Below are 90,499 nucleotides of genomic sequence, written 5' to 3'. Positions count from 1 at the left end.
TTTCGTCAACCGCTGCAGCAATCTTTTTTTGCTGCAGTCAGCGCCGCGAACCTCGCTGCGCCAACCTTCCGGTCGACCCCGCAACCCTTGCTGCGCCTGCCTTGCAGCGCCGCGTTGTGTGTTGCGAGGGGGCGAATATTAGGCCGGTTTCGCGGACCTTGCAACATCTTTGTCACAGCGCTCAGCTAGGGGTTCGCGTGATTATGTCGTAACCCCTTGAGCGATAAAGGAAAACCTCAAAATGGCCAGCGCGGCGGCCCTTGAATACCCCCGCGCTGCCGTCGGGTATTCCCCTATCAAGCTTTCAGCGATGCTGGAAATTAGGGGCGCGCTTCTCTACGAAAGCGGCCATGCCTTCCTTTTGGTCTTCACTGGCGAAGGTGGAATGGAACAGCCTGCGCTCGAAGTGCACGCCTTCGGCCAGCGTGGTCTCGTAGGCGGCATTGACCGACTCCTTGATCATCATGACCACCGGCAACGAGAACCCTGCGATGGTTTCGGCGGCTGCGAGCACTTCCTCCAGCAGTCTGTCGGCCGGCACAACGCGCGACACCAGGCCCGAACGCTCGGCTTCGGCAGCATCCATCATGCGCGAGGTCAGGCACAGGTCCATGGCCTTGGCCTTGGACACCGCGCGCGGCAGGCGTTGGGTGCCGCCGGCGCCGGGCATGGTGCCGAGCTTCACTTCTGGCTGGCCGAACTTGGCCGAGTCAGCTGCGATGATGATGTCGCACATCATCGCCAGCTCGCAGCCGCCGCCCAGCGCGTAGCCAGCCACGCCAGCAATCACCGGCTTGCGGATCTTGCGGATGGTTTCCCAGTTGCGGGTGATGTAGTCGCCCTTGTAGACATCCATGAAGGAGTACTTGGCCATCATGCCGATATCGGCGCCGGCCGCGAAGGCGCGCTCGCTGCCGGTAATGACAATGGCGCCGATGCCCTCATCCTGATCGAATGCCGTCAGCGCGGCGCCCAGTTCATCCATCAGCGCGTCGTTGAGCGCGTTCAGCGCCTTGGGGCGATTCAGCGTAACCAGACCAACGCGGCCGCGCGTCTCGACCAGGATGTTTTCGTACGGCATGTCTTCTCCAATGTATTGGCAATCAAATGGCAGCGTCGCCACCGGCTGCGGGCTATTCTGCCACCTGTCGTGGCTTGGCGGCGCTAGTCCCGGTTAGAGCATGTGCGCCAGGAATTCCCGGGTGCGCGCATGGGCCGGCGCGCCGAACACCTCGGCGGGCGCGCCTTCCTCGAGAATCCTGCCCTCGTCCATGAACACGACGTGGTTGGCCACTTCGCGCGCAAACCCCATCTCATGCGTGACGACGAGCATGGTCATATGTTCGTCCGCCAGTTGCCGCATGGTGCGCAGCACTTCTCCGGTCAGTTCCGGATCAAGGGCCGAGGTCGGCTCGTCGAACAGCATGATGTCGGGCTCCATCGCCAGCGCGCGCGCAATCGCCACGCGCTGCTTCTGGCCCCCGGACAAACGCGCCGGATAGTTGTCCCGCTTGGCCAGCAGGCCGACCTTGCGCAACAGTTCTTCGGCCTTGGGCACCGCCGCGTCGCGCGACAGCCGCTTGACGGTCATGGGTGCCTCGATGATGTTCTGCAGCACCGTCATGTGCGGGAACAGGTTGAACGACTGGAACACCATGCCCATCTTGCGGCAGATGCGGCGGACTTCCGCCTCCGGCACATATCTGGAGGCCCCATCGGGGCCAGCCGCCGCCAGCGACTCGCCTTCGATGTCGATGGTTCCGCGGTCGATCACCTCGAGATGGTTCAGGCAGCGCAGCAAGGTGCTCTTGCCCGAGCCCGAAGGCCCGATCACCGCGGTGACATCGCCCTTGCGCAGCGTCAGCGAGACGCCGCGCAGAACCTGCAGCGATCCGAACGACTTGAAGATGTCCCGCGCCGCGATCATGATGCCGGGCGCGTGGTCAGAGGTGGCGCCGTTCGGGCTAGTCATCATGTTTGGCATAGCGTTTTTCGAGATTCTGGAAGAACCAGGTCAGAATCAGCGTCATCACCAAGTAAAACAGCGCGGCGACCAGGAAAGGCGTGGTCGTGAAATCACGCTGCACGATGCCGCGCGCGGTGCGCAGGATATCGTTGAGGGCCAGCACGTAGATCAGCGACGTGTCCTTGATCAGCGTAATGGTTTCGTTGCTGACCGGGGGCAGGACGCGGCTAACCATCTGCGGCAGCACGACTCGCCGCATGGTCTGGAAGTACGTCATGCCCAGCGCCTTGCTGGCTTCATACTGGCCGCGGTCGACGGACTTGATCCCGGCGCGGAAGATTTCCGCGAAGTACGCGGCATAGTTGAGCGCGAATGCCACCACGGCGGCGGGAAAATCGGGCAGCCTCACGCCGATGACCGGCACGAATGGCAGCGCGAAATAGATAAACAGCATCTGCAGCATCAGCGGCGTACCGCGCATCAGCCAGATATAGCCATTGACCGCCCCGCTAAGCAGCGGCCATGACGAGATGCGCGCTAGCGCCAGCGCAAGCCCCAGCGGCACCGACAGGGCGAGCGTGATGACGAACAGGGTAAGCGTGACTTTCGCACCCTGCGCCAATGGCCCCAGTAGAGATAAGACGTAATCCATGTTCGCGCGAACAGAAGGAGGAAGGATTTCAGGCAGCGGGCGGGAGTGCGCCGGCGCCTGAGTCCGGAAGGGGCGCAGCGCCCTGCCTGAACCGCGCAGGGCACCACGAAAGCGCCTGGATTACTTGGTGATATCGGCGCCGAACCACTGGGTGGCGATCCGGGCGGCAGTGCCGTCCTGCTTCATCGATGCCAGGGTCTTGTCCAGGTTGCCGAGCAGCTCGGCATCGTCCTTGCGAACGCCGACGCCGTAATCCTCGGTACCGAAGTTTTCTTCCAGCACCCGGTATTCGCCGGCTCGCTTGCTGATCAGGTAGCGGCCCACCACTTCATCGACCACGATCGCGTCGAGGCGGCCGGCGGACAGGTCCATCAGCGCCGTCACGTTATCGCCGAAGGTCTTGAGTTCCTTCAGGCTGGCGGCGATCTGGCTTTCCTTCTTGATCGCATCCACCGCGCTGCTGCCGTCCTGCGCGCCGACGATGCGGCCGGCCAGGTCCGCCTTGGCCTTCACCGGCGAATTGGTGCCGACAATGACGATCTGGTGATTGGTCATATAGGGCGCGGTGAAGCTGATGTTCTTCTTGCGCTCGTCCGTGATGGTCAGGCCGTTCCACAGCACGTCCACGCGCTTGCCGTTCAGCTCGGCTTCCTTGGCGCTCCAGTCGATCGGCTTGAATTCGACCGTCATGCCGAGACGGCGACTGGCCTCTTTCGCCATATCGATATCGAAGCCGACGAGTTCGTTATTGGTATCGCGGAAGCCCATGGGCGGGAAATTGTCGTCCAGGCCCACGATGATCTTGGTGGCGGCGGCGCTGTCCGTGCTGGCGGCGGCCGGCGCGGATTCGTTCTTGCCGCACGCGGCGAACAGCGCCACGGACGAAACCAAAAGGAATGCTGCGAACTTCTTCATAGGGAGATCCAGTGCGGAAAGGGCAAAAAGGCGGAATCAGTGAAACAGTCTTGCGCGCCGGCGCGCACATGGGCACCAGCGATGCTGCAATTGTTGTTGGCAGCGCGATTATAGAGCGACACGGGGCGCGGGCATTGCGGTCGCCACTCCGATTGCGGAACGCAATCGCGGGTTAGTACTAATAAGGCACCCCGGTCCGCCGCCCTTACGCTGCGTGGACAGCTCACGCAGCCGGTAATTAGTGCTACCATTTACCGACCGACTGGTCGGTTTATTTTAGTGGCACGAGCCCCGCGCCGACCGCAAAGAACACCAGGCAGGAGACAAACATGCCCCCGATGTCCACGCCCGCTGGCCAGCCGATCAGTATCGATGCCGGCCCCATCCTGCTCCAATGGCAGGGGGCCGTCGCGGTCATCACGCTGAACCGCCCCGACAAGCTCAACAGCTTTACCCGCGAGATGCACAAGGCACTGCAGCAGGCACTCGACCACGTCGAGGCTGGCGGCGCGCGGGCGCTGCTGCTGACCGGCGCCGGCCGCGGCTTCTGCGCCGGGCAGGACCTGGCCGACCTGGATTTCACGCCCGGCCAGATGACTGACCTGGGCGAACTGATCGACACCTGGTTCAACCCGCTGATCCGCCGGCTGCAGGCGCTGCCGCTGCCGGTGGTGGCGGCGGTCAACGGCACCGCCGCCGGTGCCGGCGCCAACCTGGCGCTGGCCTGCGACATGGTGCTGGCGGCCCGTTCGGCCAACTTTATCCAGGCCTTCGTCAAGATCGGGCTGGTGCCGGATTCCGGCGGCACCTGGCTGCTGCCCAAGCGCATCGGCATGGCGCGCGCGCTGGGGCTGGCGATGACCGGCGAGCGCCTTTCCGCCGAGGAGGCCGAGAAGTGGGGCCTGATCTGGGAAGCCATGGACGACCCGCTGCTGCCCGAGCAGGCGCTGGCGCTGGCCACGCACCTGGCCGGGCAGCCCACCCGGGCGCTGGCCGCGATCAAGCGCGCTATGTACGCCAGCGGCACTGCCAGCCTCGATGCCCAGCTCGACCTGGAACGCGACCTGCAGCGTGACCTCGGCCAGTCCGCGGACTATGCGGAGGGCGTCAACGCCTTCCTGGAAAAGCGCGCCGCCCGCTTCACCGGCAAGTAGCGTCCCAGCCGCCCGCACGGCGCCACCCCGCCCCAAGGAGACAACGTTGCACAAGGACCCCCAGGCCCTCGCCGAAGCGGCCGCTGCCGCCATGTATGAAGCCGATACCTGCAGCCGCTGGCTCGGGATCACCGTCGAATCGGTCCGCCCCGGCTATGCCCGGCTGACCATGCCGGTACGCAACGAATTTTTAAACGGCCATGGCATCTGCCACGGCGGCCTGATGTTCACGCTGGCCGATTCGACCTTCGCGTTCGCCTGCAACAGCCATAACATCAATACCGTGGCGGCCGGCTGCAGCATCGAATTCCTCAAACCCGTGCACGGCGGCGACGTGCTGACAGCCGAAGGCATCGAGCAGACCCTGTCGGGACGCCACGGCATCTACGACATCCGCGTGACCAATGCCGCCGGCGAGGTGGTGGCGATGTTCCGTGGCAAGTCGGCGCATATCAAGGGACATGTCGTGCCGCCGGATGCCGTAGCCTGAACGCCGCCGCCCCCAAGATAAACGCCCCCGCGCAGGAGACGACATGAGCACGCGCCTGACCGATCTGCCCCTGGATCCGATCGAGACCGCCAGCCGCGCCGAGCTGCAGGCACTGCAACTGGAACGCCTGAAGTGGTCGCTCCACCATGCCTACGCCAACTCGCCGGTCTACCGCCGCAAGTTCGACGAGGCCGGCGCCCATCCCGACCAACTGCAATCGCTGGCCGACCTGGCGCGCTTTCCGTTCACCAGCAAGCAGGACCTGCGCGACAACTACCCGTTCGGGATGTTCGCCGTGCCGCAGGACCGGGTGGCGCGGGTGCATGCCTCGTCCGGCACCACCGGCAAGCCCACGGTGGTCGGCTACACGCTCCGGGATATTGATAACTGGGCGACGGTGATGGCGCGCTCGATCCGCGCCTCGGGCGCGCGGCGCGGCGACAAGGTACATATCAGTTATGGCTACGGCCTGTTCACCGGCGGGCTGGGCGCGCACTATGGCGTCGAGAAAGCTGGCCTGACGGCGATCCCGTTCGGTGGGGGCCAGACCGAGCGCCAGGTCCAGTTGATCATGGACTTCAAGCCCGAGATCATCATGGTCACGCCCAGCTACATGCTGGCGATCGCCGATGAATTCGAGCGCCAGGGCATCGACCCGGCCAGCAGTTCGCTGCAGGTCGGCATCTTCGGCGCCGAGCCGTGGACACCGGAAATGCGGCTGGCGATCGAGAAGCGCATGGGCCTATCGGCAGTCGATATCTATGGCCTGTCCGAAGTGATGGGCCCGGGTGTGGCCAACGAATGCGCCGAGACCAAGGATGGACCGACCATCTGGGAAGACCACTTCTACCCGGAAATCATCGACCCGAATACCGGCGCGGTGCTGCCCGACGGCGAATTCGGCGAGCTGGTCTTTACCTCGCTGACCAAGGAGGCGATGCCGGTGGTGCGCTACCGGACCCGTGACCTGACCCGCTTGCTGCCGGGCACGGCACGGCCGGCCTTCCGCCGCATGGAGAAGGTCACCGGCCGGACCGACGACATGATGATCGTGCGTGGCGTCAACGTGTTCCCGTCGCAGATCGAGGAACTGATCCTGAAGCAGGCCGAGCTGGCGCCGCATTACCAGTGCGTGCTCGGCAAGGATGGCCATATGGATACGCTGACGGTGCGCGTGGAATCCGCCCATGGCAGTGAGCCGGCGCGCGCGCAGGCCGCGCGCGAGCGGCTGGCGCATGAGATCAAGTCGTATATCGGGGTAACCGCCACCATCGAGGTGCTGCCGGAGGGCGGCATCGAACGCTCGGTGGGGAAGGCGAAGCGGATCGTGGATCAGCGGGGGCGCTGAAATCCACCGGTTTGCTCCCCTCGCCCGCTTGCGCGAGAGGGGTTGGGGTGAGGGCTGGCGCATGGCAAGCATGATGGCGCGCCACTTCGTGGAGACTCCTGCCCTCTCCCCCGCCCCTCTCCCATAAATGGGAGAGAGGAGACAACATTCGCAGTCTTAGCTCTGTCGACACTCAGCTACGCGGCATCAGCACCCACATCCTGCCGCCCTGCTTCATCCGTCCCGCCGTCTCGCCGGCGGCATCGCCAGCACCCCAGAAGAAGTCCGCGCGCACGCCGCCCTTGATGGCGCTGCCCGTATCCTGCGCGAACATCAGCCGCTGGATCGGCTCGGTCGACAGCGGGCGCGTGGTCGACAGGAACACCGGCACGCCCAGCGGGATGGTGGCGGGATCGACCGCGATCGAGCGCTCGGCGGTCAGCGGCACGCCGAGCGCGCCCACCGGGCCGTCATTGTTCGGCGGCAGCTCGCGGAAGAATACAAAGCGCGGGTTGACGTTGAGCATCTCGTCGACGCGTCCCGGGTTGGCCCGTGCCCACGCCTTGATGCCCTGCATGGTGGCCTGCGCCGGCGTGATCTCGCCGCGGTCCAGCAGCCATTTACCGAACGAGCGGAACGGCTGGTCGTTGGTGCCGCCGAAACCAACCCGCATCAGGCTCCCGTCAGGCAGCCGGACCCGGCCCGAGCCCTGGATCTGCAGGAAGGCGGCCTCGACCGCGTCATCCACCCACACCAGTTCATTGCCGCGCATGGCCGGGTTCTGCAGCAGCTCGGCGCGGCCCGGCATCGGACGATTGCCGAACTGCGCCGGCTTGCGGTACAGCGGCACCTGGAAGCGCCCCTGGCGCGTGCGCGAGCCATGCAGGATGGGCTCGTAGTAGCCGGTGATCAGGCCGCTGTCGGTGCCGTCGCCGTTGACCACCCGGAACGGCTGGAAGTTGGTCTCGAAGTAGGTGCGCATGGCATTGAGGTCACCGGCGTCGACCATCATGCCGGCGGCGCATGCGCGGCCCCACTCGGCGCGCTTCTTCAGCGCCTGGCAGCTGGCCTGCAGCGCGGGCCAGGCCGCGCGCACGTCGTCCTGAGTCCAGCCGCCGATATCTTTCCAGCTGGCGGCCTGCAGCTGGCCCTTATGGGTCGACGAAGTGGGCGGCGTGGTGCCGGATGGGCCGGTCTCGATGCGCGGCGGCGGGCCGCTCATGCAGCCGGCCAGCAGCACGCCGGCGCCGGCGAGCGCCAGCCAGGCACGGGCACGGGCGCCGACGCGCGAAGTGAAACCTGGGAGAGAAATCGAAAGGGAATCCGCGTTTGCCATCTTGCTTTTTGTTCAGTGTCCCGCGACCGGTGCCGGCCCGGCAGGATCGCACCGGGCAGTTGCCCTACAATCCCACCGTCATCTGTCATTGCCACTGCCGCATCCGCCATGAGCAAGTTCTTCGAAGCCCATCCCATGCTGCTGTTCGCCCTCGAGGCCGGCGTGGCGCTGTTCCTGCTGATCTTTATCGTGGTCTGGACCATGGGCACGGCCAAGAAGAATCCGCGCCCGACCCGCGCGCCCGACGACCACCCCTCGCGCCAGCCGGAGCCGTCAACGCAAGGACAGCAAACGACGGCGCAGGAACAGGACAGCGCGAAGCGCCCGTAGGTTCCCGGCTTTCCGGCTTGAGCGCCGTGCTCAGTGCAGCATGCGCGGCAGCACCAGCGCGAATTCGGGGATCGGCACCTCGAAGCGGTGGCCGTCCTCGGCCACGCAGAAATACTCGCCCTTCATCGACCCGACCGGTGTCGAGATGGTGGCCCAGCTCGTGTATTCGAAATGCTCGCCCGGCTTCAGCAGCGGCTGGTGGCCCACCACGCCCAGGCCGGCGACTTCCTGCGTGCCGTTGTCGCTGTCGGTGATGATCCAGTGGCGCGAGATCAGCTGCGCCGCCACCTCGCCGGTGTTGTGGATGGTGATGGTGTAGGCGAAGGCATGGCGCCCGCGCTCGGGGTCGGACTGGTCCGGCAGGTACTGGGTGCGCACCGACACGGAGAAGGCGTACTCGCTCATCTTGGGCAGGGCCGGCGGCGGGACGGCCGGCAGGGAAATGGGTAGCCGCATTGTGCGGGATGGGCGCGGGAGGGGCAAGAGCGCGGGCCAGGCGCCGGCCGGATGCGATCTCGCCGGGCGGGCGTAGAATATCGGTCTTTCCAAGCCGCGCCGCCCGCCGTGCGCCCCGGCCGCCTTTGCGGCGCCCCCGGCTCCGGCCTGCCGCAGCGGCGATAACAGCATTCCCTGCATTCCCTGCATTCACCGCCCGCCACCCGCAGCCACCATGACCCAGCCCACATTCCGCATCGCCCCGTCCATCCTGTCCGCCGACTTCGCCCGCCTGGGCGAAGAAGTCCGCCGCGTGACCGAGGCCGGCGCCGACTGGATCCACTTTGACGTGATGGACAACCATTACGTGCCCAACCTGACCGTGGGCCCGCTGGTGTGCGAGGCGATCCGCCCCCATGTGACCGCGCCGATCGACGTGCACCTGATGGTGCGCCCCGTGGACCGGATCATCCCGGACTTTGCCAAGGCCGGCGCCAATATCATCACTTTCCACCCGGAAGCCAGCGAACACGTCGACCGCTCGCTCGCGCTGATCCGCGATAACGGCTGCCAGGCCGGCCTGGTGTTCAACCCGGCCACGCCGCTGCACCACCTCGACCACGTGATGGACCGCCTGGACGTGATCCTGCTGATGTCGGTCAACCCGGGCTTCGGCGGCCAGTCGTTCATCCCCGAGACGCTGAACAAGCTGCGCGCCGTGCGCCAGCGCATCGACGAATACACCGCCCGCACCGGCCGCACCATCCTGCTGGAAGTGGACGGCGGCGTGAAGGTCGACAACATTGCCGAGATCGCCGCGGCTGGCGCCGACACCTTCGTGGCCGGCTCGGCAGTGTTCGGCAAGCCCGATGCCGACGGCGGCTACCGCGGCATCATCTCGGCGCTGCGCGGCGAGCTGGCCAAGGTCGGCCAATGAACGAAGGCCTGGCGCTGCGCCGCACCGACTGGAGCGGCATCGAAGGAGTGATCGTTGACCTGGACGGCACCATGGTCGATACGGCGGGCGATTTCCACGCCTCGATCAACGCCATGCTGCTGGCGCTTGGCCGCCAGCACCCCAACCTGGGACCGGTGGCGCCGATGTCCGAGCAGGAGATCGTCAGCTACGTCGGCAAGGGCTCGGAAAACCTGATCCGGCGCGTGCTCGACGCGCGCTTCTCGCCGCTGCACGCCAACAGCCTCTTTGCCGATGCCTACGCGCTGTACGACCGCGAGTACATCCGCATCAACGGCCAGTTCTCGCAGGTCTACCCGGGCGTGCGCGAAGGCCTGGCGGCGATGAAGGCGGCCGGGCTGCGGCTGGCCTGCGTGACCAACAAGCCCTACAGCTTCACCGAGCCGCTGCTGGCCAAGACCGGGCTGGCGCCGTATTTCGAACTGGTCTACGGCGGCGACGCGTTTCAGCTACGCAAGCCGGACCCGTTCCCGCTGCTCAAGGTGGCGGAGGTATTCAGGCTGGATCCGTCGGCAATGGCCGCCCTGGGCGACTCGGAAAACGACGCCCAGGCAGCCCGCGCTGCGGGCATGGGCGTGCTGCTGGTGCCCTATGGTTACAACCATGGCAATCCTGTACAAGCCGTCGAAGCCGATGGTATAGTCGACACCATTGCCCACGCCGCAGCGCTGTTCGCGGCACACCGGGCAGGTCATCGCTAAGGTCGCTTTCAACAAGGTCGGTCTCAGGATCGATCGCGACTGAAATCCCTGAACATTCAATGTTTCTCAACCGCAAACGCATCTCTTCTGGCAGTGATCGGCAGGCTTGGCCCTGGCGTCGCTGGCGCGCCTCCCAACAGGCGTAAAGTGCGTTCGCGAGTCTGCTGACGCGCCCTCTACCCGAGGGCGTCGTGACAACCGGCTGAGGGTCCAACCCCGTGCCGGGCATCCCCACCCAAACCCGCAAAAGCCAGCGTAGCTGCGATTCTCTGCTACGTTTAGCTCAAGAACGCGCCGCACGCCCTTCCCCGGCCGTGTGCAGTCTTGTCCGCAACTTGCCTGCACCACGGCCCGCCAGACGGGGCGGGTATCCATTCGCTCCAGCCTGATTGCCGAAATTGCGGCGCCGCGCTCAACCTCACCGCGCAGCGGCGCCGCGCAAGAGGACCGCAAGAGGACCGACATGACCGAACTGGAATTCAAATCGCTGGCCGACCAGGGCTACAACCGCATCCCGCTGATCGCCGAGGCCTTTGCCGACCTGGAAACGCCGCTGTCGCTGTACCTGAAGCTGGCACAGTCGCAGACGCGCGGGGTCAACACCTTCCTGCTGGAATCGGTGGTCGGTGGCGAGCGCTTCGGGCGCTATTCCTTCATCGGCCTGCATGCCCGCACGCTGCTGCGCGCCTTCGGCAACCGCACCGAGGTGGTGACCGACGGCAAGGTGGTGGAAACCAACGAAGGCAATCCCCTTGATTTCATTGCCGAGTTCGAGAGCCGCTTCAAGGTGGCGTTGCGCCCCGGCCTGCCCCGCTTCTGCGGCGGCCTGGCCGGCTACTTCGGCTACGACGCGGTGCGCTATATCGAGAAGAAGCTCGCCAACACGGAGAAGCCGGACGACCTGAACCTGCCTGATATCCAGTTGCTGCTGTGCGAAGAACTGGCGGTGATCGACAACCTGTCGGGCAAGCTCTACCTGATCGTCTACGCCGACCCGACCACGCCCGAAGCCTATTCCCGCACTCGCCAGCGCCTGCGCGAACTGCGCATGAAGCTGCGCCAGCCGGTGGACGTGCCGGTGACGAGCCCGTCGGTGCAGACCGAGGTCTACCGCGAATTCGCCAAGGCGGACTACCTGAGTGCGGTGCACAAGGCCAAGGAATACATCATGGCCGGCGACATGATGCAGGTGCAGGTCGGCCAGCGGCTGATGAAGCCGTACCGCGACTCGCCGCTGTCGCTGTACCGCGCGCTGCGGTCGCTGAACCCGTCGCCGTACATGTACTTCTATAACTTCGGCGACTTCCAGGTCGTGGGCGCCTCGCCGGAAATCCTGGTGCGCCAGGAGGAACGCAAGGTCGGCACCAATGGCGACACCCGCAGCGAACACATCGTCACCATCCGCCCGCTGGCCGGCACCCGCCCGCGCGGCAATACGCCGGAAAAGGACGCCCAGCTTGCCACCGAGCTGCTGAACGATCCCAAGGAAATCGCCGAGCACGTGATGCTGATCGACCTGGCGCGCAATGATATCGGCCGTATCGCCGAGACCGGCTCGGTCAAGGTCACCGACAAGATGGTGATCGAGAAGTACTCGCACGTGCAACATATCGTCAGCTCCGTCGAAGGCACGCTGCGCGAAGGCATGAGCAACCTCGACGTGCTGCGGGCGACCTTCCCGGCCGGCACGCTGTCGGGCGCGCCCAAGGTGCATGCGATGGAAATCATCGACGAGCTGGAGCCGCGCAAGCGCGGCATCTATGGCGGCGCGGTGGGCTACCTGTCGTTCGGCGGGGAGATGGATCTTGCCATTGCCATCCGCACCGGCATCATCAAGGACGGCAATCTCTACGTGCAAGCCGCCGCCGGCATCGTTGCCGATTCGGACCCCGAGGCCGAATGGAGGGAAACCGAAGCCAAGGCGCGCGCCGTGATCCGCGCCGCCGAGCAGGTCCAGGATGGCCTGGACTCCGACATCTGAGAGAACAGGAGACAGACGCCATGCTGCTGATGATCGACAACTACGATTCGTTCACCTACAACCTGGTCCAATACTTTGGCGAACTGGGCGTGGACGTGCGCACCTACCGCAACGACGAGATCACCATCGAAGAGATCGAGGCCATGAAGCCCGACCATATCTGCGTGTCGCCCGGCCCGTGCAGCCCCAGGGAAGCCGGTATCTCGGTGGCGGCGCTGCAGCACTTCGCCGGCAAGGTGCCGATGCTGGGCGTGTGCCTGGGCCACCAGGCCATCGGCGAGGCCTTCGGCGGCAAGGTGATCCGCGCCAAGCAGGTGATGCACGGCAAGGTCAGCACCATCGAGACCACGCAGCAAGGCGTGTTCAGCGGCCTGCCCAAGCACTTCGACGTGACGCGCTATCATTCCCTGGCGATCGAGCGCGAGACCCTGCCCGATTGCCTGGAGATCACCGCCTGGACCCCGGACGGCGAAATCATGGGCGTGCGCCACAAGACGCTCGCCATCGAAGGCGTGCAGTTCCATCCCGAGTCGATCCTGTCCGAGCATGGCCATGCGATGCTGGCCAACTTCGTCAAGGCGCCGCGATGAGACTGCTCGATTCCTCGCCTGCAAGCACCCAACACGCCATCCAGACTGTCAACGAGAACGCCATGATCACGCCGCAAGAAGCCCTGACGCGCTGCATCGAGCACCGCGAAATCTTCCATGACGAGATGCTGCACCTGATGCGGCAGATCATGCAGGGCCAGATCTCGCCGGTGATGGCCGCCGCGATCCTGACCGGCCTGCGCGTGAAGAAGGAAACCATCGGCGAGATCTCGGCCGCCGCGCAGGTGATGCGCGAGTTCGCCAACAAGGTCGTGGTGAAGGACCGCGAGAACTTCGTCGATATCGTCGGCACCGGCGGCGACGGCTCGCATACGTTCAATATCTCGACCGCTTCGATGTTCGTCGCGGCCGCGGCTGGCGCGAAGATCGCGAAGCACGGCAACCGTGGCGTCAGCTCCAAGTCGGGCAGCGCCGACGTACTGGAGGCGCTGGGCGTCAACATCATGCTCACGCCCGAGCAGGTCGGCCAGTGCATCGAAGAGACCGGCATTGGCTTCATGTTCGCGCCCACGCACCACCCGGCGATGAAGAACGTTGCGCCGATCCGCAAGGAAATGGGCGTGCGCACCATCTTCAATATCCTGGGCCCGCTGACCAACCCGGCCGATGCGCCCAATATCCTGATGGGCGTGTTCCATCCTGACCTGGTCGGGATCCAGGTGCGCGTGATGCAGCGCCTGGGCGCCAGGCACGCGATTGTCGTCTACGGCAAGGACGGCATGGACGAGGTGTCGCTCGGCGCGGCCACGCTGGTTGGCGAGCTGAAGGACGGCGAAGTGCGCGAGTACGAGATCCACCCCGAGGACTTCGGCCTGTCGATGATCTCCAACCGAGGCCTGAAGGTAGCCGATGCGGGGGAATCGAAGGAGATGTTGCTGGAAGCGCTGTCCAACGTGCCGGGCACGCCGCGCGAGATCGTGTCGCTGAACGCCGGCACCGCGCTGTATGCCGCCAACGTGGCCGACTCGGTCGAGGACGGCATCCGCCGCGCGCGCGAGGCCATCGCCAGCGGTGCTGCGCGCGAGAAGCTCGATCAGTTCGTGCGCGCCACGCAGCAGTTCAAATAAGAAGGAGGCGCTGATATGTCCGATATCCTGGATAAAATCCTGGCCGTGAAGGCCGACGAAGTGGCCGCCGCGCGCAAGAAGCGCGACCTGCCCAGCCTGCGCGCCGAGGCCGAGAGCCTGCGCGCCGAGGCCGGCCTGGCGCCGCGCGGTTTCGAGCGCGCGCTGCGCGACAAGATCGCGGCCGGCCATGCCGGCGTGATCGCCGAGGTGAAGAAGGCATCCCCGTCCAAGGGCGTGCTGCGCGAGAACTTCTTGCCCGAAGCCATCGCCGAGAGCTACGCCACGCACGGCGCGGCCTGCCTGTCGGTGCTGACCGACGTGAATTTCTTCCAGGGCCACGCCGATTACCTGAAGCGCGCCCGCGGCGCCTGCCCGCTGCCCGCGCTGCGCAAGGACTTCATGGTCGACCTGTACCAGGTCTACGAGGCCCGCACCTGGGGTGCCGACTGCATCCTGCTGATCGTCGCCGCGCTGGACCATGGCCTGATGGCCGAGCTGGAAGCCTGCGCGCTGGAACTCGGCATGGACGTGCTGGTGGAAGTCCATGGCGACGATGAGCTCGACGCCGCGCTGCGGCTGAAGACGCCGCTGCTGGGCGTGAACAACCGCAACCTGCGCACGTTCGAAGTGTCGCTGGACAACACCCTGGACCTGCTGCCGCATATTTCCGCCGATAAGCTGGTCGTGACCGAATCCGGCATCCTCGGGCCGGCGGACGTGAAGCGCATGCGCGATGCCAATGTGCATGGGTTTTTGGTGGGCGAAGCGTTCATGCGGGCGCCGGACCCGGGCGCGGAGCTGGCGCGGTTGTTTGCCTGACGCCACAGCAAGCCAGCGGTTTGCTCCCCTCTCCCGCTTGCGGGAGAGAGGTTGGGGGAGAGGGCTGGCGCGTGCCTCGCGATATGGCTGGGTGGTGCGCAACGGCCGGCCCTCTCCCTAACCCTCTCCCGCTAGCGGGAGAGGGAACCGGTTGGTGGTGATCGGGAAGTCATCGCCCCCGTTCAACTCATTGGATTCCCACCCGCATGCCCCAGGAAATCGAACTCAAACTCGCCGTCCCAGACGCCGCCCTCGCGCCACTGGCCGCCTGGCTCGACGCCAACGGCCAGCCGCAAGGCGAAGCGACGCTGCTCAACGTCTACCTCGACACGCCGGCGCACGACCTGGCCCAGGCCCGCGCCGCGCTGCGCCTGCGCCGCAAGGGCGCGCAATGGCTGCAGACGCTGAAGACCGCCGGCAGCAGCCAGGGCGGACTGGCCACGCGCCATGAATGGGAAACCGAGATCGCCGGCGAGGCCATCGAACTGCAGACCTTTCCCGCTGAAGCGCAAACCGTGCTTGCGCCACTGGTCGGCAAGCTGGCACCGGTGTTCCGCACCGACTTCATCCGCCGCACCTGGATCGTCACGCAGGACGGCGCGCGCATCGAAGCGGCACTGGACAGCGGCACCATCACTGCCCGGGGCAGCACCGCACAGGAACGCATCCAGGAACTCGAACTGGAATGGCTCGACGGCGACGCCGCGAACGCGGCCGATGCCCTGCGCGCCTTCGCCGCACGGCTTGCCGCCGTGGCGACGCTGGCACCTTTGGACCTCAGCAAAGCCGCGCGTGGCTACCGCCTGGCGGGGATCGCCGAGGGCAAGGCGTCATAATCCCTGTTTTCCCGCCTGGCATTCCTCACGCATGCAAGCCGATCTCTTTGCCGCCGAAGCGCCCCGCGCGCCCGGCGAGCCCTCCCCCGCCGCCAGCCTGCAAGCCCAGGCCGATGCTCTCCCCGCCGCCTGGCGCGCGCTGCTGGCGCCCTGCACCACCGTGCCGACATGGCAAGAGCTGGCCGCCTTTGTCGACGGCGAACGCGCCGCCGGCAAGCCGGTATTCCCGCACCACGTCTTCCACGCGCTGCACCTGACGCCGCCGGACGCGGTCAAGGTGGTGATCCTGGGCCAGGATCCGTATCACGGCACCGGCACGGTCGGCGGCGCGGAGCTGCCGCAGGCGCACGGCCTGGCCTTCTCGGTGCCGGAAGGCATCAAGGTGCCACCCAGCCTGCGCAACATCTTCAAGGAAATCGCCGCCGAATTTGGGACCGATGGCACCCCGCCGCGCACCTCGGGCAACCTGGAAGGCTGGGCGCGCCAGGGCGTGCTGCTGCTCAACACCGTGCTGACGGTCGAGCAGGGCCAGGCCGCCAGCCACGCGCGGCGCGGCTGGGAAGCGGTCACCGACTGCCTGATCCACGCACTGGCGGCGAGCCGCCCGAACCTGGTGTTCATGCTGTGGGGCAGCCACGCGCAGGCCAAGAAGCCACTGCTGGGCGACGGTCACCGCGTGCTGGAAGCGCCGCATCCTTCGCCGCTGTCGGCGCATCGCGGCTTCCTCGGCTGCGGCCACTTCCGCGAAGCGAACCGCTGGCTGGAAACCCACGGCCGCACGCCGGTCGACTGGACGGCCGCCTGATCCACCACTAAATTGTTGGCCGGAACTCGAAGCCGGCGAACTCCCCTTCCCCGGGCCCGACGTCGACAAACGTCACTTGCGCCGCCGGCGGGCCCGTTTCCATCCACGCTTGCAGCGCTTCCAGCTGCTTGACCGTGCCATGCGCCATCACCTCGACGGTGCCGTCGACCCGGTTGCGCACCCAGCCGCCCAGCCCGAGTTCGTCCGCAGCGTCTGCGCAGGCGGCGCGATATCCCACGCCTTGCACGCGCCCATGCGCGACCAGGCGCCAGGTTGCCTTCTTCATGGTGGTTTCCCCGTGCGCGCACGCGAGGCGTGCGCGATGTGTCATCGACTCCAAGTAAACTAGACCGCCATGCCGGGCGTTACAAAGGGATGCGCGCCGCCCGGCGTGATTGGCGTGGAGCCGGCGGCATGCGGGCTTTGCCATTGTCCGCGGGGGCCGCGAACCAGGGGCAGGCCACAAGCCTTCGCCCTTCCAGTTCGACACAGCTCGACACAGCCCGAGAAGCGCCATGATGCCACCCGCCAACCGCCGCGCGGACCAGCCCGCCCCTGGCTTCGACAGCCAGCTGCTGCGCGCGCCGCCCAACCGCTTTGACCTGGCACTGCTGCCGATCATCCTGGCCGTGATCGTGATGGTCGCGTTCGCCGCGCAGCAGATGAATGCCCCGTTCCACCCCGGCCAGCAGCTGGCGGTGCACCTGGACGTGGCCTACCTGCCCTACTACCTGATGCGCACCAGCATCCGCATGCTGGCGGCACTGGCGGCGTCGCTGTTGTTCTCGCTGGCGTTCGCGGCGCTGGCGTCCAAGAGCCGCACCGCCGAGAAGGTGCTGGTGCCGGCGCTGGATATCCTGCAGTCGATCCGGTGCTGGGCTTCCTGTCGATCACGGTGACGGGCTTTATCGCGCTGTTCCCCGGCAATATCGCCGGCGTGGAATGCGCGGCGATTTTCGCCATCTTCACCTCCCAGGCATGGAACATGGCGTTCAGCCTGTACCAGTCGTTCCGCACCATCCCGGGCGACCTGCTCGAGGCCGCGGCCATGTTCCGGCTCTCGGCATGGCAGCGCTTCTGGCGGCTGGAAGTGCCGTTCGCGATGCCGGGACTGCTGTGGAACATGATGATGTCGATGTCGGGCGGCTGGTTCTTCGTGGTCGCGTCCGAGGCGATCTCGGTGTCGGGACATGACATCCGCCTGCCGGGCATCGGCTCCTACATTGCGCTGGCGATCCAGCAGCAGGACCTGGCCGCGATCGGCTGGGCGATCCTGGCCATGCTGGTCGGCATCCTGCTGTACGACCAGCTGCTGTTCCGCCCGCTGGTGGCATGGGCCGACCGCTTCCGCTTCGAGACGCTGGCGCAGGACAAGCTGCCGCAGTCGTGGCTGCTTGACCTGCTGCGGCGCTCCGCGTGGGTTGGCGCGCTACTGGCGCAGGCCGCGGCGGTGGCCTTGCGCACGCTGGCGTGGGGCGCGAGGGGGCGCTCGCATGCCGTCGCGACGCCTGCCGATCCGCGCCGCGCGCAGTGGCTTGGCCGCGTGCGTGACGCGGTGATTGTGCTGGTGGCGCTGGCGGCGCTGGTGCGTGTCGGCCATTTCGTCCACAGCGAGGTCGGCTGGGCCGAAGTCGGCCACGTGCTGTGGCTCGGCACCATCACCATGGTGCGCGTGGTGGTGCTGATCGCGCTGGCCGCGCTGGTGTGGGTGCCGATCGGCATCCGCATCGGCCTGAACCCCGAGCTGGCGCGTGTCGCGCAGCCGGTGGCGCAGTTCCTGGCCGCGTTCCCGGCCAACCTGATGTTTCCACTGGCTGTGATGCTGATCGCCCGCTTCGGGCTGAACCCCGAGATCTGGCTGAGCCCGCTGCTGATCTTCGGCACGCAGTGGTACATCCTGTTCAACGTGGTGGCGGGCGCTTCAGGCATCCCCACCGAGCTGAAGCTGGCGGCACGCAATTTCGGGCTGCGCGGCTGGCTGCTGTGGAAGCGCTTCCTGATTCCGGCGGTATTCCCGAGCCTGCTGACCGGCCTGGTCACCGCCGCCGGCGGTTCGTGGAACGCCAGCATCGTGTCCGAGTACGTGACCTGGGGCGACCGCACCATCGTCGCTACCGGGCTCGGCAGCTATATCGCCGAGACCACCGCGCGCGGCGACTTCCCTCGCATCGCGCTGGGCATCGGCGTGATGGCGTTGTTCGTGGTCGGCTTCAACCGGCTGCTGTGGAACCGCCTGTACCAACTCGCGCAAGAGCGCACCCGCCTGTAAGCACTATGGCCGAACACCTCAACCAGACCACCACCGCACCCGCCGTGATCGAGCTGCGCGGCGTCGGCAAGATCTTCCGCACTGCCAGCCAGAGCGACCGCGCCGTGCTCGAAGGCGTCGACCTGACGCTGCGCGAGGGCGAGATCGTCGCGATGCTGGGCAAGTCCGGCTCAGGTCGACGCTGCTGCGCATCATGGCCGGACTGGTCGGCGCCGACCGGGGCGAGGTGCATTTCCGCGGCAAGCGCCTCGCGGGCACCGCCGAAGGCATCGCCATGGTGTTCCAGTCGTTCGCGCTGTTCCCGTGGCTGACGGTGCGCGACAGCGCGCAGGTGCGCGCGCTGGTCGATGAGATCTACGCGCTGATGACCGCACCAGTTGCCGAGGCGCGACTGCCCGCGCAGGCTCCCGCGCGCCAGATCGGCTACCGGCTGCCGGACGCCGATATCAGCCAGATGGAAGCCATCCTGGACCTGCTGTGCGAAGCGCCCTTCCACTGCCGCGCCGACCTGCCTCACCTGGCCGACGAAGCCGGTTTGACCGACGATGACCTGCTGCCCGCATGCGAGGCGTTGCAACTGGTCCGGCTGGTGTCGATCGAGGCCGGCGACATCACCGCCACCGAAGCGGGCCGCGCGTACTATGCCGCCGAGCCGCAGCAGCGCAAGGCGATCTTCGGCCGGCAATTGCTCGCCAACGTCGCGCTGGCCGCGCATATCCGGCGTGAGCTGATGGCGAGCGAAGCAGGCGAGATCGGCGAGGAACAGGTGCTGAACGAGCTGGAGCAGTTCCTGAAGCCGGCCGAAGCCGAGCGCGTGCTGAGCGTGGCGATCGGATGGGGGCGGTATGGGGAGATCTTCGAGTACAGCTATAACAGCGGGATGCTGACGTTGCCGGAGGATGAGATGCCGGCGGGGCACGGCGTTTGACGCCACGCGGTCTTGCTCCCCTCTCCCGCAAGCGGGAGAGGGGAGAAAACCACCAGTTCGGGATCGCCCTGCTAAGACCGCGCCCGCATCGCGCGGCCGATCGCTCCCGTACGCAGCGCGATCTTCGCCGCGTCCTCGCGCAGCGCGCGCAGCCGGCGCTCCAGCACCGCATTGGCGGGACGGCCGGTGGAACTGGAAGTCGGCCCGGCATGTTCGCTCGACTCGCCCGCAGCGGCGGCTTGCACCAGCGTGTCGGTGCGGCGCTTGTCCGCCGAGTCCGCCAGGCGCGCGCGCCGCTCGGCTGCCGCATCCTCCGCGGCTTCGGCAGCATCCACGGCATCGGCCCCCACCGGCCCCGCTGCTACCGCCAGCGGAGCCTGCGCTTCGGCCACCACCGGCGCGCGCTCGCGGCGGATAAAGCCCGCCCCCCGCCCACCGCCACGCTCGTCGGCATGCAGCCGCTCGCTGGCCAGCTGCAGGCTGTTGCGAGCCGCGTCGGTAGCCTGCTCGATGGCCGCCTCGGCAGCGGGAATATCCAGCTCATCATAGTGCTGGCGCACCTGGATCCGCGCCGCCGCCACGTGCGCCGCCACCAGGTAGTTCTGCACGATAAAGCGGTTCAGGTTATCGACCGCGCGATGCCGGCTCTTGGGCTCGTCCAGCATGCGCTGGAACGAAGAAATCAGCGCCGACAGGTTGTCCATGAACTGCTTGCGCTGCACGCGGTAGGCAAAGTCATCCTTGGCCCGGCGCAGCAGCAGGTCGCGCGTGGCGGCGATATAGCGGCGGTTGGCCTGCAGCACGTTTTCCACCAGCTTGGGGATGGCGCGGTATTCCCAGCTCGGCAGCACGAAGCTGAACAGCGAGGCGATGATGCCGCCGATCACCGTATCGACAAGGCGCTCTCCCGCCACCGTCGGGCTGCCCGGCATCAGCAGGTTGATCTGGATAAGCACCTGGATGCAGGCCGCGATCGCGGTATAGCGGTATTTGATGGTCACGAATGCGGCGCTGGCCACCAGCGACAGGAACAGCACGCCCAGCAGCACCAGCGGCTCGTCCACCACTTTCAGGATCCCCACAGCGACCACGCAGCCGATCAGCGTGCCGATCACGCGGTCGTTGTAGCGCTGCTTGGTCATGCTGTAGTTGGGCTTCAGGATGACGATGATGGTCAGCAGGATCCAGTAGCTGTGCGAGACGTACGGCAGGTGGTTGGTGATCCACAGCCCCAGCGCCACCGCCATCGACATGCGCAGCGCAAATCGGAACGCCGGCGAGTGCCAGTGCAGGTTGTCGCGCAGCACGCCCAGCTCGTACTTCTGTCGCGTCAGGAATGGCGTCATGTCGCTGCCCGGCAGCACCTTGGCCGGTTCCACCGGCGTGCGCGAGGCCTCGTGCAACTGACCGATCAGCGTGATCGCGCCGCGGATCATGTCCAGCGTCTCGGCCAGCGCGGTCATCGCCGCGGGCTTGATGTGGTGGTGGCGCAGCTGCGCGATCTCGGCTTCGACCGCGCGCAGGCCTTCGCGGTATTCCACCGTCGCGTAAGAGCCGCGCCCGCGCGTGACCTCGTAGGCGATCTCTTCCACGTCCTTGCACATCAGCACCACCAGCCCGCGCAGGTGGTCCAGCACCGGCGTGCCGCCGAAGGTCTGGCGCAGCAGCGGATAGTCGGTGTTGGTGGACAGCACGTACTCGTACAGGTCGAGCATGCGCAGGTGCACTTGCACCAGCAGCCCGTCATGCGGCGTGCGGTTGCCCCGCAGCACCAGGTCGCGCGCGGCCTGCTGGCGCTCGGCCACCACGATCTGCTGGCGCACCAGCTGGTTGAACTGGGCGTCGTAGTCGTTGCCTGCATCGTAGAAGCCGGCCTTGATCTCGAGGTAGCCGGCCAGCTCGTACAGCGACTCGGCGAGCACCTGCTGCCTGGTGCGGCGCTCGGTCAGCCAGCTGACCAGCATCGCGTAGCCGAGGTAGGCCACCGCGCCGGCGCTGAACTGCGCCGAATGCACCAGCGCGCGCTCGACCACGAAGTCCTCGTTGATCGTGAGCGTCATCACGAACAGCGCCGCGAATTGCAGCGGCAAGGTCTTGTTGCCGTACACCGTCATCATGGCGGCGAGGAACGTCACCAGCACCAGCACGAACGGCATCACGCGCGGGAACGGCGTGGTCAGCGCCACCACCAGCGTCACCGCGCTGCACAGCAGCACGCTCGCCAGCATCTCGTTGAACTTGTGGCTCAGCGGGCTGGGCAGGTCCATCAGGCTGGTGCACAGCGCGCCCATCGACACCACCATCGCGGTGGGCAGGTCGGAGAACTGCAGCGCGATCAGCGTGGCGCCGATCACCCCGGTGGCCGAGCGCAGCCCCCGGTACACGTAGTGCGAATACAGGAAGGTGCGGGGGTCGTGCGCGTATTGCATGCGGCGAAGCGGCGGGGGCCAGGTAGTGGGGATTGCAGCGCTACGTTATTGGCCCAGCCAGCGCGAGCGCGCCGCATGCCGGCCGTCCGCCAGCTTGACCTTGAACTGCGCCGCGGGCTCGCGCGCCAGCGTGACCGGCAGCACCTGCAGCTCGTCGCGGCGGAAGGCGTGCAGATCGATGCGGTCACCGGTGCGGTAGCGCCCCAGCAGTTTGTCGATCTGGCCGGGCGCCACGCGCAGGCCGTCGATGGCCACCAGCAGGTCGCCGGCCGACAGGCCCGCGGCCTGCGCCGCGCCGCCGTCGAGCACCTGCGTGACGCGTACCCAACCGTCGTCGGTCTTGACCTTGATGCCCAGCGCCGCGGTGCGTGACGGCTTCTGCGCTTCGGCCTTGACGCCGAAGTTCTTGAACAGCGCCGCCAGCGGCAATTCGCCCGTGCCCTCGGTCAGCGAGCGCAGCAGGCCGCCCAGCTTCAGGCCGGTCACTTCGTCGAACAGCGCATAGACCTCCGGCTCGGTCACGCCGCGCTGCATCGTGCCGGGCGCATAGAAGCCACGCCCGTAGCGGCGCCACAGCGCGCGCATGACATCGTCGAGCGAGCGCCGTCCGCGCGACTTGCCGCGGATGGTCAGGTCCAGCGCCAGCGCCACCAGCGATCCCTTGGTGTAGTAGCTGACGATGGCGTTGGGCGCGTTCTCATCCTGGCGGTAGTACTTGGTCCAGGCGTCGAACGAGCTTTCGGCCACGCTCTGCTTGGTGCGGCCGTTGCCGCGCAGCACGCCGTTCCAGGTCTTGCCCAGCATCTCGACATACTGCGTCTCGGTCACGCAGCCCGCGCGCACCAGCACCAGGTCATCGTAGTAGCTGGTGAAGCCCTCGAACAGCCACAGCAGCGGCGTGTAAGTTTCCTCGGCCAGCCGGTACGGCACGAACGCGGCCGGCTTGATGCGCTTGACGTTCCAGGTGTGGAAATATTCGTGGCTGCACAGGCCCAGGAAGGTGCGGTAGCCCTCGCTGGTCTCGCCGTTGTCGCTCATGCCGCGCACCGGCAGGTCGTTGCGCGCGCACATCAGCGCGGTGCTGGCGCGGTGCTCTAGGCCGCCGTAGCCGTCGGCGGTGACCATCGTCATGAAGACGTAGCGGCGGTTGCTGTCCAGGAACGGCGCCTCGGCGCTGCGGGGTTCGAACAGGCGGATCTGCGTTTCGCAGATGCGCTTGAGATCGCGGCAAACGCGCTCGATATCGAGGTTGGGCACGCGGCCGGTGAAGACCACGTCGTGCTGCGCGCCGCAGGCGCGGAAGCTGGCGAGCTGGAAATTGCCCATCTCCACCGGGTGGTCGACCAGTTCGTCGTAGTCGGAGACCTGGTAGCGGCCGAAACCGTAGCGCTTCGCGCCGTCGCGGCCCGGTGCTTCCGGCATTGCGGTGGCGACACGCCAGCCGCGGTAAGCCTCGCCCTCGGGAGCGTGAATATCGACGGTGCATGGCCGCTCGGCCTGGCCTTCGACGCACAGGAACACCGAGCTGCCGTTGAAGAAACCATGGGTGGCATCCAGGTGCGCGGCGCGCACCGACAGGTCCCAGGCATAGACTTCGTAGCTGAGTGTCAGCGGACCGTCCGACAGGCTCACCGGCGCAGCCTGCCAGCTCTGCTTGTCGAGCTTGGTCAGCGGGACTTCGCGGCCGCCCGCATCGGCGCGGATGCGCACGATATGGCGGGCGAAGTCGCGGATCATGTAGCTGCCCGGGATCCACGCGGGCAGCGTGAAGCGCTGGCCGGCGGGATCGGGCTCGCTCACCGTGACGGTGACGGCAAACAGGTGCGCCTCAGGCGCAAGCGGGGCGATGGCGTAGCGGATCGGCGTCATGGGCAGGATTGTAACGTCGGCGCACTGGTGGTCCCGCCGACGCTTGTGAAGCAGCCACTCGCCGCTCAGGCGCGATTGACGTCGACCACCACGCGGCCACGCATGCCGCCTTCCACGATCCTGCGGCCGGCGTCGATCGCCTCGGCCAGCCCGATCTCGCGCGTGATCGCGTTCAGGCGATCCGGCTCCAGGTCGCTCGCCAGCCGCTGCCATGCACGCTCGCGCAGCGGCATGGCCGCCATCACGCTGTCGATGCCGTGCAGCGTCACGCCGCGCAGGATGAACGGCGCCACCGATGCCGGGAAGTCCATGCCCTGCGCCAGCCCGCACGCCGTCACCACGCCGCCGTAGCGCACCTGCGCGCAGGCATTGACCAGCGTGTGCGATCCGACCGAATCCACCACCGCGGCCCAGCGTTCCTTCTGCAGCGGCTTGCCGGGCGCGCCCAGTTCGGCGCGGTCGATGACATCGGAAGCACCCAGTGCCTTCAGGAAATCCGCTTCATTGGTCTTGCCGGTCGACGCCACCACCTTGTAGCCCAGCTTGCTCAGCACCGCGATCGCGACCGAGCCCACGCCACCGGAGGCACCGGTCACCAGCACCTCGCCGTCGCCGGGTTGCACCGGGCCGTTGACGCCACCGCGCTCCAGCGCCAGCACCGACAGCATCGCGGTATAGCCGGCGGTGCCGATCGCCATGGCCTGGCGCGTGGTGAAGGCATCGGGCAGGCGCACCAGCCAGTCGCCCTTCAGCCGAGCACGCTGCGCCAGGCAGCCCCAGTGGGTCTCGCCCACGCCGTAGCCGTTCAGCACCACCTTGTCGCCGGCCTGCCAGCGCGGGTTGGAAGATTCCAGCACCGTGCCGGCGCCGTCGATGCCCGCCACCATCGGCCACTTGCGCACCACCGGCGAGCGGCCCGTGATCGCCAGGCCGTCCTTGAAGTTGATGGTGGAGTAGTCCACGGCGACGAGAACGTCGCCTTCGGGCGGCAACTGCGCCTCGTCCAACGTTGCGAGATTGGCCTGGGTGGCGCCGTCGGCCTGGGTCAGCAGCAATGCCTGGAACGTCATGGTGTCTCCTTGTCGCCTGGCGGCGATCGCTTGGGAATGCGGGGAAAGCGGAAAGCAGAACGGCCGGACAAGTCCGGCCGTCGATCGAGCCGGGTCAGGTCCGGCGCGCGCTTACTTCTTGATGCTGGCGAGCTTGCGCTCCAGCGTGGCCACGTCGGCCGCACCCGGGATGCGGGTGCCGTCCATGAAGAACACTGCGGGCGTGCCGGTGACATTCATGCTCTGGCCCAGCGCCAGGTTTTCCTGCAGCGGCGTCTGGCAACTGCCGTTGCCGGTCAGCGCCACATGCTTGAGCATCCAGTCGCGCCACGCCTTGGTGCGGTCGGACGCGCACCAGACCTGCTTGGCCTTGGTTTCCGAATCCGGCGACAGCACCGGGTACAGGAAGGTGTACACGGTGATGTTGTCCATCTGCTGGAAGGTCTGCTCGATGCGCTTGCAGTAGCCGCAGTTGGGGTCGGAGAACACCGCGATCTGCCGGCTGCCATCGCCCTTGGTCCACTTGATTGCGCGCGCCAGCGGCAGGTCCGACCACTTGATGCGGTTGATCTCGGCCATCCGCTCCTCGGTCAGGTTGGTGCCGGTGCGGGTGTCGATCAACTCGCCGTTGAGGATGTAGCGGCCGGTGCTGTCGGTATAGACCACCTGCCCGCCGACATTGGCCTCGAACAGCCCGGGCACCGGGGTCTTGCTGACGCTTTTCACCTCGGCACGGCCGCCCAGCACCTTCTGCAGCGACTCCTTGATGCGGTCGGTACCGGGTTCGCCCGCTGCCATGGCATGCAGGGCGAATCCGGCAGCGGCCAGCCCGCTGACGATGGCGGTGACGGCGGCGCTGCGGATAGGGTGGCGACGCAGGAATGGAAACATGTGGACTCCAGGGGATATTCGATGTTCGTTCGGGGCGCGGTGGCCTCAGCCGAGCGCGCGCCCGATCAGGAAACGCTTGAGCAGCGGCTGGCCGCCCACCGCGCGCATGCCGGTGTTGCGCACCACCCGCGCCACGCCGCCCGGCAGCGAGAACAGCCGGTGCAGCCCGTCGGTGGCCGCAGTCAGCGACAGCAGGTCGGTGGCGCGCGCGCGCTCGTAGCGGCGCAGCAGGCGCAGGTCGCCCTCGCTGCGGAAAGGTTCTTTGTCGGCCATCACGCGGCCAAGTTCCGCGACGTCGCGCAGGCCCAGGTTCATGCCCTGCCCCGCCAGCGGGTGCACCACGTGGGCGGCGTCGCCGACCAGCGCAACGTGCGGCTGCACGAACTGGTCGGCGCGCTGCAGCACCAGCGGGAAGCCCTGCGCCGGCGTCACGCAGCGCAGCCTGCCGAAGTGGCTGCCGACCGCGCCGGCGGCGCCCTGCATCACGGTGGCGGCGAGCGCCTCGGGCGACAGCGCGAGCAGGTCGCGCGCGTGCGCTTCGTCTGCCGACCAGACCATGGAGACATGGTTGCCGGGCAGCGGCAGCATCGCCAGCACCTCGCCGTTGGCGGGCTCCTCGTCAGCCATCAGCTTTTCCGGCGCGCCCAGGAACCACTGCCAGGCGGTCTCGTGGTGCGGACGCTCGCAGGCAAAGTTGGCGACCACGCCAAGCTGGCGGTACTTGCGCGTGCTGACGCCGATATGACACTGCTGGCGCAGCCATGAGCGCGCGCCGTCGGCGCCGATCGCCAGCGCCGTGCGCAGCTTGGTGCCGTTGTCCAGCGTCAGGGTAATGCCCTCCGGATCGCGCTCGCACACGTTGGCGGTGCCGTCGTGCCAGCTAACCTGGTGCTGGAAGCCGAGCGCGGTGTCGAGCGCGCGCTCGACATGGCTGGATTCGATGATCCACGCCAGCTGCGGCACCGCGGCGGCGTAGGCGGAGAAATGCAGGTCGCCGTCCAGGCTGGGCGAGGTTTCGGCGGCACTGACGTCGCCGAAGACACGCATGTCGCGCACCGGCTGGATGCGCGCCGGGTCCAGCGCCTCCCATACGCGCATCCGCTCGAGCAGCGCCTGCGAGCTGGCCGAGAACGCATAGATACGGCTGTCCCAGCCTTCCGGCCCGGCCGGCACGCGGCCGACGCCGCGGGGCGGCTTCGGCGCAACCAGCGCCAAGTCCATGCCCTGCTGGGCCAGCAACAAGGCGCAAGACTTGCCGACGATGCCGCCGCCGACGACGGCAACCTGGAAAGCGGAGGAATTGCGCGCAGCGGTGCGCGCGGACGCGTGGGATCGGGTCATGGCTGGATTATAGCCACGTCACTCCGGGGCCCTTCGCGCGGGATGGCGGCATTCATTATTTCTTCAGGTCATTACGCTAATAACAAAACAGTCGGTGCATGGCCCGGAGTTCGGAAGCGCACAGCCTATATTGAAACGAAATGTTTCTGACCGGGGACGAACCACCTGAACGGAGGTGGAACAATGTTGAAGAGAGCGCTTTGGCTTGCCGCGGCTAGCATCGCGGTTGTAGGGGGATCGGCATTCGGAGGCACGACTGGCCCGCGGGACGTTTATACCGACGGTGCCAAGGTCTCCAAGTTCGATGTGTATTCGGATGGAGCACGGTCAATCGACCGGCGGGATGTGTTCCTGGATGGTGCAAGGGCAATCGACAGGCGCGACACGTTTACGGACGGCGCCAAGACCACGGACACGCGGGACCAGTTCACGGACGGCGCATGAACGTCGTGGATCTCGATTGAGCGGAAGCGGCGCTCACGCAACGGCCAGGCATACTTGCCTGGCCGTCTTGTTTTATGTGACGGCTATATATGCCGGGGGGGCGGCGCCCGCCCATCAACCCGGAGGCCCGATAGGGTTACAATTGCCGTTTTCCGTGGCAGACCCCGTACAGCCGTCGAGCGGTGCTCGATGTGACGTGTTTGTCTCGTCCGATGCAGTCCCGCCACTGGCCCCGCCAGGCGCCCCCTCGCCAGCCCGCCCGGCGCCGGACTGCATCCGCAACCCTTGATTTCTAAGACAAGACCATGAGCCTCAAATGCGGCATCGTCGGCCTGCCCAACGTCGGCAAGTCCACGCTGTTCAATGCCCTGACCAAGGCCGGCATCGCCGCCGAAAACTACCCGTTCTGCACCATCGAGCCCAACGTGGGCGTGGTAGAAGTGCCGGATTCGAGGCTCGGCAACCTGGCCGAGATCGTCAAGCCTGAGCGCATCCTGCCGGCCACCGTCGAGTTCGTCGACATCGCCGGCCTGGTGGCGGGCGCGTCCAAGGGCGAAGGCCTGGGCAACCAGTTCCTGGCCAATATCCGCGAAACCGATGCCATCACCCACGTGGTGCGCTGCTTCGAGGACGAAAACGTGATCCACGTGGCGGGCAAGGTCGACCCGCTGTCGGACATCGAGGTCATCAACACCGAGCTGGCGCTGGCCGACCTTGCCACCGTGGAAAAGGCACTGGCCCGCTACGTCAAGCCGGCCCGCGCCGGCGACAAGGAAGCCCAGCGCCTGGTCGCCGTGCTGGAAAAGGCGCAAGCCGTGCTCGACCAGGCCAAGGCCGTGCGCACCCTCGACCTGGCCCCCGAAGAATGGGAAGCCATCCGCCCGTTCTGCCTGATCACCGCCAAGCCGACCATGTATGTCGCCAACGTGCGTGAAGACGGCTTTGAAAGCAACCCGCACCTGGACGCGGTGCGCGAGTACGCCAAGCAGACCGATTCCCCGGTGGTCGCCGTGTGCGCCGCCATCGAAGCCGAGATCGCCGACCTGGAAGACGCAGACAAGGCGGAGTTCCTGGCCGACCTGGGCATGGATGAACCGGGCCTGGACCGCGTGATCCGCGCCGGCTTCAAGCTGCTCGGCCTGCAGACCTACTTCACCGCCGGCGTGAAGGAAGTGCGCGCCTGGACCATTCATGTCGGCGACACCGCGCCCAAGGCGGCGGGCGTGATCCATACCGATTTCGAACGCGGCTTTATCCGTGCGCAGACCATTGCCTACGACGACTACATTGCGTTCAAGGGCGAGAACGGCGCCAAGGAAGCGGGCAAGATGCGCGCGGAAGGCAAGGAATACGTGGTGAAGGATGGGGATGTGATGAACTTCCTGTTCAACGTCTAAACCTGACCCGCCGACAAAAAAAGCCCGCGATCTCGCGGGTTTTTTTGCTTTCTGCTGCGCGCGGCGGAGCCGCCTGCCACTTCACAGCTTTTCCAATCCCTTCCCCCGCAGCCCCACCAGCAGCGCCTGGCCATCCGCCCCTACGCGGAACTCCCCAAACATGGCCTGGGCAAAGCGCTCGCCCTGCCCTTCCTGGAAGAAATACGCATCGGTCGACACCTGCACCTGCGCCCCGCCCCAGCGCGACCGCGCCGCCTGGAAGCGCAGCAACTGCTCGCCTACGCCCAGCGGCCCGCCGTCATGCAGCCGCACGAAGCTGGCCACGCCCCGCGCGTCGCGCCGGATCACGGCCACGCCGTCGCGCGGCGGGCGCTCCGCCGGCCCCTGCGCCGCGCGGATCTGGTTGCCGATGTCGAAGTTCAGCGTCATGTAGTCGCCCTGCATCAGCGAGCGCGGATCGACCGGCGCGAGGCGCAGCAAGACGGTGTCCCCGCGTGCCAGCAGCGTTTCCTTGCCGGCGATGCCCACGGCGGCCAGCGCCAGGGTCAGCGCCCAGGCGATCACGATCCAGCGCTTCATGCGAACTCCTTGCCGGTGCGGCCGCGGAGCAGCCAGTAACGGCCGGCCAGCAACAGCACGCCCGCCGCGGCCAGCGTGACGGACTTGGCCAGCAGGGTCCAGTGCAGCGCGCTGTAGTACCAGACAAAGCCGATGGCAATGGCGGCGACGCCCAGGCCCATCCAGGCCATGGAAGCCCGGCGCAGGGCCAGCGCCAGCGCCAGCGCGCCGGCCACGACGGCAGGCGCCGCGGCCATCAGCGCGCCAAAGGCGAGTGTGCCGGCGAGCACTGCCGCCTGCATCGCGGAGCCTGTGGCCAGCCGGCGGCATTCCGCCAGGGCAAAGCCGGCCAGCACCAGCGTCAGAAGCGCGCCACCGATCCAGTGCGCGGCCGACAGGCTGCCTGCCGCCGGATCGAACAGCCACGCCATCGGATGGCTCATCCCGGTCACCACCAGCGCCATGGCGAGCGCGGCCAGCAGCGTGGCATCGGCGAGCGGCTCCAGCAATGCATGCCGCCCCGCCGCGCACACGCGCGCTTCGGCCAGCGTGAAGCCGGCCACCAGCGCGCAGCCCAGCGGCGCCAGCCAGCCGAGCGTCCACGTCAGCGCCAGCCAGTCATGGGAGGACCCATGCGGCAGGGCAAGATGCATCGCGCCCGCCAGCCCGATCCACACGCCAAGCCCGGACAACAGCCGATGCAGCCGGTTGGGCACCAGCACCACCAGCACGCCTTCGAACAGTGCTATGCCGGCCCAGAATCCGGCGGTCTCGGTCACGCGCTTAAAGCCCAGCGCCTCAACCAATCCATACACCACCATCCCCTGCCCGCACAGGCTGACCGCCAGCGCGAACTGGCTCGCCGCGATCCCGCCGCCACGCCAGTACAGCAACGCTGCCAGCGCGATCATGGCCAGTCCGGTCACTGCCATGGCAACGCCGTTCTCACGCGCTGCCACGAACACCGTCCCGACCAGGAACATCTGGAAAAACAAGGCGCCAAGCCAGCCGGCCGCTCCCATCAGGCATCGCACCGCCCACGGCGCATGGTTGTGCTCCGGGCATTCGCCCTGCACCGCGCCGCGCGCGGCCAGCTCCAGCCAGAGCCGTTGTTCGGTCTGCAAGGTGGTGCTCATGCCTGCTCCAGTTGGGCGCGCAGTTGAGCCCGCAGTTGAGCCCGATAGGCGCGCATCAGCCACGCCGCCGCGCCGGCGGCCAGGCCGATGGTGACGAGCCCGAGCAGCAGGAATGCGCCGAAGTCGCCCTTGCCCTCGAACAACAGCTTGCCGAGGCCGGCCACTACCAGCACGATGCCAGTCAGGCAGGTCAGGCTCAGCACGACGATATCGAAGGCGCGTTGCCGGTACCACCACGCCAGCCCTGCCAGCACGGCCGCCGCAATCACGAAAGACGCCGCATCGAAGCGGCTGTCGAACAGGCTGGTCAGTCCCAGCGAGCCGGCCTGCACGCACGCCAGCGCCGCCAGCAAGCGGCTGCCGGTCTGTCCCCGAAAGCCCAGCCCAGGCGCGCGGGCGGCCAGCAGGTGCCACAGCGCCAGTTGCAGCAGCACCGCCCCCAGCAAGGCCAGGGTGGCGGTGCGCAGGTAGCGGCTGTCAAACAGCAGCGCGAACAGGCCTTCCATGCCGAAACGGATGCTGAAGTAACGCAGCAGCGCCACGTTGCCGACCACCAGCACCAGCCACCAGTGCGGCGCCGCGCGTGCCGCCAGCGCCCACGGCACCGCCAGCAGCGCCCACAACGCAAACAGCTGCCAGGCATCGGCGCCGGTCTGGTAAGTCTGGCCGATCACGGCGAGCAGCACGCCGGCCAGCACCTGCGCGCCCCCGAGCGCGGCGCGGCCGGCGGCGCCGGCGGCGGGTCGCAGCCAGGCGAACGCAGCCAGCACCGTGATGGCGGCGGCGAGCAAGCCGAATTTGGAGAACTTGTGTAGTGCTTGCCAGTTGAACGCAAAGAAGACGATCACGCCGGCGCACAGCAGCGCGGTACCCAGCGCCATCAGCGCCTGGTCGAGCCAGCGGCGCCAGTCGCCGGCGGCCGGCTCGGTGCGTGCCCAAGGGGCGGCGATCGCCTCGGCGGCCAGCCGGCCGCGTGCGCGCCAGTCGGCCAGTGCCCGGCGGATGGCGCGCCGTTCGCCGTTTGCCACGGTGGAGGTGACTTGCATGCTCGCCCTTGCGTGCCCGGATGCGTGGGACTTTAGCAAAGCGGCGCCCGGGCCGCACCCGTCTTGCGCCGCGCCGGCGCTATGCCTGGTGCATGGGCGCCGGTATGCTCTGGTTTTTCCGCCTTCCACTCTGCCTGCCCCATGACCCTGGGAATCCTTGCCGCCATCCACGATGAAGTCGACGGCCTGGTGGCCGCGATGCGCCACGACGACAGCCGCGCCACGGTACACACCATCGGCATGCGCGACTACTACGTCGGCAACCTTTACGGCCAGCCGTGCGTGCTGGTGTTGGCGCGCATGGGCAAGGTGGCAGCTTCGGCGACCACGGTCACGCTGATCCGGGAGTTCGGCGCCACCCAGGTGGTCTTTACCGGACTGGCCGGCGGCGTCGGCGCCGACACCAACGTGGGCGACATCGTCATCGCCGACCGCACCCTCCAGCACGACCTCGACGCGCGCCCGCTCTTCGGGCGCCATGAAGTGCCGCTGCTGGACCGCGCCGAATTCCCGGCCGACCCGGCACTGACCGCGGAACTGGAAGGCGCGGCCACGGATTTCCTGCGGCTCGATCTGGCCGCCGACGTGCCGCCCGAGGTGCTGGCCCGCTTCGGCGTGGCCAGGCCGGCGCTGCACAAGGGCATGATCGCCAGCGGCGACCAGTTTATCGGCGCCCCGGCCGCGGTGGCGGAACTGCGCGACCGGCTGCCAGGGCTGCTGGCGGTGGAGATGGAAGGCGCGGCGGTGGCGCAGGTGTGCCACGAATACGGGGTCCCGTACGCGGTCATGCGCACGGTTTCGGACCGGGCCGACGATACCGCCCATGTGGACTTCGCGGCATTCCTGAAGGAAGTGGCCAGCCACTACTCCAACGGCGTGCTGCGGCGGCTGCTGGCCGCGCGGGCCGAAGCGGATCCCGTGCGGACCTGACCAGGATCAAGCGGCGCGCAGATTTCCGACCGCCGCGTCAGTTCTGACGTTACCGTCTGCGCGGCCGGACCGCGCCCCACGCCCCAACCAGGATGGCGGCGCCGGCGATCACCGCCAGCCAGCTGCTGAGCTGCCCGTCGCTGAACAGGTGCAGCGCGCGGCCGCCGTAGAAAGCAGCCGCCGCGCCCGCCGCACCCAGCACCAGCGCGGCCGGCAGGGTCACGACGCGTCCTGCCGGATGCAGCCGGCGCGCCGCCAGTCCCACCAGCAAACCCACGATCAAAGTGCCCAGCATCCGCTTCTCCTGTGTAGCCTGAATCACAGCCGCCTGGATCACATCCGCGCGCCGCGCCATAACAATACTGCAAACCGGGCGCCTGCGACGCATACTGGGTATGCGCCTGCAATCTGTGGTGCCGGCGGTATAATGGCAACCGGTCCGGCCACGCTCCGGATCGTCCCTGTCCCCAACAAATGCAACTGCTCGCGATCGGCATCAACCACACGACGGCACCAGTCTCGCTGCGCGAGCGGGTGGCGTTTCCGCTCGAGCAGATCAAGCCGGCACTGGGCGCACTGCGCGAGCACCTGTCTGGCCGCAGCGGCACCGAAGCCGCCATCCTTTCCACCTGCAACCGCACCGAGATCTACTGCGCCACCGACGTCCTGAAGCCGGGGCAGGAAGGCTTCGAGCACACCCTGCGGTGGCTGTCGCAGCACCACAACGTGCCGGCCAGCGAACTGGCCCCGCACCTGTATGCGCTGCCGCAGTCCGAGGCCGTACGCCATGCCTTCCGCGTGGCCAGCGGGCTGGATTCGATGGTGCTGGGCGAAACCCAGATCCTGGGCCAGCTCAAGGATGCCGTGCGCACCGCCGGCGAGGCCGGCTCGCTGGGGACGTACCTGAACCAGCTGTTCCAGCGCACCTTCGCGGTGGCCAAGGAAGTGCGCGGCCAGACCGAGATCGGCGCGCATTCCGTGTCGATGGCCGCGGCAGCGGTGCGGCTGGCGCAACGGATTTTTGAAAGCGTCTCGACCCAGCGCGTGCTCTTTATCGGCGCGGGCGAGATGATCGAGCTGTGCGCAACGCACTTTGCCGCGCAGCAGCCGCGCCAGATCGTGGTGGCCAACCGCACCGTCGAACGCGGCGAGAAACTGGCCGAGCAGCTGTCCGGCCAGGGCCTGACCGCGCAGGCTATCCGCCTGACCGACCTCGGCGAGCGGCTGCATGAATTCGACATCGTGGTGTCGTGCACCGCCAGTTCGCTGCCGATCATCGGCCTGGGCGCGGTGGAGCGCGCCGTCAAGCGCCGCAAGCACCGCCCGATCATGATGGTCGACCTGGCCGTGCCGCGCGACGTGGAACCGGAAGTCGCGCGCCTGGACGACGTCTTCCTGTACACCGTCGACGACCTTGGCGCGATCGTGCGCGAAGGCAACGCACTGCGCCAGGCCGCGGTCGCGCAGGCCGAAGCCATTATCGAAAGCCGCGTGCAAAATTTCATGCACTGGCTGGAAACGCGCAGCGTGGTGCCGGTCATCCGCGAACTGCAGACCAGCGGCGAAGCCATCCGCCAGGCCGAACTGGAGCGCGCGCGCCGCATGCTGGCACGCGGCGACGACCCCGAGGCGGTGCTTGAAGCCCTGTCCGGCGCACTGACCCGCAAGTTCCTGCACGGCCCGACCCACGCACTGAATCACACCCAGGGCGAAGACCGCGAGGCGCTGCTGCGCCTGGTGCCGGGCCTGTTCCGCCACAGCAGCCACTCCGAGCGCTAGCCGCGCTCCTGTCTTGCCGCGCGCCGACCGCGCTGGCACGCCGCCGCCATCCCGGCAGCCCGGCCCACCGGCCTCCCCCCTTTCCCCCCTTCCCCCCGCATCCCGATGAAAGCCAGCATGCTTGCCAAGCTCGACCAACTGGCCGAGCGACTCGATGAAGTCAACGCCCTGCTCGCGCGCGAAGACGCGACCGCCAACATCGACCAGTACCGCAAGCTCAGCCGCGAACATGCCGAGCTGTCGCCGGTGGCCGAGCAGTACGGGCAATACCGCCAGGCACAGGATGACCTGGGCACCGCGCAGGCGCTGCTGGAGGACGTCGAGATGAAGGACTTCGCCGCCGACGAGATCGCCAGCGCGCGCGAGCGGCTGGATGCGCTGGAACAAAGCCTGCAACGCCTGCTGCTGCCCAAGGATCCCAACGACGACCGCAATTTGCTGCTGGAAATCCGCGCCGGCGCCGGCGGCGAGGAAAGCGCGCTGTTCGCCGCCGACCTGCTGCGGATGTACACGCGCTACGCCGAGCGCCAGCGCTGGCAGGTCGAGATCATGAGCGAGTCCGAGTCCGACCTGGGCGGCTTCCGGGAAGTCATCGTGCGGATCGCCGGCGATGCCGCGTTTTCAAAGCTGAAGTTCGAATCCGGCGGCCATCGCGTGCAACGCGTGCCCGCCACCGAGGCGCAGGGGCGCATCCACACTTCCGCCTGCACGGTGGCGGTAATGCCGGAAGCCGACGAAGTCGGCGAGGTCGAGATCAACCCGGCCGACCTGCGCATCGACACCTTCCGCGCCTCGGGCGCCGGTGGCCAGCACGTGAACAAGACCGATTCGGCCGTGCGCCTGACCCACTTGCCCACAGGCATCGTGGTCGAGTGCCAGGACGACCGCTCCCAGCACCGCAACAAGGATAAGGCCATGAAAGTGCTGGCCGCGCGCATCAAGGACATGCAGACCCGCGCCGCACAGGCGAAGGAAGCCAGCACGCGGCGCAACCTGATCGGCTCGGGCGACCGCAGCGACCGCATCCGCACCTACAACTTCCCGCAGGGCCGGGTAACCGACCACCGCATCAACCTGACGCTCTACAAGATCGACATGATCATGGACGGCGACATGGACGAGCTGCTGTCGTCGCTGGCCGCCGAGCACCAGGCAGATCAACTGGCAGCTCTCGGCGAAGACGCATAAGCGGCTCACGCGGCGCCCAGCTCCGCTTCGTGCACGAACAGCGCGTAACGTCCCACAAGACTTTGTATTTCTTGTAAATGCTTGAAACAGCACTGGTAGGGGTAAACGCGCTGTCTATAATCGATTTCGACCGGCAAACGGAGAATGGTGCCGGGTGAGTCTCTCCCAAAACATTTCCTAGGACGAAATCATGAAAAAACTGCTCGCGCTGTTGATGATCACCGCGGCCATGGCCGCTTGCAGCAAGAAGGAAGAAGCTCCTGCAGCTTCCAGCGCCGACAGCGCCATGCAAAGCGCCGCTGAATCCGCCAAGGCCGCTGCCAGCGACGCCGCCGCAGCAGCCGGCAGCGCTGCCGACGCCGCCAAGGCTGCCGCCAGCGATGCCGCTTCGAGCGCGGCGGCCGCGGCCGAGAAGGCCAAGGAAGAAGCCGGCAGCGCCATGGCCAATGCCAAGCAGGCAGCCAAGGACGCCGTCAATGCCGGCGCCGACAAGGCCAAGGACACCGTCAATAAGTAATCGTCCCGGCGGGGGCTTTATGCCGCCCGCCTCCGATGGGCGGTACACTTGGCGAAACGCCGGAAGTCCCGCCTCAAAGCCCCGCCAGGCCCTGTGCCGGTGGGGTTTTTTGTGGCCGGCAACAGAACCGTCCCTACCAGATGTCTTCCCCCAACACTGCCGCGCTGCCGGCCACGCCTACGCTGCGTGAAGCCCAGACCCTCGCCGCCATGGTGGGCCTGCCCACGCTGGAAGCGCGCATGCTGCTGACGCACGTGACCGGGCTCAGCCGCACGCAACTGATCACGCGCGATACCGACACGCTCACGCTGCCCCAGCGCGATGCCTTTGCCACGCTGCTGGCGCGGCGTCTCGCTGGCGAGCCGATGGCCTACCTGCTGGGCGAGCGCGAATTTTTCGGCCGCAAGTTCCGCGTCACGCCCGATGTGCTGATCCCTCGCCCAGACACCGAGATCGCCACCGAAGCCTCGCTGGCCCGGCTGGCCGACGTGCCCCATCCGCACGTGCTGGACCTGGGCACCGGCTCGGGCATCCTGGCCGTGACGCTGGCGCGCGAACGCACCGATGCGCAGGTATGGGCGACCGACATCTCGCCCGGCGCGCTGATGGTGGCGCAGGATAACGCCAGCGCCCTTGGCGCCGACCGTATCAACTTCCTCGTATCGGACTGGTACGCCGCGCTGCCGCCCGGGCTGCGCTTCCACCTGGTCGTCAGCAACCCGCCTTATATCGCCGCGGGCGATCCGCATTTGGCCGAAGGCGACCTGCGCTTCGAGCCCATCGATGCACTGACCGACCACGAGGACGGCCTGTCCGACCTGCGCACCATTGTCGACGGCGCGCCGCAGCGGTTGCTGCCGGGCGGCTGGCTGCTGATGGAACACGGCTTCGACCAGGCGCAGGCGACGCGCGCGCTGCTGCAGGAGGCCGGCTTCACCGACGTTTTCACCGCGCGCGACCTGGCCGGCCAGGAACGCTGCACCGGCGGACGCTGGTCTGGGGCGCAACCCTGAAGCCCGCCGGCGATTCCGGTAAAATCGCTGGCAGATTCCCGCCGCGTGGCTTGCCGCGCGGCATCCCTTTTCCCTTTCCCCCAGGCGGCGCCGGCACGGCGGCGCCATCCAACTGAAAAGCAGACCATGAGCGACGTGCAGCAAAAGATCGACCAGATCGTCAAGGGCAACCCGGTTGTCCTGTTCATGAAAGGCACCGCGCAGTTCCCGATGTGCGGCTTCTCGGGCCGCGCCATCCAGATCCTGAAGGCCTGCGGCGTCGACGCGCCGACCACGGTCAACGTGCTGGACGACGAAGGCATCCGCCAGGGCATCAAGGAATACGCCAACTGGCCGACCATCCCGCAGCTCTACGTGAACGGCGAGTTCATCGGCGGCTCGGACATCATGATGGAGATGTACCAGAACGGCGAACTGCAAACCCTGCTGAAGGGCTGAGCCCGCCATGCCCGTGGGCGCTGTCCCGCCCGCATCGGCGGGGACCGTACCGCCGCGGCGGCTGATCGTCGCGATCACGGGCGCCACCGGCGCCATCTACGGCGTGCGCCTGCTGCAGGTGCTGCAGGCGGCGCCTGGTATCGAGACCCACCTGCTGATCTCGCCGGCCGGCGTGATGAACCTGCAGCACGAGCTGGACATCGGCCGTGCCGAGGTGGAGGCGCTGGCCAGCGTCGTGCACAACGTGCGCGATATCGGCGCCACCATTGCCAGCGGCTCGTTCCGCGCACACGCGATGGTGGTGGCGCCCTGCTCCATGCGCACGCTCGCGGCGATTGCGCACGGCCTGTCCGATAACCTGATCACGCGCGCCGCCGACGTCACGCTGAAAGAGCGGCGCAAGCTGGTCTTGATGGTGCGGGAAACGCCGCTGAACCTTGCGCACCTGCGCAACATGACGGCGGTGACGGAAATGGGCGGGATCGTGTTCCCGCCAGTGCCGGGCTTCTACCAGAAGCCGCAAAGCATTGCCGAGCTGGTCGACCATACGGTCGGCCGGGTGCTGGACCTGGTCGACCTGCCCGAGATCGGCCAGACGCTCACGCCCAGCTGGGGCGGGCTCAACGCCCGGCCCGGTGACGCGGCGGGCGGCAACTGAACGCTGTTGCCGGGCTCCCCGCCGGGCTTCAATTCCTGCTGCGCTCACATCCTCCTGAACGCCACGCCATTGGCTGGCAATTACCAGTGGCGATGGCCGTGGCCATAGTGGCCGCGGCCGTAGTAGCCGCGGCCATAATAGCCGCGACCATAGTAGCCATGGCCGCCGTAGTAGTAAGGACGCGGCGCGACCACGACCGGTGCGGGGGCAACGTAGACAGGCGCCGGGCCCAGCGCTGGGCCGGCGGGGGTGGGATAGACGGCGCAGCCGCCCAGCAGGGCGACCGAGGCCGCCGCGGCAGGCAGTCCAATCGTCAGCAGTTTCATGGTGTGTTCCTAGGGGACCTCAGGGCGGAAACGGGCATGTGCCTGCCCTGCTGACGTTATACGGGCAGCATGCGTAATACGGCGTCAAAGGCGTGTAAGGCTTGTTACCGTTCCCTACGACGCCGGACGCCGCCCCCTCAGATCTCGAACCTGATCCCCTGCGCCAGCGGCAACGAGTCGCCGTAGTTGATCGTGTTGGTCGCCCGGCGCATATACCCCTTCCACGCATCCGACCCCGACTCGCGCCCGCCGCCGGTCGCCTTCTCGCCGCCGAAGGCGCCGCCGATCTCGGCGCCGCTGGTGCCGATATTGACGTTGGCGATGCCGCAGTCGCTGCCCGCCGACGACAGGAAGCGCTCGGCCTCGCGCATCGACTCGGTAAAGATGCACGACGACAGCCCGTGCGCGGCGGCATTGTTCAGCGCGATCGCCTCGTCGAAGCTGGTGTACGGCATCAGGTACAGGATCGGCGCGAAGGTCTCGGTCAGCATGGTGTCGTGCTGCACGTCGGTCATCACCAGCGCCGGCCGCACATAGCAGGCGTGCGGGAAGCGCCCGGCCAGCAGCCGTTCGCCGCCGGTGACGATATTGCCCTGCGCGCGGCACGCGGCCAGCGCATTGGCCATGGCTTCGCCCGCGGCGTTGTCGATCAGCGGCCCGATCAGCGTGCCGTCGTCGAGCGGATCGCCGACCGGCAGCCGGTCGAACACCGTGACCAGCCGGCTCGCCATGGTATCCATCAGGTCGGCATGGACGAAGCAGCGCCGCAGCGTGGTGCAACGCTGGCCCGCCGTGCCCGCCGCGGCGAAGGTGATGGCGCGGACCGCCAGCTCGATATCGGCCGACGGCGCGACGATGGCCGCGTTGTTGCCGCCCAGCTCAAGAATGCTGCGCTTGAACTGCCCGGCGCAGGCGGTGCCGACCTCGCGGCCCATGCGGGTCGAGCCGGTCGCGCTGACCAGCCGCACCGCCGGGTGTTGCACCAGGTGGTTGCCGAGCATGCGCCCCCCCGGCATCACCGCGGTGATGCCGGCATGCTGCGGCGCCGCCGCGGCCAGCACGCGCTCGAGCAGCCCGTGCGCGGCCAGCGCACATAGCGACGCCTTCTCCGACGGCTTCCACAGCACGCCGTTGCCGCATACCAGCGCCAGCGCCGCGTTCCACGCCCACACCGCCACCGGGAAATTGAAGGCCGAGATCACGCCGCACAGGCCATACGGATGCCAGGTCTCGCGCATGGCATGCTGCGGGCGCTCCGAGGCAATGGTCAGCCCATGCAGCTGGCGCGACAGGCCCACGGCGAAGTCGCAGATGTCGATCATCTCCTGCACCTCGCCCAGCCCTTCCTGCAGGATCTTGCCGGTTTCCAGCGACACCATCCGGCCGAGCGCGGGCTTGTGCTCGCGCAGCACCTCGCCGTAGCGCCGCACGATCTCGCCGCGCGCCGGCGCCGGCAGCAGCGCCCAGGTGCTCTGCGCCGCGTGCGCGCGTGCGACCAGCGCATCGGCCTGCGCCGGCGTGCAGGCGGGCACATGGCCGATGGCCTCGCCGTCGACCGGCGAGCGCACCGTCACCGCGCCGGCAGGCGTGCCGTCCTGCCATGGCCGCTGCAGCCCCAGCGAATCCCAGCAGGCTGCGAACTCTTGCGCTTTCATACGAGGGTCTCCTGCAGCGGATGCTGCGTGTAGTGGCGGCCGAAGCGGTTGCTGAGGAAGGCGTCGAGCGGCATCGCCTCCTGGCGCACGAAACCCGCCTGCGGCAGCGCGCCGCTGGCCACCATGTCCAGCGCGGTGCAGATGCCCGCCGCGGTGGTCAGCTGGATCGCATTGACGTGCCCGGCCTTGCCGTCGACCCCACCGATGCGCGCCGAGAACGCAGCCTGCGTCAGCGGCCCGCGTCCGCGCTCGCCGCCGGCCGGGTAGCCGGTAGCCGTGGCAAACACGATCACCACGTCCTGCTCGGTCACCGGGATGGCGCGGTCGAAGATCTCGCGCAGCCAGTCGCGGCGCTCGCGCAGGCGCAGGTCGTTGAGCAGCAGCTTCATCAGCGCGCAGTGGCCGGGGTAGCGGATGGACTTGTAGTCGACGTGGCGCGCGCGCCCCGCCAGCGTCTCGGGCAACGTGCCAAGGCCGCCAGATGTATTAAAGGCTTCGTACTCGATACCGTCCAGCGCGAAGCTTTCCAGCCCTTCCAGCGCCGGCAGCTCGACGCGGCGGCCGTCGACGATGGCTTCGCACGGGTTGCAGTACTCGTTGATCAGTCCCTCGGTGCTCCAGGTCAGGTTGTACTTGAGCGCGTTGCTGGGATAGCGCGGCAGCGCGCCGACCCGCATCTGCAGGTCCAGCAGCTCGCCTCCGCCACGCAGGAAGCGCCCCGCCAGGTCATGCCCGACCACGCCGATAAAGCCCGGCGCCAACCCGCACTGCGGCATCAGCACCGAGCGCGCGTTCTGCGCCAGCTGGCGGATCGCATGGGTGGCAGCCACGTCCTCGGTCAGGTCGAAGTAGTGCACGCCCAGCCGCGCGGCGACCGAGGCCACGGCAATGGCGGCGTGGAATGGCAGCGCGTTGAGCACCGCGTCGGCGCCGGCCAGCAGCGCGGCGCAGGTGCCGGGTTCGGTGGGGTCGCCGGCGCGCGCCAGCACGCCGCGCGGCAGGCCGTCGAGGCGGCGCGCGTCATGGTCGACCACGCTGACGCGGTAGTCGCCGCTGTCATGCAGCATGGCGGCAATGGTGCGGCCGATCTTGCCCGCGCCCAGCACCGTCACGTGCAGCGGGCGGTTTGCCTTGGGCAGGTCTGGAGGGGCCTGCCGGCCCAGGTTCGAGGGTTGCATGGTGTCTTAGTCCACAAGAAAGGTTGTCCCGTGACTGGAGTATGGATAGGGGCGGCAACGGAATGAAGGCACGAGAACGACGAAAACCCGCCATAATCGAACGAAGCGACGAAACTGTCCGACGTTATGACCGAACTCGACTTGACCGACCGCCACCTGCTGTCGTTGCTGCAGGCCAATGCGCGCGAAAGCGCCGCAAACCTCGCCCGGCAGCTGGGGATCGCCCGTACGACCGTGGTGGCCCGCATCGCCCGGCTGGAGCGCAGCGGCGTGATCGCCGGCTATGGCGTGCGCCTGGGGCAGAAGATGGAAGAGAACGTGATCCTGGCCTACTGCGGGTTGTCGGTGCAGCCCAAGGCCGCGCCGGCGATCCTGCGGGCGCTGCAGCGCCTGCCTGAGATCGAAGAGGTCAACTCCGTCAGCGGGCCGGTCGATTACCTGGTAGCGATCCGTTGCGACACGCACGACCGGCTGGATCGGCTGCTGGACGAGATCGGCATGCTCGACGGCGTGAACCACACCACCACATCGATCGTGCTGGCGCGCAAGCTCGACCGCCGGCGCGCTGCCGGCTGAAGCGGTATGCTCCCTGACCGAACAAGCCAAAGCGGAGATATCCAATGAGCAATCCGATCCGTGTCGCCGTGGGCGGCGTGACCGGCTGGGCCGGCGGTGAACTGGCGCGCGGCGTGGCGCATGCCCACGACATGGCGCTGGTGGCAGGCCTGTCGCGCGGCGCCGCCGGGCAGCCGCTGGCGCAGCTGACCGGCCATGCCGACACGCCGGGCGTGGCTGCCGCCAGCATCGAAGCGCTGGGGCAGACACCCTATGACGTCTATGTCGAGTACACCAAGCCGGCCGTCGCCAAGCACAACATCCTGCTGGCGCTGGCGCACGGCGCGCACGTGGTGGTGGGCACTTCGGGGCTGACCGACGAGGACTACGCCGAGATCGACGCAGCCGCGCGCAAAGCCGAGCGTGGCGTACTGGCCTGCGGCAATTTCGCCATTACCGTGGTGCTGCTGCAGAAGTTTGCGGAAATGGCGGCGCGCCATCTGGAACACTGGGAGATCATCGACTACGCCAAGGCCGGCAAAGTCGACGTGCCGTCTGGCACGGTGCGCGAGCTGGCGTACCGGCTCGGCCAGGTCAAGACCGCCGCGCAGGCGGTGCCGGTGGACCAGGTCAACGGCCCGAAGGAAACGCGCGGCGCGGCCATGTCGGGCACGCAGGTGCATGCGGTGCGGCTGCCGGGCTACCAGCTCGGCGTGGAGGTGATCTTCGGTGCCGACGGCCAGCGCCTTCACCTCAAGCACGAGGCCGGCGACGGCTCCAAGCCCTATGTCGCCGGCGCGCTTCTGGCGATCCGCAAGGTCCACACCGTGCGCGGCGTGGTGCGGGGGCTGGACAAGGTGATGGAGGGGCTGTGACGGCGGCAGGCCGTCACAGCCGCGTCCTACCAGCTGCCGGGGTTGACCGGCTTGGCAGGCGGCTTGGCGGCCGCCTTTTCTGTCTTTTCAGGCTGTTCAGGCTTTTCAGACTTTTCAGACTTGCCCTTCGCCGCCGGCGCGGACGCGGGGTTCAGCTTGCCGGCCACTTCGGCATCTTTTTCCGCCATCAGCGCGCGCGCCTGCGGCAGCAGCATCTCGATGGTGCCGGTGGCGGGGTCTTCCGGCATCGCGTACAGCTCAACCGTCAGCGGCCTCTTCATCCAGCCGGCATGGATCGTCTTGACGGTCTTGCCGGCCTTGTCGCGCATTTCTTCCGGCTCCTGGCGGAACGGCTTGCCGTACAGCGCATTGAGGCTGTCGACGGCGGCCTGCTGCGAGTTGGCCCCGGCGGTCGGCACCACCAGGCCGACCAGCGCATTGCGGTCGACAAAGGCCAGCACGTGATGGCCGTCCATGAACCCCGGGCGCTTGTCGCGCGGCACGCCCACCTGTCGCATCAGGCCGTCGCCCTTCAACTCCACGCAGAACGCGGTCACGTCGCGGCCATCGGGCGAGCGCTTGTCGGCGCAGTCCGGCAGCGCGGGCAGCGGGTTGCCGATCTCGAGCATGCCCAGCAAGGGCGACAGTGCGCTGTTCTCGGCGCTGTTGGCTGCCTTGGCGGCCTTGGATTCTGCAGGCGCGGCGGCGGGCTTGGCGGCGGGGGCGGCAATGGCGCCGGCGGCGCCCAGCAGGCCGGCGAGCGCCAGCCCGGCAACGGGAAATTTCAAATCAGACTCCTGGAAAACGGCTCCGGGTTGGAGCGCGCCCCGGCCGTGATGTTCCTCAGCGCCGGGTGCGGTACCCGTCATGCATGGCAACGGGCAAGCGGCATGGGTGCCGCGCAAGCCACCGGACGCCTGCGGATCGGGGCGAGCGCTAGCTTAACCGATCGCCCCGGCGGCTCCTGCACATGCGGCGGCATCAGGTTGCCGCCCCGTCAGGCCGGCGCCTTGCGCACCAGCGCCAGCGCCTCGCGCCGGAACGCGTGGCCGACCTGATGGTAGAACGGGTGCGGCGAAAACTGCCGCGAGATGAACGAGGCCAGCAGCGATGCGGCGAGCAGGAACACGGTCAGGTCCTGCGTGCGCGTCATCTCCATCACGATCACGCTGGCGGTGATCGGCGCCTGCGTGGCCGCGGCCAGGAACGCCGCCATCGACACCAACGCCAGCACGCGCGGCTCGGCCATGCCGGTGACAAACTGCGCCACGTTCTCGCCAATGCCCGCGCCGATGGCCAGCGCCGGCGTGAAGATCCCGCCCGGGATGCCGGCAAAGTACGACACCACCGTCGCCACCAGCTTGGCGATGCCGAACCACAGCGTGGCATGGGATTCGCCGTTGATCAGCGCCGCGGCCTGCTCGTAGCCGGTGCCGAAGGTGGCGCCCGCGGTCGCCACGCCGAGCACCGCCACCACCAGTCCGCAGCCAAACGCGACCCACACCGGATGCTGCATCGCCCAGTCACCCCAGCGCGTGGGCAGCAGCCCGGGCACGCCGCCCGCCAGTGCCTTGGCGAAGAAGCCGCCCAGCACGCCATTGAGCAGCGCGCACACCAGCACCGGGCCCCACGCGTTGCTCAGCACCAGCATCGGCACCTTGACCACGAAATACGGGTTGTTGCCCAGCACCGCCAGCGACAGGAAGCCGGCGGTCAGCACGCCCGAGAGCACCAGCCGGTCCCAACGCACCGCGGTGCCGCGTCCCAGTTCCTCGATGGCGAACACCACGCCGGCCAGCGGCGTGTTGAACGCTGCCGCCAGCCCGCCGGCCGCGCCCGCGGCGATCAGCGCATTGGGATGGAAGCCGATGCGGAAGCGCAGCTTCTCCTGGCACCAGCGGCCCCACGCCAGCATGGCGGCGGCGCCGACCTGCACCGACGGCCCCTCGCGGCCCACCGATGCGCCGGCCAGCAACGCCAGCGTGGTCAGCAACACCTTCCACATCGATTGCCGCAATGACACCAGGACCGTCTGCGCCGGACCATTGGGCGGCAGTGTGACCGCCGCGATCACCTGCGGGATGCCGCTGCCACGCGCCTGTGGCGCGAAGCGGATCGTCAGCCAGCGCAACGCGGCCAGGCCGAATGGCAGCATCACGAACGCCAGCCAGGGCGTAGCTTGAGTCAGGTGGTGGTTCCAGCGCAGCGCCACCTCGGCGATCCACGCGAACACCAGCGAGAACAGGCCGACGCAGCCCGCGCCGAACATGAACACCGTGTAGCGCAGCGTGGTGCGCGATATGCGGCCCGCCTGGCGCGACTTGCGCCACGCGGCGACGCGGGCGCGGCGGCTGATTTCGTTGATGAGGCGGGGATCGGGGGGCGGTGCGGCGGGGTCCGGCTGGGCCTGCGCGTCTGGGCGCTGCGCCGGCTCCGTGGACGACGGGTCGGCGGAATCGGGATCTTTGGGCCTGGTGGGCTCGTTGGGCTCGTTGGGCTCGCGCTCGGTCATGACACGGGGGCGTTGCTGGGGCATCCGGCGCGGCGACGGTACTTGCGAGGCCGGGATCAGCGAGAACTATACGCCCATCGTTGCGGCGTGGGCTTACCGTTGATCGGCTCGCGAGCATTTGAGCAGGCTGCCGCCCATGGTGAACGCTCCCCTCTCCCGCGAAGTGGGAGAGGGGTTGGGGGAGAGGGCCAGCGCGTCAATGAAGTGAAGCGCTATCGTGCTTGCCATGGACCTGCCCTCTCCCCCGGCCCTCTCCCGCGCGCGGGAGAGGGAGCAAACCAGCGGTCTGCCAGTGTACGCGTACCTAGTCCAGCGAAATATTATTCGCCCGAATCACCTTGCCCCAATGCTCCCGGTCCGCCTCGATATACCGGTCGATCTCCGCCTGCGTGCGCGGCGGCTGCACGATCAGCCCGAGCGCGCTGAAGGTCGCGCGGAACTGCGGATCCTTCAGCACGTGCGATACCGCAGCCTGCAATTTGGCCACCGCCTCGGGCGGCGTCTGCGCGGGCACCGCCAGCCCGAACCACGTCGCGGCCTGGAAATTGGGATAGCCGCTCTCCGCCACGGTCGGCACGTTGGGCAGCACCTCCAGCCGATTGCGGCCAGTGACCGCCAGCGGCTTGAGCTTGCCGGCCTTGATATGCGGCAGCGAGGTGCTGACCACATCGACCATCAGTTGCACGTCGTTGGCCAGCAGCGCCGCCAGCGCCGGCGCGCTGCCGTTGTAGGGCACGTGCGTGACGTTGATGCCGAGCTCGGTCTTGAGCATCTCGGTGGCCAGCTGCAGCGCATTGCCCAGCCCCACCGATGCATAGTTGAGCTTGCCGCCGGACGACCTGGCGTAGGCCGCGAACTCCTTGATGTTGCTGGCCGGCACCTGGGTGTTGGTCACCACCACCAGCGGCGCCTCGGCGCCGATCGCGAAGATCTTGAAGTCCTTGGGCGGATCGTAGGTGATCTTCTTGTACAGCATGGGGTTCAGCACCATGCTGCCGTTGGTCGCCAGCACCATGGTGTAGCCGTCGGCGGGCGCACGGGCCACGCTGTTGGTGCCGATCATGGTGGCGGCGCCGGGGCGGTTTTCCACCACCACGGTCTGGCCAAGCTGGCGCGACATGCCGTCGGCCAGCGCCCGCCCGAACTGGTCGGTCGAGCCGCCCGGCGTGTACGGCACCACCAGCTTGAGCGGCCGGTCCGGATAGGCGGCCAGCGCGGCGCCGCCCCACAGTGCCAGTGCGCAGCCGGCGCCGGCTGCCATCGCGGCGAGCCAGGCCCGCCGTCCTTTCTTGTCCTCGTGCATCGCGTCTCCTCCTGTGGTTATCTCTGTATTTGCCGCGCTGCCCGGTAGACTCAGACGCGCCGCTGGCGGCCTTCCCAGTATCGGTCACGCAGCCGGCGCTTGGCGAGCTTGCCGGTCTCGTCGCGCGGCAGCTGTGGCTCGATCACGATGCTGCGCGGCACCTTGAAGCCCGACAGCCGCTGGCGCAGCCATTCGATCACGTCTGCCTCGCGGATTTCCACGCCCGGCATCGGCTGCACCATGCCCAGCAGGCGTTCGCCGTACTCGTCGTCGGGGACGCCGAACACCACGCAGTCGGCCACGCCCGGGTAGCGCACCAGTTCGTGCTCGATCTCGGCCGGGTAGATGTTGACGCCGCCGGAGATCACCATGTCCGAGGCGCGGTCGCAGATAAACAGATAGCCGTCGGCATCGACGTAGCCCATGTCGCCCAGCGTCACCAGCCCGCCGCGGTCGATGGCGCGGCGCGCGGCGTCGTTGTTGCGGTAGCTGAAGTCGGGATAGGCGGGCTGGCGCACGTAGACCAGGCCGATCTCGCCCGGCGCGCACTCGCGGCCGTCTTCGTCCAGGATGCGCAGTTGCGCGTCGTCGACCGGGCGGCCGGCGGTGCCGGGGCGCGCGGCGGCGTCGGCCGGCGTGGCCACGGTAATCATCCCGGCTTCGCTGGAAGCATAGGTCTCGTGGATGATCGGACCAAACCAGTCGAGCATGGCGCGCTTGACCTCCGGCGCGCACGGCGAGCCGGTCGAAGCGACGAAGCGCAGCGACGACAGGTCGTACTTCGCGCGCACTTCGGGCGCCAGCTTGAGCAGGCGCACGTACATGATCGGCACCAGGTAGATCACGTCGATGCGGTGTTTTTCGATCAGCGCCAGCACCTGCTCGGCGTCGAAGCGCGGCGTGATCACCAGCCGCTCGGCCATCTGCAGCGCGTTCTGGATAAACGAGCTTGGCGCGCTGTGATACAGCGGCGCCGACATCAGCGCGCGGCAGCCCGGCTCGAGGCCGTAGGTCTGGCGCACCAGCGAGCGCGCGCGCGCCTGCTGCGCTTCCAGCTGGTCCAGCGGGACCGGAGCGCGTATCACGCCCTTGGGCCGGCCGGTGGTGCCGGACGTGTAAGCCATATGGCCGCGCGGCGCCACGCGTGGGCCGTCATAGGCGGGCTGCTGCGCCAGCCAGCCTTCATATTCGAGCGCGCCCTCGGCGCTGCCACCAACCGACAGCACGGTCATGCCGGCGGGCACGGCGTCGCGCACCGCGGGCAGCAGGTCGGACTGGACCAGCAACACCTTGGCGCCGCTGTCGGCCAGCAGGAAGCGCACTTCTTCGGCGGTGAAGTGCCAGTTGATCGGACAGTAGTAGCAGCCGGCGGTGCGGCAGGCGTTGACAACATCGGCGTAGGCGGGATCGTTGCGCAGCAGTACCGCGACCACGTCGCCCTCCTGGACGCCCAACCGGCGCAGTCCGCCGGCGAGTTGCGCGCCGCGCGCCACCAATTCGTCGGCGGTGCGGTGCATGTCTTCAAACCAGAGGTCCGTGGCCATCCGTGTCTCCCTTTTTTCGCTGTGCTGACTGACAGCTTGCCACTGTATCGGCGCTGCCTTGCATCGACAATCACGCACAGCGGAATCACAATGTTGCGCCAGACTCGACAATTCCACAGGCAATCCCGGATGGACCTCAACCTGATCCAGGCCTTCGTCGACATCGTCGATGCCGGCAATCTTGCCGAAGCGGGCCGGCGGCGCGGCGTCACGCGCTCGCAGGTCAGCCGCCAGTTGCGCGAGCTGGAGCACCAGGCCGGCGCCCAACTGCTGCGCCGGACCACGCGCCGGCTGGAGCTGACCGAGCCTGGCCAGGCGCTGTACCAGCACGGCGTGCGCATCCTGCAAGAGGTGACTGCGGCACAGGCGGAGATCGACAGCCTGGGCAAGACCCTGCGCGGCCATGTCCGCGTCAGCGTGCCGACCGGGCTGGGCGACGCCTATATCGCGCCATTGCTGCTGCGTTTTGCCAAGTTGCATCCCGGGATCACCCTCCGGGTGTTCTTCGCCAACCGGGTCAACGACCTGATCGCGGCCGAGATCGACGTGGCGCTGAAGGTCACCTCGGCGCCACCGCTGGACCATGTGGCTCGGGAAATCTGCGATATCCGCTGGCAACTGTATGCATCGCCGGATTACCTCGCGACCATCCCGCCAGTGCGGGTGCCGCCAGACCTGGCCGGGTGCAACTTCCTTTGCCCGCCCTATACGCCGCGCCAGTTCGCGCTGTCGCTGTACCGCGAGGGCCAGCGCGTGGACGTGGCGCTGACGCCGACGCTGCAATCCGAGCACTTCCTGTTCCTGGCGCGCGCGGTCACCGAGGGGCATGGCATCGGCCTGCTGCCGGTCTATATCGGCTGGGAGGCTGTGCAAGCCGGCACGCTGGTGCCCGTGCTGCCGGACTGGCGGCCGGAAGGGCTGGGCAACCGGCTCTTCATCATCACCACGCCGAACCTGCATCCGTCGATGGCCACCCGGGCGCTGATCGGATTCATGCGGGAAGAACTGGGCAAACTGGAAGTCTTTGCCGCGCCCTGAAGGCCCTCAGCCCCCTTGACGTGGCGCCGGCGCCACGCATGGGCGGGATGGCCGATGATCGAACGGAATTGCGCAGCCCGCCGGTCAGTTGGTGAACGAACTTTCATTCTGCAAGTTATGCTTCCAAAAACTTGCAAATTGAAAGCAGGACACCGGCCGAGGCGCGGAAACCATGCCACCCACCCCTACCGATTTCACTTCCATGCCCTGCCCGGTCGCCCGATCCATGGCAGTGCTGGGCGAGCGCTGGGCCATCCTGGTATTGCGCGAAGCCTTCTACGGCAGCACCCGCTTCGATGAATTCGAACGCAACCTGGGCATTGCCCCCAATATCCTCAGCGCCCGGCTCAAGACGCTGGTGGCGCATGGCCTGCTGACCCGTGTCACGCCGGAGAGCGGCGGCCGCCACGTCTACCAGCTGACCGACAAAGGCCGCGACTTCTTCCCGGCCTTTGTCGCGCTCAAGGCCTGGGCCGACCGCTGGATGACCGATGAAAAAGGTCCGCTGACGGTGCTGCAGGACCGCCGCACCGGCCAGGAAATCGCCGAGCCCGCACTGGCACGCGCCGACGGCACGCCGATCACGCTGGACGACGTGCGCGTGCTGCCCGGTCCGGGCGCCGGCCGCTTCCTGCAGCGCCGCTTCGGCGAACCCGACAACATCGGCCACGGCACGGAGCACGGACATGAGTGAAACCGGCGCCTTGCCTGCCGGCACCGTACCGGCCGAGACCGTCCCCGCCACCGTCCCCGCCACGGAACTCGCCCGCCGCATCGGCCGGCTGGCCGGCCCGACCGCGCTGATCGCGGTGCTGCAGGCCGTGGGCCAGTTGATCGAAACCTGGCTGGCCGCGCGCCAGGGCACCGCCGCGCTGGCGGGCTGGGCGGTTGTGCTGCCGTTTGCGTTGCTGCTGCAGCAGATGTCGACCGGCGCCATGGGCGGCGGCGTGGTCGCGGCGATCGCGCGGGCGCTGGGTGCCAACAAGCGCGACGAGGCTTCGGCGCTGGTGATGCATGCGCTGCTGATCGCTGTCACGGCCGGGCTGGCCTTTGCCGTGGTGCTGGCCGGCTTCCCGCGCGGCGTGCTCGGTGCCGTGGCCGGCGCCACCGCGGCCGAAGCGGCTGCCACCTATGCGATCTGGCTGTTCGGCGCGGGCGCGATCCCGGCGTGGCTGGCCAATACGCTGGCCTCGGTGCTGCGCGGCGGCGGCCGCCATGCGCTGGCGGCGCGCGTGCTGGCGCTGATGTGGGTGGCCTTCCCGGTGCTGGCGTGGCTGCTGGCCGAACCCGCCGGCATGGGCCTGGCCGGCATCGGCGCGGCGCTGGCGGCGGTGTCGTGGGCCGCGGCGCTGGCGATGGCGATCGTGGTCGCGCGCGGCGGCGCGGGCTTCGTGCCAGTGCTGCGGGTGCGGCCGTCGTGGCCGCTGTTCGCGCGCATCTTGTCGGTGGGGCTGGTGGCGTGCGCGCTGGCGTCGGTGGCCAACCTGACCACCATCCTCGTCACCACGCAGTTGCGCCATCATGGCACCGCGGCGGTGGCGGCCTACGGGATCTCGGCGCGGCTGGAATTTTTGATGATCCCCCTGGCGTTCGGCGTGGGCTCGGCGCTGACGGCGCTGGTCGGGCGTGCGGTCGGTGCCGGCGACTGGCATACGGCACGCCGCACCGCATGGGTCGGCGCCTTCCTCGCGTTGCTGATCGCGGGGTCGGCCGGCGCAGCGGTGGGGCTGGCGCCGCTGCGCTTTGCCAGCCTGTTCAGCAGCGATGCCGAAGTGATCGCCATTGCCGCGCGCGCCCTGTCATGGGTGGGGCCGGCGTTTGGCGGCTTCGGCCTGGGGATGGCACTGTATTTCGCCTCGATGGGTGCCGGGCGGATGCGCTGGCCGGCGGCGGCGGGGCTGTGCCGGATCGCGCTGGCCGCCGGCGGAGGCTGGGTGCTGGCCAATGTGTTCGGGATGGGGCTGGACGGGCATTTCCTGGGGGTGGCGCTGGGGATTACCGCGTATGGGGTGGTGACAGCGCTTGGGGTCAGGCAGGGGGAGTGGTCGGCGCGCTGAGGCGCCGCGCGAGCACATCATCGCCGATGGCTCGCGCCCTCTATCACCTCGCCAGCACCTTCGCATCCCCCTGCATCCCCGCATCCCGTACTTCCTGCGGCACCGACGGCCAGCCGCCGCCCAGCGACTTGTACAACGCCGCCGTGCCGGTTAGCACGTCCACCTGCCCCTGCACCGCCTGCAGCTGCGCGGCGAACAGCTTCTCCTGCGCGGTGGTGACTTCGAGATAACTCGAATACCCGCCCTCGTACCGTGCGCTCGACTGGTCGGCATACACCACCAGGCTCTTCTCCTGCTGGCGCAGGCTCACCAGCCGGTTGCGCGTCTCGATGCCATTGGACAAGGCGCTGTTGACGTCGGCCAGCGCGGCCAGCACGGTGCCCTGATACGCCATCATGGCCTGGTCGCGCTGTGCCGACGCGGTCTGCACCTGGCCGCGGATGGCGCCGCCCTGGAAGATCGGCTGGGTCAGGCCCGCGCCGATGCCCCACACCCGCGAGGCGCTGTCCCACAGTCCCGCCGGCGAGCTGGCGATGGCGCCGAACAAGCCGCTCAGGTTGACCGCCGGCAGGTACAGCGCCTGCGCCGCGCCCAGTTGCGCATTGGCGGCAATGGCGCTCTGCTCGGCCTGCAGCACGTCGGGCCGGCGCGACAGCAGCGTGGCCGGCAGGTCGGCGCCGATCGACGGCGGCTGCAGTTCATTGACCGGCTTGCCGCGCTCGATCGGTCCCGGCTCGCGGCCCAGCAGCACCGACAGCGCGTTCTCAGTCTGCGCGATGCCGCTGCGCAGCACCGGGATGGTCGCCTCGGTCACGTAGAAATCGTTCTCCGCCTGCGACAGTTCCACCTGCGAGATCACGCCGCCCTCATAGCGCTGGCGGAAGATATTCAGCCCGTCGCCGCGCGCCTTCAGCGTCTGCTGCGCGATCTCCAGTTGCGCATCCAGCCCGCGCAGCGTGGCGTAGCCCTGCACCACCGACGCTGCCAGCGACAGCACCACGCCACGGCGCGCGTACTCGGCATTCCAGAGGCTGGCCTCGGCGGCCTCGGCCTGCCGGCGGATGCGGCCCCACAGGTCGATTTCCCAGCTGGCATTGGCGAGCAGCTGGTACGAGTTGCGCGGTCCGTCCAACGACGCGAACGGCGTCCCGTTGAAGGTCCCAAGACGCTGGCGCGTAGCCGACGCCGACAGGTTCACCTGCGGGAAGAAGCCCGAGCGCACCACCATCAACTGGCCGCGGAATTCGTCGATGCGCGCGGCGGCGATGCGCACGTCGTAATTGTTGCGCAGCGCCGTATCGACCAGCCCGTTCAGCACCGGGTCGCCGAAGCTGTCCCACCAGGCGCTGTCCGCGGCCACGGTCAGCGCGCCGGTATCGATTCGGTACTGGGCCGGATCGGGCGTGGCCGGCCGTTCGTAGTTGGGTCCGATGGCGCAGCCGCCCAGGGCTGCGGCCAGGCAGGCGCCGGCCAGCGTGCGGCGGGCGCTCATGTCGGTTCTCCGGGCTGGTGGGTGGTGGTCGGCGTGGTGGTCGGCGTGGTGGTCGGCTTGGTGGTCGGCGCAGTGCCCGGCTTGGCCTTGGCCTTGCGCTCGGACATCTTTTCCAGTCCCCAGAAGAACATCGGGATAAAGAACAGCGCGATCACGGTGGCGCCCAGCATGCCGCCGATCACCCCGGTGCCGAGCGACTGGCGGCTGGCCGCCGAGGCCCCGCTCGCGATCGCCAGCGGCACGCAGCCCAGGATGAACGCCAGCGAGGTCATGATGATCGGGCGCAGCCGCAGCTTGGCCGCATGCAGCGCCGCGTCATACGCACTCAGCCCTTCCTTGTGCCGCATCTCGACCGCGAACTCGAAGATCAGGATCGCGTTCTTGGCCGCCAGCGCGATCAGCACCGTCAGGCCGATCTGGAAGTACACGTCGTTCTGCATGCCGCGCAGCAGGATCGCCAGCAGCGCGCCGAACAGCGCGAACGGCACCGCCAGCAGCACGCCAATCGGCAACGACCACTTCTCGTACTGCGCCGCCAGGATCAGGAACACCATCAGCAAGGCGAAGCTGAACACATAGACAGCGGTCGAGCCGGCGGTCTTTTCCTCATACGCCTGGCCGCTCCAGGAGAAGGCATAGCCTTCGCCCAGCACTTCATGCGCGACCTCCTCCATCGCCTGCAGCGCCTGGCCCGAGCTGTAGCCCGGCGCGGCGTCGCCCATGATCTTGGCGGCGGGGAAGTTGTTGAAGCGCGTGACGATGTCGGCGCCGGGCTGGTACTTGACCGTGGTGACCGCCTTGATCGGCACCATCTCACCGGAGCGGTTGCGGACGTACACCTTGTCGATGTCCTCCGGACGCGAGCGGTAGTCAGGCTCGGCCTGCAGGATGACCTGGAACAGCCGGCTGTTCTTGGGGAACTGACTCACGTACAGCGATCCGAACATCGTCTGCAACGCGGAATACACGTTCTCCACCGGCACGCCCTGGGTTTCGGAACGCTCGCGGTCCACCTCCACCATTAACTGGCGCGAACGCGTGTTGATGGTGGAGTTCACGCCGGTCAGCTCGGGCCGCTCGTGCGCCTTGGCGATAAAGGCGCGCACCTTGGCCTCGAGTTGCTGGTAGGTAGCGTCGCCCGTGCTCTGCAGCCAGAACTCGAAGCCGCCGGTGGTGCCCAGGCCCGGGATCGAGGGCGGGTTGATCGGGATCACCACGCCATCCTGGTACTTCGAGAACTCCTTCTTGGCGTTGGTGATCAGGTCGGCCGCGCTCTCGCCCGCGCCGCGCTCGTGGAAGCCCTTGAGCGAAACGAAGATCGTGCCGGCGTTGGCCTTGTTCTGCGAGTCGATCAGGCTGAAGCCGGTCGGCGTCGCCACGGCGGCCACGCCCGGCTGCTTGGCGAACCAGTCGCCGGCGCGATCCGACAGAGCCTGCGTGCGGTCCAGGCTGGCCGCGTCGGGCATGATCACCGCGCCCAGGATGTAACCCTGGTCCTCCACCGGCAGGAACGATGACGGGATGCGCGCGAACATCAGCACGATCGCCGCCAGCATGGCGGCGATCACGCCCAGCGACACGAACGTGCGCCGGATCACCACCTGGTTGGCCTTGTCATAGCGCCCCACCAGTGCATCGAACTTGTTGTTGAACCAGGTGAAGAAGCGGTTCTTCTTGTGCTGCCCGGGCTTGAGCAGGATTGCCGCCATCGCCGGCGACAACGTCAGCGCGACCACGCCCGACAGCACCACCGACACCGCGATCGTCACCGCGAACTGCTTGTACAGCTGCCCGGTAATGCCCGACAGGAATGCCACCGGAATAAACACCGCCAGCAGCACCAGCACGATCGCCACCACCGGCCCGCTGACCTCGTCCATGGCCTTCTTGGCAGCCTCCTTGGGCGGGAGGTTGAATTCGGTCATGTTCCGCTCGACGTTTTCTATCACCACGATCGCGTCGTCGACCACGATCCCGATGGCAAGCACCATGCCGAATAATGTCAGCATGTTGACCGAGAAGCCGAACATGCTCATGCCGACAAAGGCGCCGATGATCGATACCGGCACGGCCAGGATCGGCACCAGCGTGGCGCGGAAACTCTGCAGGAACAGGTAAACCACCAATATCACCAGGATCACCGCATCGCGCAGCGTGTGCACGACCTCGTCGATCGACTCCTCCACGAAAGTGGTCGTGTCCAGCGCCACTTCGTACTCCAGGCCCGGCGGGAACGATTTCTTCAACTCCTCGAGCGTGCCGCGCACCTGCTTGGCCACGTCCAGCGCATTGGCGCCAGGCTGCTGGTAAACCGCCATCAGCGTGGCGGTCTTGCCCTTGTAGCGGCTGCGCAGCGAGTAATCCTTCTGCCCCAGTTCCACGCGCGCCACGTCCTTGAGCCGCACCAGCGCGGCATCGCCGGACTGGGCGCGCAGGATCATGTTCTCGAATTCGGCGGGCTCGGTCATGCGGCCCTTGGTCGCCAGCGGAAAAGTCTGCGTGACCGGGCCCGAGGTCGGCGACTGGCCGATGCGGCCGGCGGAATACTGCTGGTTCTGCGCGGCCACCGCATTCTGGACGTCCTCGACCGTGATGCCGAGCGAGGCCATGCGGTCGGGCCGCAGCCAGACGCGCATGGCGTAGTCCGGGCTGCCGAAGATCGACGACTGGTTGGCGCCGGGGATGCGCTTGAGCGCATCCAGCACGTAGATGTTGGCGTAGTTGCCGACGAAGGTCTGGTCGTAGGTGTTGTCGGGCGAATAGATCGCGATCACCATCATGAACGCCGACGACCGCTTCTGCACCGACACGCCCTGCGCTGTCACCGCATCGGGCAGCGTGGGCTGCGCCAGGTTGACGCGGTTCTGCACGTCCACCTGCGCCAGCTGCGGATCGGTGCCGATGTCGAAGTACACGGTCAGCGTCATGTCCCCGGTGGAGGAACTCGACGAGTTCATGTACATCATGTTGTCGGCGCCGTTGACCTGCTGCTCGATCGGCGCGGCCACGTTCTGCGCCACCACTTCGGCGCTTGCGCCTGGGTACTTGGTGCTGACCGTGATCGAGGGCGGCGTGATGTCGGGAAACTGCGCGATCGGCAGCGCGGTCAGCGCCACCAGGCCGCCGACCACGATGATGATCGACAGCACCGACGCAAAAATCGGGCGGTCGATAAAGAAGTGAGCAAGCTTCATGGCTTGCTCCCGGCGCTTTCCGTTCCCCGTGACGCGGCCGCGGCCGCGGCAGGCATCGACGCCGCGGCGGCCGGGCCGCTGGCGGGCGCCGCGGCGGCCGGCTGGCCGGGCTGCTGTCCGGCGGGGGGCTGTCCGGGTGCATGCCCGCCGGGTTTCACTTCCACCATCTTCACCGGCGCGCCAGGCGCCAGCCGCAGCGCGCCGGTCAGCACCACGCGCTCGCCCGGTTTCAGGCCGGAGCGGATCACCCAGTTGTCACCGGTCCACTGGCCGACTTCCACCACGCGCTGCTGCGCCTTGTTGTCCTTGTCGATCACCCACACCATCTGGCCGCGCGGGCCCTGGATCACCGCTTCCTGCGGCACCGCCACCGCCTGCGTGCGCTCGGCGCCATGCAGCTTCACGCGCACGAACTGCCCCGGCCGCAGCGTGCCCGAAGGGTTGGACACCTCGGCGCGGATCATATAGGTGCCGGTCTCGGAACTGAAGGACGCATCGGCGAAGGTGATCTTGCCGTGATGCGGAAACTGGCTGCCGTCGGCCAGCACAATCACCACGTCGAAGGCGCCTTGCGCCGGGAACTTGAGCGCGCCCGACTCCTGCTCCGAGCGCGAGCTCAGCACCTCGTTCTCGGACAGGCTGAAGTTGACCCACATCGGATCCAGCTTGGCCACGTAGGTCAGCAGGCTGTTGGAGGCATCGATATAGCTGCCGGCCTGCTTCTTGGCGAAGCTCGACACGCCCGTGACCGGTGACTTGATCGTGGTGTAGCCCAAGTTCAGCTTGGCGTTGGTGACATTGGCGCGGGCCGCCTCGACCGAGGCCGCGGCGGCCTGCTGCTTGCCGACCGCGTCGTCGAGATCGCGCTGGCTCAAGGCGTTGCGCTCGGCCAGCGGCCTGACGCGGGCCAGGTCGGCGTTGGCGGTCTTGAGCCGCGCCTGCTGTTGCGCCAGCTCGGCATTGGCGGCGTCCAGCGCGGCGGCGAACGGCTTGGGATCCATCAGGAACATGGTCTCGCCTGCCTTGACTACCGCGCCCTCGGTATAGACGCGCCGGTCAAGGAAGCCATTGACGCGCGCGCGGATTTCTACCTGCTGCGAGCTCTGGGTCTGGCCGACGAAGTCATAGACGATCGGCACATCGGCCAGCGCCACCGTCATCACGCCGACTTCCGTCGCAGGCGGTGCAACTGCCGCCGGTTTTTCCTTGCCGCAGGCCGCCAGCACTACGCAGGCCAGGCACAGTATGCTGCGCCAGTGGAAAGCAGTGTTCACGGGTCCTCCTCCCGCCATGGTGTTGCACGTTCGCGGCACGCGGCGCCCACCTGGGGCGCTGCGCGCCGCAAAGCGGCAGCCATGCGCGTGCCTTGTACGGCAGGGTAAGGCCGGTGCCAGCACGCGCCAATTCAATTCTTTACGATTGCGTATTAACTGCTTTCGTGATCGCGCAAGGTCTTCAGCACCCGCTGAGTTGCCTGCGCCTAGCGCCGAAATCCGCCATGGAAGCCGCCGCCGCGGAAGCCGCCACCACGCCCGCCAAAGCCACCGCCCATGCCACCGCCCATGCCGCCGCCAAACCCTCTCGCCTGCCATTGCTGCGCCGCGCCGTTCATGCGTTGCTGTGCCACGTCGCGCGCCTGGCGCTGCTGGTCGAGCCGGTTGGTCACCTCGTTGCTGGGCTGCACCGGCTCCCAGCCACCGGGCGTGTGCTTTTGCCAGCCGTTGTCGGTGTGCTGGTAGACCGAGCCGTCATGGCCGGCGTAGACGTTGCCGTTATTCCACACCACGGCATTGTCCTTGCCCGGGTTCGCGACAAAGCCGCGGCTGCCGGCGCTGTGCTCGCCGGTCTGGGTGTTGCCGGCAATGCCGGCCTCGCCCGCGCCGATGCGGCCGGTCTGCGCGTTGTAGCCCGCCGCCTGGCGGCCGGCCGCGTAGTCGCCGGTATAGGTGTTGCCCGCCACGCCGCCGCGCGCGGCGCCTTCGCGGCCAGTCGACGGATTGGAGAACGAGCCCTGATGGCCGGCCGCGTAGTTCCCGGAGTACGGGTTGAACGCCGCGCCGCGGCTGCCCTGGTAGCGCGCGCCGGTCGCCGGATTGAAGCCCGAGGCCGCGCTGCCGCGCCACTCGGTGCCGGTCCACGCGTTCCAGCCTTGCGCATGCGTCACCGTGCCCTGCCCCCAGCGGCCGTAGAAGTTGGCCTGGTTCACGTTGACGTAGTTCCAGTTATACGGGGCGCCCCACCAGTACGGTCCCCAGTACGGCGACGCCGCACCCCAGAACGCACCCGCGGCAAAGCCGAAGGCGAACCCCTCCGCCATGCCGATGCCAAAGCCTGCGCCGTAGCCGTAGGTAACCGGGTAGCCGTAGTAGACCGCGCCGACGTAGGGCGGATAGACGTAGCCGGTGCCGTACACGACCGTGCCGTCGGGGCTGACCACCACGCCCATATAGCCGGGGGTGTAGCCGACCACGATGGTTTCCGGCGTGACCGAGTAGATCCGTACATAGGTCACGTAGTAGAGCGGCGAGGTCGGCGGGATGGTGTAGATGGCAGACGGCACTTCAGTGGCAACGCGCCACGCTCCGGACGGAGTCGGTGCCGTAAACCAGACGCCATTGGCCACCGCGTAATAGTGGTTGGCATCGACCTCGATCACCGGCGTGCCCGTATTCGCTGCATAACTGAGCGAGGTACCCGTGATCGGCGTAAACCGTGGCGTGCCGTCGTAGGCCACGGTCAGGCTGGCCTTGCTGCGCGAGACCGTGGCGGTCTGCGGGATGGTGGCAGCGATCTCGGCCTCGCGCGCCTGCGGCGTGCCCGGCACCGACACCAGCACGTTGGCCTTGGGGTCGGTCGGCGCAATCTTGGCGAAATCCGCCGGCAGCTCGCGGCCAGGCACGTATTCCCACGGCCCGGTCAGCATCGGCGCGCGGAACCAGCGGCCCGACACCAGCACGTAATACTGGTTGGTGGCCGGATCGACGAAGATGGCGTGATCGGCATTGGAGACCGTCAGCAAACCTACCCCGCTGACCGGCGTCATCTGCGGCGCGCCGCTGGTAATGACCAGCTCGGTCGGCCGGGTGGCGAAAACGATGGCCGGCGCCCGCGCCGGGCGCTTGCCGTCGGCGGGCAGCATTGCATCAGGCTTCATGCCGGCGGCGGCCTTGGTGGCGGCATTCACCAGCGCCTTCGGCACGGTCGTCATGACCTCCCATGCTCCGCCTGCGGATTCGGAGCGGTACCAGTAGCCAGCGGCCTTCAGGTACAGCTCGCCGCCCGGCTCCCGCAGCAACAGGGCGCGGCTGTTGAGTGCGCGCTCATATTGCGTGCCGGGAACGGCGCGCCAGACCGGGTCGCCGTCGACCAGCACCAGCAATGTCGGCGTGGTCGCAAACAGGATCTGCGGCGCGTCGTTGCGGACCGGCACACGGCCGGCGCGGGCCAGCTGCTGTGACACGGCATAGCTGGCCTGCAACTGGTCAAGCGGCACGGTCAGGCCGTTGGCCGGCAGCCGGGACACCAGCGCCTGGCGTACCCGGTCGGCGGCGTCGGGCTTGGTGGGGACTTCCACGCTCTCAATGCGCAGCGCACTCAGCTGCACCAGCCCGGATGGCTTGTCGATATCGGCGGTGGCCGAGAAATGCACTACACCATAGGTGGGCGAGCCGCCCTTCTCCCCAACCGCCGCGGCGGCCCGCCCCGACAGGCGGTTGCCGTCCCAGGTCTCGACCTGCGGCTGGTACAGCTCGACATGATCGTTGGCGGCATCGAAATTGCGCGGCCAGGCGAGCGTTGCGGCCGCCTGTGGGGGCGTCGTGGCGGCTTGCGGCGCCACGGGCGCTAGCGCAAGCCATGCCGCCGCGATCAGGGCGCTGGTCTGCTTGAGGCAAAAAGGCATGGATTTCTCCGGCGTGAAGGGCACGATGCTGCACAGCAAGCAGCCCATGCTGGGAATCTAAATTAGGCCGGACAGGCGAACAATCGCATTTGAAAACATTCAGGGCCGGCGCAAAAAAAGACAGATCAGGCCGGCGCGTGGCTGCCGCACGAATCGCCTGCCCCCCAGGAAGACACTGAGGCCGCAGGACGCCGGCATCAAGCCGCAATGCGCCGTTGCGCCCGATGCCCGCGGCACGGGTGTGCATCTTGCTTGGCCGGCGGCAGCCGCGGCCGCCCTTGAAGCGCACCCGCAGCGGCCTCATCTCCCGATACCATCCTGGCTCTCGCCGCGCCCCTATGCCCCCTCGCACCACCATCCTGACCGCCGCCCTGATCACGGCCCTGCTGCACGGCTATATCGGGCTGCGCCTGTTGCCGGCGATGCCCGTGCCGATGCTGGTCAAGACGCTCGCCGTCACCTGGCTCGCCCTTTCCTGCGCGCTGCTGCCGGCCGGGCTGCTGGCGCGTCGCTTCAGCCAGCCCTGGGCGGACCGGATTTCCTGGATCGGCATGCTGGCAATGGGATTCTTCTCATCCCTGCTGGTACTGACGCTGGCGCGCGACGTCGCGCTGGCTGCCGCCTGGCTGGCGGGCAAGCTGCTCGGCTGGCAGGCCCCGGGGCTGGTTTCGGGCAGCGCCCTCGCCGTGCCGCTGCTGGCACTGCTGGTCACGCTGGCTGGCTATATCAACGCCCGCCGCGTGGCGCGCGTGGTCGAGGTCGACGTGCCAGTGGCCGGCCTGCCCGAGGCGCTGCACGGCTTTACCATCGCGCAAATCAGCGACATCCACGTCGGCCCGACCATCAAGGGGCCTTACCTCGACCGCATTGTCGACCGCGTCAACAGCCTGAAGCCGGACGCCGTGGCCATCACCGGCGACCTGGTAGACGGCACCGTTCGCGAACTCTCCGCGCACACCGCGCCGCTGGCGCGGCTGCAGGCTCGCCATGGCAGCTACTTCGTCACCGGCAACCACGAGTACTACGCCGGCGCACAGCCGTGGATCGACGAACTGCGCCGGCTCGGCCTGCGCGTGCTGATGAACGAGCACGTGGTGGTGCAACACGGCGGACAGCCGCTGGTGCTGGCAGGCGTGACCGACTACTCCGCCGGCCGCTTCCACGAAAGCCACCGCAGCGACCCGCACCGTGCCATCGCCGGCGCCCCGCCGCAGGCAGGCGTGCGCGTGCTTCTGGCGCATCAGCCGCGCACGGCGGTGGCCGCCGCCGAGGCCGGATTCGACCTGCAACTCTCCGGGCATACCCACGGCGGGCAGTTCTGGCCGTGGAATCTGTTCGTGCCGATGCAGCAGCCGTACACCGCGGGACTGGTGCGGCATGGGGCGATGTGGATTTATGTGAGCCGGGGAACGGGGTACTGGGGGCCACCGAAACGGTTTGGCGCGCCGTCGGAGATTACGCGGTTGCGCCTGGTGCGAGCGTAGAGAGGATTGCTGCGCCGGGCAACAAAAAGCCCCGCTCACTTGAGGCGGGGCTTGCGCGTCCGGCTTGGGACCTTATTGCTTTCCTGTGGTCGGCGTTGGGAGCCGACATTTCCTACTTGTCCTTCAGATTCATCGAGCTGAATGCCTTTCGAGCCAAGTCGGAGATACGTTTCTTGTTCCGCCTTAGCTCGGCGATTTCGGATCTCGTCAACTGTACGGAAACCGATGAGGTAACCCGCTTCATCCGCGGTGAGGGCGTGGGCGGCAATGCCGAAGATCTTGCGGATTTCATCGCCGTACCTCCTTTCCAGTTCAAGAATTACCTTCCGGGGCGCCACCAGTCTACCAGAGCGGCCTGCGCACACCAGCACGATGGCAGCGACAACGTCGCCGCGCTGCGCCTGGATGTAGTTAGCCAGTTCCGCAAGCGTGCCGCCCATCGTAGTGACGTCGTCCACCAACACATAGCGTCCCCCGCGCACCACATAACCAGAAAATCTGGCACGTAGATTTATCCGCTCCATCGGATCCGCGCCGGTGTGGAACACCTTGGTTGTCTGGACGATGGACTCGTCGACCTCGCCATCCAGAACGTGGTGCAGGTACATCGCTAACACCTGTGGAATAGCATTCTCACCTTGGGCCTCCAAAGCGTGGGGCGCTACATAGATGCACGAACTCGGGAAGTCTTCTTCGCGCAATTTCGCTATCAGCGGCAGCGCAACGTCGCCAATCAGTCGTATCGCCGCCTCGGTGGATCCCGATTTCGCAGCGCTGTAGCTGGAATGCGCCTTCAGTTCGGCATCAGAACGGTAGAGGAAGTATGGCGACTCAGCCGATTTCGGGAATGGATGCTCACGATCCTGGCGTGCTTCGAATAGCTGCCGACCGAAACGCCCGCGTGGTCGCTTGAGGATGAGAAGGTGGATTGACTTTCGCATCCACCGAACCTACCCGGCATCACCTTGATGCCGAAGGTCTGGCGGCCACTTTCAGAATATTGGACAGCATGCGTCTACGCCCCATAAAAAAACCAGGCCCGCAGACCTGGCTTTTTTCACACTCAGCAGTACATCACCGCGCAATCGGCTTATACCGAATCCGCTTCGGCTTGGCCCCTTCTTCACCCAACCGCTTCTTCTTGTCTGCCTCGTATTCCTGGTAGTTGCCCGGGAAGAACTCCACATGCGAGTCGCCCTCGAACGCCAGGATGTGCGTCGCGATCCGGTCCAGGAACCAGCGATCGTGCGAGATCACCATCACGCAGCCGGCGAACTCCAGCAGCGCATCTTCCAGCGCGCGCAGCGTTTCCACGTCAAGGTCGTTCGACGGCTCATCCAGCAGCAGCACGTTGCCGCCGGCGATCAGCGTCTTGGCCATGTGCAGGCGGCCGCGTTCCCCACCCGACAGCGTGCCGACCTGCTTCTGCTGGTCGCCGCCCTTGAAGTTGAAGCGGCCGATATAGGCGCGCGACGGCGTCTCGTACCGGCCCACGGTCAGGACGTCGGCACCGCCAGAGATTTCCTCGAACACGGTCTTGGTGCCGTCCAGCGCGTCGCGGCTCTGGTCGACAAAGGCCATCTTCACGGTCGGCCCGATCTTGATTTCGCCGCTGTCCGGCTGTTCCTTGCCCGTGAGCATCTTGAAGAACGTCGACTTGCCGGCGCCGTTCGGACCGATGATGCCGACAATGGCGCCCGGCGGCACCTTGAAGCTCAGGTTTTCGATCAGCATGCGGTCGCCGAAACCCTTGCTGACGTTGTCGAACTCGATCACTTCGTTGCCCAGGCGCTCACCCACGGGGATGAAGATTTCCTGGGTTTCGTTGCGCTTCTGGTAGTCCTGGCTGTTGAGCTCGTCAAAGCGCGCCAGACGCGCCTTGGACTTGGCCTGGCGGCCCTTGGGGTTCTGGCGCACCCACTCCAGTTCCTTGTGCAGCGCCTTCTGGCGCGCCGATTCGCTCGCCTCTTCCTGCTTCAGGCGGGCTTCCTTCTGGTCCAGCCACGAGCTGTAGTTGCCCTTCCAGGGAATGCCCTGGCCGCGGTCCAGTTCCAGGATCCACTCGGCGGCGTTGTCGAGGAAGTAGCGGTCGTGGGTCACGGCCACCACGGTGCCCGGGAAGCGCGTCAGGAATTGCTCCAGCCATTCCACCGATTCCGCATCCAGGTGGTTGGTCGGCTCATCGAGCAGCAGCATGTCGGGGCGCGACAGCAGCAGGCGGCACAGCGCCACGCGGCGCTTTTCACCGCCGGAGAGATGCTCGATCCTGGCGTCCCACGGCGGCAGGCGCAGCGCGTCGGCGGCGATTTCCAGCTGCAGTTCGACGTTATTGCCGTCGCTGGCGGCCAGGATGGCTTCGTACTTGGCCTGGTCGGCGGCCAGCGCGTCGAAGTCGGCGTCCGGCTCGGCGTAGGCAGCGTAGATCTCGTCGAGCTTCTTGCGCGCCTCGAACACGCCGCCAAGTGCCTCTTCCACCGACTCGCGCACGGTCTGCTCGGGATTGAGTTGCGGTTCCTGCGGCAGGTAGCCGATGTTCAGGTTCGGCATCGGCGTGGCCTCGCCCTCGATCTCCTTGTCGAGGCCGGCCATGATCTTGAGCACCGTGGACTTGCCCGAGCCGTTCAGGCCGAGTACGCCGATCTTGGCGCCGGGGAAGAACGACAGCGAGATGTCCTTCAGGATGTGACGCTTGGGCGGAACGATCTTGCCCACGCGGTTCATGGTGAAAACGTACTGTGCCATGGGTGCGTGTTGGAGTTGGTGCGGGAATGGCGGGAGTGTATCAGGCACGCCGGGGCGCGCAGCCGGCCCCGGCCAGCTTTGGCCCCCGCCGGTACAATGGCATGTTCGACTTTCCGCTGATTTTCCGAGCCATTGTTATGAGCAAACCCGCCCTGACCCTGAAGTTCAAGTGCAAGAAGTGCGCAAAACCTGTCACGCTGTACCTGCAGAAGACCTCCGCGTGCTCGCACATCACGCCGTACCAGGGTTTCTGCAAGTGCGGCGAGATGATGCGCCACGCCACCGGCGACAAGGACGCGGTCGAGTCCTTCGTCAACTCGCTGGACAACAGCTGGATGCATCACCATCACCACCACCATTGACCACCACTAAGCAGGCCACTGCGGTGACTGAAACCTGGCGTCCCGCCGGCAAGGACCCGATGCGCTTCCTGGGCGGCTATCCGCCCGAAGTGCTCGACCAGGTGCGCGAACTCGCCGCCGCCGGCCGCCTGGGCGATCACCTGGCCCGGCGCTATCCCGGCCGCCATACCGTGCAGACCGATCGCGCGCTGTACGACTACGCCACCGAACTGAAGCAGGAATACCTGCGCAGCGCGCCACCGCTGCACAAGGTCGGCTTCGATGCCACGCTCGACTCGGCCCACAAGGCCCTGGGCCTGCACACTGCGATCTCGCGCGTGCAGGGCGGCAAGCTGAAGGCCAAGAAGGAAATCCGCGTGGCGTCGCTGTTCAAGGAAGCGCCGCCGGAATTCTTGCGCATGATCGTCGTGCACGAGCTCTCGCACCTGAAAGAGAGCGACCACAACAAGGCCTTCTACCGGCTCTGCGAACACATGGAGCCGCGCTACCACCAGCTGGAATTCGACACTCGCCTGTGGCTCGCGTGGCGCGAGCTTGAACGCGCGCAGCAGGGGTAGCGGCACGCAGTCTTGCGCGGCCTTCGTGCAGCGCAGCACACAAGATTCTTGACGACCCCGTGGCTGTTTCGCCGGCGTAGCCGGCGACCTGCTTACTGTCCGAGCGACAGAAACGTGCTGTGGAGCCCCCCCCTCCCTTCACAAAAACCCAACCGAAAACCAGGGCACCAGCGTCAGCAACAACAGCGCGATGAAAAGCGCCGCCATATGAGGCCAGACCCGTGGCATCGCCACGTCAGGCGATACGCGGCCGATCGCGCAGGCAGCATAGAAACCCACGCCAAAGGGCGGTGCGAAGAGGCCCAGCCCCATCGCAAAGATCACCACCATGGCGTAATGCACCTCATGCACGCCGACCAGCTTCGCGATGGGGAACAGCAACGGTCCGAACAGCACAATGGCGGGGATGCCTTCGAGCAGGCTGCCGAGGATGACAAAGGCCAGCGCCGATACCAGCAGGAATCCGGTCTTGCCGCCGGGCACCGCTGACAGAATGCCAACCAGGTCCTGCGCAAAGCCGGACTGCGTCAAGGCCCAGGCCATGGCGGTGGCGCAGCCCACGATCAGCAGGATCGCGCCGGACAGCGCCGCCGTGTCCACCAGCATCGGGTAGATCCGGCGCCAGTCGAACTGGCGGTACACCAGCACCCCGGCCAGCACGGCATAGAAGATGCCGATGGTCGACACCTCGGTCGCGGTGGCCACGCCCTCCACCACGGCCGTGCGGATGATAACGGGCAGCGCCAGCGCCGGCAGGGCAACAAGCAATGATTTCAGGATCGCCTGGCGCGACGGCCGCGGCACTCGGCTCATGTCTTCCTTGCGGGCCTGGAACCAGACCACCAGGGCCATCATCACCAGCCCGACGGCCGCGGGCATCAGGCCGCCGATGAACAGCGAGGTGATCGACACCCCCGTCACCGACCCCACCGTGATCAGCACGATGCTGGGCGGGATGGTCTCCGACATCGCGCCCGAGGCCGACAGCAGCCCGATCAGGTCCCCGTCCCTGGCGCCGCGCCGCTTCATCTCGGGAAACAGGCTTGGCGCCACCGCCGCCATGTCGGCGGCCTTGGCTCCCGAGATGCCGGAAACGATGTACATCGCACCCAGCAGCACATACTGCAGGCCGCCGCGCAGGTGGCCGATCAGGCTGACCAGGAAGTTGATCATCGCCCGCGCCAGGCCCGTCATCTCGATCAGCCCGCCCAGGAAGACGAACAGCGGCACCGCCAGCAGGATCAGGTGGGACATGCCCTCCTGCATGCGGTTCGGGATAATGGACAGCGGCGTGGCCGTGGACAGCGACAGATAGCAGAGCGTCGCCAGGCCGAAGGCGAAGGCAATGGGTACGCCGATGGCCACGCAAGCGACCAGCATCAGCAGGAAGAAGATCACCAGGTTGGCGTTGCCCAGCGTCATCAGCGTGGGCGACAAGAGCCAAAGCAGGCCGCCGCTCAAGGCCACCAGCAAGCCTGCCGCCGTCACCGGCTGCCAGCGCGAGCCGCCAAGCAGTCGCAAGGTGGCCGCCGCCAGCATCAGCACGGTGCCGGCCAGCACCGCGGCGGCGCGGTAGCCCTCGCTGATTTCCAGCGTCGGCGTCGACACCTCAAGGTGTTCGGACACATGTTCCCAGGCGGGCCGCAGCAGGAGCAACAGGAACGCCACCACCAGCCACATGCCGAACGCATCCACCCACTCGCGCCTGGCCGGCGTCAGGTTCTTGATGAAGGTGGTCAGCTGCATATGGGCGCCGCGGTGCAGCGCAATGATGGCGCCGAGCATCGCCAGCCAGAGAAACAGGATGCTGGCCAGCTCGTCTGTCCAGGGAACGGGCTGGTGCAGGACGTAGCGGGCGAACGCGCCGCCGCCAAGCAGCAGGATCTCGGCCAGCACGATCAGCGCGGCCGGGCCTTCCACCATGCAGGCCATCAAGCGACGCCAGCATGCGGTGGCGGCTGAGGGGGCCAACGGCGCTGGCGCAATGGCTTCGGCTGTGTGGTCCATGCAAGTCTCCTCCTTCTTCTGTCACGCTGGTGCCGGCCGTCATACGAGCCGGCCGGCGTATTTCTCCAGCCTGGCCCACGCCTCATCGCCGTACTTCTTCTTCCATTCGGCATAGAAGCCGGCACCTTGAAGCAGCGTGCGGAATGGCGCCGGATCGGGCCGGTTGAAGTCGATGCCGAGACGGCTCAGTTCGGCCTGCGCGTCGGCATTCAGGCGTGCGATGTCCTCGCGCTGCTTCAGCGCCGCCGCGTTGAAGCTTGCGCTGATGGCCGCCTGCACCTCCGCTGGCAGTGCCTGGAATTTCCGGGCGTTGCCGAAAATGAAGTGGCCATCCCAGGTGTGGCCGGTGAGCGAGCAGAACTTCTGCACCTCGTAGAGCTTCGCGCTGCGGATCAGCGCAAGCGGGTTCTCCTGCCCGTCGACAACGCGCGTCTGCAGCGCGGAATAGAGTTCGCCGAACGGGATGGCCGTCGGCGATGCCCCCAGCGCCCTGAACATCGAGATCCAGAGCGGGATGCCCGGCACGCGCAGCTTGAAGCCCTTCAGGTCCGCGGGCGTATTGATCGGGCGGCCGGCCGACGTGATGTTGCGATAGCCGTTGTCCAGGCACCTCTCGAAGACGTGCAGGTTCACCTTGCCCAATGCGGCACGCACATAGGCGCCGACGTCGCCGTCCATCGCGGCCCAGACCGTGGCGTAGTCCTTGAATGCAAAGGCCACGCCGTTGATGCCGGCGGTCGGCACCAGGGTCTGCAGGTTGGTGCCGGCCGTTGACATGAAGTCCATGGCGCCGGCCCGCACCTGCGCGATCATGTCCGGCTCGCTGCCCAGCTGGCTGTTGGGATAGACCTGCAGATCCACCTTGCCGCCGGTGTCCCGGCGGATGGCCGCCGCGGCCTCTTGCACGCGCCGCGTGCCGGGATGGTCCGCGGGAAAGGCGGTGCCATACTTCAGCCTGATGGTGGCGGCCTGGGCCAGGGCGCGTCCGATCGGCAGCGTCATGGCAAGGCTGCCGGCGGCCAGCGCGCCGAAGCGGCGGCGACAGAGCAGGTTGGACATGGTGCGGTTGTCTCCTTGTTGTCGGGTTGGGGTGGCTCAGAAGGACAGCAGCGCGGCGGCGCCGCCAAGGCGCAGCGCCGCCAGGTGGCGGGCAAGCCGGTCGGCCAGTTGCGCAGGCCATGGCTCGCTGCCAAAGACCGCGGCGTGCGCGAGCGCCGCGCGGACGGCGTCCGGATCGCTGTGCGCGCCACGCAGGCGTGCGGCCAGCGCAGGCGCGCCGGGATCGTGGAAGACAAGCGGCTGGCCGCCGTCGCTGCGTTCGCTGCGCAGGCAATGCAGCCACGCCGCGAGCGCGCGCTCGAGGTAAGGCCGCTCTGCCCCGGCGCTGGCGCGCAAGGCGGGCAGCCAGCGCAGTGGCACCTTCTGCGTGCCGTCTGCCGCGATCTGGGCGGTGCGATGCGCAAGCGCGGTATTCCGGAAGCGTTGCAGCAATGCCTCGCTGTAGCGGGCCACGTCATATCCCGGTGGCGCTTGCACGGTCGCCCGCAGGTCGGCCATCACGCCGGTGGCAAGGGCGCCGACAAGCGGATCAGCCATGGCATCCGCAACGGTCTCCAGGCCGCACAACTGCCCGGCATAAGCGATAGCCGAGTGCGTGCCGTTGAGCAGCCGCAGCTTCATGGCCTGGAAGGGCCGCACATCGCCGGTCATCAGTGCGCCGCCTGCTTCCCAGGCCGGCCTGGGTCCGGCAAAGCTATCCTCGATGACCCACAGCGTGAACGGCTCGCAGACAATGGCCGCCTCGTCGCGCAAGCCCAGGCGGTGCTGCGCGTCGCGGAGCGATGCCGGCGTGGCGGCCGGCACGATCCGGTCCACCATGGTGTTGGGGAACGTCACCTCGTCGCGCACGCGCCGGGCCAGCGCCGGATCCGTCAGCGCCGCGTACTGCGCCAGCAGCTTGCGCAGCGTATCGCCATTGGCGGGCATGTTGTCGCAGCACACGATGCTGAGCGGCGCCTGCGCAGGCCGGTGGCGCAGCCCCGCGGCCAGGACGCCGAGCGTGCTTCGGGGCGTGTCCGGATGGGCCAGGTCATGCCGGATATCGGCATTGTCCGTATCGAGGTCCGCGCTGGACGGATGCTGGCAGTAGCCCTTTTCCGTCACCGTGCAGGTGACCACGGCAATGCCGGGGTCCGCCAGCGCGCCGATCACCTCGCCCAGCGCATGCGGTGCATACCAGGCCTGCACCACGGCGCCCACGATGCGCGTGACGGGTGCGTCGCCGTCGCACTCGGTCACCGAATACAGGCAGTCCTGCGCCGCCAGCGCACGGGGCGTGCGAGGATCCTTCAGGCTGACGCCGACGATGCCCCAGCGGCCATCGCCCGCGCGGATCGCGGCCTCCGTGTACAGCGCCTGGTGCGCGCGATGGAACGCGCCAAGGCCGAGATGGACCACGCCGCGCGACAAGCCGCTGCGATCGTAGCCGGGCTGGCTCACGTCAGGGCCGGCAAGGCAACAGGTGCGTTGCGTCAGCCTCATGATCGGCACCTCGGCATGTCTGTCGGCAGCATCGTGCGTGCACCCGGCGTTGTTTTCCATGCGGTGCAAGGTAGCACGCGGCATTGGTGCGGAAAGCGCTGCGCTTTCGCGATTCAACTGCAGCAAGCGCTGCATTTCATCGAGGAATCGGCCGTACTCCGCCCCAACCGCCGCGCGGTACTCTTGCCCGCATCCACACCGATGCAGGCGCTTCGCAAACAGCCGCCCCGTCGGACCACGCCACGACGATCCGGCCGGAGCCACCCTTGAAGATCGAGCAGATAAAGACCATCGTCACTTGCCCTGGGCGCAACTTCGTGACGGTCAAGGTGATCACCGACGAAGGCGTGTACGGGCTGGGCGACGCCACGCTGAATGGCCGCGAGCTGGCGGTACGCGCTTACCTCGACGAGCACGTGGCCCCCTGCCTGGTCGGCCGCGATCCGCGCTGCATCGAGGACATCTGGCAATACCTTTACCGCGGCGCCTACTGGCGGCGCGGGCCGGTCACGATGACCGCCATCGCGGCCATCGACATGGCGCTGTGGGACATCCTGGGCAAGCTCGCCGGCATGCCGGTGTACCAGCTGCTGGGCGGCAGGAGCCGTCATGGCCTGATGGTGTACGGTCACGCCAACGGCCGCGACCATGCCGAAGCGGTCGATGCCGTGCACAGGCATATCGAGCAAGGCTACAAGGCGATCCGCGTGCAGTCCGGCGTGCCGGGCCTGTCGAAGGTGTATGGCGTGGGCGGGCGGCCCGGCCACTATGAACCGGCGCAGAAAGGCCTGCCCCCGGAGGAGCCATGGGACACGTCGCTCTACCTGCGCCACACGCCTGAATTGTTCCGCAAGGTGCGCGAAGCAGTCGGCTTCGAACCCCATCTGCTGCACGATGCGCATCACCGCCTGACACCGGTCGAAGCGGCTCGCCTCGGCAAGGCACTGGAGCCGTACACCCTGTTCTGGCTGGAAGATGCAACGCCGGCCGAGAACCAGGACGCCTTCCGGCTGATCCGCCAGCACACCACCACGCCGCTCGCGGCCGGTGAAGTCTTCAATTCGCTGTGGGACTGCAAGGAGCTGATCAGCCACCAGCTGATCGACTATATCCGGGCCACCATCGTTCACGCCGGCGGCATCACGCACGTTCGCCGCATCGCCGACTTCGCCGCGATCTACCACGTGCGCACGGGTTTTCACGGTGCCACCGACCTGTCGCCGGTGTGCATGGCCGCGGCCGTCAACTTCGGGTTGTGGGCGCCGAACTTCGGCATCCAGGAACTGATGCTGCATGGCGCCCTCACCGACGAGGTCTTCCCGCACAACTACCGCCTTGAAGACGGCTACCTTGTGATGGATGACGTCCCGGGCCTTGGCGTCGACATCGATGAGTCGCTGGCGGCCCGGTATCCGTACGAGCGCGCATACCTGCCGGTGGCGCGGCTGCGCGACGGCGCGATGTGGAACTGGTAGCCGGCCGCGCCCGTTAACTGAAACAAGGAGCCAGCATGTTGAGCGTAGTCGTCGAACAGCCGAACCGCATGGCCGTGTGCGAACGGCCGACCCCGGAACCTGCCGAGGGCGAGGTGCGGATCCGCATCCGCTTCGCCGGCATCTGCGGTTCAGACTTGCACATCTTCCATGGCAAGAACCCGTTCGCGACCTATCCGCGCATCATCGGCCATGAGTTCGCCGGGCAAGTCGACGCGGTCGGCGCCGGCGTCAGCGCGTCGCGCATTGGCGAGCGGGTAGTGGTGGACCCGGTGATCAGTTGCGGCCAATGCCATGCCTGCCGGATTGGCCGGCACAATGTCTGCAGCCGGCTGCAGGTCATCGGCGTACACCGCGATGGCGGTTTCAGCCAGTACGCATGTGTGCCGGCGCGCAATGCCTACGTGGTGCCCGACGGCATGGCGGCCGCCAGCGCTGCCGTGATCGAGCCGTTTGCCGTGGCCGCAAACGTCACGCACCGCACCGGCGTGCTGCCCACGGACATCGCACTGGTCTACGGCGCCGGGCCGGTCGGCCTCAACCTGTTGCAGGTCCTCAAGCGCGTGCATGGGGTACGCACCTTCATCACCGACCACATCGATGAACGCCTGGCGCTGGCGCGCGGTTGCGGCGCGGAGGACGGCGAGATCATCAACACCGCGCGGGAGCCGCTGGCGCAGGCACTGGCCGAGCGCGGCGTGGCTGGCGGGCCGACGCTGATCTACGACGCGGTCTGCCACCCCGCCATCCTGGAAGAAGCCGTGCGCATCGCCGCGCCGGCGGGCCGCATCGGCGTGCTGGGGTTCTCCGCCATCCCGTCAGCCGTCCCGCAGCAGGCGCTGACCGGCAAGGAGCTGACCCTGTACGCCTCGCGCCTGAACTGTGCGATGTTTCCCACCGTCATCGCCTGGATCGCGGGCGGGCTGGTGGATCCTGGCCTGATCGTCACGCACCAGGTCGACCTGCGCGATGTCGCCGGCGCGTTCGACCTGGCCGAAAGCCAGCCGCGCGTCAGCTGCAAGGTCCTTCTCGATCTGGGCGGGGACGCCTGAGATGCGCGCATCCTTCGACATCGTCGCGCTCGGCGAAGCCATGGTGGAGTTCAACCATGCTGGCCGGCATGACGCGCCCACTTACGTGCAGGGCTTTGGCGGCGACACCTCCAACGCCATCATCGCCGCCGCACGCCAGGGTGCGCGGTGCGCCTATGTGACGAGGCTGGGCGACGACGAATTCGGCCGCATGTGCCTGGACCTGTGGCGCAGCGAGCAGGTCGATACCAGCGGCGTAGTCATGGATGCCTCGGCGCCCACCGGCCTCTACTTCGTGCACCACGGTCCCGGCGGCCACGCCTTCAGCTACCGGCGCTCGGGTTCCGCCGCCAGCCGGATGCAGCCATCGGACCTGCCGGTCGCATTGATCGAAGGGGCAACCTGGCTCCATGTCTCGGGCATCAGCCAGGCCATCAGTGCGTCAGCCGCCGACACCGTGCGCGAAGCCATCCGCATCGCCCACGAAGCCGGCACCAAGGTGGCCTACGATCCCAACCTGCGCCTCACGCTCTGGCCGCTGGAGCGCGCCCGCGAAGTCATCGTCGCGACCATTGCGCTGTGCGACCTGTTCCTGCCAGGCCTCGACGACGTGCGCCGGCTTGCCGGCATCGACGATCCCGCGCGCATCGTGGACTGGTGCCATCGGATGGGCGCGCGGCACGTGGTGCTGAAACTGGGCAGCGAGGGCTGCCTCGTGTCCGACGGCGGACAGCTGACCGCCGTGGCGCCCTTCCGCGTCAACGCGGTCGACGCGACCGGCGCGGGCGACTGCTTTGACGGGGCCTATCTCGCGCGGCTGGTGGCGGGGGATGACGTCGTGTCCGCCGCGCGATGGGCCGGCGTGGCGGCGGCGCTGGCAACCACGGGTTACGGCGCCGTGGCACCGTTGCCAGGGGTGCAGGCGGTTTGGGATGCACTGACAGGGTGTGAAGCGGACTGATAGCCGGCCTGTTTGACCGGCTGCGCAGGTCTGCCCGCCGCCGGCGCAGGCAGACCTGCCGATCAATTCCCCTTGAAACCTGACGCCTTGGTCACCGACGTCCAACTTGCCGAGAGCGCGCTGGCAAATCTGGCGACCTCTTCAGGGATGCCGCCGGGCAGGACGTCATAGCCGGCGCGACGGCGTAGCCCGCCTGTTGCAGCCATTGCGCGGCACTTCCTGCGCTGCGCTGACAGCGCCGCCCCCGGTAGCTTGCCTTCCTCGAGCCATCCGCTCGCCGGTATCCACCGCGCAAATCGACAAAACTACCAAATTGACCACCATTACCGTTTTGTGCCTACAATTGCCGCATAACAATCCTGCCTGACCGCCATCGCACCGGTCCGCGACACAAGCCGTGGTCAGCGCAGTTCCTGAACGGGCAATAAGAAGAGCAACAACGCATGGCCACGCTGATTCCCGCGCTGGGTTCGGTCACTTCGCGCATGACCAGTGGAGAGAGGCGCTTTGCCGAGCGTCTGGAGACAAAGCTGGAAGACGACTACCTGTGCTGGTATGACGTCGCCATCGGGGAGAAGACCAGGCATCCCGATTTCATCGTCTTCCATCCCAGCCGGGGTCTGCTGGTGCTGGAAGTCAAAGACTGGCGGCTGGATACCATCCGGGACATCGACAAACGCGAGGTCACGCTGCTGACGGAGCGCGGACTGGTGCGCGAGATGAATCCCCTCGAGCAAGCCCGCCAGTACATGTTCTATGTCACCAACCTGCTGCAACGTGATCCGCAGCTGGTCTGGCCCAGCGGCTCACTGAAGGGCAAGCCCTTCTTCCCCTACGGCTGCGGCGTCGTTCTCTCCAACATCACGCGCGCCCAGTTCGACAAGATCAACCTCGGTGACGTGCTGCCGCCGCACCTGGCGATCTGCCAGGACGAAATGTACGAGACGATCGACGCGGAACGCTTCCAGCAGCGCCTGTGGGAAATGTTCCCGGTCAAGTTCACCTTCAAGCTTTCGCTGCCGCAGATCGAGCGGATTCGCTGGCACTTGTTCCCGCAAATCCGCATGCCGGAGCAGCGCGCGCTGTTTCCGGAGGAGGCAGCCGAGCCGCTGGAGATGCCGGACATACTGCGCGTCATGGATCTCCAGCAAGAGCAACTGGCACGCAGCCTTGGCGAGGGGCACCGGGTCATTCATGGCGTCGCCGGCTCCGGCAAGACGATGATCCTTGGCTACCGGGCCGAGCACTTGGCAAAGATCGTCACCCGCCCGGTCCTCGTGCTTTGCTACAACAAGACCCTCGCCGCCAAGCTGACGGCGACGATGGTCGAGAAAGGCATCGAAGAGAAGGTCCACGTTTATAACTTCCACGCGTGGTGCGCCCGGCAACTAGAGTCTTACAACATCGACCGGCCGAAGGGGCGCCCCAGCGACGCGCTCTTTGAGGAAATGGTCAATCGGGTCATCCAGGGCGTCGACCGCAAGGCCATCCCGGCGGGACAGTACGACGCGGTGTTGATCGATGAAGGTCATGACTTTCAGCCGGAGTGGTTCAAGCTGGTCGTGCAGATGGTGAACCCCGAAAGCAATTCGCTGCTGGTGCTTTACGACGACGCGCAGTCTATCTACGGCGGCAACAGGAAGCGCGCGATGACCTTTTCCAGCTTCGGCATTCAGGCCCGGGGCCGGACTACCATTCTCAGGCTGAACTATCGGAATACGCAGGAGATCCTGTCCGTTGCCCGCGCATTCGCAGACGACCTGCTCCGCCCAACTGACGCAGCAGAAGACGAAGCGCCCACAGTGCAGCCTGTTGGAGCGGGACGCCGTGGCAGCAGGCCGCTCCTGATCGAACTGCCAACGCTGGACGCGGAGGCAGAGCGCATCGCCCAGATTCTGGTCGATGAAAATCGCGCCGGAACGCTCTGGTCGGAAATGGCCGTCTTATACCGGCACTGGGACACTGTTGGCCAAGTCACAAGCGTGTTGACCCGCAAAGGGATTCCGTTCGAGTGCCCGCAGATCAACAAGCGGTTCACGCCGGGCGCGGACAGCGTCAAGGTAGTTACCCTGCACAGCAGTAAAGGGCTGGAGTTTCCGCTGGTTTGCATTCCGGCAATCGGCATGCCGCACAGGAATGATGAACCTGTTGAGAACGAGGCCCGGCTGCTTTATGTCGCCATGACGCGGGCTACGCGGCAGCTGGTGCTGACGCATGGCAAAGAGTCACGGTTCTCAGAAAAGCTGCGGGATGCCGTGGCTCGGCTGTCCCAGTGACAGGGCCTGGGGATGCGGCAAAAAACAAAACGGGCGACGCGATGCGTAGCCCGTTCTTCAATTCTGGTGCCGGCTGCAGGACTCGAACCCGCCACCTGATGATTACAAATCAACTGCTCTACCTGATGAGCTAAGCCGGCATGTTTGGTGCAGACCGCGATTCTACTGCATCGCAGCCCACTTTGGGATGGCTTACTTCACCACCTTCAACGCTGGCTTCTTGCCGCCGATGCGAGGCACCGGAGGCGGCGTTTCGTCGTCGTCCGAGCCGGAATCGGCGGTGGTGGCCGGGGTTTCGGCTTCCACCGGCGCCAGCTTGGGCGGCGGGTTGTTCTCGCGCTCGGTGGCGGCCGGCGTTTCCGGCAGGCTGCGCTCGACCGGGAAGGCCATGCCCTGCCCGTTCTCGCGGGCATAGATGGCCAGCACGTTCTCGACGGGAACGTCAATCTTGCGCGAGACACCGCCGAAGCGTGCGCTGAAGGTGATCCACTCGTTACCCATATCCAGGCCGCTGGTGGCGTCGAAGCTCACGTTCAGCACGATTTCGTTGTTTTTGACGAACTCGCGCGGCACGTTGGTGTTGGCGTCGACGAAGACGGCGACGTACGGCGTGAAGCCGTTATCCGTGCACCACTCATAAATGGCGCGGATCAGGTAAGGCTTGGTGGAGGTTTCAGGCATTGTGCTTCCAGTGGCGCCGTGACGGCCCGAGGGCAGATGCCTTCGGGCCGGTGCCGATTAGCGGCGCATCACCTTCTCGGAGGGGGTGAGCGCTTCGATGTACGCGGGACGGCTGAAAATGCGTTCAGCATACTTCAGCAGCGGCGCGGCGTTCTTCGACAGTTCGATGCCGTAGTGGTCAAGGCGCCACAGCAACGGCGCGATGGCGACGTCGAGCATCGAGAACTCTTCGCCCAGCATGTATTTATTCTTGACGAAGATCGGCGCGAGTTGCGTCAAACGGTCGCGGATCGCGGCGCGGGCGCGTTCGTGGTTCTTCTCCGCGGCCTTGCCCTTTTCGTTCTCGAGCGTGTACACGTGCGTGAACAGTTCCTTCTCGAAGTTGAACAGGAACAGGCGGGCGCGAGCGCGCTGGACCGGATCGGCCGGCATCAGCTGCGGGTGCGGGAAACGCTCGTCGATATATTCGTTGATGATGTTCGACTCATACAGGATGAGGTCACGCTCGACCAGGATAGGCACCTGGCCGTACGGGTTCATCACCGAAATATCTTCGGGCTTATTGAACAGGTCGACGTCGCGGATTTCAAAATCCATGCCCTTTTCAAACAGGACAAGGCGGCAACGTTGGGAAAACGGGCAAGTCGTACCCGAATACAACACCATCATGGTTGGATTCCTTGGGCTTAGCCGAAGCAGGGTCGGACGGTAAGGTCTGACATTCTGCCAAAAGCGGACACCGAAAAGCAAATAAGTGGCATTTGATCCACTTACATTAGCCTGTTGCGCCACCTCGGACCCAATGAAAAAGGCCAGAGCGATGCTGCTTTCGCAACGTCCGCATCTGGCCTTCAGCGTGGATGCCCGTCTCCGGGCCGCCACCAGCAAGACTTACTTCACATCCTTCCAGTAGGCCGCGTTCAGGCGCCACGCGAAGACGGTGAACATGCCCAGGAACAGCAGCACCCACACGCCAAGGCGCTTGCGGTGGTTCTGCGCGGGCTCTGCCATCCAGTCCAGGAAACCGACCAGGTCTGCGGTGGCCTGGTCATAATCGACCTTGCTCATCTTGCCCGGGCTCAGTTGCTCGAAGCCGGCAAACTTGTGCACCTTCTCGCCGTGCTCTTCCACTTCCGTGAACTTCGCGGCGCGCTGGCCCTGCAGTTCCCACAGCACGTGCGGCATGCCGACGCTCGGGAACACCAGGTTGTTCCAGCCGGTGGCACGGCTGTCGTCACGGTAGAAGGTGCGCAGGTAGGTATAGAGCCAGTCGTCGCCGCGGGCACGCGCGATCACCGACAGGTCCGGCGGCTGCGCGCCGAAGAAGGCCTTGGCTTCCTTCGGCTGCATGGCGATGGTCATGGTCTCGCCGACCTTGTCCGCGGTGAACAGCAGGTTCTGGCGGATCTGGTCGTCAGTGAGGCCAATGTCCTTGAGCCGGTTGTAGCGCATCATCGAAGCGCCGTGGCAGTTCAGGCAGTAATTGACGAACAGCTTGGCGCCGCGCTGCAGCGACGACAGGTCGGCGGTGTTCACCGGTGCCGGCTCCAGCGGGAAGCCTCCCTCTGCAGCCACGGCAGGCGTGCCGGCAAAGCAGGCGCCGGCCAGCGCGATGATCGAAAGCAGCTTTTTCATCTTGTGTCCTTGTGCTCTTGTCGGGGTTCGCGTCGCTCAGTGCGGCTGGAACGTGACACGCTCCGGCACCGGCTTGAACTCGCCGGCACGGCTCCATAGCGGCATGGTCAGGAAGAAGGCGAAGTACAGCAGCGTACCGAGCTGCGACACCTTCTCACCAACCGGCGACGGCGGTTGCACGCCGAGATAGCCGAGCACCAGGAACACCACCACAAAGACGATCAGGATGGTCTTGTGGAAAGCGGGACGATAGCGGATGGACTTGACCGGCGAGCAATCCAGCCACGGCAGGAAGAACAGGATCACGACCGAGCCGCCCATCACCAGCACGCCCCAGAACTTGGCGTCGATGAAGTAGAAGCCCACGGCCAGGATCACGGCGGTGGCAATCGCACCGATCTTGACGCGCGCATCCTTGCTGCGCACGAACACCATGCCGAGCAGCAACGCGAAGAACACCCACAGGATCGGCAGGAAGTTCGACGTGGTGGCACGCAGCATCGAGTAGTACGGCGTGAAGTACCAGACCGGCGCGATATGCGGCGGGGTCTTCAGCGGGTCAGCCGGGAAGAAGTTGTTGTGCTCCAGGAAATAGCCGCCCACTTCCGGGAAGAAGAAGATCACCGCCGAGAAGATGATCAGGAAGCCGGCAACGCCCAGCGTGTCGTGCACCGAGTAGTACGGGTGGAAGGGGATGCCATCCAGCGGCACGCCGTTCTCGTCCTTCTTGGCCTTGATCTCGACGCCGTCCGGGTTGTTCGAGCCGACTTCATGCAGCGCGATGATGTGGGCAATGACCAGGGCCAGCAGCACCAGCGGCACGGCGATGACGTGGAACGAGAAGAAGCGGTTCAGCGTCGCATCGCTCACCACGTAGTCGCCGCGGATGAACAGCGACAGGTCCTGGCCGATCACCGGAATGGCCGAGAACAGGTTCACGATCACCTGCGCGCCCCAGTACGACATCTGGCCCCACGGCAGCAGGTAGCCCATGAAGGCTTCCGCCATCAGGCACAGGAAGATCAGGCAGCCGAAGATCCAGACCAGTTCGCGCGGCTTGCGGTACGAACCGTACAGCAGGCCCCGGAACATATGCAGGTAGACCACGACAAAGAAGGCCGAGGCGCCGGTGGAGTGCATGTAGCGCACCAGCCAGCCCCAGGGGACTTCGCGCATGATGTATTCCACGCTGGCGAAGGCCACGGGAATGCCGGCGGCGTTCAGCGTGGCGTCCGGCTTGTAGTTCATCACCAGGAAGATGCCGGTGACGATCTGGATGACCAGCACCAGCAGCGCGAGCGAACCGAAGAAGTACCAGAAGTTGAAGTTCTTCGGCGCGTAGTACTTGGAAAGATGGTCTTCCCACAGTTGCGTTGCCGGGAAGCGGGCGTCGATCCAGCCCATCAGGCCGGTCGTCTTGACTTGTTTTTCGGCCGCCATGATCAGGCTTCTCCTTTCTCATCCTTGCCGATCACGATCTTGGTGTCAGTCAGGAATTGGTAGGGGGGAACATCGAGATTCTGCGGAGCCGGCTTGTTCTTAAAGACGCGCCCGGCGAGGTCGAAGGTCGAACCATGGCAGGGGCAGAGAAAACCGGGGTCGGCGCCCAACTGAGGATTGGCACCGGGAGCGAAGGGGCCGGAAGGCGAGCAGCCCAGGTGGGAACAGATACCGACCACGACCAGCACGTCCTTGTGTTCTGCGCGGGAACGGGTTTCGTTCTTGCAGTAGTCGGGCGTCTGCATGGTGAAGGGGAGATCGGAATCGGGATCGGCGACTTCACCGTCCGTCTTCTTCAGCGACGCCAGTTGTTCTTCCGTGCGCCGCATGATCCAGACCGGCTTGCCGCGCCATTCGACAGTCATCATCTCGCCTGGCTTCAGCGCACCGATATCTGCTTCGACTGGCGCACCCGCGGCCTTGGCTTTCTCCGATGGTGCAAAGGTACTGACGAAAGGAACCGCTACCGCCACGCCTCCGACGCCGCCAGCGACGGATGTCGCGATCAACCAATTGCGGCGACCTTTATCCACGCTCTTCACGTCTTGCTGGTCACTCATTCCAAACCCCAGGGGAAGTCAATTTAGATTTTGCGTCAACCATAAAGTGTACCTTAGACATCTGCGCACTAGATAGGCGCAAATTGCCTTGTCCATGCGCGATAATCGGACACACAACCCCGAATCCGGCCACCAGACTTGCTTTCCGGGCAGTGATGCGGCAGGCTGCCAGCTTGATACCGTTCATCGCTAGCAACAAGAAGGAGAACCCCCCATGGGCATGATCTCGGAATTCAGGACCTTTGCCATGCGTGGCAACGTCATCGACCTCGCGGTCGGTGTGATCATCGGCGCCGCTTTCGGGAAAATCGTGGATTCAGTGGTCAATGACCTGATCATGCCGGTAGTGGGCCGCATTGTCGGCAAGCTGGACTTCTCTAGTATGTTTCTCATGCTGGCCGATCCACCGCCTGGCACGCCAATGACGCTGGATGCGTTGAAGAAGGCTGGTGTGCCCGTATTTGCCTATGGCAATTTCCTGACTATCGTTGTCAACTTTCTGATCCTGGCCTTCATCATCTTCATGATGGTGCGCGCGTTCAACAAGATGCGCGAGAAGGAACCGGCCCCGCCGCCGGCGGCACCGCCTGAGGAAGTGGCGCTGCTGCGCGAGATCCGCGACGCCCTCAAGGCGCGCTGAGTCCCGCACGATAATACGGCCCCGATGGGGCCATATTGTTTTGCGTCAGACAGGATTGGGAATGTCGACAAACGTGTGCCGCAAGCCGAAGCGTTGCGCCACATGTTCGCCCAGTGAGCGGATGCCGTAGCGCTCGGTGGCGTGATGGCCGGCGGCCAGGTACGCCACGCCGCTCTCGCGCGCGAGGTGCGTGGTCTGCTCCGAGACCTCGCCGCTGAGGTAGGCATCGACGCCCGCGGCCACTGCCGCATCGAAATAGCCCTGCGCCCCACCCGTGCACCAGCCGATCGTGCGGATCATCTGCTCCGGCTCGCCAATCGCCAACGGCTCGCGCCCGAGCACGCCGCCGACGTGTGCCGCCAGCGCGGACAGCGGCATCGGCGCGGGCAAGGTGCCGATCCAGCCGAGCTGGTCATCGCTGAAACGTCCAGTCGGCGTAAAGCCGAGTTGCAGCCCGAGTTGCGCGTTGTTGCCGAATTCCGGATGGTTGTCCAGCGGCAGGTGGAAGGCGAACAGGTTGATGTCGGCGCCAAGCAGCCGCTTCAGACGCGCATGCTTCTGCCCGATCACACGCGCATCCTCGTTTTTCCAGAAATAGCCGTGATGGACCAGGATGGCATCGGCGCCGGCTTCGGCCGCGGCCTCGACCAGTGCCAGGCTCGCCGTGACGCCAGTGACGATGTGAGTGACTTCGGGGCGACCTTGCACTTGCAGCCCATTGGGACAATAGTCCTTGTAACGGGAAACTTCCAACAGGTCGTTCAAGTACAATTCAAGCTCTTTTGTTTTCATTTTCTGCTCAAAACTCCAATATGTTGCGGCGCTTTTGGCTGTTCTTTGCCCAGGCTGTCACCGTCGTGCTGGCGGTCTGGTTCGTCGTGGCAACGCTCAAGCCTGATTGGCTGCAGAGGGGGCGCGTCGCGGTCCAGTCCGGGTCGCCCATCGTGGCGCTCAAGGAAGTCGTGCCTAACGTGTCCGGCCCTGCCGCCGAAGGGTCTTACAGTGAGGCCGCCCAGTCCGCCATGCCGGCGGTGGTCAATATCTTTACCAGCAAGAATGGCCACAAGCGCTCTCCCAATCCGCAGGCCGAGGATCCGTGGTTCCGCTTCTTCTTTGGCGACCGCCTGCCTGAACGGCAGGAGCCGGTGTCGAGCCTGGGATCAGGCGTGATTGTCAGTGCCGAGGGTTACATTCTAACCAACCACCACGTGGTGGATGGCGCCGACGAGATCGAGATTGCGCTGACCGACGGCCGCAAGGCCAACGCCAAGGTGGTCGGCTCCGACCCGGAGACCGACCTGGCTGTGCTGAAGGTGACGCTGAAGGACCTGCCCGCGATCACGCTGGGCCGGCTGGAGAACGTCAAGGTCGGCGATGTGGTGCTGGCGATCGGCAACCCATTCGGCGTGGGCCAGACGGTGACGATGGGCATCGTGTCGGCATTGGGGCGCAGTCACCTGGGCATCAATACCTTCGAAAACTTCATCCAGACCGACGCCGCGATCAACCCGGGCAATTCGGGCGGTGCGCTGGTTGATGCACAGGGCAACCTGCTGGGCATCAACACGGCAATCTACTCGCGTTCGGGCGGCTCGCTCGGCATTGGCTTTGCCATCCCGGTATCGACGGCCAAGCAAGTGATGGAATCGATTATTTCCACCGGAAGCGTCACACGCGGATGGATCGGCGTCGAGCCGCAGGATATGACGCCGGAAATTGCCGAATCGTTCGGTCTCGATGCCAAGGAAGGCGCACTGATCGCCGCGGTGGTCCAGGGTGGCCCGGCCGACAAGGCCGGCGTGAAGCCGGGCGATGTGCTGACCAAGGTGGATGGTTCGTCGATCACCGACACGACTGCCCTGCTGAATGCCATCGCCCAGCTCAAGCCAGGTGTCGACATCAAGATGACGGTGATCCGACGCGGCAAGCCTACCGAACTGACGGTAACGATCGGCAAGCGGCCGCCTCCGCCGCGCCGGGCGATGCCGTTCGATGAGGAGGAGTGAGGCCGAGTCGTCCCCGGCCTGCATGCAAAACCCCGCCAGCGATGGCGGGGTTTTTTGTTGGGCTCTGGATGAGGAACGGACCGAGTGGAGCTGACGGACAGCGGCGCCACTCGCCACTGGGCAAGGTTATGAACAAATACGCTAAAGCCGGTGCCATGCACTTTCCCGATGACCGCGGCCAAGCCCGCGGATGCTCACCCGGCCCGGAGCCCGGAGCCCGGAGCCCGGAGCCCGGAGCCCGGAGCCCGGAGCCCGGAGAGCCCGGAGAGCCAGGTGCAAGGGGTGCCAGGTGGCTAACCGTACCGTGCTCAGCGCAGCCTGCCAGCGCAACAGGACACGTCGCAAGCCCCGCTCGCCAGCCTCGGCCCCGGCGCCGAGGCTCCAGACAAGACAAAAGGCCGGCATCCTTGCGGACGCCGGCCTTTTGCAAGCCAATCTCAAGCGAGCTTACGCCCGCATCAGATTAGAACTTGTGGCGCAGACCAACCACAGCACCGAACTGATCCTTGTTCGGCTGAACGTTGGTGGTCGTGGCGGTGTTGAAGCCGTTCACGCCCAGGGCCGAGCCCTTGTCGTTCAGAGCGTACGACAGCGAGGTGTACACGTCGGTACGCTTCGACAGCGCGTAGTCGGCCGTGATCACGAACTGCCACGGATCTGCGTCGCTCTTGCGGAAGTCCTGGTAATAAGCAGCGCCCGACAGCGAGAACGCCGGGGTCAGTTGGTAGCCCAGACCCAGCCAGTACAGGTTAGAGGCCGTAGCCGTGGTGACAACGCCGTTGTCAACCGTCGTGCCACCCGTCAGCGGGGCGCCGTCAAAAGCCTTGGCCCAGCGATAGCCAGCGTAGACCTTGGCCGGACCGAAGGCGTAGTTGGCGCCAACGGTAGCACGGCGGGTCTTCTGGCCGCTTTGGTCAACGCCAGCGGCCGACACGGTGCCGTGGATTTCGTCGTAGGCAGCACCAACCGAGAACGGGCCGGCTGCATAGTTCAGCAGCGCGCCGTACTCTTGGCCGCGGCGGAACGCGCCGGCGACTTCCTGGCCGTTGTTGTTGAAGCTGTAGAAGGCCGACGCGGTCAGGCCACCGAACTTGCCGATGTACTTGACGGTGTTATCGGCACGCGAAGCGAAGGCCGAATCCTGAGCCAGGATACCGTAGCGCGACGAGATGGCCATCGGGTCATACATCAGACCGAAGTCGTAGAACGCGGTCTGTTGGCGGCCCAGCAGCAGCGAGCCAAAGTTGCTTTGCAGACCGACGTAGGCTTGACGACCGAACAGGCGACCGCCCTGGCTCAGAGCATTGCTGCCGGTGTCCAGATCGAAACCGCTTTCCAGAACGAACACGCCCTTCAGGCCGCCGCCCAGATCTTCAACGCCACGCAGGCCCCAGCGCGAACCGGACTGGTTACCCGACGACATGCGGAACAGGTCGTCGCCAGCAGCGTTGGCCTTGCTCACGTACTCGAGGCCAACGTCAGCCACGCCGTACAGGGTCACGCTCGATTGGGCATACGCGCCACCAGCGGCCAGAGCGGCGACGGCAGCAGCAAACAGTTTCATCTTCATATCGACACTTTCCTTGTCAACTGATTGGGAAATCTTGGTTGCCCAAGTGCTTGGGCGACGTATTTACATTCACGTCTGCTGCGTATTATGTGCCAGCCCCCCCGGCCCTCAGAAGGCTTTTTCGGCGTAAACCACGCTTACCAGCGGTTTTTGTTGTGATCGAACAACACGATCGGGCAAAAAAATCCCCGTTTTGGTGCAAAAACGGGGTGGATGGCTCGGGGTACCTACCTCAGCGGCATTAGTCCGTCTGCGTTTCCCCTGAAGCCTCGGCTTGCGCGGCCGGACGGCCAACGAAGCGGGCCATGATCAGCCCAAGTTCATAGAGCAGCACCAGCGGAACAGCCAGAAGCAACTGTGACAGCACATCCGGCGGCGTCACGATGGCGGCGATGATAAACGCCCCCACGATCACATAAGGGCGGATCTGCTTGAGCTTTTCCAACTCGACCACACCGAACCGAACTAGCACGATCACCACCACCGGCACCTCGAAGGTGATGCCGAAAGCCAGAAAGGTGGTCATGGCAAAGCTGAGGTACTTGTCGATATCCGTCGACATGTCCGCACCTAGGGGCGCGTTGTAGTGCGCCATGAAGTGGAACACCGTTGGGAACACCAGGAAATATGCAAACGCCACACCGCACAGGAACAAGATGTAGCTGCTCGATACCAGCGGCAGGATCAGCCGCTTCTCATGCTGGTACAGCCCGGGCGCGACAAACTGCCAGACCTGGTAGAGCACCCATGGCAGCGCGATCAGGAAAGCCACCAGCAACGTGACCTTCATCGGCACGAAGAACGAGCCAGTGACGTCGGTCACAATCATCTTGCCGCCCTTGGGCAGCGACTCCATCAGCGGCGCCGCAAACAGGTTGAAGATGACCGGCGCCCAGTAGACCAGGCAAACGAAGACCAGGATGATCCCGGCCACCGCCTTGACCAGGCGCTGGCGAAGCTCGATCAGGTGGGAAATGAAGGTTTCCTGCTGCGACTCGTCTTGCGGGTCTTGGGGATCTGGGGACCGGGTGTCGCTCATGGCGTGGACCGCTCAGCCGCGCAGGCTGGCAAGGTGGGATCGATGATGCCGCTCGGCGCGGCGCGGTTGGATGGGCATGGCGATGGCAACGGCAGCCCTGGCATAGGCCGGCAATCCGTTGCCGCGCAACGTGCTCACTCGAAGAAGGAACGGGACGGACGGCTGGCCGGGCGGTGGCGCTTCACGCGCGCGGCGCCCGACTGCACCCAGACCCGGACATTGTGCTGGCGCTTGAACCATAGCGGCCGCGCCCCCTGCTTCACGCGCCAGCTCTTGCGTCCGTTGTGCGCCTTGTGCGCCGCACCCCAGCTGGGCACGAAGCTGTCGCCGCTAGCGCTGACGCCTTCAGTGCTCGCTTCGGTGCCTCCGAGCGCTTCGTTCAGCGCCTGGGACTGCTCGCTGACTTCCTTGTGGATGGTGCGCTCGACGTCGCGCGCCGCTTCCTCGAATTCAGAGCGCATCTTGCGCAATTCTTCCAGCTCGACTTCGCGGCTGACCTCGGCCTTGACGTCATTGATATAGCGTTGCGCGCGGCCGACCAGGGCACCAACGGTGCGTGCGACCTTGGGCAGCCGCTCGGGACCGATCACGATCAGTGCCACGGCACCGATCAGCGCCAGCTTGGAAATGCCGAGATCAATCATGCGGACATCATGCGAAAGACAGCGGAGACGCGGGGCTGCGCGCAGGCAGCCACGATCACGGGAAGGGGACGGCTCACCGCCGGCTTACTGCTGCTGGCGCGACTTTTCCTTGGCCTCGACATCGATGGTGGTGGAGTCGCGCAGTTCCTTGGACTGGGCGGCCTGGGCCGACTTGTCTTTGTCTTCGCCATCCTTCATGCCATCCTTGAAACCCTTGACCGCGCCGCCCAGGTCCTGGCCGATATTGCGCAGTTTCTTGGTGCCGAACACAAGCATGACGATCACCAGCACGATCAGCCAGTGCCAAATGCTAAACGAACCCATCTCTTGCTCCTGGTGAAGCCTCGGGCGTAGTCATAGTCGCCCGGACCCGTTGTTCCGTCCCGTTATGGCCGCGCCGGGCGACGGTTGCCGGCGCAGCATTTGCCTCGGCGTTACCGCCGCGGCGCTCCCATGCCAAGGCTGCCCGGTCAGGGCAGCGGTCCCTTCCACTCGTGGCGCGGCCCACCGAGCACATGCAGGTGCAGGTGGTAGATTTCCTGGCCGCCGTCCGGCCCGGTATTGATCACCGTCCGGAAACCGTTGCCACAGCCTGCCGCGCGCGCCAGTTCAGGCACCTTCAGCATCATTCTAGCAAGCACCTCCCCTTCGCCGGCGCCGCAATCGGCCAGCGAGTCGACGTGCGACTTGGGAACGACCAGCAAGTGTACCGGGGCCTTGGGATGGATATCGTGGAAGGCCAACATGTCGTCGTCTTCGTACACCTTGCGCGACGGTATCTGGCCGGCCACGATCTTGCAGAAGATGCAATTATCCTGAACGTTCATGAATATTTCATTGCGGCGAACCCTGCACCCCGAGGGTATCGGGTCCGCCCGGCATCAGAACTGCTGATCCGGGTACATCGGCTTGCTGTCGTTGAGGTACAGCCAACCCTTGACGATACGATACAGCATCCACAGCGACAGCACGCCCCAGACCGCAAACGCCAGCGGCATCAGCACCACCGTGGCGAACAGCACGCCGCCCAGCACCGCCCACGCCACCGACCACCAGAACGAGCGGATCTGCCACGCGAAGTGCGACGCATACAGCGAACCGCGCGCGTCGTCGCGCTTGACGTAGTCGATGACGATGGCGATCAGCGCGGTAATGCCGCCGGTCAGCCAGAAGATCGCGTACAGCGCGTACAGGATATGCAGCAGCTTGCGCAGGCTGCTCTGCTGCTCGCCGCTGGGACCGGTAACTTGCGCGGTGTAGTCGTTCGCCATGTTTGCCCTTGTTCTGCGATGGCCTGCCTCGCGGCAGGCGGGAGACTGGCCAGCACAGCGACTGGTCAGCCGGTCAGCCCTCTTCCTTGCGCCGGGCCTTTTCTTCCAGGCCGGAGAGGCCTTCGCGCCGCGCCAGTTCGTTGACCACGTCGTCCGGGCCCAGCCCGAAATTTGCCAGCAACACCAGGGTGTGGAACCACAGGTCCGCGACTTCATAGACCAGTTTGCCGGCCTCGCTGCCGCTGTGGCCGGCAGCGCGCGCGTCCTTGGCCGCCATCACGGTCTCGGTGGCCTCCTCGCCGATCTTCTTCAGGATGGCGTCGTCGCCCTTGCTGTACAGCTTGGCAACATAGGACTTGGCGGGGTCGCCGCCATTGACGGGCTTGCGCGATTCGAGCACTTCGGCCACGCGTGCCAGCACATCGCTGCTGCTCGGTTGGGAGTCGCTCATGGCTTGGTATAGATCTGTGCAGGGTCCTTCAACACGGGCTCGACGGTCTGCCAGTCGCCCGCTTCCGCATCGCCCTCGAATTTCTGGAAGAAGCAGGAATGGCGCCCGGTATGGCAGGCGATGCTGTCGACCTGAGTGACCTTGAGCAGCACCACGTCCTCGTCGCAGTCGAGGCGGATCTCATGCACCTTCTGCACGTGTCCGGACTCTTCGCCCTTGTGCCAGAGGCGCTTGCGCGAGCGCGACCAGAACACGGCCTCGCCCAGTTCCACCGTGCGCTGCAGCGCGTCGCGGTTCATGAACGCGAACATCAGCACGTCGTTCGAACCCACTTCCTGCACGATCACCGGCACCAGGCCGTTATCGTCCCACTTGACCTTGTTGAGCCACTTCTTTGCCATGATCAGATCCGCACGGGAATGCCCTCGCGGGCCATGAATGCCTTGGCTTCGCCCACGGTATGCTGGCCGTAGTGGAAGATGCTGGCGGCCAGCACCGCGTCGGCGCGGCCCTTGGTGATGCCGTCGGCGAGGTCCTGCAGCCCGCCGACGCCGCCCGAGGCGATCACCGGCACCGGCACCGCGTCGCTGACGGCACGGGTCAACTCCAGGTCGAAGCCGCTCTTGGTGCCGTCGCGGTCCATGCTGGTCAGCAGGATCTCGCCGGCGCCGCGCGCGGCCATTTCACGCGCCCACTCGACCGCGTCCAGGCCGGTTGCCTTGCGCCCGCCATGGGTGAAGACTTCCCAGCGCGACGGCTCGCCCGGGGCGGAGCTGCGCTTGGCGTCAATCGCCACCACGATGCACTGCGAACCATATTTGGCCGTGGCGTCGGACACCAGTTGCGGATTGGCGATGGCCGACGAGTTGACGCTGATCTTGTCCGCGCCGGCATTGAGCAGGCGCCGCACGTCTTCGACCGTGCGCACGCCGCCGCCGACCGTCAGCGGGATAAAGACCTGCGAAGCCACGTCCTCGATGATATGCAGCATCAGGTCGCGCCCGTCGCTGGTGGCGGTGATATCGAGAAATGTGATTTCATCGGCGCCCTGCTCGTCATAGCGGCGCGCGATCTCCACGGGATCGCCCGCATCGCGCAGCTCGACGAAATTGACGCCCTTGACCACCCGCCCGTTGGTGACGTCCAGGCAGGGGATGATACGTTTGGCTAGCATGAGAGTCCTTGTCCGCCGCCGTGCCGGCAAGGCACCGGAGCGGCAGCGGCTGCGCACGCGGCGCGTTGCGTTGGGCTTACTGGCCGTCGCGCAGCTTGTCGGCACGGGCCTGTGCATCGGCAAAGTTGAGATCACCGGAGTAGATCGCGCGGCCGCAGATGACGCCTTCCACACCCTCGCCCTCGACCGCGCACAGGTTGTCGATATCCGCCAGGTTGGACAGGCCGCCGCTGGCGATCACCGGGATCGACATCGACTGCGCCAGCTTGACGGTGGCGTCGATATTGATCCCCTGCAGCATGCCGTCGCGGCCGATGTCGGTGTAGATGATGGCTTCGACACCGTAGTCTTCGTACTTGCGCGCCAGGTCCGCCACTTCATGGCCGGTCAGCTTGCTCCAGCCGTCGGTGGCGACCTTGCCGTCCTTGGCATCGAGGCCGACGATGATGTGGCCGCCGAAGGCAGAGCAGGCGTCCTTCAGGAAGCCGGGGTTCTTGACCGCCGCAGTGCCGATGATGACGTACGACAAGCCGTCGTCCAGCCAGCGTTCGATGGTGTTCAGGTCGCGGATGCCGCCCCCCAGTTGTACCGGGATCTCATCGCCGACCTCGGCGATGATGGCCTTGATTGCCGCTTCGTTGCGGGGCTTGCCCACGAACGCGCCGTTCAGGTCCACCAGGTGCAGGCGCCGCGCGCCCTGCTCCACCCAGTGGCGTGCCATGGCGGCGGGATCTTCGGAAAAGACGGTGGCCTGGTCCATGTCGCCTTGTTTAAGGCGTACACATTGACCGTCCTTCAGGTCGATGGCCGGAATGAGCAACATATGCGTGACGAGCGTGGTTGAGTAAGTGAGGTTGAGCGAGACCGGCGAGGCCGGTCAGGTCGGGGTCGATGTTCTATCGGGAACTGGTCGCTTGACGGGTTGCGTAAAGGGTCCGGTGACGGGTCTGTCTGGTTCTCGGTTGAACAATCGTCAAACAAGCGATTCGGGGTGTCCGCTGCGCCTTATGGATTCCAGTGGACGAAGTTCCGGTACAGCTGCAGGCCCAGGGCCGCGCTCTTCTCGGGGTGGAACTGCGTCGCGAAAATATTATCGCGGGCTACCGCGCTGGTAAACACGACTCCATACTCCGTTTCGCCGGCGATATGGGCCGGATCCTGCGCCTGCACATAGTAGCTGTGGACGAAATAGAACCAGCTGTCGTCCGGGATCCCGGCCCACAGCGGGTGCGGCTTCGCCTGGCGCACCCGGTTCCAGCCCATCTGCGGCACCTTGAAACGCGAGCCGTCGGGCTGCGTCATGCCGTCCAGCGCAAAACGCACCACTTGGCCGGGCATCAGGCCCAAGGCCGGTGTGCGGTCCGCGCCAACACGACTCTCGGTGCTGAACTCGAACAGCATCTGTTCGCCGACGCACACACCCAGCATCGGCTTGCTGCCGGCGGCCTCGACCACCGCTTCCTGCAGGCCCGAGGCGCCCAGCGCCGACATGCAGTCCGGCATCGCGCCCTGGCCAGGCAGCACCACGCGATCCGCGCCGCGGATGCCTTCCGGGGCATCCACCACCCGCACGTCAGCTTCCGGTGCCGCGGCACGCAGCGCCTGCGCCACCGAGCGCAGGTTGCCCATGCCGTAATCCACAATTGCTATGGTAGTCATGATTTCAAAACAGGCAACAATGTCTTCAGCCCGTCCACAATGAATTCAACGGCCAGCGCCGACAGGATCAGCCCCATCAGGCGCGTGCCGATATTGATGCCGGTGCGGCCAATGACCCGGGCGATCGGGTCGGCCGCGCGGAACACCAGGTACACCACCGAGCCCAGCAGCGCGCCGATGCCCACCAGGATCAGCAGCTGGTACCAGTGCTGGGTCTTGCCGGCATAGACGATCACCGTGCTGATCGAGCCTGGCCCGGTCAGCAGCGGCAGCGCCAGCGGCACCACCGCGATGCTGGACTTTA

84 protein-coding genes, 1 tRNA gene and 2 pseudogenes (1 of these 87 running past the window's edge) are annotated in these 90,499 nt (G+C 66.6%); 36 read left to right on the top strand and 51 right to left on the bottom strand.

Translation table 11 applies throughout. From position 1 onward, the window contains the following. Window positions 1-304 precede the first annotated feature (304 nt). From ACIP1U_RS22630 to ACIP1U_RS22615, 4 genes are all read right to left on the bottom strand, one after another. Entirely contained in the window at window positions 305-1,081 is a 777-nt protein-coding gene (locus ACIP1U_RS22630; protein WP_400319588.1) for an enoyl-CoA hydratase, read from the bottom strand. Between the two features lie 93 nt (window positions 1,082-1,174). Continuing rightward, complete coding sequence (locus ACIP1U_RS22625) at window positions 1,175-1,927, bottom strand: amino acid ABC transporter ATP-binding protein (protein ID WP_400319609.1); 753 nt, start codon at window positions 1,925-1,927, stop codon at window positions 1,175-1,177. Window positions 1,928-1,964: 37 nt separating this feature from the next. Beyond that, window positions 1,965-2,618 (bottom strand): amino acid ABC transporter permease, encoded by a 654-nt coding sequence (locus ACIP1U_RS22620; RefSeq protein WP_029048313.1) that lies wholly within the window; start codon window positions 2,616-2,618, stop codon window positions 1,965-1,967. A gap of 120 nt (window positions 2,619-2,738) precedes the next feature. Beyond that, window positions 2,739-3,533, bottom strand: coding sequence for an amino acid ABC transporter substrate-binding protein (locus ACIP1U_RS22615; RefSeq protein ID WP_400319584.1), 795 nt, complete (start codon window positions 3,531-3,533; stop codon window positions 2,739-2,741). A gap of 329 nt (window positions 3,534-3,862) precedes the next feature. Here ACIP1U_RS22615 and paaG point away from each other — a divergent pair, with 329 nt between their 5' ends. Genes paaG through paaK form a run of 3 tightly spaced genes read left to right on the top strand, consistent with a single transcriptional unit; the run spans window position 3,863 to window position 6,525 of the window. Further along, entirely contained in the window at window positions 3,863-4,687 is an 825-nt protein-coding gene (paaG, locus tag ACIP1U_RS22610) for a 2-(1,2-epoxy-1,2-dihydrophenyl)acetyl-CoA isomerase PaaG (protein ID WP_400319581.1), read from the top strand. Window positions 4,688-4,733: 46 nt separating this feature from the next. Further along, the gene (gene paaI / locus ACIP1U_RS22605; RefSeq protein ID WP_400319578.1) at window positions 4,734-5,177 is read left to right on the top strand and encodes a hydroxyphenylacetyl-CoA thioesterase PaaI; all 444 of its coding nucleotides are present in this window, start codon (window positions 4,734-4,736) and stop codon (window positions 5,175-5,177) included. A 43-nt stretch (window positions 5,178-5,220) separates the two neighbouring features. Beyond that, window positions 5,221-6,525, top strand: a complete 1,305-nt coding sequence (paaK, locus tag ACIP1U_RS22600) for a phenylacetate--CoA ligase PaaK (protein ID WP_400319576.1) — start codon at window positions 5,221-5,223, stop codon at window positions 6,523-6,525. 172 nt (window positions 6,526-6,697) lie between these two features. On the opposite strand, the gene ACIP1U_RS22595 is transcribed toward paaK, so the two are convergent. Next, window positions 6,698-7,840, bottom strand: coding sequence for a murein transglycosylase A (locus tag ACIP1U_RS22595; RefSeq protein WP_400319573.1), 1,143 nt, complete (start codon window positions 7,838-7,840; stop codon window positions 6,698-6,700). 108 nt (window positions 7,841-7,948) lie between these two features. Between ACIP1U_RS22595 and ACIP1U_RS22590 the strand changes: the two genes are divergently transcribed. Beyond that, complete coding sequence (locus tag ACIP1U_RS22590; RefSeq protein WP_400319570.1) at window positions 7,949-8,170, top strand: hypothetical protein; 222 nt, start codon at window positions 7,949-7,951, stop codon at window positions 8,168-8,170. 30 nt (window positions 8,171-8,200) lie between these two features. Here the strand turns inward: ACIP1U_RS22590 and apaG are convergent, their stop codons facing one another. Beyond that, window positions 8,201-8,575, bottom strand: coding sequence for a Co2+/Mg2+ efflux protein ApaG (apaG, locus tag ACIP1U_RS22585; RefSeq protein ID WP_012353991.1), 375 nt, complete (start codon window positions 8,573-8,575; stop codon window positions 8,201-8,203). A 265-nt stretch (window positions 8,576-8,840) separates the two neighbouring features. Between apaG and rpe the strand changes: the two genes are divergently transcribed. The 8 genes from rpe (at window position 8,841) to ACIP1U_RS22545 (ending at window position 16,401) form a co-directional block, all read left to right on the top strand. Beyond that, entirely contained in the window at window positions 8,841-9,542 is a 702-nt protein-coding gene (gene rpe / locus ACIP1U_RS22580) for a ribulose-phosphate 3-epimerase (RefSeq protein ID WP_400319566.1), read from the top strand. Beyond that, entirely contained in the window at window positions 9,539-10,282 is a 744-nt protein-coding gene (gene gph, locus ACIP1U_RS22575; protein WP_400319564.1) for a phosphoglycolate phosphatase, read from the top strand. Before rpe ends, gph begins: the two co-directional genes overlap by 4 nt. Before the next feature lie 463 nt (window positions 10,283-10,745). Then, window positions 10,746-12,263: an anthranilate synthase component I gene (trpE, locus tag ACIP1U_RS22570; protein WP_400319561.1), complete on the top strand. Its 1,518-nt coding sequence runs from the start codon at window positions 10,746-10,748 to the stop codon at window positions 12,261-12,263. A gap of 20 nt (window positions 12,264-12,283) precedes the next feature. Then, on the top strand, window positions 12,284-12,853 hold the full coding sequence (locus tag ACIP1U_RS22565) for an aminodeoxychorismate/anthranilate synthase component II (RefSeq protein WP_400319559.1): 570 nt from the start codon (window positions 12,284-12,286) through the stop codon (window positions 12,851-12,853). Between the two features lie 62 nt (window positions 12,854-12,915). Continuing rightward, window positions 12,916-13,941, top strand: a complete 1,026-nt coding sequence (gene trpD / locus ACIP1U_RS22560; RefSeq protein WP_400319556.1) for an anthranilate phosphoribosyltransferase — start codon at window positions 12,916-12,918, stop codon at window positions 13,939-13,941. Between the two features lie 15 nt (window positions 13,942-13,956). Then, on the top strand, window positions 13,957-14,760 hold the full coding sequence (gene trpC / locus ACIP1U_RS22555) for an indole-3-glycerol phosphate synthase TrpC (RefSeq protein ID WP_400319553.1): 804 nt from the start codon (window positions 13,957-13,959) through the stop codon (window positions 14,758-14,760). A 206-nt stretch (window positions 14,761-14,966) separates the two neighbouring features. Further along, window positions 14,967-15,596 (top strand): CYTH domain-containing protein, encoded by a 630-nt coding sequence (locus tag ACIP1U_RS22550; protein WP_400319550.1) that lies wholly within the window; start codon window positions 14,967-14,969, stop codon window positions 15,594-15,596. A 31-nt stretch (window positions 15,597-15,627) separates the two neighbouring features. Continuing rightward, the gene (locus tag ACIP1U_RS22545; RefSeq protein ID WP_400319547.1) at window positions 15,628-16,401 is read left to right on the top strand and encodes a uracil-DNA glycosylase; all 774 of its coding nucleotides are present in this window, start codon (window positions 15,628-15,630) and stop codon (window positions 16,399-16,401) included. Window positions 16,402-16,408: 7 nt separating this feature from the next. Here the strand turns inward: ACIP1U_RS22545 and ACIP1U_RS22540 are convergent, their stop codons facing one another. Next, entirely contained in the window at window positions 16,409-16,687 is a 279-nt protein-coding gene (locus ACIP1U_RS22540) for an acylphosphatase (protein ID WP_400319544.1), read from the bottom strand. 229 nt (window positions 16,688-16,916) lie between these two features. Between ACIP1U_RS22540 and ACIP1U_RS22535 the strand changes: the two are divergent. Together ACIP1U_RS22535 and ACIP1U_RS22530 are read left to right on the top strand one after the other, a co-directional pair. Then, window positions 16,917-18,670: pseudogene (locus ACIP1U_RS22535) on the top strand (ABC transporter permease). Window positions 18,671-18,675: 5 nt separating this feature from the next. After that, window positions 18,676-19,598: pseudogene (locus ACIP1U_RS22530) on the top strand (AAA-associated domain-containing protein). Between the two features lie 71 nt (window positions 19,599-19,669). On the opposite strand, the gene ACIP1U_RS22525 reads toward ACIP1U_RS22530, so the two are convergent. From ACIP1U_RS22525 to ACIP1U_RS22505, 5 genes are all read right to left on the bottom strand, one after another. Beyond that, the gene (locus tag ACIP1U_RS22525; RefSeq protein WP_400319542.1) at window positions 19,670-22,027 is read right to left on the bottom strand and encodes an FUSC family membrane protein; all 2,358 of its coding nucleotides are present in this window, start codon (window positions 22,025-22,027) and stop codon (window positions 19,670-19,672) included. A gap of 45 nt (window positions 22,028-22,072) precedes the next feature. Next, on the bottom strand, window positions 22,073-23,896 hold the full coding sequence (locus tag ACIP1U_RS22520; protein WP_400319540.1) for a M61 family metallopeptidase: 1,824 nt from the start codon (window positions 23,894-23,896) through the stop codon (window positions 22,073-22,075). A gap of 65 nt (window positions 23,897-23,961) precedes the next feature. Next, entirely contained in the window at window positions 23,962-24,966 is a 1,005-nt protein-coding gene (locus tag ACIP1U_RS22515) for an MDR family oxidoreductase (protein WP_400319537.1), read from the bottom strand. Between the two features lie 111 nt (window positions 24,967-25,077). Next, entirely contained in the window at window positions 25,078-25,836 is a 759-nt protein-coding gene (locus ACIP1U_RS22510; RefSeq protein WP_400319534.1) for a DsbC family protein, read from the bottom strand. 45 nt (window positions 25,837-25,881) lie between these two features. Then, complete coding sequence (locus ACIP1U_RS22505; protein ID WP_400319531.1) at window positions 25,882-27,177, bottom strand: UbiH/UbiF family hydroxylase; 1,296 nt, start codon at window positions 27,175-27,177, stop codon at window positions 25,882-25,884. A gap of 749 nt (window positions 27,178-27,926) precedes the next feature. Between ACIP1U_RS22505 and ychF the strand changes: the two genes are divergently transcribed. Further along, complete coding sequence (gene ychF / locus ACIP1U_RS22500; protein ID WP_400319528.1) at window positions 27,927-29,018, top strand: redox-regulated ATPase YchF; 1,092 nt, start codon at window positions 27,927-27,929, stop codon at window positions 29,016-29,018. Between the two features lie 81 nt (window positions 29,019-29,099). Here the strand turns inward: ychF and ACIP1U_RS22495 are convergent, their stop codons facing one another. From ACIP1U_RS22495 to ACIP1U_RS22485, 3 genes are read right to left on the bottom strand one after another with little or no spacing between them, the layout of a single operon-like run. Continuing rightward, entirely contained in the window at window positions 29,100-29,597 is a 498-nt protein-coding gene (locus ACIP1U_RS22495; protein WP_400319526.1) for a GDYXXLXY domain-containing protein, read from the bottom strand. Beyond that, window positions 29,594-30,712: a DUF4401 domain-containing protein gene (locus tag ACIP1U_RS22490; protein WP_400319524.1), complete on the bottom strand. Its 1,119-nt coding sequence runs from the start codon at window positions 30,710-30,712 to the stop codon at window positions 29,594-29,596. Before ACIP1U_RS22490 ends, ACIP1U_RS22495 begins: the two co-directional genes overlap by 4 nt. Continuing rightward, window positions 30,709-31,758 (bottom strand): DUF2157 domain-containing protein, encoded by a 1,050-nt coding sequence (locus tag ACIP1U_RS22485; protein ID WP_400319521.1) that lies wholly within the window; start codon window positions 31,756-31,758, stop codon window positions 30,709-30,711. Before ACIP1U_RS22485 ends, ACIP1U_RS22490 begins: the two co-directional genes overlap by 4 nt. A 141-nt stretch (window positions 31,759-31,899) precedes the next feature. Here ACIP1U_RS22485 and ACIP1U_RS22480 point away from each other — a divergent pair, with 141 nt between their 5' ends. After that, window positions 31,900-32,688 (top strand): 5'-methylthioadenosine/adenosylhomocysteine nucleosidase, encoded by a 789-nt coding sequence (locus tag ACIP1U_RS22480; RefSeq protein WP_400319518.1) that lies wholly within the window; start codon window positions 31,900-31,902, stop codon window positions 32,686-32,688. Between the two features lie 49 nt (window positions 32,689-32,737). Here the strand turns inward: ACIP1U_RS22480 and ACIP1U_RS22475 are convergent, their stop codons facing one another. Continuing rightward, a complete protein-coding gene (locus tag ACIP1U_RS22475) occupies window positions 32,738-32,983 on the bottom strand; it encodes a hypothetical protein (protein ID WP_400319516.1) in 246 nt (81 codons plus the stop codon). Between the two features lie 179 nt (window positions 32,984-33,162). Between ACIP1U_RS22475 and hemA the strand changes: the two genes are divergently transcribed. The 6 genes from hemA to ACIP1U_RS22445 all read left to right on the top strand — a co-directional run bounded on the left by hemA (window position 33,163) and on the right by ACIP1U_RS22445 (window position 38,281). Next, window positions 33,163-34,467, top strand: coding sequence for a glutamyl-tRNA reductase (gene hemA / locus ACIP1U_RS22470; RefSeq protein WP_400319513.1), 1,305 nt, complete (start codon window positions 33,163-33,165; stop codon window positions 34,465-34,467). A 105-nt stretch (window positions 34,468-34,572) separates the two neighbouring features. After that, window positions 34,573-35,655 carry a peptide chain release factor 1 gene (prfA, locus tag ACIP1U_RS22465; RefSeq protein WP_400319511.1) on the top strand — a complete coding sequence of 361 codons (1,083 nt, stop codon included), beginning with the start codon at window positions 34,573-34,575 and terminating at the stop codon, window positions 35,653-35,655. 190 nt (window positions 35,656-35,845) lie between these two features. Further along, a complete protein-coding gene (locus ACIP1U_RS22460; RefSeq protein WP_400319508.1) occupies window positions 35,846-36,172 on the top strand; it encodes a hypothetical protein in 327 nt (108 codons plus the stop codon). 140 nt (window positions 36,173-36,312) lie between these two features. Then, on the top strand, window positions 36,313-37,185 hold the full coding sequence (prmC, locus tag ACIP1U_RS22455) for a peptide chain release factor N(5)-glutamine methyltransferase (protein ID WP_400319506.1): 873 nt from the start codon (window positions 36,313-36,315) through the stop codon (window positions 37,183-37,185). A 126-nt stretch (window positions 37,186-37,311) separates the two neighbouring features. Further along, window positions 37,312-37,623: a Grx4 family monothiol glutaredoxin gene (gene grxD, locus ACIP1U_RS22450; protein ID WP_010809878.1), complete on the top strand. Its 312-nt coding sequence runs from the start codon at window positions 37,312-37,314 to the stop codon at window positions 37,621-37,623. 7 nt (window positions 37,624-37,630) lie between these two features. After that, complete coding sequence (locus ACIP1U_RS22445; protein WP_400319502.1) at window positions 37,631-38,281, top strand: UbiX family flavin prenyltransferase; 651 nt, start codon at window positions 37,631-37,633, stop codon at window positions 38,279-38,281. An 80-nt stretch (window positions 38,282-38,361) separates the two neighbouring features. Here the strand turns inward: ACIP1U_RS22445 and ACIP1U_RS22440 are convergent, their stop codons facing one another. From ACIP1U_RS22440 to ACIP1U_RS22430, 3 genes are all read right to left on the bottom strand, one after another. Then, window positions 38,362-38,607 carry a hypothetical protein gene (locus tag ACIP1U_RS22440; protein ID WP_400319500.1) on the bottom strand — a complete coding sequence of 82 codons (246 nt, stop codon included), beginning with the start codon at window positions 38,605-38,607 and terminating at the stop codon, window positions 38,362-38,364. 137 nt (window positions 38,608-38,744) lie between these two features. Next, window positions 38,745-40,262 (bottom strand): aldehyde dehydrogenase family protein, encoded by a 1,518-nt coding sequence (locus tag ACIP1U_RS22435; protein WP_400319497.1) that lies wholly within the window; start codon window positions 40,260-40,262, stop codon window positions 38,745-38,747. Next, window positions 40,259-41,440: a saccharopine dehydrogenase C-terminal domain-containing protein gene (locus ACIP1U_RS22430; RefSeq protein WP_400319494.1), complete on the bottom strand. Its 1,182-nt coding sequence runs from the start codon at window positions 41,438-41,440 to the stop codon at window positions 40,259-40,261. The genes ACIP1U_RS22435 and ACIP1U_RS22430 overlap by 4 nt, the downstream gene beginning before the upstream one ends. A 126-nt stretch (window positions 41,441-41,566) precedes the next feature. Here ACIP1U_RS22430 and ACIP1U_RS22425 point away from each other — a divergent pair, with 126 nt between their 5' ends. Both ACIP1U_RS22425 and dapB read left to right on the top strand, forming a co-directional pair. Further along, the gene (locus ACIP1U_RS22425) at window positions 41,567-42,016 is read left to right on the top strand and encodes an Lrp/AsnC family transcriptional regulator (protein WP_400319491.1); all 450 of its coding nucleotides are present in this window, start codon (window positions 41,567-41,569) and stop codon (window positions 42,014-42,016) included. A gap of 44 nt (window positions 42,017-42,060) precedes the next feature. Continuing rightward, window positions 42,061-42,870, top strand: coding sequence for a 4-hydroxy-tetrahydrodipicolinate reductase (dapB, locus tag ACIP1U_RS22420; protein WP_400319488.1), 810 nt, complete (start codon window positions 42,061-42,063; stop codon window positions 42,868-42,870). A 26-nt stretch (window positions 42,871-42,896) separates the two neighbouring features. Here dapB and ACIP1U_RS22415 read toward each other — a convergent pair whose 3' ends face one another. From ACIP1U_RS22415 to ACIP1U_RS22400, 4 genes are all read right to left on the bottom strand, one after another. Continuing rightward, complete coding sequence (locus ACIP1U_RS22415) at window positions 42,897-43,658, bottom strand: hypothetical protein (protein ID WP_400319486.1); 762 nt, start codon at window positions 43,656-43,658, stop codon at window positions 42,897-42,899. A gap of 209 nt (window positions 43,659-43,867) precedes the next feature. Continuing rightward, entirely contained in the window at window positions 43,868-45,406 is a 1,539-nt protein-coding gene (locus tag ACIP1U_RS22410) for a chloride channel protein (protein WP_400319483.1), read from the bottom strand. Window positions 45,407-45,686: 280 nt separating this feature from the next. Beyond that, window positions 45,687-46,685 (bottom strand): Bug family tripartite tricarboxylate transporter substrate binding protein, encoded by a 999-nt coding sequence (locus ACIP1U_RS22405; protein WP_400319481.1) that lies wholly within the window; start codon window positions 46,683-46,685, stop codon window positions 45,687-45,689. A 50-nt stretch (window positions 46,686-46,735) separates the two neighbouring features. Beyond that, window positions 46,736-48,229 carry an acyl-CoA synthetase gene (locus tag ACIP1U_RS22400; RefSeq protein WP_400319479.1) on the bottom strand — a complete coding sequence of 498 codons (1,494 nt, stop codon included), beginning with the start codon at window positions 48,227-48,229 and terminating at the stop codon, window positions 46,736-46,738. 129 nt (window positions 48,230-48,358) lie between these two features. On the opposite strand from ACIP1U_RS22400, the gene ACIP1U_RS22395 reads away from it, so the two are divergent. From ACIP1U_RS22395 to ACIP1U_RS22385, 3 genes are all read left to right on the top strand, one after another. Further along, complete coding sequence (locus ACIP1U_RS22395) at window positions 48,359-49,267, top strand: LysR family transcriptional regulator (RefSeq protein ID WP_400319476.1); 909 nt, start codon at window positions 48,359-48,361, stop codon at window positions 49,265-49,267. A gap of 172 nt (window positions 49,268-49,439) precedes the next feature. After that, window positions 49,440-49,961, top strand: coding sequence for a winged helix-turn-helix transcriptional regulator (locus ACIP1U_RS22390; protein ID WP_400319474.1), 522 nt, complete (start codon window positions 49,440-49,442; stop codon window positions 49,959-49,961). Then, window positions 49,954-51,324, top strand: a complete 1,371-nt coding sequence (locus ACIP1U_RS22385; RefSeq protein ID WP_400319471.1) for an MATE family efflux transporter — start codon at window positions 49,954-49,956, stop codon at window positions 51,322-51,324. Before ACIP1U_RS22390 ends, ACIP1U_RS22385 begins: the two co-directional genes overlap by 8 nt. Window positions 51,325-51,367: 43 nt before the next feature. On the opposite strand, the gene ACIP1U_RS22380 is transcribed toward ACIP1U_RS22385, so the two are convergent. The 4 genes from ACIP1U_RS22380 to ACIP1U_RS22365 form a co-directional block, all read right to left on the bottom strand. After that, window positions 51,368-52,816: an efflux transporter outer membrane subunit gene (locus ACIP1U_RS22380; RefSeq protein ID WP_400319468.1), complete on the bottom strand. Its 1,449-nt coding sequence runs from the start codon at window positions 52,814-52,816 to the stop codon at window positions 51,368-51,370. Then, a complete protein-coding gene (locus tag ACIP1U_RS22375; RefSeq protein ID WP_400319466.1) occupies window positions 52,813-56,010 on the bottom strand; it encodes an efflux RND transporter permease subunit in 3,198 nt (1,065 codons plus the stop codon). Before ACIP1U_RS22375 ends, ACIP1U_RS22380 begins: the two co-directional genes overlap by 4 nt. Continuing rightward, window positions 56,007-57,284: an efflux RND transporter periplasmic adaptor subunit gene (locus ACIP1U_RS22370; RefSeq protein ID WP_400319463.1), complete on the bottom strand. Its 1,278-nt coding sequence runs from the start codon at window positions 57,282-57,284 to the stop codon at window positions 56,007-56,009. The genes ACIP1U_RS22375 and ACIP1U_RS22370 overlap by 4 nt, the downstream gene beginning before the upstream one ends. A 206-nt stretch (window positions 57,285-57,490) precedes the next feature. Then, on the bottom strand, window positions 57,491-59,911 hold the full coding sequence (locus ACIP1U_RS22365; RefSeq protein WP_400319461.1) for a carbohydrate-binding family V/XII: 2,421 nt from the start codon (window positions 59,909-59,911) through the stop codon (window positions 57,491-57,493). Between the two features lie 338 nt (window positions 59,912-60,249). On the opposite strand from ACIP1U_RS22365, the gene ACIP1U_RS22360 reads away from it, so the two are divergent. After that, on the top strand, window positions 60,250-61,395 hold the full coding sequence (locus ACIP1U_RS22360; RefSeq protein ID WP_400319458.1) for a metallophosphoesterase: 1,146 nt from the start codon (window positions 60,250-60,252) through the stop codon (window positions 61,393-61,395). 35 nt (window positions 61,396-61,430) lie between these two features. Here ACIP1U_RS22360 and ACIP1U_RS22355 read toward each other — a convergent pair whose 3' ends face one another. After that, the gene (locus ACIP1U_RS22355; RefSeq protein WP_400319456.1) at window positions 61,431-62,336 is read right to left on the bottom strand and encodes a conjugal transfer protein TraN; all 906 of its coding nucleotides are present in this window, start codon (window positions 62,334-62,336) and stop codon (window positions 61,431-61,433) included. 133 nt (window positions 62,337-62,469) lie between these two features. Next, window positions 62,470-64,137, bottom strand: coding sequence for an energy-dependent translational throttle protein EttA (ettA, locus tag ACIP1U_RS22350; RefSeq protein WP_400319453.1), 1,668 nt, complete (start codon window positions 64,135-64,137; stop codon window positions 62,470-62,472). Window positions 64,138-64,274: 137 nt separating this feature from the next. Between ettA and ACIP1U_RS22345 the strand changes: the two genes are divergently transcribed. Then, the gene (locus ACIP1U_RS22345) at window positions 64,275-64,499 is read left to right on the top strand and encodes a hypothetical protein (protein WP_022536783.1); all 225 of its coding nucleotides are present in this window, start codon (window positions 64,275-64,277) and stop codon (window positions 64,497-64,499) included. A gap of 59 nt (window positions 64,500-64,558) precedes the next feature. After that, on the top strand, window positions 64,559-65,056 hold the full coding sequence (locus ACIP1U_RS22340) for a M48 family metallopeptidase (protein WP_400319606.1): 498 nt from the start codon (window positions 64,559-64,561) through the stop codon (window positions 65,054-65,056). 138 nt (window positions 65,057-65,194) lie between these two features. On the opposite strand, the gene ACIP1U_RS22335 is transcribed toward ACIP1U_RS22340, so the two are convergent. Genes ACIP1U_RS22335 through ACIP1U_RS22325 form a run of 3 tightly spaced genes read right to left on the bottom strand, consistent with a single transcriptional unit; the run spans window position 65,195 to window position 69,607 of the window. Continuing rightward, a complete protein-coding gene (locus tag ACIP1U_RS22335) occupies window positions 65,195-67,063 on the bottom strand; it encodes a TRAP transporter large permease subunit (protein ID WP_400319449.1) in 1,869 nt (622 codons plus the stop codon). Between the two features lie 39 nt (window positions 67,064-67,102). Then, window positions 67,103-68,122: a TRAP transporter substrate-binding protein gene (locus ACIP1U_RS22330; RefSeq protein ID WP_400319446.1), complete on the bottom strand. Its 1,020-nt coding sequence runs from the start codon at window positions 68,120-68,122 to the stop codon at window positions 67,103-67,105. Window positions 68,123-68,158: 36 nt separating this feature from the next. Then, window positions 68,159-69,607, bottom strand: coding sequence for a mannitol dehydrogenase family protein (locus ACIP1U_RS22325; protein ID WP_400319603.1), 1,449 nt, complete (start codon window positions 69,605-69,607; stop codon window positions 68,159-68,161). Between the two features lie 263 nt (window positions 69,608-69,870). Here ACIP1U_RS22325 and manD point away from each other — a divergent pair, with 263 nt between their 5' ends. From manD to ACIP1U_RS22305, 4 genes are all read left to right on the top strand, one after another. After that, on the top strand, window positions 69,871-71,079 hold the full coding sequence (manD, locus tag ACIP1U_RS22320; protein ID WP_400319443.1) for a D-mannonate dehydratase ManD: 1,209 nt from the start codon (window positions 69,871-69,873) through the stop codon (window positions 71,077-71,079). A gap of 35 nt (window positions 71,080-71,114) precedes the next feature. After that, window positions 71,115-72,149, top strand: a complete 1,035-nt coding sequence (locus ACIP1U_RS22315) for a Zn-dependent oxidoreductase (RefSeq protein ID WP_400319440.1) — start codon at window positions 71,115-71,117, stop codon at window positions 72,147-72,149. Between the two features lies 1 nt (window position 72,150). Beyond that, window positions 72,151-73,089: a sugar kinase gene (locus tag ACIP1U_RS22310; protein WP_400319437.1), complete on the top strand. Its 939-nt coding sequence runs from the start codon at window positions 72,151-72,153 to the stop codon at window positions 73,087-73,089. A gap of 443 nt (window positions 73,090-73,532) precedes the next feature. Next, window positions 73,533-75,365: a DEAD/DEAH box helicase gene (locus ACIP1U_RS22305; protein ID WP_400319435.1), complete on the top strand. Its 1,833-nt coding sequence runs from the start codon at window positions 73,533-73,535 to the stop codon at window positions 75,363-75,365. 64 nt (window positions 75,366-75,429) lie between these two features. Here the strand turns inward: ACIP1U_RS22305 and ACIP1U_RS22300 are convergent. From ACIP1U_RS22300 to petA, 6 genes are all read right to left on the bottom strand, one after another. Next, window positions 75,430-75,505 (bottom strand) — tRNA-Thr (locus ACIP1U_RS22300). 52 nt (window positions 75,506-75,557) lie between these two features. Beyond that, window positions 75,558-76,046 carry a ClpXP protease specificity-enhancing factor gene (locus ACIP1U_RS22295; RefSeq protein WP_400319432.1) on the bottom strand — a complete coding sequence of 163 codons (489 nt, stop codon included), beginning with the start codon at window positions 76,044-76,046 and terminating at the stop codon, window positions 75,558-75,560. Between the two features lie 57 nt (window positions 76,047-76,103). Further along, the gene (locus ACIP1U_RS22290) at window positions 76,104-76,715 is read right to left on the bottom strand and encodes a glutathione S-transferase N-terminal domain-containing protein (protein ID WP_010812311.1); all 612 of its coding nucleotides are present in this window, start codon (window positions 76,713-76,715) and stop codon (window positions 76,104-76,106) included. 222 nt (window positions 76,716-76,937) lie between these two features. Beyond that, entirely contained in the window at window positions 76,938-77,681 is a 744-nt protein-coding gene (locus tag ACIP1U_RS22285; protein WP_400319428.1) for a cytochrome c1, read from the bottom strand. 36 nt (window positions 77,682-77,717) lie between these two features. Beyond that, on the bottom strand, window positions 77,718-79,121 hold the full coding sequence (locus ACIP1U_RS22280) for a cytochrome bc complex cytochrome b subunit (RefSeq protein ID WP_400319425.1): 1,404 nt from the start codon (window positions 79,119-79,121) through the stop codon (window positions 77,718-77,720). A 2-nt stretch (window positions 79,122-79,123) separates the two neighbouring features. Beyond that, complete coding sequence (gene petA / locus ACIP1U_RS22275; protein ID WP_400319423.1) at window positions 79,124-79,741, bottom strand: ubiquinol-cytochrome c reductase iron-sulfur subunit; 618 nt, start codon at window positions 79,739-79,741, stop codon at window positions 79,124-79,126. Between the two features lie 214 nt (window positions 79,742-79,955). Here petA and mscL point away from each other — a divergent pair, with 214 nt between their 5' ends. Beyond that, entirely contained in the window at window positions 79,956-80,381 is a 426-nt protein-coding gene (mscL, locus tag ACIP1U_RS22270) for a large conductance mechanosensitive channel protein MscL (protein WP_400319420.1), read from the top strand. Between the two features lie 45 nt (window positions 80,382-80,426). Here mscL and ACIP1U_RS22265 read toward each other — a convergent pair whose 3' ends face one another. Beyond that, entirely contained in the window at window positions 80,427-81,173 is a 747-nt protein-coding gene (locus ACIP1U_RS22265) for a Nif3-like dinuclear metal center hexameric protein (protein ID WP_400319418.1), read from the bottom strand. A gap of 20 nt (window positions 81,174-81,193) precedes the next feature. On the opposite strand from ACIP1U_RS22265, the gene ACIP1U_RS22260 reads away from it, so the two are divergent. Continuing rightward, window positions 81,194-82,387 carry a Do family serine endopeptidase gene (locus ACIP1U_RS22260; RefSeq protein ID WP_400319415.1) on the top strand — a complete coding sequence of 398 codons (1,194 nt, stop codon included), beginning with the start codon at window positions 81,194-81,196 and terminating at the stop codon, window positions 82,385-82,387. A gap of 463 nt (window positions 82,388-82,850) precedes the next feature. Here ACIP1U_RS22260 and ACIP1U_RS22255 read toward each other — a convergent pair whose 3' ends face one another. The 12 genes from ACIP1U_RS22255 to ACIP1U_RS22200 all read right to left on the bottom strand — a co-directional run. After that, on the bottom strand, window positions 82,851-83,957 hold the full coding sequence (locus ACIP1U_RS22255) for a porin (RefSeq protein WP_400319412.1): 1,107 nt from the start codon (window positions 83,955-83,957) through the stop codon (window positions 82,851-82,853). Window positions 83,958-84,198: 241 nt separating this feature from the next. Further along, window positions 84,199-84,996, bottom strand: coding sequence for a twin-arginine translocase subunit TatC (gene tatC / locus ACIP1U_RS22250; protein WP_342915985.1), 798 nt, complete (start codon window positions 84,994-84,996; stop codon window positions 84,199-84,201). Between the two features lie 134 nt (window positions 84,997-85,130). Then, entirely contained in the window at window positions 85,131-85,640 is a 510-nt protein-coding gene (tatB, locus tag ACIP1U_RS22245) for a Sec-independent protein translocase protein TatB (RefSeq protein ID WP_400319408.1), read from the bottom strand. A gap of 84 nt (window positions 85,641-85,724) precedes the next feature. Continuing rightward, window positions 85,725-85,964 (bottom strand): Sec-independent protein translocase subunit TatA, encoded by a 240-nt coding sequence (gene tatA / locus ACIP1U_RS22240; RefSeq protein ID WP_400319405.1) that lies wholly within the window; start codon window positions 85,962-85,964, stop codon window positions 85,725-85,727. Between the two features lie 146 nt (window positions 85,965-86,110). Continuing rightward, window positions 86,111-86,467, bottom strand: a complete 357-nt coding sequence (locus ACIP1U_RS22235; protein WP_400319402.1) for a histidine triad nucleotide-binding protein — start codon at window positions 86,465-86,467, stop codon at window positions 86,111-86,113. Window positions 86,468-86,521: 54 nt separating this feature from the next. Continuing rightward, window positions 86,522-86,911: a hypothetical protein gene (locus tag ACIP1U_RS22230; protein ID WP_209761010.1), complete on the bottom strand. Its 390-nt coding sequence runs from the start codon at window positions 86,909-86,911 to the stop codon at window positions 86,522-86,524. A gap of 73 nt (window positions 86,912-86,984) precedes the next feature. Further along, the gene (locus ACIP1U_RS22225; protein ID WP_400319399.1) at window positions 86,985-87,362 is read right to left on the bottom strand and encodes a phosphoribosyl-ATP diphosphatase; all 378 of its coding nucleotides are present in this window, start codon (window positions 87,360-87,362) and stop codon (window positions 86,985-86,987) included. After that, the gene (hisI, locus tag ACIP1U_RS22220) at window positions 87,359-87,763 is read right to left on the bottom strand and encodes a phosphoribosyl-AMP cyclohydrolase (RefSeq protein ID WP_063241227.1); all 405 of its coding nucleotides are present in this window, start codon (window positions 87,761-87,763) and stop codon (window positions 87,359-87,361) included. Before hisI ends, ACIP1U_RS22225 begins: the two co-directional genes overlap by 4 nt. Before the next feature lie 2 nt (window positions 87,764-87,765). Next, entirely contained in the window at window positions 87,766-88,536 is a 771-nt protein-coding gene (gene hisF, locus ACIP1U_RS22215) for an imidazole glycerol phosphate synthase subunit HisF (RefSeq protein ID WP_063241228.1), read from the bottom strand. Window positions 88,537-88,612: 76 nt separating this feature from the next. Then, on the bottom strand, window positions 88,613-89,359 hold the full coding sequence (gene hisA / locus ACIP1U_RS22210; RefSeq protein WP_029047635.1) for a 1-(5-phosphoribosyl)-5-[(5-phosphoribosylamino)methylideneamino]imidazole-4-carboxamide isomerase: 747 nt from the start codon (window positions 89,357-89,359) through the stop codon (window positions 88,613-88,615). A 182-nt stretch (window positions 89,360-89,541) separates the two neighbouring features. Further along, on the bottom strand, window positions 89,542-90,195 hold the full coding sequence (gene hisH / locus ACIP1U_RS22205) for an imidazole glycerol phosphate synthase subunit HisH (RefSeq protein WP_400319394.1): 654 nt from the start codon (window positions 90,193-90,195) through the stop codon (window positions 89,542-89,544). Beyond that, window positions 90,192-90,499, bottom strand: partial view of a YchE family NAAT transporter gene (locus ACIP1U_RS22200; protein WP_400319391.1) — the end only. 316 nt of this gene lie beyond the right edge of the window; 308 of the gene's 624 nt are visible here — the last part of the coding sequence; the start codon falls outside the window, past its right edge; the stop codon is at window positions 90,192-90,194. The genes hisH and ACIP1U_RS22200 overlap by 4 nt, the downstream gene beginning before the upstream one ends.

It is taken from the genome of Cupriavidus sp. NPDC089707 (assembly GCF_044748965.1).
Taxonomy (GTDB): Bacteria; Pseudomonadota; Gammaproteobacteria; order Burkholderiales; family Burkholderiaceae; genus Cupriavidus.
Note: the sequence above shows the minus strand (reverse complement) of the source record. Positions and strands in the feature narration are given on the sequence as shown.

What these genes read in the sequence shown, in the direction of transcription:
- ACIP1U_RS22630 (WP_400319588.1), bottom strand. Translation starts at nt 1,081, where the DNA reads ATGCCGTACGAAAACATCCTGGTCGAGACGCGCGGCCGCGTTGGTCTG.
- ACIP1U_RS22625 (WP_400319609.1), bottom strand. Translation starts at nt 1,927, where the DNA reads ATGATCGCGGCGCGGGACATCTTCAAGTCGTTCGGATCGCTGCAGGTT.
- ACIP1U_RS22620 (WP_029048313.1), bottom strand. Translation starts at nt 2,618, where the DNA reads ATGGATTACGTCTTATCTCTACTGGGGCCATTGGCGCAGGGTGCGAAA.
- ACIP1U_RS22615 (WP_400319584.1), bottom strand. Translation starts at nt 3,533, where the DNA reads ATGAAGAAGTTCGCAGCATTCCTTTTGGTTTCGTCCGTGGCGCTGTTC.
- paaG (WP_400319581.1), top strand. Translation starts at nt 3,863, where the DNA reads ATGCCCCCGATGTCCACGCCCGCTGGCCAGCCGATCAGTATCGATGCC.
- paaK (WP_400319576.1), top strand. Translation starts at nt 5,221, where the DNA reads ATGAGCACGCGCCTGACCGATCTGCCCCTGGATCCGATCGAGACCGCC.
- ACIP1U_RS22595 (WP_400319573.1), bottom strand. Translation starts at nt 7,840, where the DNA reads ATGGCAAACGCGGATTCCCTTTCGATTTCTCTCCCAGGTTTCACTTCG.
- ACIP1U_RS22590 (WP_400319570.1), top strand. Translation starts at nt 7,949, where the DNA reads ATGAGCAAGTTCTTCGAAGCCCATCCCATGCTGCTGTTCGCCCTCGAG.
- apaG (WP_012353991.1), bottom strand. Translation starts at nt 8,575, where the DNA reads ATGAGCGAGTACGCCTTCTCCGTGTCGGTGCGCACCCAGTACCTGCCG.
- rpe (WP_400319566.1), top strand. Translation starts at nt 8,841, where the DNA reads ATGACCCAGCCCACATTCCGCATCGCCCCGTCCATCCTGTCCGCCGAC.
- gph (WP_400319564.1), top strand. Translation starts at nt 9,539, where the DNA reads ATGAACGAAGGCCTGGCGCTGCGCCGCACCGACTGGAGCGGCATCGAA.
- trpE (WP_400319561.1), top strand. Translation starts at nt 10,746, where the DNA reads ATGACCGAACTGGAATTCAAATCGCTGGCCGACCAGGGCTACAACCGC.
- ACIP1U_RS22565 (WP_400319559.1), top strand. Translation starts at nt 12,284, where the DNA reads ATGCTGCTGATGATCGACAACTACGATTCGTTCACCTACAACCTGGTC.
- trpD (WP_400319556.1), top strand. Translation starts at nt 12,916, where the DNA reads ATGATCACGCCGCAAGAAGCCCTGACGCGCTGCATCGAGCACCGCGAA.
- trpC (WP_400319553.1), top strand. Translation starts at nt 13,957, where the DNA reads ATGTCCGATATCCTGGATAAAATCCTGGCCGTGAAGGCCGACGAAGTG.
- ACIP1U_RS22550 (WP_400319550.1), top strand. Translation starts at nt 14,967, where the DNA reads ATGCCCCAGGAAATCGAACTCAAACTCGCCGTCCCAGACGCCGCCCTC.
- ACIP1U_RS22545 (WP_400319547.1), top strand. Translation starts at nt 15,628, where the DNA reads ATGCAAGCCGATCTCTTTGCCGCCGAAGCGCCCCGCGCGCCCGGCGAG.
- ACIP1U_RS22540 (WP_400319544.1), bottom strand. Translation starts at nt 16,687, where the DNA reads ATGAAGAAGGCAACCTGGCGCCTGGTCGCGCATGGGCGCGTGCAAGGC.
- ACIP1U_RS22525 (WP_400319542.1), bottom strand. Translation starts at nt 22,027, where the DNA reads ATGCAATACGCGCACGACCCCCGCACCTTCCTGTATTCGCACTACGTG.
- ACIP1U_RS22520 (WP_400319540.1), bottom strand. Translation starts at nt 23,896, where the DNA reads ATGACGCCGATCCGCTACGCCATCGCCCCGCTTGCGCCTGAGGCGCAC.
- ACIP1U_RS22515 (WP_400319537.1), bottom strand. Translation starts at nt 24,966, where the DNA reads ATGACGTTCCAGGCATTGCTGCTGACCCAGGCCGACGGCGCCACCCAG.
- ACIP1U_RS22510 (WP_400319534.1), bottom strand. Translation starts at nt 25,836, where the DNA reads ATGTTTCCATTCCTGCGTCGCCACCCTATCCGCAGCGCCGCCGTCACC.
- ACIP1U_RS22505 (WP_400319531.1), bottom strand. Translation starts at nt 27,177, where the DNA reads ATGACCCGATCCCACGCGTCCGCGCGCACCGCTGCGCGCAATTCCTCC.
- ychF (WP_400319528.1), top strand. Translation starts at nt 27,927, where the DNA reads ATGAGCCTCAAATGCGGCATCGTCGGCCTGCCCAACGTCGGCAAGTCC.
- ACIP1U_RS22495 (WP_400319526.1), bottom strand. Translation starts at nt 29,597, where the DNA reads ATGAAGCGCTGGATCGTGATCGCCTGGGCGCTGACCCTGGCGCTGGCC.
- ACIP1U_RS22490 (WP_400319524.1), bottom strand. Translation starts at nt 30,712, where the DNA reads ATGAGCACCACCTTGCAGACCGAACAACGGCTCTGGCTGGAGCTGGCC.
- ACIP1U_RS22485 (WP_400319521.1), bottom strand. Translation starts at nt 31,758, where the DNA reads ATGCAAGTCACCTCCACCGTGGCAAACGGCGAACGGCGCGCCATCCGC.
- ACIP1U_RS22480 (WP_400319518.1), top strand. Translation starts at nt 31,900, where the DNA reads ATGACCCTGGGAATCCTTGCCGCCATCCACGATGAAGTCGACGGCCTG.
- ACIP1U_RS22475 (WP_400319516.1), bottom strand. Translation starts at nt 32,983, where the DNA reads ATGCTGGGCACTTTGATCGTGGGTTTGCTGGTGGGACTGGCGGCGCGC.
- hemA (WP_400319513.1), top strand. Translation starts at nt 33,163, where the DNA reads ATGCAACTGCTCGCGATCGGCATCAACCACACGACGGCACCAGTCTCG.
- prfA (WP_400319511.1), top strand. Translation starts at nt 34,573, where the DNA reads ATGAAAGCCAGCATGCTTGCCAAGCTCGACCAACTGGCCGAGCGACTC.
- ACIP1U_RS22460 (WP_400319508.1), top strand. Translation starts at nt 35,846, where the DNA reads ATGAAAAAACTGCTCGCGCTGTTGATGATCACCGCGGCCATGGCCGCT.
- prmC (WP_400319506.1), top strand. Translation starts at nt 36,313, where the DNA reads ATGTCTTCCCCCAACACTGCCGCGCTGCCGGCCACGCCTACGCTGCGT.
- grxD (WP_010809878.1), top strand. Translation starts at nt 37,312, where the DNA reads ATGAGCGACGTGCAGCAAAAGATCGACCAGATCGTCAAGGGCAACCCG.
- ACIP1U_RS22445 (WP_400319502.1), top strand. Translation starts at nt 37,631, where the DNA reads ATGCCCGTGGGCGCTGTCCCGCCCGCATCGGCGGGGACCGTACCGCCG.
- ACIP1U_RS22440 (WP_400319500.1), bottom strand. Translation starts at nt 38,607, where the DNA reads ATGAAACTGCTGACGATTGGACTGCCTGCCGCGGCGGCCTCGGTCGCC.
- ACIP1U_RS22435 (WP_400319497.1), bottom strand. Translation starts at nt 40,262, where the DNA reads ATGAAAGCGCAAGAGTTCGCAGCCTGCTGGGATTCGCTGGGGCTGCAG.
- ACIP1U_RS22430 (WP_400319494.1), bottom strand. Translation starts at nt 41,440, where the DNA reads ATGCAACCCTCGAACCTGGGCCGGCAGGCCCCTCCAGACCTGCCCAAG.
- ACIP1U_RS22425 (WP_400319491.1), top strand. Translation starts at nt 41,567, where the DNA reads ATGACCGAACTCGACTTGACCGACCGCCACCTGCTGTCGTTGCTGCAG.
- dapB (WP_400319488.1), top strand. Translation starts at nt 42,061, where the DNA reads ATGAGCAATCCGATCCGTGTCGCCGTGGGCGGCGTGACCGGCTGGGCC.
- ACIP1U_RS22410 (WP_400319483.1), bottom strand. Translation starts at nt 45,406, where the DNA reads ATGCCCCAGCAACGCCCCCGTGTCATGACCGAGCGCGAGCCCAACGAG.
- ACIP1U_RS22405 (WP_400319481.1), bottom strand. Translation starts at nt 46,685, where the DNA reads ATGCACGAGGACAAGAAAGGACGGCGGGCCTGGCTCGCCGCGATGGCA.
- ACIP1U_RS22400 (WP_400319479.1), bottom strand. Translation starts at nt 48,229, where the DNA reads ATGGCCACGGACCTCTGGTTTGAAGACATGCACCGCACCGCCGACGAA.
- ACIP1U_RS22395 (WP_400319476.1), top strand. Translation starts at nt 48,359, where the DNA reads ATGGACCTCAACCTGATCCAGGCCTTCGTCGACATCGTCGATGCCGGC.
- ACIP1U_RS22390 (WP_400319474.1), top strand. Translation starts at nt 49,440, where the DNA reads ATGCCACCCACCCCTACCGATTTCACTTCCATGCCCTGCCCGGTCGCC.
- ACIP1U_RS22385 (WP_400319471.1), top strand. Translation starts at nt 49,954, where the DNA reads ATGAGTGAAACCGGCGCCTTGCCTGCCGGCACCGTACCGGCCGAGACC.
- ACIP1U_RS22380 (WP_400319468.1), bottom strand. Translation starts at nt 52,816, where the DNA reads ATGAGCGCCCGCCGCACGCTGGCCGGCGCCTGCCTGGCCGCAGCCCTG.
- ACIP1U_RS22375 (WP_400319466.1), bottom strand. Translation starts at nt 56,010, where the DNA reads ATGAAGCTTGCTCACTTCTTTATCGACCGCCCGATTTTTGCGTCGGTG.
- ACIP1U_RS22365 (WP_400319461.1), bottom strand. Translation starts at nt 59,911, where the DNA reads ATGCCTTTTTGCCTCAAGCAGACCAGCGCCCTGATCGCGGCGGCATGG.
- ACIP1U_RS22360 (WP_400319458.1), top strand. Translation starts at nt 60,250, where the DNA reads ATGCCCCCTCGCACCACCATCCTGACCGCCGCCCTGATCACGGCCCTG.
- ACIP1U_RS22355 (WP_400319456.1), bottom strand. Translation starts at nt 62,336, where the DNA reads ATGCGAAAGTCAATCCACCTTCTCATCCTCAAGCGACCACGCGGGCGT.
- ettA (WP_400319453.1), bottom strand. Translation starts at nt 64,137, where the DNA reads ATGGCACAGTACGTTTTCACCATGAACCGCGTGGGCAAGATCGTTCCG.
- ACIP1U_RS22345 (WP_022536783.1), top strand. Translation starts at nt 64,275, where the DNA reads ATGAGCAAACCCGCCCTGACCCTGAAGTTCAAGTGCAAGAAGTGCGCA.
- ACIP1U_RS22340 (WP_400319606.1), top strand. Translation starts at nt 64,559, where the DNA reads ATGCGCTTCCTGGGCGGCTATCCGCCCGAAGTGCTCGACCAGGTGCGC.
- ACIP1U_RS22335 (WP_400319449.1), bottom strand. Translation starts at nt 67,063, where the DNA reads ATGGACCACACAGCCGAAGCCATTGCGCCAGCGCCGTTGGCCCCCTCA.
- ACIP1U_RS22330 (WP_400319446.1), bottom strand. Translation starts at nt 68,122, where the DNA reads ATGTCCAACCTGCTCTGTCGCCGCCGCTTCGGCGCGCTGGCCGCCGGC.
- ACIP1U_RS22315 (WP_400319440.1), top strand. Translation starts at nt 71,115, where the DNA reads ATGTTGAGCGTAGTCGTCGAACAGCCGAACCGCATGGCCGTGTGCGAA.
- ACIP1U_RS22310 (WP_400319437.1), top strand. Translation starts at nt 72,151, where the DNA reads ATGCGCGCATCCTTCGACATCGTCGCGCTCGGCGAAGCCATGGTGGAG.
- ACIP1U_RS22305 (WP_400319435.1), top strand. Translation starts at nt 73,533, where the DNA reads ATGGCCACGCTGATTCCCGCGCTGGGTTCGGTCACTTCGCGCATGACC.
- ACIP1U_RS22295 (WP_400319432.1), bottom strand. Translation starts at nt 76,046, where the DNA reads ATGCCTGAAACCTCCACCAAGCCTTACCTGATCCGCGCCATTTATGAG.
- ACIP1U_RS22290 (WP_010812311.1), bottom strand. Translation starts at nt 76,715, where the DNA reads ATGATGGTGTTGTATTCGGGTACGACTTGCCCGTTTTCCCAACGTTGC.
- ACIP1U_RS22285 (WP_400319428.1), bottom strand. Translation starts at nt 77,681, where the DNA reads ATGAAAAAGCTGCTTTCGATCATCGCGCTGGCCGGCGCCTGCTTTGCC.
- ACIP1U_RS22280 (WP_400319425.1), bottom strand. Translation starts at nt 79,121, where the DNA reads ATGGCGGCCGAAAAACAAGTCAAGACGACCGGCCTGATGGGCTGGATC.
- petA (WP_400319423.1), bottom strand. Translation starts at nt 79,741, where the DNA reads ATGAGTGACCAGCAAGACGTGAAGAGCGTGGATAAAGGTCGCCGCAAT.
- mscL (WP_400319420.1), top strand. Translation starts at nt 79,956, where the DNA reads ATGGGCATGATCTCGGAATTCAGGACCTTTGCCATGCGTGGCAACGTC.
- ACIP1U_RS22265 (WP_400319418.1), bottom strand. Translation starts at nt 81,173, where the DNA reads ATGAAAACAAAAGAGCTTGAATTGTACTTGAACGACCTGTTGGAAGTT.
- ACIP1U_RS22260 (WP_400319415.1), top strand. Translation starts at nt 81,194, where the DNA reads ATGTTGCGGCGCTTTTGGCTGTTCTTTGCCCAGGCTGTCACCGTCGTG.
- ACIP1U_RS22255 (WP_400319412.1), bottom strand. Translation starts at nt 83,957, where the DNA reads ATGAAGATGAAACTGTTTGCTGCTGCCGTCGCCGCTCTGGCCGCTGGT.
- tatC (WP_342915985.1), bottom strand. Translation starts at nt 84,996, where the DNA reads ATGAGCGACACCCGGTCCCCAGATCCCCAAGACCCGCAAGACGAGTCG.
- tatB (WP_400319408.1), bottom strand. Translation starts at nt 85,640, where the DNA reads ATGATTGATCTCGGCATTTCCAAGCTGGCGCTGATCGGTGCCGTGGCA.
- tatA (WP_400319405.1), bottom strand. Translation starts at nt 85,964, where the DNA reads ATGGGTTCGTTTAGCATTTGGCACTGGCTGATCGTGCTGGTGATCGTC.
- ACIP1U_RS22235 (WP_400319402.1), bottom strand. Translation starts at nt 86,467, where the DNA reads ATGAACGTTCAGGATAATTGCATCTTCTGCAAGATCGTGGCCGGCCAG.
- ACIP1U_RS22230 (WP_209761010.1), bottom strand. Translation starts at nt 86,911, where the DNA reads ATGGCGAACGACTACACCGCGCAAGTTACCGGTCCCAGCGGCGAGCAG.
- ACIP1U_RS22225 (WP_400319399.1), bottom strand. Translation starts at nt 87,362, where the DNA reads ATGAGCGACTCCCAACCGAGCAGCAGCGATGTGCTGGCACGCGTGGCC.
- hisI (WP_063241227.1), bottom strand. Translation starts at nt 87,763, where the DNA reads ATGGCAAAGAAGTGGCTCAACAAGGTCAAGTGGGACGATAACGGCCTG.
- hisF (WP_063241228.1), bottom strand. Translation starts at nt 88,536, where the DNA reads ATGCTAGCCAAACGTATCATCCCCTGCCTGGACGTCACCAACGGGCGG.
- hisA (WP_029047635.1), bottom strand. Translation starts at nt 89,359, where the DNA reads ATGTTGCTCATTCCGGCCATCGACCTGAAGGACGGTCAATGTGTACGC.
- hisH (WP_400319394.1), bottom strand. Translation starts at nt 90,195, where the DNA reads ATGACTACCATAGCAATTGTGGATTACGGCATGGGCAACCTGCGCTCG.